Source organism: Pseudomonas sp. MWU12-3103b (assembly GCF_023100615.1).
Taxonomy (GTDB): Bacteria; Pseudomonadota; Gammaproteobacteria; order Pseudomonadales; family Pseudomonadaceae; genus Aquipseudomonas; species Aquipseudomonas putida_A.
The window spans coordinates 173,015-253,906 of sequence record NZ_JALMEY010000010.1 but is presented as its reverse complement, the minus strand read 5'-3'; the positions used below and the strand labels follow the sequence as shown (position 1 = coordinate 253,906).

At 61.1% G+C, this 80,892-nt stretch carries 85 protein-coding genes, 1 pseudogene and 1 riboswitch (1 of these 87 running past the window's edge); of the genes and pseudogenes, 39 read left to right on the top strand and 47 right to left on the bottom strand.

The annotated features are described in order from the left end of the window. Positions 1–102 precede the first annotated feature (102 nt). Positions 103–1,476, bottom strand: coding sequence for a nucleotide 5'-monophosphate nucleosidase PpnN (gene ppnN, locus M0808_RS17310; protein WP_027612974.1), 1,374 nt, complete (start codon positions 1,474–1,476; stop codon positions 103–105). Positions 1,477–1,699: 223 nt separating this feature from the next. Between ppnN and M0808_RS17305 the strand changes: the two genes are divergently transcribed. After that, entirely contained in the window at positions 1,700–2,227 is a 528-nt protein-coding gene (locus M0808_RS17305; protein ID WP_225135406.1) for a DUF3087 domain-containing protein, read from the top strand. On the opposite strand, the gene M0808_RS17300 is transcribed toward M0808_RS17305, so the two are convergent. Further along, positions 2,224–2,610 carry a DUF2784 domain-containing protein gene (locus tag M0808_RS17300; RefSeq protein ID WP_139054738.1) on the bottom strand — a complete coding sequence of 129 codons (387 nt, stop codon included), beginning with the start codon at positions 2,608–2,610 and terminating at the stop codon, positions 2,224–2,226. The two genes, M0808_RS17305 and M0808_RS17300, sit on opposite strands and share 4 nt — an antisense overlap. Positions 2,611–2,763: 153 nt before the next feature. Between M0808_RS17300 and M0808_RS17295 the strand changes: the two genes are divergently transcribed. The 3 genes from M0808_RS17295 (at position 2,764) to M0808_RS17285 (ending at position 3,991) form a co-directional block, all read left to right on the top strand. Further along, complete coding sequence (locus M0808_RS17295; protein WP_027612977.1) at positions 2,764–3,462, top strand: AzlC family ABC transporter permease; 699 nt, start codon at positions 2,764–2,766, stop codon at positions 3,460–3,462. Then, on the top strand, positions 3,462–3,773 hold the full coding sequence (locus M0808_RS17290) for an AzlD domain-containing protein (protein WP_166497451.1): 312 nt from the start codon (positions 3,462–3,464) through the stop codon (positions 3,771–3,773). Before M0808_RS17295 ends, M0808_RS17290 begins: the two co-directional genes overlap by 1 nt. 62 nt (positions 3,774–3,835) lie before the next feature. After that, complete coding sequence (locus tag M0808_RS17285) at positions 3,836–3,991, top strand: hypothetical protein (RefSeq protein ID WP_202368532.1); 156 nt, start codon at positions 3,836–3,838, stop codon at positions 3,989–3,991. 44 nt (positions 3,992–4,035) lie between these two features. Here the strand turns inward: M0808_RS17285 and M0808_RS17280 are convergent, their stop codons facing one another. The 4 genes from M0808_RS17280 to M0808_RS17265 all read right to left on the bottom strand — a co-directional run bounded on the left by M0808_RS17280 (position 4,036) and on the right by M0808_RS17265 (position 7,208). Beyond that, on the bottom strand, positions 4,036–4,308 hold the full coding sequence (locus M0808_RS17280) for a hypothetical protein (protein WP_226500209.1): 273 nt from the start codon (positions 4,306–4,308) through the stop codon (positions 4,036–4,038). A 278-nt stretch (positions 4,309–4,586) separates the two neighbouring features. Then, positions 4,587–5,267 carry an SOS response-associated peptidase family protein gene (locus M0808_RS17275; protein WP_247841990.1) on the bottom strand — a complete coding sequence of 227 codons (681 nt, stop codon included), beginning with the start codon at positions 5,265–5,267 and terminating at the stop codon, positions 4,587–4,589. 48 nt (positions 5,268–5,315) lie between these two features. Further along, on the bottom strand, positions 5,316–6,161 hold the full coding sequence (locus M0808_RS17270; protein ID WP_247841989.1) for an ABC transporter permease: 846 nt from the start codon (positions 6,159–6,161) through the stop codon (positions 5,316–5,318). 60 nt (positions 6,162–6,221) lie between these two features. After that, positions 6,222–7,208 carry an aliphatic sulfonate ABC transporter substrate-binding protein gene (locus M0808_RS17265; RefSeq protein WP_247841988.1) on the bottom strand — a complete coding sequence of 329 codons (987 nt, stop codon included), beginning with the start codon at positions 7,206–7,208 and terminating at the stop codon, positions 6,222–6,224. A gap of 292 nt (positions 7,209–7,500) precedes the next feature. Here M0808_RS17265 and M0808_RS17260 point away from each other — a divergent pair, with 292 nt between their 5' ends. The 3 genes from M0808_RS17260 to M0808_RS17250 all read left to right on the top strand — a co-directional run bounded on the left by M0808_RS17260 (position 7,501) and on the right by M0808_RS17250 (position 9,831). Next, the gene (locus M0808_RS17260; RefSeq protein WP_247841987.1) at positions 7,501–8,448 is read left to right on the top strand and encodes an ABC transporter substrate-binding protein; all 948 of its coding nucleotides are present in this window, start codon (positions 7,501–7,503) and stop codon (positions 8,446–8,448) included. Positions 8,449–8,579: 131 nt separating this feature from the next. Beyond that, positions 8,580–9,479, top strand: coding sequence for a polysaccharide deacetylase family protein (locus M0808_RS17255; RefSeq protein WP_247841986.1), 900 nt, complete (start codon positions 8,580–8,582; stop codon positions 9,477–9,479). A gap of 109 nt (positions 9,480–9,588) precedes the next feature. Beyond that, entirely contained in the window at positions 9,589–9,831 is a 243-nt protein-coding gene (locus M0808_RS17250) for a DUF1652 domain-containing protein (protein WP_003225919.1), read from the top strand. A 4-nt stretch (positions 9,832–9,835) separates the two neighbouring features. Here M0808_RS17250 and M0808_RS17245 read toward each other — a convergent pair whose 3' ends face one another. Next, positions 9,836–10,198 carry an NUDIX hydrolase gene (locus tag M0808_RS17245; RefSeq protein ID WP_098964369.1) on the bottom strand — a complete coding sequence of 121 codons (363 nt, stop codon included), beginning with the start codon at positions 10,196–10,198 and terminating at the stop codon, positions 9,836–9,838. 222 nt (positions 10,199–10,420) lie between these two features. Here M0808_RS17245 and M0808_RS17240 point away from each other — a divergent pair, with 222 nt between their 5' ends. Then, positions 10,421–10,618, top strand: coding sequence for a DUF2188 domain-containing protein (locus M0808_RS17240; RefSeq protein WP_096796397.1), 198 nt, complete (start codon positions 10,421–10,423; stop codon positions 10,616–10,618). Between the two features lie 61 nt (positions 10,619–10,679). Here the strand turns inward: M0808_RS17240 and M0808_RS17235 are convergent, their stop codons facing one another. Next, positions 10,680–10,919 (bottom strand): hypothetical protein, encoded by a 240-nt coding sequence (locus tag M0808_RS17235; RefSeq protein ID WP_098964368.1) that lies wholly within the window; start codon positions 10,917–10,919, stop codon positions 10,680–10,682. Between the two features lie 186 nt (positions 10,920–11,105). On the opposite strand from M0808_RS17235, the gene M0808_RS17230 reads away from it, so the two are divergent. Both M0808_RS17230 and M0808_RS17225 read left to right on the top strand, forming a co-directional pair. Next, a complete protein-coding gene (locus M0808_RS17230; protein ID WP_003225912.1) occupies positions 11,106–11,441 on the top strand; it encodes a hypothetical protein in 336 nt (111 codons plus the stop codon). Between the two features lie 184 nt (positions 11,442–11,625). Then, entirely contained in the window at positions 11,626–12,225 is a 600-nt protein-coding gene (locus M0808_RS17225; protein ID WP_007966801.1) for a DUF6338 family protein, read from the top strand. A 137-nt stretch (positions 12,226–12,362) separates the two neighbouring features. Here the strand turns inward: M0808_RS17225 and M0808_RS17220 are convergent, their stop codons facing one another. Further along, positions 12,363–13,247, bottom strand: coding sequence for a LysR substrate-binding domain-containing protein (locus tag M0808_RS17220; RefSeq protein ID WP_247841985.1), 885 nt, complete (start codon positions 13,245–13,247; stop codon positions 12,363–12,365). A gap of 159 nt (positions 13,248–13,406) precedes the next feature. Here M0808_RS17220 and M0808_RS17215 point away from each other — a divergent pair, with 159 nt between their 5' ends. Then, positions 13,407–16,433: an FAD-binding and (Fe-S)-binding domain-containing protein gene (locus M0808_RS17215; protein ID WP_247841996.1), complete on the top strand. Its 3,027-nt coding sequence runs from the start codon at positions 13,407–13,409 to the stop codon at positions 16,431–16,433. On the opposite strand, the gene M0808_RS17210 is transcribed toward M0808_RS17215, so the two are convergent. Both M0808_RS17210 and M0808_RS17205 read right to left on the bottom strand, forming a co-directional pair. Continuing rightward, on the bottom strand, positions 16,366–17,055 hold the full coding sequence (locus tag M0808_RS17210) for a paraquat-inducible protein A (protein WP_027612991.1): 690 nt from the start codon (positions 17,053–17,055) through the stop codon (positions 16,366–16,368). The two genes, M0808_RS17215 and M0808_RS17210, sit on opposite strands and share 68 nt — an antisense overlap. Then, positions 17,052–17,648 (bottom strand): paraquat-inducible protein A, encoded by a 597-nt coding sequence (locus M0808_RS17205; protein WP_247841984.1) that lies wholly within the window; start codon positions 17,646–17,648, stop codon positions 17,052–17,054. The genes M0808_RS17210 and M0808_RS17205 overlap by 4 nt, the downstream gene beginning before the upstream one ends. Positions 17,649–17,830: 182 nt before the next feature. Between M0808_RS17205 and M0808_RS17200 the strand changes: the two genes are divergently transcribed. Next, positions 17,831–19,000: a DUF1624 domain-containing protein gene (locus M0808_RS17200; RefSeq protein ID WP_247841983.1), complete on the top strand. Its 1,170-nt coding sequence runs from the start codon at positions 17,831–17,833 to the stop codon at positions 18,998–19,000. Between the two features lie 3 nt (positions 19,001–19,003). Here M0808_RS17200 and M0808_RS17195 read toward each other — a convergent pair whose 3' ends face one another. Next, positions 19,004–19,900: a LysR family transcriptional regulator gene (locus M0808_RS17195; protein WP_247841982.1), complete on the bottom strand. Its 897-nt coding sequence runs from the start codon at positions 19,898–19,900 to the stop codon at positions 19,004–19,006. 102 nt (positions 19,901–20,002) lie between these two features. Here M0808_RS17195 and M0808_RS17190 point away from each other — a divergent pair, with 102 nt between their 5' ends. Then, on the top strand, positions 20,003–21,547 hold the full coding sequence (locus tag M0808_RS17190) for an MFS transporter (protein ID WP_247841981.1): 1,545 nt from the start codon (positions 20,003–20,005) through the stop codon (positions 21,545–21,547). A 132-nt stretch (positions 21,548–21,679) separates the two neighbouring features. On the opposite strand, the gene M0808_RS17185 is transcribed toward M0808_RS17190, so the two are convergent. After that, positions 21,680–23,071 (bottom strand): aldehyde dehydrogenase family protein, encoded by a 1,392-nt coding sequence (locus tag M0808_RS17185; RefSeq protein WP_247841980.1) that lies wholly within the window; start codon positions 23,069–23,071, stop codon positions 21,680–21,682. 103 nt (positions 23,072–23,174) lie between these two features. Here M0808_RS17185 and M0808_RS17180 point away from each other — a divergent pair, with 103 nt between their 5' ends. Both M0808_RS17180 and M0808_RS17175 read left to right on the top strand, forming a co-directional pair. After that, a complete protein-coding gene (locus M0808_RS17180; RefSeq protein WP_115990545.1) occupies positions 23,175–24,053 on the top strand; it encodes a LysR family transcriptional regulator in 879 nt (292 codons plus the stop codon). 83 nt (positions 24,054–24,136) lie between these two features. Then, entirely contained in the window at positions 24,137–24,799 is a 663-nt protein-coding gene (locus tag M0808_RS17175; RefSeq protein ID WP_247841979.1) for a M24 family metallopeptidase, read from the top strand. Between the two features lie 3 nt (positions 24,800–24,802). On the opposite strand, the gene M0808_RS17170 is transcribed toward M0808_RS17175, so the two are convergent. Both M0808_RS17170 and M0808_RS17165 read right to left on the bottom strand, forming a co-directional pair. Beyond that, positions 24,803–25,426, bottom strand: coding sequence for a glutathione S-transferase (locus M0808_RS17170; protein ID WP_247841978.1), 624 nt, complete (start codon positions 25,424–25,426; stop codon positions 24,803–24,805). Positions 25,427–25,530: 104 nt separating this feature from the next. Continuing rightward, the gene (locus M0808_RS17165) at positions 25,531–26,946 is read right to left on the bottom strand and encodes a cytosine permease (RefSeq protein WP_096796404.1); all 1,416 of its coding nucleotides are present in this window, start codon (positions 26,944–26,946) and stop codon (positions 25,531–25,533) included. A gap of 397 nt (positions 26,947–27,343) precedes the next feature. Between M0808_RS17165 and M0808_RS17160 the strand changes: the two genes are divergently transcribed. Then, positions 27,344–28,255 carry a LysR family transcriptional regulator gene (locus M0808_RS17160; RefSeq protein WP_095136462.1) on the top strand — a complete coding sequence of 304 codons (912 nt, stop codon included), beginning with the start codon at positions 27,344–27,346 and terminating at the stop codon, positions 28,253–28,255. A 24-nt stretch (positions 28,256–28,279) separates the two neighbouring features. Here M0808_RS17160 and argE read toward each other — a convergent pair whose 3' ends face one another. The 5 genes from argE to M0808_RS17135 form a co-directional block, all read right to left on the bottom strand. Continuing rightward, positions 28,280–29,431, bottom strand: coding sequence for an acetylornithine deacetylase (argE, locus tag M0808_RS17155; RefSeq protein ID WP_247841977.1), 1,152 nt, complete (start codon positions 29,429–29,431; stop codon positions 28,280–28,282). Continuing rightward, a complete protein-coding gene (locus M0808_RS17150) occupies positions 29,428–30,105 on the bottom strand; it encodes a DUF1028 domain-containing protein (protein ID WP_247841976.1) in 678 nt (225 codons plus the stop codon). The genes argE and M0808_RS17150 overlap by 4 nt, the downstream gene beginning before the upstream one ends. A 129-nt stretch (positions 30,106–30,234) precedes the next feature. Then, a complete protein-coding gene (locus tag M0808_RS17145; protein WP_095136459.1) occupies positions 30,235–30,651 on the bottom strand; it encodes a RidA family protein in 417 nt (138 codons plus the stop codon). A 58-nt stretch (positions 30,652–30,709) separates the two neighbouring features. After that, the gene (locus tag M0808_RS17140; RefSeq protein ID WP_247841975.1) at positions 30,710–32,029 is read right to left on the bottom strand and encodes an NAD(P)/FAD-dependent oxidoreductase; all 1,320 of its coding nucleotides are present in this window, start codon (positions 32,027–32,029) and stop codon (positions 30,710–30,712) included. Between the two features lie 251 nt (positions 32,030–32,280). Further along, on the bottom strand, positions 32,281–32,511 hold the full coding sequence (locus M0808_RS17135) for a hypothetical protein (RefSeq protein ID WP_247841974.1): 231 nt from the start codon (positions 32,509–32,511) through the stop codon (positions 32,281–32,283). Positions 32,512–32,552: 41 nt separating this feature from the next. Between M0808_RS17135 and M0808_RS17130 the strand changes: the two genes are divergently transcribed. From M0808_RS17130 to M0808_RS17120, 3 genes are all read left to right on the top strand, one after another. After that, on the top strand, positions 32,553–32,921 hold the full coding sequence (locus M0808_RS17130) for a hypothetical protein (RefSeq protein WP_247841973.1): 369 nt from the start codon (positions 32,553–32,555) through the stop codon (positions 32,919–32,921). A gap of 74 nt (positions 32,922–32,995) precedes the next feature. After that, a complete protein-coding gene (locus M0808_RS17125; protein ID WP_247841972.1) occupies positions 32,996–33,292 on the top strand; it encodes a hypothetical protein in 297 nt (98 codons plus the stop codon). 38 nt (positions 33,293–33,330) lie between these two features. Then, a complete protein-coding gene (locus M0808_RS17120; RefSeq protein WP_247841971.1) occupies positions 33,331–33,723 on the top strand; it encodes a hypothetical protein in 393 nt (130 codons plus the stop codon). A gap of 31 nt (positions 33,724–33,754) precedes the next feature. Here M0808_RS17120 and M0808_RS17115 read toward each other — a convergent pair whose 3' ends face one another. The 6 genes from M0808_RS17115 to M0808_RS17090 all read right to left on the bottom strand — a co-directional run bounded on the left by M0808_RS17115 (position 33,755) and on the right by M0808_RS17090 (position 40,713). Next, positions 33,755–35,884, bottom strand: coding sequence for a TonB-dependent receptor (locus tag M0808_RS17115; RefSeq protein ID WP_247841970.1), 2,130 nt, complete (start codon positions 35,882–35,884; stop codon positions 33,755–33,757). Between the two features lie 202 nt (positions 35,885–36,086). After that, the gene (locus M0808_RS17110; RefSeq protein WP_247841969.1) at positions 36,087–37,631 is read right to left on the bottom strand and encodes a class I SAM-dependent methyltransferase; all 1,545 of its coding nucleotides are present in this window, start codon (positions 37,629–37,631) and stop codon (positions 36,087–36,089) included. A gap of 88 nt (positions 37,632–37,719) precedes the next feature. Continuing rightward, complete coding sequence (locus M0808_RS17105; RefSeq protein ID WP_247841968.1) at positions 37,720–38,592, bottom strand: AraC family transcriptional regulator; 873 nt, start codon at positions 38,590–38,592, stop codon at positions 37,720–37,722. A gap of 108 nt (positions 38,593–38,700) precedes the next feature. After that, the gene (locus tag M0808_RS17100; RefSeq protein ID WP_247841967.1) at positions 38,701–39,195 is read right to left on the bottom strand and encodes a PaaI family thioesterase; all 495 of its coding nucleotides are present in this window, start codon (positions 39,193–39,195) and stop codon (positions 38,701–38,703) included. Between the two features lie 8 nt (positions 39,196–39,203). Then, positions 39,204–40,361: a GGDEF domain-containing protein gene (locus tag M0808_RS17095; protein WP_098964345.1), complete on the bottom strand. Its 1,158-nt coding sequence runs from the start codon at positions 40,359–40,361 to the stop codon at positions 39,204–39,206. Between the two features lie 103 nt (positions 40,362–40,464). Continuing rightward, a complete protein-coding gene (locus M0808_RS17090; RefSeq protein WP_134786655.1) occupies positions 40,465–40,713 on the bottom strand; it encodes a hypothetical protein in 249 nt (82 codons plus the stop codon). 170 nt (positions 40,714–40,883) lie between these two features. Here M0808_RS17090 and M0808_RS17085 point away from each other — a divergent pair, with 170 nt between their 5' ends. The 3 genes from M0808_RS17085 (at position 40,884) to M0808_RS17075 (ending at position 43,127) form a co-directional block, all read left to right on the top strand. Then, the gene (locus tag M0808_RS17085) at positions 40,884–41,528 is read left to right on the top strand and encodes an ATPase (RefSeq protein WP_135296037.1); all 645 of its coding nucleotides are present in this window, start codon (positions 40,884–40,886) and stop codon (positions 41,526–41,528) included. 86 nt (positions 41,529–41,614) lie between these two features. Continuing rightward, positions 41,615–41,956, top strand: coding sequence for a hypothetical protein (locus M0808_RS17080; RefSeq protein WP_095136448.1), 342 nt, complete (start codon positions 41,615–41,617; stop codon positions 41,954–41,956). Positions 41,957–42,173: 217 nt separating this feature from the next. Then, entirely contained in the window at positions 42,174–43,127 is a 954-nt protein-coding gene (locus M0808_RS17075) for a helix-turn-helix domain-containing GNAT family N-acetyltransferase (protein WP_247841966.1), read from the top strand. 116 nt (positions 43,128–43,243) lie between these two features. Here M0808_RS17075 and M0808_RS17070 read toward each other — a convergent pair whose 3' ends face one another. Further along, positions 43,244–43,723, bottom strand: coding sequence for a GNAT family N-acetyltransferase (locus M0808_RS17070; protein WP_225135359.1), 480 nt, complete (start codon positions 43,721–43,723; stop codon positions 43,244–43,246). A 52-nt stretch (positions 43,724–43,775) separates the two neighbouring features. Further along, entirely contained in the window at positions 43,776–44,672 is an 897-nt protein-coding gene (locus M0808_RS17065; protein WP_177408971.1) for a LysR family transcriptional regulator, read from the bottom strand. 168 nt (positions 44,673–44,840) lie between these two features. Between M0808_RS17065 and M0808_RS17060 the strand changes: the two are divergent. Further along, positions 44,841–45,851: pseudogene (locus M0808_RS17060) on the top strand (NAD(P)-dependent alcohol dehydrogenase). Positions 45,852–45,878: 27 nt separating this feature from the next. Here M0808_RS17060 and M0808_RS17055 read toward each other — a convergent pair. The 5 genes from M0808_RS17055 to M0808_RS17035 form a co-directional block, all read right to left on the bottom strand. Next, positions 45,879–46,898: an XdhC family protein gene (locus M0808_RS17055; protein WP_247841965.1), complete on the bottom strand. Its 1,020-nt coding sequence runs from the start codon at positions 46,896–46,898 to the stop codon at positions 45,879–45,881. A gap of 11 nt (positions 46,899–46,909) precedes the next feature. Then, positions 46,910–48,262 (bottom strand): cytochrome c, encoded by a 1,353-nt coding sequence (locus M0808_RS17050; RefSeq protein WP_247841964.1) that lies wholly within the window; start codon positions 48,260–48,262, stop codon positions 46,910–46,912. 17 nt (positions 48,263–48,279) lie between these two features. Then, entirely contained in the window at positions 48,280–50,532 is a 2,253-nt protein-coding gene (locus M0808_RS17045; protein ID WP_247841963.1) for a molybdopterin cofactor-binding domain-containing protein, read from the bottom strand. Next, a complete protein-coding gene (locus M0808_RS17040) occupies positions 50,532–50,987 on the bottom strand; it encodes a (2Fe-2S)-binding protein (RefSeq protein ID WP_247841962.1) in 456 nt (151 codons plus the stop codon). Before M0808_RS17040 ends, M0808_RS17045 begins: the two co-directional genes overlap by 1 nt. An 89-nt stretch (positions 50,988–51,076) precedes the next feature. Continuing rightward, positions 51,077–52,009, bottom strand: coding sequence for an AraC family transcriptional regulator (locus M0808_RS17035; RefSeq protein ID WP_247841961.1), 933 nt, complete (start codon positions 52,007–52,009; stop codon positions 51,077–51,079). Between the two features lie 243 nt (positions 52,010–52,252). Between M0808_RS17035 and M0808_RS17030 the strand changes: the two genes are divergently transcribed. After that, positions 52,253–53,449: an MFS transporter gene (locus M0808_RS17030; RefSeq protein ID WP_247841960.1), complete on the top strand. Its 1,197-nt coding sequence runs from the start codon at positions 52,253–52,255 to the stop codon at positions 53,447–53,449. Between the two features lie 14 nt (positions 53,450–53,463). Here the strand turns inward: M0808_RS17030 and M0808_RS17025 are convergent, their stop codons facing one another. From M0808_RS17025 to M0808_RS17010, 4 genes are all read right to left on the bottom strand, one after another. After that, the gene (locus M0808_RS17025; RefSeq protein ID WP_247841959.1) at positions 53,464–54,462 is read right to left on the bottom strand and encodes an NADP-dependent oxidoreductase; all 999 of its coding nucleotides are present in this window, start codon (positions 54,460–54,462) and stop codon (positions 53,464–53,466) included. Between the two features lie 67 nt (positions 54,463–54,529). Beyond that, on the bottom strand, positions 54,530–55,399 hold the full coding sequence (locus M0808_RS17020) for an alpha/beta hydrolase (protein ID WP_139054774.1): 870 nt from the start codon (positions 55,397–55,399) through the stop codon (positions 54,530–54,532). 82 nt (positions 55,400–55,481) lie between these two features. Continuing rightward, positions 55,482–56,270 (bottom strand): SDR family oxidoreductase, encoded by a 789-nt coding sequence (locus tag M0808_RS17015; RefSeq protein WP_139054775.1) that lies wholly within the window; start codon positions 56,268–56,270, stop codon positions 55,482–55,484. Between the two features lie 39 nt (positions 56,271–56,309). Then, positions 56,310–57,410, bottom strand: coding sequence for an alkene reductase (locus tag M0808_RS17010; RefSeq protein WP_247841958.1), 1,101 nt, complete (start codon positions 57,408–57,410; stop codon positions 56,310–56,312). Positions 57,411–57,557: 147 nt separating this feature from the next. Between M0808_RS17010 and M0808_RS17005 the strand changes: the two genes are divergently transcribed. Then, a complete protein-coding gene (locus M0808_RS17005; RefSeq protein ID WP_247841995.1) occupies positions 57,558–58,142 on the top strand; it encodes a TetR family transcriptional regulator in 585 nt (194 codons plus the stop codon). Between the two features lie 113 nt (positions 58,143–58,255). On the opposite strand, the gene M0808_RS17000 is transcribed toward M0808_RS17005, so the two are convergent. From M0808_RS17000 to M0808_RS16980, 5 genes are all read right to left on the bottom strand, one after another. Next, on the bottom strand, positions 58,256–58,642 hold the full coding sequence (locus M0808_RS17000) for a cupin domain-containing protein (RefSeq protein ID WP_047294860.1): 387 nt from the start codon (positions 58,640–58,642) through the stop codon (positions 58,256–58,258). A 44-nt stretch (positions 58,643–58,686) separates the two neighbouring features. Further along, a complete protein-coding gene (locus tag M0808_RS16995; protein ID WP_247841957.1) occupies positions 58,687–59,538 on the bottom strand; it encodes an AraC family transcriptional regulator in 852 nt (283 codons plus the stop codon). Positions 59,539–59,604: 66 nt separating this feature from the next. Then, on the bottom strand, positions 59,605–59,973 hold the full coding sequence (locus tag M0808_RS16990; RefSeq protein ID WP_247841956.1) for a hypothetical protein: 369 nt from the start codon (positions 59,971–59,973) through the stop codon (positions 59,605–59,607). A 230-nt stretch (positions 59,974–60,203) separates the two neighbouring features. Further along, entirely contained in the window at positions 60,204–61,043 is an 840-nt protein-coding gene (gene yghU / locus M0808_RS16985; protein WP_247841955.1) for a glutathione-dependent disulfide-bond oxidoreductase, read from the bottom strand. A gap of 73 nt (positions 61,044–61,116) precedes the next feature. Next, positions 61,117–61,737, bottom strand: a complete 621-nt coding sequence (locus M0808_RS16980) for a LysE family transporter (RefSeq protein WP_247841954.1) — start codon at positions 61,735–61,737, stop codon at positions 61,117–61,119. Between the two features lie 176 nt (positions 61,738–61,913). Here M0808_RS16980 and M0808_RS16975 point away from each other — a divergent pair, with 176 nt between their 5' ends. Then, positions 61,914–62,807, top strand: coding sequence for a LysR substrate-binding domain-containing protein (locus tag M0808_RS16975; RefSeq protein ID WP_247841953.1), 894 nt, complete (start codon positions 61,914–61,916; stop codon positions 62,805–62,807). Between the two features lie 21 nt (positions 62,808–62,828). Here the strand turns inward: M0808_RS16975 and M0808_RS16970 are convergent, their stop codons facing one another. Continuing rightward, entirely contained in the window at positions 62,829–63,758 is a 930-nt protein-coding gene (locus tag M0808_RS16970; protein WP_247841952.1) for a LysR family transcriptional regulator, read from the bottom strand. A 126-nt stretch (positions 63,759–63,884) separates the two neighbouring features. Here M0808_RS16970 and M0808_RS16965 point away from each other — a divergent pair, with 126 nt between their 5' ends. The 3 genes from M0808_RS16965 to M0808_RS16955 all read left to right on the top strand — a co-directional run bounded on the left by M0808_RS16965 (position 63,885) and on the right by M0808_RS16955 (position 67,600). Next, a complete protein-coding gene (locus tag M0808_RS16965) occupies positions 63,885–64,160 on the top strand; it encodes a DUF2798 domain-containing protein (RefSeq protein ID WP_134786637.1) in 276 nt (91 codons plus the stop codon). 199 nt (positions 64,161–64,359) lie between these two features. Continuing rightward, entirely contained in the window at positions 64,360–66,147 is a 1,788-nt protein-coding gene (locus tag M0808_RS16960; RefSeq protein ID WP_247841951.1) for a thiamine pyrophosphate-requiring protein, read from the top strand. A 739-nt stretch (positions 66,148–66,886) separates the two neighbouring features. Next, on the top strand, positions 66,887–67,600 hold the full coding sequence (locus M0808_RS16955; RefSeq protein WP_247841950.1) for a DUF72 domain-containing protein: 714 nt from the start codon (positions 66,887–66,889) through the stop codon (positions 67,598–67,600). Position 67,601: 1 nt separating this feature from the next. Here M0808_RS16955 and mntP read toward each other — a convergent pair whose 3' ends face one another. The 3 genes from mntP to M0808_RS16940 form a co-directional block, all read right to left on the bottom strand. Next, positions 67,602–68,165, bottom strand: coding sequence for a manganese efflux pump MntP (gene mntP / locus M0808_RS16950; protein ID WP_247841949.1), 564 nt, complete (start codon positions 68,163–68,165; stop codon positions 67,602–67,604). Positions 68,166–68,171: 6 nt separating this feature from the next. Further along, a riboswitch (yybP-ykoY riboswitch) is annotated at positions 68,172–68,344 on the bottom strand. A 100-nt stretch (positions 68,345–68,444) separates the two neighbouring features. Then, complete coding sequence (locus M0808_RS16945) at positions 68,445–69,821, bottom strand: ATP-binding protein (RefSeq protein WP_247841948.1); 1,377 nt, start codon at positions 69,819–69,821, stop codon at positions 68,445–68,447. Next, the gene (locus M0808_RS16940) at positions 69,818–70,480 is read right to left on the bottom strand and encodes a response regulator (protein WP_139054787.1); all 663 of its coding nucleotides are present in this window, start codon (positions 70,478–70,480) and stop codon (positions 69,818–69,820) included. The genes M0808_RS16945 and M0808_RS16940 overlap by 4 nt, the downstream gene beginning before the upstream one ends. Before the next feature lie 170 nt (positions 70,481–70,650). Between M0808_RS16940 and M0808_RS16935 the strand changes: the two genes are divergently transcribed. From M0808_RS16935 to M0808_RS16915, 5 genes are read left to right on the top strand one after another with little or no spacing between them, the layout of a single operon-like run. Continuing rightward, positions 70,651–70,917 (top strand): PepSY domain-containing protein, encoded by a 267-nt coding sequence (locus M0808_RS16935; RefSeq protein WP_007960465.1) that lies wholly within the window; start codon positions 70,651–70,653, stop codon positions 70,915–70,917. After that, positions 70,917–71,462, top strand: coding sequence for a cytochrome b/b6 domain-containing protein (locus M0808_RS16930; protein ID WP_098964317.1), 546 nt, complete (start codon positions 70,917–70,919; stop codon positions 71,460–71,462). Before M0808_RS16935 ends, M0808_RS16930 begins: the two co-directional genes overlap by 1 nt. A 51-nt stretch (positions 71,463–71,513) precedes the next feature. Further along, positions 71,514–72,809 (top strand): sialidase family protein, encoded by a 1,296-nt coding sequence (locus M0808_RS16925; protein ID WP_247841947.1) that lies wholly within the window; start codon positions 71,514–71,516, stop codon positions 72,807–72,809. Further along, positions 72,809–73,420 (top strand): hypothetical protein, encoded by a 612-nt coding sequence (locus tag M0808_RS16920; RefSeq protein ID WP_247841946.1) that lies wholly within the window; start codon positions 72,809–72,811, stop codon positions 73,418–73,420. Before M0808_RS16925 ends, M0808_RS16920 begins: the two co-directional genes overlap by 1 nt. Before the next feature lie 22 nt (positions 73,421–73,442). Further along, positions 73,443–75,470 (top strand): LTA synthase family protein, encoded by a 2,028-nt coding sequence (locus M0808_RS16915; RefSeq protein WP_247841945.1) that lies wholly within the window; start codon positions 73,443–73,445, stop codon positions 75,468–75,470. Between the two features lie 28 nt (positions 75,471–75,498). Here M0808_RS16915 and M0808_RS16910 read toward each other — a convergent pair whose 3' ends face one another. Further along, positions 75,499–76,317, bottom strand: coding sequence for an alpha/beta hydrolase (locus tag M0808_RS16910; RefSeq protein WP_247841944.1), 819 nt, complete (start codon positions 76,315–76,317; stop codon positions 75,499–75,501). A 188-nt stretch (positions 76,318–76,505) separates the two neighbouring features. Here M0808_RS16910 and M0808_RS16905 point away from each other — a divergent pair, with 188 nt between their 5' ends. The 5 genes from M0808_RS16905 to M0808_RS16885 form a co-directional block, all read left to right on the top strand. Continuing rightward, positions 76,506–76,955 (top strand): helix-turn-helix domain-containing protein, encoded by a 450-nt coding sequence (locus M0808_RS16905; RefSeq protein WP_247841943.1) that lies wholly within the window; start codon positions 76,506–76,508, stop codon positions 76,953–76,955. A 104-nt stretch (positions 76,956–77,059) separates the two neighbouring features. After that, entirely contained in the window at positions 77,060–77,608 is a 549-nt protein-coding gene (locus tag M0808_RS16900) for a hypothetical protein (protein WP_247841942.1), read from the top strand. 48 nt (positions 77,609–77,656) lie between these two features. Further along, on the top strand, positions 77,657–78,067 hold the full coding sequence (locus M0808_RS16895; protein WP_134786626.1) for a hypothetical protein: 411 nt from the start codon (positions 77,657–77,659) through the stop codon (positions 78,065–78,067). A gap of 199 nt (positions 78,068–78,266) precedes the next feature. Then, entirely contained in the window at positions 78,267–79,973 is a 1,707-nt protein-coding gene (locus M0808_RS16890) for a ShlB/FhaC/HecB family hemolysin secretion/activation protein (RefSeq protein WP_247841941.1), read from the top strand. A gap of 25 nt (positions 79,974–79,998) precedes the next feature. Continuing rightward, a protein-coding gene (locus tag M0808_RS16885; RefSeq protein ID WP_247841940.1) for a DUF637 domain-containing protein crosses the window boundary here: on the top strand, positions 79,999–80,892 show its 5' end (the start). It continues 8,046 nt past the right edge of the window; 894 of the gene's 8,940 nt are visible here — the first part of the coding sequence; its start codon is at positions 79,999–80,001; the stop codon falls past the right edge of the window.

Genomic DNA, 80,892 nt, shown 5'->3' with positions numbered 1-80,892 from the left:
TGATGCCACTGAACGAATGCCTTCGCGAGCAAGCTCGCTCCCACTCTGGTTTTGTTGTGCCTGCATGGGGGGCAGGCACAGGGGGATGCGGTGGCGGGAGAGTTACGCCACCACCCTATAGCACGGCACATATGCCGCGCCGCCCGGCAGTTTCATCCGGTGCTGGGCGACGAAGGCCTTGAGCAGCGCATCGAGCGGTTGCATGATCGCCGCGTCACCACGGATCTGGTACGGCCCGTGTTCTTCGATCAAACGGATGCCCTTGTCCTTGACGTTGCCGGCGACGATCCCGGAGAACGCGCGGCGCAGGTTGGCCGCCAATTCGTGGGGCGGCTGGTCGCGGTGCAGCTTGAGGTTGGCCATGTTCTCGTGGGTCGGATCGAACGGACGCTGGAAGCTTTCGTCGATCTTCAGCAGCCAGTTGAAGTGGAACGCGTCGTTGCGCTCGCGGCGGAACTGCTTCACCGCTTTGAGGCCGGCGGTCATCTGCCGCGCGACTTCGGCCGGGTCGTCGATGATGATCTCGTAGTGCTGCTTCGCCGCATCGCCGAGGGTGGCGGTGACGAACGCATCGAGTTGCTCCAGATACGGCGCGGCATGTTTCGGCCCTGTCAGGATCACCGGGAACGGCAGGCCGGCGTTGTCCGGGTGCATCAGGATGCCCAGCAGGTACAGGAACTCTTCGGCGGTGCCGGCGCCGCCCGGGAAGATGATGATGCCGTGACCGACACGCACGAATGCTTCCAGACGTTTTTCGATGTCCGGCAGGATCACCAGCTCATTGACGATCGGGTTCGGCGCTTCGGCGGCGATGATCCCCGGCTCGGTCAGGCCGAGGTAGCGCCCGCCATGGATGCGCTGCTTGGCGTGGGCGATGGTCGCGCCCTTCATCGGGCCTTTCATCACGCCGGGGCCGCAGCCGGTGCAGATGTCGAGGCTGCGCAGGCCCAGTTCGTGGCCGACTTTCTTGGTGTATTTGTATTCTTCGGTGTTGATCGAGTGGCCGCCCCAGCACACGACGATTTTCGGCTCCACACCCGGACGCAGGGTGCGCGCGTTGCGCAGCAGGTGGAAGACGTAGTCGCTGATACCTTGCGAGGTGCTGAGGTCGATGCGTTGGCTGTCGAGTTCGTTTTCGGTGTAGACGATGTCACGCAGGGCGCTGAACAGCATTTCCCGGGTGCTGGCGATCATTTCGCCGTCGACGAACGCGTCGGCCGGGGCGTTCAGCAGTTCGAGGCGCACGCCGCGATCCTGCTGGTGAATGCGGATTTCGAAGTCCTTGTAGGCTTCGAGGATAGTCTTGGCGTTGTCGACATGCGCGCCGGTATTGAGGATGGCCAGGGCGCACTGGCGGAAGAGGGTGTAGGTGCTGCCGGAGCCGGCTTCGCTCAGTTGCTGAACTTCACGTTGAGAAAGGGTTTCCAGGCTGCCTTTCGGGCTGACCGAGGCGTTGATTACGTGTCGTTGGGTCATGCAATGATCCTTAAAACGATGTCATTCCAATGGCAGGCAAATGGCATCCGAATAGTGTGTATCCATGAATGAAGATGGCACGATCTGCGCTGTACCGCCATGTCCCCGTTGGACGCTGAAAAGTTGAAAAGGGCCCCCAGCATAGCTAAATCCCCGAGAGAGGCGATAATGCGCAGCGAGTTTTTTCCGTTGCCCTTTTTATCGCTCAAGGAAGTCATGCCTGATGTTCGAGATCCAGCCGATGGACCCAGCAACGTTTCGCCAGCAGACGCGCCGCAGCACGTTGATCATTGCCGTGCTGTTCCTGGTGCTGGCGATGGTGCTTTCGACGGCGGCAGTGGCGCTGTTCGGCGAGCCCGGCGGCGATAATCTGCGGTTCAATGTCGGCGGGGTGTTCGTGGCTTTCCTGCTGACAGCGGCGCTGATGCGCGGGCAGTTCTGGCAGCAGGCGTGGATGGCCCCGGCGGTTTATAGCTGGCGGCTCAAGCGCAGCCTGATGAGCGTCACCAACGTGATGCATCAGGTGACCGCTGCGGTGGAACAGAACGATCCGACCGCGATGAAGGTGCTGCGCTTCTATCATCTGGGGCTGACCCAGATGCACGAACTGGACGGTAACTCCAGCGATCATGCGCAGTTGCACCGGGAAGTCGAAGCGCACAAGGAGCGGATGCAGGCGCTGGGTCTGGAGATCGACCAGAAGCGCCTGGATCCGGCCTGGCTGCAAGCCTTGAAACCCGCCGCTCGTTAAAACGGAATACGGCTGGCGCGGCGCAGTTTCCACGCACGGATCAGGCGTGCATAGACCAGCAGGTTGATCGCCAGCACCACGCTGCCCAGCGCCAACTGAATCTGCGGCGTCAGCCCGGCGGGGTAGATGATCGGCCAGATGTAGTGCTCGATGAAGCCGCCGGCGTATTCGGTCTGCCCGGCGGCGTGGCGCATCAGGTTTTCCCAGTAGGTCAGCGGACAGGTCAGGTGCAACACCTCGACCGCCACGCCCCATGCAGCCGCCGGCAGATGCAGCCACATCAGGCGTGGCCACTTGAGCACCAGCAGCCCGCCGAACAGCACAAACAGAATGAATGACAGATGGAACAGCACCAGCCCGTCGGCTGCGATTCGGTACAGCATGTCGTCTCCCTGACGCGGTTGTGAAGGCCTCCATGGTACGCCGACAGCGACGCCGGGGCGCTGCGATTTGACGCAAAGTGCGCAAGATTGTTCAAGCCGCGAAGGGGCATTTACTGGCAGAGTCTGCGACCGTTTCCTCGATTGAAGAGCGTTATGTCTGACTCACTTATGCCGCGCCGTGCGTTTCTTCGCGGCGCTGCGGCGATTATGCCGTTATCACTGGCGACGGCGCCGTGGGGGCTGCTGGCCGGCTCCATGGCGATCGAAGCCAATCTCACGCCGTTGCAGGGGCAGGGCCTGTCGAGCATCGTGTTCGCAGGGGCCGCGCAACTGGTGGCGATCGGCATGCTCAAGGGCGGTGCCGGTATTTTCTCGATTCTGTTGACCACGCTGCTGCTGACCTCGCAGCATTTGTTGTACGGGATGAGCATGCGCTCGGTGATTTCGCCACTGCCCGGACGCTGGCGCATCGGCCTGGGCTTTTTGCTCACCGATGAACTGTTCGCCCTGACCAGTCAGCATGATCGTCAGCAGTTCAACCGCTGGTACGCCTTGGGCGTCGGCCTGACGTTCTATATCGCCTGGAACCTGTTCACCCTGGCCGGCATCGTGTTGGGCAGCAGCATTCCGGGGCTTGAGCACTTGGGGCTGGATTTCTCGATTGCCGCCACCTTCATCGCGTTGATCACCCCGGTGGTGCGTAACGTGCCGACCGTGGTGTGCGTGGCGGTGTCGCTGTTCTGCTCGGTGCTGTTCAGTTATTGGCAGTGGGGCTCGGCACTGGTGTTGTCGGGCCTGGCGGGGATGACCGCAGGATTTGTCTGCAACAAGCTGTATCGGGGGCGCACATGATGGTCTGGGCAGTGATTTTCGGCATGGGGATTCTGGTGTTCCTCAACCGATACGTGTTTCTCGAACCGCGCCTGCCGCTGCGTTTGAGCAGCAACGCACGGCAGTTTCTCGGCTTTGCCGTGCCGGGCATGTTGACCGCGATCTGCGGGCCGATCGTGTTCATGCCGGACAAACAGTTGAATCTGCAGTGGGATAATCCGTATTTGCTGAGTTCGCTCGTAGCGATCGGGCTGGTGCTGTACACCCGCAATACCTTGCTCAGCATGCTTTTGAGCATGGCGTTTTTCTTTTTGCTGCGCTGGTGGTTGTAAGTTGCCGGTAAAAAACTGTTCTAAGCTGGTTGGATGACTATTTTTGACAAGGCGAGGTGCACATGACGACCGAGCAAAAGCGTCCCGATGAAGACGAACAAGTAGACGATGAAGTAGACGAGCCCAGCGAAGAAGAAATCGAGCGTGAGAAACGCAAGGAACAGACGTGGAAGCACGACGATGGCAAGGAACTCACCGGGCCTGATATGAAGCTCTGAGAGCAATCTGCAAAAAGCCCCGCAACAGCGGGGCTTTTTGTTGTTCAGAGGTCTTCCAGAGACGGGAAGTCCGGATGTGACGCCCGATAGCCCAGAGTCTTGTCGATCCATGCATTGAGCTCGTTGACCATCACCGGCGGGTGACCGGGATAGCTTTCGAGCGTGGTGCGCAGGATGCGTTCGATGTCCGGCACTGAACGCAGGTTTCGGGTCTTGATGTAGTGGCCGATAAAACAGTCGAGTTGAAAGCGTTCTGTCATGGACAGATAAATACACTCCAGGCCGTTGGCCTGTTTGATTGCAAAATCGTCGCGCAACTTAGTTCTCTGCAAGGCTTGTTAAAGTTGTAGGGGATTCCTGGTTTTGCTGACTCTTTGGTCAACTGGTATGCCAAATGGAAATGCGGCGCGCATGCTATCCGTAGTGCATGTAAATGTATGTATGACGGTTGAAATGTCAGACAGGCGGTTGGTTCGCTCAAACGACTGTTTTTTTCGGGCTGTCTCAACAATGAAACACTCACTGTAAAGATCGAGTGTCACCTGTAATCGCCTGCGGCAGCTCCTACAGGGTAAACGCGTGAGATCACAGATCTTTAAGCCACTTCGTCAATCAACCCGGCACCCTGATTGCGTGAATTGCCGACGGCTTTGCCAACCTTGTGCCAGGCGAAGGCATCACTGGCTTCACCTTCAAACAGCAGCATCTGTTCGGCGCGCTCCACAGGTGTTGCCGGATCAAGCCACTCGGCAGCCAGCTCCGCGCGAAAGACCACGGGTCTTCGGTCATGGATATCGAGCATGCCTCCGACGCTATCGGCGGTAATGATCACGAATCCATCGTCTTCCCGGCCATCGCTGCCGGGTGTCGGAAATTGTCCGATGGCGGCACAGAAAACCGGCCCGTGATCGGCACGACGGATCAGCCACGGCTGTCGGGTTTTATCCGGGCCGTCGACCCATTCGAACCAGTTGTCGACCGGCACGATCAACCGATGACGCCAGATCGCCCGGAAGAACGGCCCATGGGCGACTTTCTCCACGCGCGCGTTGATTGGCGCCGCGCGGTCCTTGGCCCAGTGCGGGCGCCAGCCCCAGCAAAGGTTGTCGGCATACAGACGTTGATCATGTTGATGGAGCACCGCGAGTGACGTGGTCGGCGCCGCGTTGTAGCGTTCCAGCGCGGCGTCGCCGACGTGATTGATCAGCGCATCGGGAATGCTCAGCACCGCGACAAAGTCGTGAATGCCGCGGTACTGCGAGAGTCTTCCGCACATGCGCCGAATCTCTGGGTGGACGCTTTCAGCATAGTTGGCTCTGGCCAATCAATCCTGCGCCTCCTGACCGGTGAACGTGTCGCGCCAGATCAGCCAGCGGCGTTCCAGCACTGCGAGCAAACCGTCGCTGAGTTTGCCGAGCAAGGCGAGCACGATAATCGCCGCCAGCACGATGTCTGGTCGCGAGGTTTCGCGGCCGTCGCTGAGCAGATAACCGAGGCCCTTGGTCGCGGCGATCAGCTCGGCGGCCACCAGAAACATCCATGCCAGACTCATGCCGCTGCGCAGTCCGGTGAACAGGCCGGGCAGGGCGGCGGGCAGCAGAATCCGCCGCACCAGTTGCCAGCGGCTGAAGCCATAGATGCGCCCGACCTCGACCAGTTTGCGATCGATGTTGCGAATCGCCGCGACCACGTTGACGTACACCGGAAAAAACGCGCCGATGGCGATCAGCACGATCTTCGAGGTTTCATCGATGCCCAGCCACAGCAGCAACAGCGGCACCCAGGCCAGACTCGGAATCGAACGCAGCGCGGCGAATGTCGGTTCCAGATAAGCCTCGGCCTCACGGCTCAGTCCGACCCAGGCGGCGAACATCAGCGCGAGGCTGGCGCCAATTGCAAAACCGAGCAACACCCGCAACAGGCTGGCGCTGATGTGTTTCCACAGGGCGCCTTCGGCGAGGTCGGTGAGGGTCAGGGCGATCTCGCTGGGCGCCGGCATTTGATAGGACGGCAGCCAGCCGAGACGCACGATGAACTCCAAGGCGACCACGATCAGCAGCGGCAGGACCAGACCTTTCAGGCGCCGGCGCCATGTCGGATTGAGGGTTGAGGGACGAGGCCGCGACAAGCTCCGGGGAGGCGCGGGCAGTTCGTTACTGCGAGTGCTCATACGTGGGCTCCGCTCACAGCGAATCCGCGTCGGGCGCGGATGGGCTGTGAGTCTGGTCGATTACTGGCGGGCGACGGCTTGCTGCACACCATTGTCGAGCAACTGATCGATGACTTGATCGACATTCACCCCACGCCGCACCAGTTCCTCGGAGACCAGAATCGGTGCTGCGGCTTTCGACGCTTGCACGTCGTTGGCGGTCAGTTGCGGACTGCTCAGGTCGGTGCGCGACAACTGTAGTTTGGCCACGTCCAGCGGCAGACCGGATTCCTTGGCAAGCAGGGCAGCGAACTCGTCGGGATTTTTCAGCGCCCAGTCCCGCGCCTGCTCGTAGGCTTTGATCACGGTATCGATGGTTTGCGGATGCTCCTTGGCGTACTGCTCGGTGACGCTGACCACGCCGTAGCTGTTGAATGCCGGGTTGCGATACAGCAGACGTGAACCGGCCTGCACCTGGCTGGCGGCCATGTGCGGATCGAGTCCGGCCCAGGCGTCGACATCGCCTTTTTCCAGCGCGGTGCGGCCGTCCGGATGTTGCAGGTGCACCAGTTCCACGTCGTCTTTCTTCAACCCGGCCTGTTGCAGGCTGCGCAGGGTGAACAGGTACGGGTCGGTGCCTTTGGTGGCGGCGATTTTCTTGCCCTTGAGATCGGCGACGCTCTGGTACGGCGAATCCTTGCGCACCACCAGTGCAGTCCATTCGGCGCGGCTGTAGACGTAGACCGATTTGATCGGGCTGCCGTTGGCCCGGCTCAGCACGGCAGCGAGGCTGGCGCTGGAGGCGAAATCGACGCCACCGCTGTTCAGGTATTCCAGCGAACGGTTACTGCCTTGGCTCAGCACCCAACTGACTTTGGTCTGTGGCAGGGCCTTTTCGAGAAAACCGAAATGTTTGAGCACCAGACTCACAGGTGAGTAGTAGGCGTAATCCAGATGGACTTCCGCGGGCGGCGCTTCGGCGGCTTCGGCCAGCGGTTGCAGGCTCAATGCCATGGCGCTGGCGACCAGCAGCGTTTTGAGGCGGATAAACGGTAAGAACGATGTCATGGGGCGCTCCGGCAAAGGCACTGGTTGTTATGTCCAAAAATATATTTTTATCGGCTGCGTCCTGCATGAATGGAATATTGCAGGCTCTGTGCCATGTGCGTTTCGACCCATGTTTACGGGGGTTCCCCCGGTTGTAGCGCCTTTCAACTGTTGCGTGGGAAACATTGTGGCAAGGCACTGTTGCGCAGCGGACAGTGAGCATTCCGGGCGCTGAGCTTATGCCTTAATCGAATTTAAAATCGGTTTATCAACAGCGTTATGGTCTATGCAAAATCCCGTCGCAGGACTTCCCATGAAGCTCTCTCGTTTGCTCCGCAACACACTGATGATCGCGTTATTCACCGCACCGCTTGCCCACGCCGCCGAGCCGTTGGTCCTGCACGTCGGTGACCAGAACTACTACAACATCCGCGCTTCGGTCGAAGCCTCCGGCGTGTTGAAAGACGCGCCTTACAGCGTCGACTGGAAGCATTTCCAGGCCGCCGCGCCACTGGCCGAGGCGTTGCAGACCGGCTCGCTGGATATGGGCTTTCTTGGCGATTCGGGTTTTCTGTTTCTCGCCGCCAAACAGGCGCCGGTGAAACTGATCGGTGTGTCGCGGCAGAACCCGGACACTATCGCCTTGCTGGTGCCGAAAGATTCACCGGTGAAAACCATCGCGGATCTGAAGGGCAAGAAAGTCGCCTACTGGCCCGGCGCCTGGAGCCAGCAGCTGACCTTGCGCGCCCTGGAGCAGGGCGGTCTGCCGGAAAATTACGTCGACTTCGTCAAACTGATGCCGATTGATGCGGCGGCGGCATTGCCACAGGGCAGCATCGACGCGTTCCCGGTGTGGGAACCGTATATCTCCCAGCAAATCGTGTTCTCCGGTGCGCGGCCGATTCTCACCGCGAGAAACCTGATGCCGGGCCTCAGCGCGATTGCCGCGTCGGCGCCGTCGATCGACAGCAAGCGTGCCGCGATTGCCGATTTTCTCGGGCGTTTGAAACAGGCGCGGGCCTGGGTCGACAGCCACACCGACGAATACGCGGATCTGTGGGCGAAGAAAGCCAATCTCGATCAGCAGGTCTCTCGACACTGGTTGCGCCAGGCGCACATGACTGTCGGGCCGGTGGATCAGCAGGCGGCGGTCGACCTGCAAGGCACCGCGGACTTCCTGTTCAAGGTCAAGGCACTGCCGGCGCCGCTGGCCACCGCCGGGGTCATCGATACCTCGTTTCAACAGGCTCTGGCTGACTGAGCGAGCGCCGGAACCAAAGCCTGTGTACCCTATCCAAACCTGGCTCGCGAAGCCGGGCGCAGGGATGGATCAGGGCGAGGGAGTTTTGCCAGTCGACAACAGGGCCGCAACGGTCAGGCGCAAGGCAAAACATGAAATACGCGTTCAATCTTCTCTGTGCAGCGGCCATCGCGCTTGGGCTGGCCGGCTGCATTGCCGCGCCGATCGAAATGACCGCGCAAACCGAAACCCGGCTCAAGGCCCAGGCCCCGGTGCGCTTTCTGCTGACCTTCGATGATGGCCCCAGCGCCTCGAGTTTCTGGAACCCTTCGGCGACCGTGCTCGATAGCCTCAAGGTCAACCCGGTGCAACCGGACATCAAAGCGGTGTTCTTCGTCCAGACCCGCGCGCCTCGCGCCGGTAACAGTGACATTGGTCGCGGCATCATGCGGCGCGAGCACGCCGAAGGGCACATCCTCGGGTTCCACACCGCCACCCATTGGCACACCAACCATCGCTCGCTCGATCCGCAAGAACTGGAGCAGTCGTTGCGCAACGGCACGGCGGATATCGCCGCGATCACCGGAGCAGCACCGATCCTGCTGCGCCCGCCATTCTGGAATTACGACAAGCGCACCTTCGCCGCGTATCAGCAGCATGGCTTGCACGTGTTGTTGACCGATTTGAGCGCCAATGACGGCAAGATCTGGGGCTTCAACGCCAGTCCCCGACGTCGGGCGAATATGCTGCGCCAGCTATCGGAAGTCCGCGAGCGCATTGCCCTCGGCGAATTTCCGACCGTAGACGGGGTGATTCCGGTAGTGGTGACCTTTCATGACCTCAACCGCTACACCGCGCGGCATACCCGCGAATACCTGCAAATCCTGCTCGACAGCGCCGCCGCCACTGGCGTGAAACTGGCGGACAAACCGTTCTACGATGATCACGCGGCGCTGTTGAAGGCGGCGCTGGCGCGTACGGTTCAGCAGAGTTCGCAGCCGGTGCAGTTGCCGGGGATGTGGAACTGGATCTGGGATCATGACGCCCACTAAGGCTGCGCGAAAAATGTGATCGGGTTGGCACTTCTCGGGGCGGCGGGTTGCTGAGGGCTCATCTATGCTCAACGGGTCGATCGACTCATCGCCTGCGAGGCGTGCGCCCATGCTAGCCATTGCCGACATCTGCCGGATTGTCGAATCCGGCTTTCCGTCGCTTGAATGCGAATGCACACAAGTGGAGCAGGGACTGTTGCGGATCAAGGTTTATGAGCCTGACTCCGGGCGAGTCGAGTTGTTGCTCAATGGCGTCTCACCGGAACATCTGGTGACGATCCGCGACATTTCCAACTTCATTGGCGAATTGCGCACGGAAATGAGCGCCGGACGCCGGGCATTCGCCGGGTGATACCTTACAAGCGCCGTTGAAACGCCTGCACGATACGTAACGTCGCGTCGCTGGTGGGCAGATTCTGCACCGCGTCCAGCGGATGCCAGATGCATTCGGTGATCTCGTTTTGCGGGCGCAACTGCTCAAGATCGAGCACCGACGCCTCGTAGACATGATGCTGGGTGCTGCCGCTGTGCAGTTCCATCAGATACAACATCTGCTCGGCATCCAGTGCTGTTTCTTCCTGCAGCTCGCGCGTCGCCGCCCCGGCTTTGGTTTCCCCAGGCTCGACCTTGCCCCCGGGCAGTGTCCAGCGGCAGCGGGGTTTGCGCACCAGGAGAACGTGTCGATCCTGCTCGCAAATAACGGTGGCGCGTACTTTCATCTGTTACCTGTTTACTGCGTGTCACATAAATGAAATAAAACTGCAATATTCGAGCCGAGCCCGGATTCAAAGGTTCCCTCGGGGTTTTGAGTGTTTGGCCTGGCGGAAAGTGCCAGAGCCTTGGCGCATCGCGATGGCGACACCCGGTCGGCACAAATGCGGCATCCGGGTGTAAGTTAAAAAGGCAGAGCTGAATCCACCGTCGGCAAAAAGGAGGTACCCATGAGCATTCCGGTCTTGAACAAAATGCACATGAACGGCTACGACGTACTCAGCGTGAACAACGGCCCGTGGCGGGTTTGTACTCAAGGCGATCGGCTTGCGTCGTTCGGTAGCAGAGAGGAAGCGCTGGCCTATGCCGCTGCGTTGCCGGGTTACAGAAAACGCTCGGTGCGAGCGCGAAGTCACACTGCAAGTTGAAGCAAATGTAACGAAAGAGCCCCGGTGATTGCCGGGGCTTTTGTTGAGGTAAAGGGGGGGATCAGTGGACTTTGATCCGGCTGATGGAGCGCGTTTTCACTTCCTTGGCATACAGCTGCAAGCGTTCTTCATCACTTTGCAGCACCTCGCAGGACCTGAGTACCGCCTGGGCATCCGCTTCATTGCCGCTCTTGCGCAGCTGTTCGGCGATGCGTTTGAGGTCGACCGCCGACCATCTCAGATCCGATGCAACGGCTTGCAGGTCGCGCTGAAGTTCGTGTTCGTATTCATTGAGCCGCATGATCACCTCCGGAACATTCTCGGTAGAACAGAGTAGTCGCATTTTTCTTCGATGATGCGCAGCTCGTCTGCCACCGGGCCGCATGCATGTAAATATTTGTCCAATCTCCCTTGTGGGCGGCGTGCCGCGCTGGATGTACACCCGGTTACACGTTACATTCGCGTTTTTTAAGATCAGGGAAACACCATGCGGATATGGATCGGGAGTTTGGCGTTGGCATTGCTGGCGGGTTGCTCATTGCCAGCATCGCTGGTGCCGGGCGAGCCAAATCTCAGCAAAACCACCACCAAAGCGCCTAAAGACTATGCCGCGTGCTTGTTGCCGTTGTGGCAGCAGGACATTCCGAAGACCACGCAGACGTCCATTTCCAACGGCTACCGGATCAAGGCGCCGAGCCTCGTCACCGCCGACGAGATTCTTGACATCATCAAATACAAGGACGGCAGTCGCGTTTCCCTGTATCAGGGACCGCCATGGGCCAAGTCCGGGTCGTTGCGCAAATCGGTGCGTGACTGCCTGTAAAGCCCAGCCTCCGCTGCAAAAGCCAGCCCCACAAAAAGCAGAAACCGGATCAATGGTTTCTGCTTTTTTTTTGCTTTGCGAAATGCGCTGTGACAGATCGGCACGAGGCGTATTCCAGTGTGCGCTAGGCTTCTGAGTGCCACCCGGTAACCGGAGGGGCATGCCTTTCAAGGAGCCACGGATCATGGATGATCTGGTCAAAGAAGTTATTCCGTTGTTGCAGTATCTGATTCCCGGATTTGTCTCGACCTGGATTTTTTACACGCTCACTTCATTCAAACGGCCTGATACGTTTGGGCAGATTGTGCAGGCGTTGATTTTTACGTTTGTGATTCATGGGGTGGTAACAGGTATTGGCGTGATCTTTTTGTGGGTCGGGACGAAGGGTTTTTCTCTAGGAATATGGGATGGCAAGGCGCAGACGTCATGGGCATTCTTTTGTTCGCTGGTACTTGGATTGCTGTCCTGTAGTCTGGCGACCAATGACAAGCTACATGGTTGGCTGCGTCGCAGAAACGTAACGAAACAATCTTCTTACCCAAGCGAATGGTTCTGCGCATTCGCGCAATTTGATCGGCTCATCACCCTGCATTTGCATGACGAAAGGCGCGTTCTTGGCTGGCCGGCCGAGTGGCCGCCGGAATCAGCCAACGGCCAGTTCGTGATCCATAAGCCACATTGGCTGCATGAAGATGGCAAAGTGGCGCCTTTTGGCGCCGAATATTTGTTGATAGATTCCGCGAAGGTTAAATGGGTTGAGTTCAGCCCGGCATCAGAGGATTGATTATGAGCGCCCGAGCACCACAACCAATGCCCAAGAAATATGAACACCTGTTCTTTGGGCCAGACGGAAAACCGTTGGATAGTCCACTGTTGAGAGGGCCGAGTGCGCCTCCACCTTTGAAAAAGCAGTGCTGCTGTTCAGAGCGTATGCACCAACCAGTCCCTGAACGCTTTCAGTGACGGCAACGCCTCATTACGCGGCGGATACACCAGGTAGTAGCTGCGGCGGCTGGTGATCGGCTTCCCCAGTTGCAGCAGCTCGCGGTTAAGCAATTCATCCTCCACCAGAATCCGCGGGACCAGCCCCACGCCAATATTCGCCCGGACCGCCTGAATCAGGTGCGAAGTCATTTCAAAGCTCGGCCCGATGCGCATGCTGCGGTGGGGCAAACCATGATGCGTGAACCATTCCGCCCAGGCCTGGGCATTGCTGCTGACATTGAGCAGTAACTGCCCGGCGATGTACTGTTCGGCGGCGTCGCGTTCGGCCAACGACAACTGCGCACTGGCAATCACCACCAGTTCTTCAGTGTGCAAGGGCAGGGCGCTCAGCCCGGGCCAATCCCCCGCACCGACACAGATTGCCGCGTCGATTTCGCTGGTGTCGAAGTCGATCGCTTCGATGCGCGAATGCAAGTGCACGGTCATGCCGGGGTGTGCGGTGTAGAAGTCCTTGAGTCGCGGCAGCAGCCATTTCGAGCCGAAGGTCGGCAGCGTCGCCAGACGCAAACTGTGAATGCCGGAACCGAACGCCATGGCCTGCAGGGTTGCGCTGCGAATCTGCCCGAGGGCTTCAGCGAGTTCGCGCTGATACATGCGCCCGACATCGGTGAGCACCACTTGCCGGCCTTCGCGGCTGAACAGGCGCATGCCGAGCATCTTTTCCAGAATCTGCACCTGACGGCTGACCGCGCTTTGCGTCAGCGACAGTTCGTGGGCAGCGCGGGTGTAGCTTTCATGGCGTGCGGCAGCCTCGAAGGCCAGCAACAGCGACATGGAAGGGGTGAGGGTTCGCGGATTCATTCGTTTTAGTCATGGATTGCGGGTCGATTTTACGTTTGTCCCGATAGCGCCAAGCAATGAACATAAGCACCATGAGATGGCGGGAGCGTGACGCAATCATTCATTGCGCACAACTGTTCACCGCCACACGGCCCGATTTTGACCGAGATTTCCCGACCGATGATTGCCCAGCTGTCGCCCGCCACTGCATTGACCGCCGATTACCAGAAGTTCCTCAAAGCCCTGAAAGCCAGTGGTTTTCGTGGCGAGATCAGTGCCGATTACGCCAGTCGCGTGGTGCTCGCCACCGATAACTCGATCTACCAGCGTCTGCCGCAAGCGGCGGTGTTTCCGATGGATGCGGAGGATGTGGCGCGGGTCGCTCGGCTGATCGCCGAGCCGGCTTATCAGCAAGTGGTGATCACTCCACGTGGCGGCGGCACCGGCACCAACGGTCAGTCGCTGACCGATGGCATCGTCGTCGACCTGTCGCGGCACATGAACCGCATTCTGGAGATCAACGTCGAACAGCGCTGGGTGCGGGTACAGGCCGGGGTGGTCAAGGATCAGCTCAACGCCGCGCTGAAATCAGCCGGGCTGTTTTTCGCCCCGGAGCTGTCGACCTCCAACCGCGCCACCGTCGGCGGCATGATCAACACCGACGCCAGCGGCCAGGGCAGTTGCACCTACGGCAAGACCCGCGACCATGTGCTGGAGCTCGACATGGTTCTGCGTGGCGGCGAGCGTCTGCACGGCGCAGCGCTGGCGGAAGACGACCTGACAGCGCTGTGCGCCCGTGAAGATCGGGTGGGTGAAGTTTATCGCTGTGCGCGGCAGATCATTGATGAGCAGGGCGAGCTGATCAAACAGCGCTTCCCCGATCTCAACCGTTGCCTCACCGGCTACGACCTGGCGCATCTGCGCGAGGCCGACAAGCGCTTCAACCTCAACAGCGTGCTGTGCGGCGCCGAGGGCTCACTCGGCTTTGTGGTCGAGGCAAAGCTCAACGTGCTGCCGATCCCCAAGCACACGATGCTGGTGAACATTCGCTACGCCGGGTTCATGGATGCGTTGCGCGATGCCCGGGCGCTGATGGCGCTCAAGCCGCTGTCGATTGAAACCGTGGATTCCAAGGTGTTGTTGCTGGCGATGCAGGACATCGTCTGGCACGGCGTCGCCGAATACTTCCCGGCAAGTGCCGAGCGCCCGACACTGGGGATCAACCTGGTGGAGTTCTGCGGTGATGATCCCGAGGACCTGCAACACCGGGTCGAAGCCTTCCTCGAACACTTGAGCAGCGACACCGCCGTCGAACGCCTCGGCCATACCCTGGCGGTCGGCCAGGCGGCAGTGAACAAGGTTTATGGCATGCGCAAACGCGCAGTCGGCCTTCTCGGTAACGTTGCCGGCGAAGCGCGGCCGCAGCCGTTTGTCGAAGACACCGCAGTGCCGCCGCAGCACCTGGCCGAGTACATCGCTGAACTGCGCGATCTGCTCGACAGCCACGGTTTGCAGTACGGCATGTTCGGCCACGTTGATGCCGGGGTGCTGCACGTACGTCCGATTCTCGACATGAAGGATCCGCAGCAAGCGGCGTTGGTGCGTCCGGTGTCCGACGGTGTCGCGGCACTGACCCAGCGCTACGGCGGCCTGTTGTGGGGTGAACACGGCAAAGGCCTGCGCTCGGAATACGCGCCGGCGTTTTTCGGTGAGCTGTATCCGGCGTTGCAGGCACTGAAAGCTGCGTTTGACCCGTTCAATCAGTTCAACCCGGGCAAGATCGCCACCCCGGCCAATACCGGTGCGGCGTTGCTGAAAATCGACGAAGTGACCCTGCGCGGCGAACTCGACCGGCAAATCGACGAAAAGGTCTGGCAGAGCTACGGCGCAGCCATGCATTGCAACGGCAACGGCGCCTGCTACAACTTCGATCCCGACGACGCCATGTGCCCGTCATGGAAGGCCACCCGCGAGCGTGCGCAATCGCCTAAGGGGCGCGCATCGCTGATCCGCGAATGGCTGCGTTTGCAGGGCGAGGCAGGGGTGGATGTGTTGTCGGATGCGATCCGCCGTCCGGCATTTTTCAGCAACTTGTGGACGCGCTGGCGCAACAGCCGCGGGCAGGCCGCAGACTTTTCCCATGAGGTGTATGACGCCATGGCCGGTTGCCTGGCGTGCAAATCCTGCGCGGGACAGTGCCCGGTCAAGGTCAACGTGCCGGAATTCCGTTCGCGTTTCCTTGAGCTGTATCACAGCCGTTATCTGCGCCCGGCGCGGGATTATCTGATTGCTTCGCTGGAGTACAGCATTCCGTACATGGCGCGGATTCCGGCGCTGTACAACGGTTTGATGGGCGCAACCTTTGTGCGCAAACAGTTGGAGCGTCTTGGCGGCATGGTCGATGTGCCGTTGCTCAGTCGCTTTGATTTCCACGCTGCGCTGCGCCGCTGGAAGGTGCAGCCGGCGACGGTTTCCACGCTGTCGGCGCTGACCCCGGCCCAGCGCGAGCGCAGTGTGGTGCTGGTGCAGGATGCCTTCACTCGTTACTTCGAGGCGCCGCTGCTGGCGGATCTGCTGGAGTTGATTTCACGACTTGGCTATCAGGTGTATATGGCACCGTTCAGTGCCAATGGCAAGCCGCTGCATGTGCAGGGTTTCCTGTCAGCGTTCAACCGCGCGGCGTTGCGCAATGCGCAGCAACTGCGCGAGCTGGCGGACGTTGGCGTGCCGCTGCTGGGGCTGGATCCGGCGATGACGCTGGTCTACCGCCAGGAATACCTGAAAGTGCCCGGCATGAACCAATGCCCGGAAGTCGCGCTGGTACAGGAATGGCTGCTCGAGGTGATGCCGGAGCAGGCCGCTGCCGATGCGGCCCGGTCATTCCGTCTGCTGGCACACTGCACCGAGAAAACCAACGCGCCGGCCGCCACTCGCCAGTGGGAGCAAGTGTTCGAGCGAGCCGGATTGAAACTGGCGACGCAGGCCACCGGCTGCTGCGGTATGTCCGGCACCTACGGCCATGAAGCGCGCAACCGCGAAACCTCGGCGGTGATCTACGAGCAATCGTGGGCGCGGCAGGTTGAGGCGCCGGCGGAGCGGGGCGAAGCGCTGGCCACCGGTTACTCATGCCGCAGTCAGGTCAAGCGCCAGTCGGATCGGGCGCTGCGCCATCCGTTGCAGGTGCTGCTTGAGGTGGTGCGTCGCTGAGCGGTTCGTCGTCCGGGGCATTGTCCCAGATCAGCCGTGGGTCGAAACTCATCGCCGAGAGCATGGTGAACACCACCACCATGCCGAAAAACAGGATGCCCGGGCGTGGTTCGATATCGCCCAGCGCCTGGAACTTCACCAGCGCCGCGACCAGGGCGACCACCAGCACGTCGAGCATCGACCAGTAGCCGATCAGCTCGACGAAACGGTACAGCTTCGAACGCTCACGGCGCGCCCAGTCGCTGCCCCGCTGCACGGTGATCAGCAGCAGCGACAGGGCGACGAATTTGATCCCCGGCACCGCGATGCTGGCGATGAAAATGATCAGCGCGATGTCCCACGCGCCGCCCTCCCAGAACTCCAGCACGCCGCTCATGATCGTGCTGTCGGCGCCGTTGCCGAGCATCACCGTGTTCATCACCGGCAGTAGATTGGCCGGCACGTAAAACGCCAACGCGGCGAACAGATAGGCCCAGGTGCGCGTCAGGGAGTTGGTCTTGCGCCGATGCAGCGGCGCATCGCAGCGCGGGCACTCGTGCGGCTCGTCGGTCATGTCACAGGCCAGCCCACAGCTGTGGCACAGGCACAGATTCAGTTCGCTGGCGGTCGCGGGTCGCTTCATAGAATGTCCCACAGATCACGAATGTCGCGGCCGGCAATGCGGATCATCATCAGGCTCAGCACCGCCAAAGCGAACAGGCCGATACCCGGCAGCACATCGAGCAGCCCGGCCAGTTTGAATACCGCCACCATCGCCCCCAGCAGACACACTTCGAGCATGCTCCACGGACGCAGGGTTTCCAGCCAGCGCATGCACAGCTTGAACCCCGGCGCCCGGCGCGATGACAAGGCGAAACTCAGCACCCAGATCAACAGCACCAGTTGAAACGCCGGGGCGATGATGATCGAAATCGCCGCGACCATCGCCATGAACGTGATCGGCCCCTGACTCAGCGCCAGCACCGAATCCCACAGCGTCGCGCTGTTCTTCAGGCCCTTCATGCTGATGCTCATCACCGGATAGAAATTGGCGAACAGCCACAGCATCGCCGCAGTGAAACTCAGGGCCAGCCGCTGCTCGACGGTCAAGCCGTTGTAGCGCTGCAGCACGCCGCCGCACCGCACGCAGAGGGTTTTCTGGTGTTTGCCGAGCACGACCTTTTCGTACACGCAGTCGCAATGCTCGCAGATGATCAGGTCTTCGGTTGAGGTCATGGGCAACGCTCGACAGCAGGCGCAAAGGGCACAGGGCGCCTGATCACTATAGAAGCCTGACGTGATTGGGCAAATGTCGTTTGGGTTGGGAATCGACATTTTAATGTTATAGAGTAACGCTAATTTTTGGCGGGGCGTGCGGTTGCGATCCCCTGATTCATTTACTCGTTGGCGAAATCTCCATGACGATTGCGTGTGCCCGTTCCAACCCGCCGCCGACCGGCCGTTTGCTGTCCATTGATGCGTTACGCGGTCTGGTGATCCTGTTCATGCTGCTGGATCACGTGCGCGAGACGTTCCTGTTGCATCGTCAGGTGTCCGACCCGATGGACATCGCCAACACCGAGCCGGCGTTGTTTTTCAGTCGCACGTTGGCGCATCTGTGCGCACCGGTGTTCGTGTTGCTGACCGGATTGTCTGCGTGGCTGTTCGGCGAGAAGTACGCGGGCAAGGCCGATGTCAGTGCCTTCCTGTTCAAGCGTGGGCTGTTTCTGGTAGTGCTGGAATTCACCTTGGTGAATTTTGCATGGACGTTTCAGTTGCCGCCGAGCGTGATCTATCTGCAGGTGATCTGGGCGATTGGCTTGAGCATGATCGCGTTGTCGCTGCTGGTCTGGCTGCCGCGCTGGCTGCTGCTGACGCTGAGTCTGGCGATTATTGCCGGGCATAACCTGCTGGACGGGCTGCATTTCGCGCTGGAGTCGGCACTGCATGTGCCATGGGCGATCCTGCATGATCGGGGCTGGATCGAGGTCGGTGACAGTCTGCGCTTGCGCACTTCGTATCCGTTGTTGCCGTGGATCGGCGTGATCGGTCTGGGTTATGCGCTGGGCCCGTGGTTTGCCCGTGCGGCCGACGCCGGAGTTCGTCAGCAGTGCCTGTTGCTGGCTGGTATCGCCGGACTGCTGGGTTTCGTCGGGCTGCGGTTGCTCAACGGATACGGCGAAAAGCCTTGGGCGGTTGAAGACACGACCGTGCAAACGCTGATGGCGTTTTTCAACATCACCAAGTACCCGCCATCGCTGCTGTTCATCACCCTGACGGTGAGCGTCGGATTGCTGTTGTTGCTGCTGTTCGAACGGCTGCAGACGCGCCGCTGGATTCGCTGGCTGACGGTCTTCGGTTCGGCGCCGATGTTCTTTTATCTGCTGCATCTGTACGTGCTGAGGGTGCTGTATCTGATTGCCGTGGCGCTGTTCGGCCTTAACCACGGTAGCTATTTCGGCTTCGATTCAGTCGCGGCGATCTGGCTGGTGTCACTGCTGTTGGCGCTGGCACTGTACCCGGCGGTACGCTGGTTTTCCGCGCTGAAATCGCGGCGCCGCGATATTGCCTGGCTGAAATATCTGTAAGCCCTAGTGACCACTGCGCTCGCGCGCAAAGTCGATAAAAGCCTTGAGCGGCGCCGGTACGTGGCGCCTGCTCGGGTAGTACAGATGCAGGCCCGGATAATAAGGGCACCAGTCGGCCAACAGCTGAATCAGACGCCCCGATGCCAAGTGTTCGCTGACCATGTCATCGAACACATACGCCAATCCCAGGCCTTGCAGTGCAGGGCCGACCATCAAGCTGACGTCGCCCAGGGTCAGCGGGCCGTTGACCTCGATTTCCTGGGCAATGCCATCGCGTTCGAATTCCCAGCGATACAGCGTACCACTGGGGTAGCGGTGGCGCAGGCAGGGTAAATCGCGCAGATCTTCGGGTTTTTGCGGCGCAGGATAGCGTTCAAGGAATGCCGGCGAAGCCACCACCACCGAACGCATCGCCGGGCCAATCGGCAGCGAGACCATGTCGGCCTGCAGTCGATCGCCAAAGCGCACGCCTGCATCAAATCCGCCGGCGACGATATCGAGCAATGCTTCGCTTTCGACCACCTCCATGCGAATGTCCGGATAGGTCTGCAAGAACTCGCTGGCAATCGGCAGCAATACCAGTTCGCACGCCTGGCGTCCGCAGGTGATACGCAGGTTGCCGGTGGGTTTGTCGCGAAAATGGTTTAGGTCTTCCAGTGCATCGTCAATGTCGCGGAACGCCGGTTTCAGGCGCGCGTAAAAGCGCTCACCGGCCTCGGTCAACGCCACGCTGCGGGTGGTGCGATTGAACAGACGCACACCGAGGCGATTCTCCAAAGCCTTTACCGAATGGCTCAGGGCTGACGGGGTGAGCCCGAGTTCGACGGCGGCCTTGCTGAAATTCAAGTGCTGCGCCGTACAGAGAAATACGCAAAGGTCTGCCGCTGAGGGTGATTTCATCTGTGAATGCCTTTCACAAAGTTATGCAAAATTGCTGGGATTATCGCATCAATCTAACGGCCTTAAAGTCGCAGCCTGGCAATTTCTTTAAAGGATGAATGCATGACAACGGTCGCTCATCAACCAAGCGCGCGTAACAAGCTGCTGATCCTCGCGGCCGTGTGCCTGTCGGCATTGGTACTGCCCTTGAGTTTTACCGGTGGCGCGGTGGCGACGCCCGCCATTGGCCGTGATCTGGGCGGCAGCCCCGTTGCCCTTACCTGGATCACCAATGCGTTCATGTTGTCGTTCGGCAGTTTGCTGATGGCGGCGGGCGCGTTGGCCGACGTCTATGGGCGTAAACGCCTGTTCAGCTTCGGCATGTTGCTGTTCACCGCAGCATCGATTGCGCAGAGCCTGGCACCGTCGGTGTACTGGCTGGATGGGCTGCGTGCGGTGCAGGGCGTGGCGGGTGCTGCAGCGTTGGCCAGCGGCTCAGCGTCGCTGGCGCAGGAATTCGAAGGCCATGCGCGGACCCGCGCGTACAGCGTACTCGGTACCACATTCGGCATTGGTCTGGCTTTCGGGCCGCTGCTGGCCGGTGCGTTGATCGAAGCGTTCAACTGGCGGGTGATTTTCCTCTTCACCGCGTTGATCGGCGTGATCGCCATGATCTTCGGCCTGCCCCGCATGCGCGAAAGCCGCAACCCGGATGCCTCGGGACTGGATTGGCCGGGCACTGTCACCTTCAGCGCGATGCTGGCGCTGTTCACCTTCGGCGTGATTCAGGCTCCGGAAAGCGGTTGGGGCAGCCCGCTGGTGGTCGGTCTGCTGAGTGCTTCGGCATTGTTGCTGGGGTTGTTCGTGATCATCGAAAGGCGCGTCAAACATCCGATGCTCGATCTGACCCTGTTGCGTTTTCCGCGCTTCATCGGCGTGCAGATGCTGCCGATCGGCACCTGTTTTTGCTACATCGTGCTGGTGGTGATGTTGCCATTGCGCTTTATCGGCGTGGAAGGCTTGAGCGAAATCGATGCCGGCCTGCTGTTGCTGGCGCTGTCGGCGCCCATGCTGGTGGTACCGATGCTGGCGGCGTCGCTGACCCGGTTTGTCTCGGCGGGAATCCTGTCGGGGATCGGTTTTCTGATCGCTGCGGTGGGCTTGCACGGGTTGAGCCTGTACAACGTCGGCGAGCCAAAATCCGCCTTGGTCATTGCGATGTTGTTGATCGGGATTGGCACCGGTTTGCCGTGGGGCTTGATGGATGGTCTGTCGGTCAGCGTTGTACCGAAGGAGCGCGCGGGGATGGCGGCGGGGATCTTCAATACCGTGCGCGTGGCGGGTGAGGGTATCGCGCTGGCGGTGGTGGGCGCTGTGCTGACTTCGCTGCTGCATACCGATCTGACGGGGGCAGTGGCAGGCAGCGTCGACACGGCGTTGATTGCCGAGACCGCGCACCGGGTCACCACGGGGGACATGGCGCATGCGCTCGACACCGTTCCGGGGCTGGCCAGCGAGCGTCTGGTGCAAGGTTATGCCTCGGCGTTTCAGTACCTGCTGCACGTCCTGACCGGGATCACTCTAGCTTCGGCGGCAGTGGTGCTTGGGCTGTTGAGCAAGGATCGGGCGGTTACGCAGCCGCAAAAAACAGCGCCCGACTTGCTATAGCGGTGTGTGCGGAATTTTCGAGTGTGGGAGCGGGCTTGCTCGCGAAGGCGTCAGGTCAGTCACGATCAATGCTGAACATGCCGGCCCCTTCGTGAGCAAGCCCACTCCCACCTGTGCGTGTTGGAGTCCTGATTATTTGCGATCCAGCCACACGGTCTGCGCGTTGCAGAACTCGCGCACGCCGAAGTGCGACAACTCGCGACCGAAGCCGCTTTTCTTCACGCCACCGAAGGTCACGCGCGGGTCACTGGCCGAATAGCCGTTGATGAACACGCCGCCAGTGTCCAGTTCGCTGGTCAGTTGCTGGGCCAGTGCGACGTTGGCGGTGTAGATCGTCGCGGTCAGGCCAAAGTCGCTGTCGTTGGCCAAGGCGATGGCGTGGGCGCAATCGCGGGCCGTGATGATCGATGCCACCGGGCCGAACAGTTCCTGTTTGAACGAGGTCATACGGTCGGTGACATCGGCCAGCACGGTTGGCTCGTAGTAGTTGCCCGGGCCTTGCGCCTTGCCGCCGCCGAGCAACAGGGTGGCGCCTTCTTCGAGGGTGTCGCGCACTTGCTGGTCGAGTTCATCACGCAGATCGAAACGCGCCATCGGGCCGATGTAGGTGTCGGCGGACATCGGATCGCCGACTTTCAATTGACGCGTGGCCTCGACGAATTTGCGGGTGAATTCCTCGACCACGCCTTCTTCAATGATCAGACGCTTGGCCGCGGCGCAGACCTGGCCGGAGTTCTGGTAGCGACCGATGACGGCAGCCTGCACGGCTTCGTCCAGATCAGCGTCATTGAGCACGATGAACGGGTCGGAACCACCCAGTTCCAGCACGCATTTCTTCAGCGCGGCACCGGCCTGGGCACCGATGGCCATACCGGCGCGAACGCTGCCGGTCAGGGTGACAGCGGCGATGCGCGGGTCGGCAATAGCGCTGGAAACGCCTTCCGGGGTGACGTTGATCACTTCAAACACGCCATCAGCGAAACCGGCGTTCTTGAAGACGTCGCGCAGCAGGTAGGCGCTGCCCATCACGTTCGGCGCATGCTTGAGCACGTAGGTGTTGCCGGCGATAAGCGCCGGAACGGCACCGCGCAGCACTTGCCAGATCGGGAAGTTCCACGGCATCACCGCGAGGATCGGGCCGAGTGGTCGGTACTCGATGCGCGCCTTGCCGCCTTCAACCTGAGTCGGTTCGGCGTCGAGCATGGCCGGACCGTTTTCGGCGTACCACTCACAGAGCTTGGCGCATTTTTCGATTTCGCCACGGGCCTGGGCGATCGGCTTGCCCATTTCCAAAGTGATCATGGTCGCCATGGCTTCGGCAGTTTCGCGTAGAGCGCCGGCAAGAGCGGTCAGGGCGCGGGAGCGATCCTGCAGCGGCTTGCGTTTCCATTTCGAGAAACCGAACGCGGCGCGGGTCAGCGCAGCGTCGAGGGTCTCGGCGGATTCAAAGGCGTAGTGACCGATCTGTTCGCCGGTGGCAGGGTTGATCGAAATGGCGTGGGTCTGGCTGGAAATCTGGCTCATGGCTGGCTCCTGCGAGTTCAGTGGATGGGCCTAGAGTAGGGTGGCGTTTGTTTTCTGGAAACTGAATAATAAAGATCGTTTCTTTCACGATTGGAGAATGACTGTGGATCTGGTGCAGCTGGAAATCTTCAAGGCCGTTGCCGAGCACGGCAGCATCAGCGCTGCTGCGGCGCAGATTCATCGCGTGCCATCGAACCTGACCACGCGGATCAAACAGCTGGAGCAGGACTTGGGCGTCGACCTGTTCATTCGCGAGAAAAGTCGTCTGCGTCTGTCGCCCGCCGGCTGGAGTTTTCTCGAATACGCGCGGCGCATTCTCGATCTGGTGCAGGAAGCGCGGGCCACGGTCGCTGGTGAAGAGCCGCAGGGTGCGTTTCCCCTCGGTTCGCTGGAAAGTACCGCCGCCGTGCGCATCCCCGAACTGCTCGCGGCGTACAACCAGTTGCATCCCAAGGTCGATCTGGATCTGTCGACCGGCCCGTCCGGGACAATGATCGACGGCGTACTCTCCGGACGATTGGCGGCGGCCTTCGTCGATGGCCCGGTGCTGCACCCGGCGCTGGAAGGCGTGCCGGCGTTCGAGGAGGAGATGGTCATCATCGCGCCACTCAATCACCCCCCGGTGCAACGCGCGGCGGATGTGAACGGCGAGAACATCTACGCGTTCCGCTCCAACTGCTCCTATCGTCATCACTTCGAAAAATGGTTTAGCACCGACGCTGCCGTGCCGGGCAAGATTTTCGAGATGGAGTCTTACCACGGCATGCTCGCCTGCGTCAGCGCCGGGGCCGGGCTGGCGCTGATGCCGCGCAAAATGCTGCAAAGCATGCCTGGCAGCGCAACCGTGAGCGTGTGGCCGCTGGCGGCGGATTTTCGCTATCTGACCACCTGGCTGGTGTGGCGCCGGGGCACGGTGTCGCGCAGCTTGAGCATGTTCGTGCGTTTGCTGGAGGAGCGCGGTGTGGTGCGTGCGGAAGAGTAATTGACACGTTGTGTCATGGCTGTATCTTGATCGGCGTTTCGCAATATAAAAAACTACACAGCGTAGCCATGAGGAACAAGCAAATGAGTGCAGCCCTGAGCGGTAAAGAAGCGGTCGGTGAGCGGTTTTTGCTGGAAACGATGCGTCATGCGCAGGGCCTGACCTGGAACGCCGCTGATGCCATCGCCAGGGTGATCAAGCCCGGCATGCGTGAGTCCGAAGCCCAGGAGCGGGGCAAGCAGATCCTCGCCGAACTGGGCATGGACCGCATCTGGCATCCGCTGCTGATTCGCTTCGGCGCCAATACGCTGAAGGCGTTCAAGGAGCGTTCCGAAGGCGATCCGGTGCTCGGTGACAACGATATTTTCTTCATTGACATGGGCGTGGTCTGGCAGGGGCACGAAGGCGATGCCGGCGCAACCTTCACCACCGGCTCCGATCCGGAAATGATCGCCTGCGCGGCGGCGTCCAAGGAGCTGTTCAAGCGTGTCGAGGCACTGTGGCGCCAAGGCGTGAGCGGTGTCGAACTTTATCGCTATGCCAGCGATCAGGCTGAAGCCATGGGCTGGAAACTCAATCTCGATATCAAGGGCCACCGCGTCAGCGATTTCCCTCACGCGATCCATCGCGGCGGCAATCTCGGCGATTTCGACCAGGCACCGAATCCCGGGGTGTGGATTCTGGAAATCCAGATCGCCCACCCGCAGCGGCCGTTTGGCGCGTTTTATGAAGATCTGTTGATCTGATTGTCACGGCGTACCGTTTCGGCCGTGCAGGCGGAAGCCTTCGCGTTGACTCAGACGCTCGTAATAGGCCCTGACGGCGGGATAGTCCGGATGCGCGAGCGGCGTTTCGAACCAGCGGTTGACTGACAGCCCGATGGGGATATCGGCGAGGGAAAACCGGTCGCTACTGACGTAGGCGCCAGTCTTCTGCAACTGTTGATCGAGGATGCCCATGGTCTGCGACCACTGCTCGATGCCGTTGAGCAACGCGGCGCTGTCCTGATGATCTGGTGACTGACGCGCCAGCGACATGAACGCATACGACCACGAGCGGTTCAACTCCGAGGCCTGCCAGTCGATCCACTGATCGACCCGCGCACGAACTCGCGGCTCGGCGGGGTAGAGGTCTGCGCCGCCATAGTTGCCCGCCAGATAACGAATGATCGTGTTCGATTCCCACAGGGTGAAATCGCCGTCCTGAATCACCGGCACCATGGCGCAGGGGTTGAGGGCGAGAAACTCCGGGGTGTCGGTGGGTTTGAAGCCCGAGCCCCAATCCTCACGCTCGAACGGGATCTGCAGTTCAGCGCAGGTCCACAGCACTTTGCGCACGTTGATCGATGACGCCTTGCCCAGAATTCGCAGCATGAGTTTTCCCTGTCTCGTGGGTGCCTGTCGGGGCAACAAGAAATACCACACCACAACGCAGAAGGCCCGCGCATGGCGGGCCTTCTTTTTACATCGAATCAATCTCAGTGACTGCCCACCAGTTTCCCGCCCATCATCCGCCGCCGATAGGCGCTGTCACGACTGGCCAGCCAGAAGTACAGCGGCGAGGTCACCAGCAGCCCCACCAGCCACGACAGGTCGGCGCCGTTGATGTGCGCCGACACCGGGCCGACGTACAGCGGGGTGTTCATGAACGGGATCTGCACCGCAATGCCGATCGCATAGGCCAGCAACGCCTGCGGGTTGTAACGTCCGTAGATACCGCCGTCGACCTGGAAGATAGACTGGATGTCGTACTGGCCCTTGTGAATGGCGTAGAAGTCGATCAGGTTGATCGCGGTCCACGGCACCAGCACCACCAGCAGCACCAGCACCATGTCGACGAAGTGGCCGATGAAGTCCTTCGACGCGCCGACGGCGGCGAAGCAGCAGGCCAGAAGCACGATGATCGAGATCACCGCACGGCTCTTGGCGGTGGGGATCCAGCGATAGGCAAAGGTCTGCACCAGAGTGATCAGCGACAGCACCGCGCCGTACAGGTTGAGGGCGTTGTGGCTGATCACGCTGAGCAGGAACAGCACCAGCATCAGCGGTCCGATCGAGCCGGTGGCGAGCTTGACCGCATCCATGGTGTCCATGCCCACGGGTGTCGCCAGCACGGCGACGGCACCGAAGATGAACGCCAGACTCGAGCCCAGTGCCGACCCCAGATACGTGGTCCAGAACGTCGACGAGACTTTTACATCGGCCGGCAAATAACGCGAATAGTCGGACACGTAAGGCGCAAACGCGATCTGCCACAGCGCGGCGAGCGACACGGTGGCGAGCCAGCCGGAGAGGTTGAAGCTGCCGCGAGTGAGGAAGTCATCGGTTTGAATGTGGGTGAAGATGTAGCCGAAACCGACGACGATGCCGATCCCCAGCACCCAGGTGCCGATGCGGTTGAGCACGTGGATGAAGCGGTAGCCGATGATGCCGATGATCCCCGACCCGAGAGCGCCGATGACGATGCCGACCGGCACCGGCACGCTGTCGACCACGCCGTGCAACGACTTGCCGGCCAGCACGATATTGGAGGCGAAGAAGCCGATGTACATGACCCCGGCAATCAGCACCACCAGCAGAGCACCGAGCGAGCCGAACTGCGCGCGGCTCTGGATCATCTGCGGAATGCCCATCTGCGGGCCTTGCGCCGAATGCAGCGCCATCAGCACGCCGCCGACCAGATGACCGACCAGAATCGCGACGATGCCCCAGACCAGATTCAAGTGGAACAACTGCACGCCCAGCGCGCCGGTCACGATCGGCAACGGCGCGATGTTGCCGCCGAACCACAGCGTGAACAGATCCCTGACCTTTCCGTGGCGATCTTCGGGGGGCACGTATCCTATCGTGTGTTTTTCAATGAGCGGCGCGGATGTTGTTGCAGAGGTGGACATGACGAACTCCAAGGCAAGGATGAGTACGTGGACGTACTTCGGTAAGCGCCGACACGGACGGCGCATTTCTTGTTGAAGCGATCATGTGCAAAGGCCCGGGATAGATAAATTAGTAAGTTTGTTGCTTCAGACCTTAAAAAATATATGCCGCGTGTAATGCGTAGCTCCGGTATGTTCAGGCTTCACTCTGTCCTGGATTTACACAGTTTTGTGGTGAGGGGATTTATCCCCGATGGGCTGCGAAGCGGCCCCTCTTTTGACTTTAGAAACAGGGGCCGCTTCGCGCCCCATCGGGGATAAATCCCCTCACCACAGAGCCTCCTAACTACAGATAAATGTCCTGACAACAGATAAATCTCCTCACCACAAAAGCGTCGTCTCACTTGCAGAGGTTCATATGGCCGCCTACAACCTGCGCCAGCTCAAATACTTCGTCACCACCGCCGATTGCGGCAGCGTCGCCGAAGCCTCGCGCAAGCTCTATATCGCCCAGCCGTCCGTCTCTACCGCGATCAAGCATCTGGAAGAAAGCTTCGGTGTGCAGCTGTTCATCCGCCATCACGCCCAGGGCGTTTCGCTGACGCCCAGTGGTTCGCGTTTCTATCGCAAGGCGCTGGAATTGCTGCGAGTGGCGCATGAGTTCGAGCAGAACGCGCTGGCGGACAACGACGTGGTTTCCGGACAGATCGATATCGGCTGTTTCGAAACCGTCGCGCCGCTGTACCTGCCGCGCCTGATCGCCGGGTTCAAGCAGCGCTGGCCGGGCGTGGAAATCCGCATTCGCGATGGCGAACAACAGGAACTGGTACAGGCGTTGACCGCCGGTAGCATCGATGTGGCGATGCTCTTTGAACATGACCTCGACACCACCATCGACACCACGCCGCTGATGCCGCCGCAGCAGCCTTACGCCTTGCTGCCGGCCGACCATCGCTTTGCGCAACAGGCGAAAGTCTCGCTGCACGATCTGGTGCTGGAGCCGATGATCCTGCTCGACGTGGTGCCCAGCCGCACCTACTTCGTGAGCATTTTCGAGGAGCGCGGACTGACCCCGCACATCGTCTTCAGCTCACCGTCGATCGAGATGGTGCGCGGCATGGTCGGGCGTGGGTTCGGCTTTTCGATTCTGGTGACCCGGCCGTTCGGCGAATACACCTACGACGGGCAGAAAGTGGTGTGCGTGCCACTGGCGGAAACCGTGACTGGCTCGGGCTTATCGGCAGCCTGGCTGCGCCGGGTGCAACTGACCAAACCGGTGCAGTTGTTCGTTGATCATTGCCGCGAGGAATTGGCCCGACTGCACGCTTGAAGGCAGGCAGTCAGGCCGAAAGGATCAGGCGCGAATCGAGGCCAGCATCCGTTGCAGCATCGCATCGCAGGCATCGAGTTGCGCACGACTGACAAACTCGTCAGGTTTGTGCCCCTGATCCATGCTGCCGGGGCCACAGACCACGGTGGGAATACCCGCCGCATCGAACAGCCCGCCCTCGGTGCCGAACGCCACGGTGCCGTATTCCCGTGAACCGCAAAACGCCGCAATCAGCTCCGCCGCCTGACTCTGCGCATCGGTAGCCAGGCCGGGATAAGCCGACAGCTCACTGAAACGAATCGCACTGTGCTCACTCACTGCCCGCATGCGCGGCAGCACTTGCTGCTCGGCGTAAGCCTGCAACTGTTGTGCGACCTGGGTTGGATCCTGCGAGGGCAGGGCGCGGATTTCGAAGTCGAAGCGGCAATCGGCAGGCACGATGTTCAAGGCCTTGCCGCCGCTGATCACCCCGGTCTGCACCGTGCTGTAGGGCGGATCGAAACGCGCGTCGTGATGCTCGGGTGCTTTCAGTTGCTGGCCAATACGCCCCAGCTCGCCGATCAGCTCGGCGGCGTATTCGATGGCGTTTACTCCCAGCGGTGCGTAGGCCGAATGGCACGGATGACCATGCACGTCGCAGCGCATCGCCAGTTTGCCTTTATGGCCGAGCACCGGTTTCAACTCGGTCGGTTCACCGATGATGCACAGCAGCGGTTTGACCGGCCGCTGCTCCAGCTCGGCGAGCAACGAGCGCACCCCGAGGCAGCCGACTTCTTCGTCATAGGACAGGGCGATGTGCACCGGCATGCGCAGGTCTGCAGCGACCAGCGCCGGCACCAACGCCAACACGCAGGCGATGTAGCCCTTCATGTCGGCGGTGCCGCGCCCGAACAGCTTGCCGTCGTGCTCGCTGAGTTCAAACGGCGCTACTGTCCATGGTTGACCATCGACCGGCACCACATCGGTGTGCCCCGAGAGCACGATGCCCGGTTGCTCGGCCGGGCCAATGGTCGCGAACAGATTGGCCTTGCTGCGCTCGGCGTTGTAGATCAGCTCGCACGGCACATCGAAGCCTGCGAGGTAATCACGCACGAACTCGATCAGCTGCAGGTTGGATTCGCGGCTGGTGGTGTCGAAGCCCACCAGCGTTTTGAGCAACGCGACGCTGCTGCTCATCGATCATCACCGGCAACGCCATAACCCGGCGCCTTGGCCGGGTCGAGGGCGCGGTCGATGTAGTCCTGCAATTGCGGCTGATAGGCGTCCCAGAGTTTTTGCAACTGGCCAATCGGGTCTTCGTCGGCCCAATCAACGCGCAAATTGACGATCGGCCAGGTCTGTTCGCCGACCACCACCACGGCTGCCGAATGCACGGGGCCTGCTTCGCCACCAAGGGCCTGGCCGGCGTGCAAGGCTTTGAGCAGGCGATCGGCCAATTGGCCTTCGCCGTCTTCAAAGGCGCGGACCATCGCCTCGATTACCGCACGCCCGGCGAGCATGTTGCCAGCCGCCACGCATTGTTCGCCGGACACGGCGTTGTGCACGCCGAGGGTCTGCGCGCCGCTGAAATGCGCGGTCTGGCCGAAGTGGTTGATCGCGGTGATCTGCCGGTACTGGCTGTAGCCGTTGCGGGTCAGCACCTGGTCCAGCGCCGCGTCGGGCGCGTGGCCTTGCTCCATCAATGCAAGGACTTCCGGGCCGAGGGACGGCAGAGTGATGTTCTGGCTCGACACCGCGCCGACACCCGGCAGCAGCCACGGGCAACGCGCGCCGACGGCGATGCTGGAGGAACTGATGGCGACACCGAACTGGCCGGTTTCGGGGCAACGGGCTGTGATTGAAAAGGTCATGGTCTAACTCCTTTCGAGGAATTTGTTGTCCTTGCGGGCCTCTTCGCGAGCAAGCTCGCTCCCACAGTTGGCATGTATTTCCCTGTGGGAGCGAGCTTGCTCGCGAATGTCGCGACTCGGTTTTCAGGGTTAATCGGGAATCACCGCCACCACATCAATCTCCATCAGCCACTGCGGCTGCCCCAGTGCCGACACCACCAGCCCGGTGGAGATCGGGAACACGCCTTTGAGCCACTTGCCGACTTCCTGATACACCGGCTCGCGGTAGCGCGGGTCGATCAGGTAGGTGGTGGTCTTGACGATATGGCTCATGTCACTGCCGGCTTCTTCCAGCAGTTGCTTGACGTTGCGCATCGCCTGTTCTGCCTGCGCACGCGGATCCCCGAGGCCCACCAGATTGCCGTCGAAATCGGTGCCGACCTGACCCCGCACATACACGGTGTTTCCGGCGCGCACGGCCTGGCACAGGTCGTTGTCCAGGGTCTGGTTAGGGTAGGTGTCCTTGGTGTTGAACATACGGATGCGGGTGTGGGTTGGCTTGCTCATGTACAGCTCCAGACTGAGTGTTCAGCGGCGCACCGGGCACCGCCGCGAAAGAGGGCAATCAAGCGTCGACGGTATCGGCGGCTTTCGTGCTGGCGGTCGAATGCAGGGCGGCTTCACGCTGCTCGGCATCCTTGTAATCGAGGTATTTGCGCTGGGTGGCGATGTGATCGGCCACGTGTTTGGCGTCGTGCCACACGCCCCAGATGAACGACGAGCCGCGCCGCGACTGCCATGGCAGCCCGAGGAAATACACCCCCGGCTCGCTGGACACGCCACGCTGATGTTGCGGTTTGCCCTTGTCGTCAAACGCGGCGACCTGCAGCCAGGAATAATCCACGGCGAACCCGGTGGCCCAGATGATCGAAGTGATCCCGGCCTTGGCCAGATCCAGATCGAGCAGCGGATTTTTCACGCAATCGGGATCCGCATAGGTTTCGCGTGCTTCAGGTTCTTCCGGTAGGTCGAGACCGTTGCGCTCGATGTAGGCATCGGCGGCATCCAGCAGCGCCAGATAGTTTTCGTCGCCACGCTTGAGGTTGTCGCGCAGATCCTGCTTGAAGGTCACCACGCCGTTGTTGAACGACTCGGTCACACCGACGAGAGTCATGCCGCGATGGGCCAGGCCACGGAAGTCGATGGTGCGCCCGCCATGCGCGCCGCTGACCGCGATGGTCACGTGCTCGCGGCCGGGTTTCATTGCCGCCTGATCCCACTCGCCGAGCACCCCCAGCCACCAGCAGAAATCGCGGTTGCGGTAGGCACGTGGCGGACGGTCATGCGCACCTACCGACAGGTACACCTGCTTGCCGGAGCGCTGCAGTTCATCAGCGATCTGCACGCCTGACGAACCAGCGCCAACCACCAGCACTGCGCCTGCGGGCAGTTGCTGCGGATTGCGATAGTCGGCGGAGTGGATCTGCAACAGGCGCGGGTCGTGCGGCGCAATTGGCGGGATCACCGGGCGCTGGAACGGGCCGGTCGCCGCGACCACGCGGCTGGCCTCGATCACTCCTTCGGAAGTCTCGATGGTGAAGCCCGGACGCCCGACATTGCGTACCACGCTTTTGACCTCGACGCCGGTGCGGATCGGCGCGTTGAATTTCTTCGCATAGGCTTCGAAATAGTCCGCCACGCGCTCCTTATGGGCGAAACCGTCGGGATCGACATCATCGAATTCCAGCCCCGGAAAGCGGTCGTGCCACGCCGGACCGTTGGCTACCAACGAGTCCCAGCGCCCGGTGCGCCAGCGTTCGGCAATGCGGCTGCGCTCCAGCACCAGGTGCGGCACACCGAGTTTGCTCAGGTGCTCGCTCATCGCCACACCGGCCTGTCCGGCCCCCACGACAAGCGTGTCTGTTTTTATTATTTCAGTGGTCATTTCTACATCCTTCCTGGCAAGGCAAGTGGATTCGGATCGCTTCAGGCTTGTCCGTTTTGCTTGCGGTCAGACTAGGCAGGAGGGGGGTATCGGTAAAATATTATTAAGCTGGGCTGTGAATACAAATTGCTGAAGCAGACAGGAAAAACCCAGTAAAACCGAGGGTTTCAGGGCAGGGGGAGAGTTGTCCCGGGCAGGAATACCCGGGACAAAGAGGAGAAAACTCTACATTCAGGACGGGGAGCGTCGCGTCAGTTGCCGTCGGCGACCTTGCGTTCGATTTCATCGGTCTTGCGCTTGAGTTCTTCGGCGTCCTGTTCCTTTTCGCGAATGGACGTCGGTGTAATCACCTCATCCACGGCGCGGGTGTCGTCGTCGCTGTCCTGCAGATCGCGGTTCACCACATCCACCGGTTTGCCCGAGGAGTCGAGCGGTGGCGCGTTATGAGGTGTTGCAGGCTTGATATCGTCGGTGCTTTTCATTTCTCATACCTCCATTGACCTACAACGTTGGATACGAAGCCATGACGGGAGTTCGAGAAATTTCACGGGTGACCGCAGCCGCCCTCGGCTGTGCGCTGCTGATCGCTGCAAATTCGACTCGAGCCGCCAGTTTCGACTGCGACAAAACCAAATCCATGGACGAAAAAGCCGTCTGCGCCAACCGCGCCTTGAACGACCTGGACGTCACCATGGGCGAGCTGTTCAGCCTCGATAAACGCCTGCTGCCGATGGGCGGGCGCGATGCTCTGATCGGCGAACAACAGGCCTTCCTCAAAAGCCGCAAGGCCTGTGGCGCGAAGCTCGATTGTTTGACCGATCTGTATCAGAAGCGGGTCGTTGCGCTGCGCAGCATCATCGAGACGCGGGTGATGACGCAGGGGCCGTTTTGACGGACGGGTTGACCCTCTGGTCGATGCATAGCAGCATCCCGGGCAAACCCATTCACCAACAGGAATTTGCCACGATGTCTGCGCCTGATGATCTTGATGAGTTGCTGGAACGCGTGAACGACGAGCAATCGTTCATTACGTTTATTCAGGCACTGGGTGCCGATTTCGCTCGTGAGCGGACAATGAACGAACCGCTGTCGCCCTATGGTCGGGGCGCCTTGGGTTGGGAAAATGGATCTGTGGATGCGTTTCTTGAGGCCGCAGGTGCCTGGGCGATCGACATTTCCAGGCAGGTGGCAGCAGAAGTCTCTTCGGCCAACGTTTGGCAGCGCTGTGCGAGCATTTTGCTGGCCGGCAAGTTTTATGAGTGAACCGGGCGAGCATCAAGAACAGAGCAGGAAAATGAGTGATGAGTAGGCCGTTGAGTGAAGCCGATCTTTATCTGGTCATGCTGGAAGCGATTGAAGAAGGCTTGAACATCGATCTGCAACCCTTTTGTGAGCGGCTGCAGGTCGAGCGTCGCGATCTGCTTAATCAAGTCGCGATCGCCGTAGCCAGAGATTTCCTGTCAAACACGCGTGATTTTGAGTTTGGCGATGAAGTGATGAATGCACTTATCAACCCCATCGTTGATGTGTCGATGCACGCAGAAATGCCCCAGCCAGCCTTTGACATCTATCAGGCATTTGATGCCGGCGAGTATCTGCACACAGGCGATGCGCAGGATGTTTGCCCTCGGGAGAAACATACGCGGCCGGGGCTGGAGAATATTTTGCGTAATCATTTGCCTACGTTGGAGTAGTAACCCGGCGGGTTGCCGAGTATGCAAACCGTCAGAGCAAACTCCACGACACCCCGACATAAACCCCCAGCCCTTCACCCGGCGTAGACCGCGCCGCATCCTGACCCTTGTCGTCAAACCCCGGTGTGACCGTCGCGGCGTAGTGTTTGTTGGTCAGGTTGCGCAGGTCGAGCCAGGTTTGCCAGTCGTTTTTCGGCGCGTTGTAGCCGACGGTGGCGCCGAACAGTGCGTAGGGATCGGCGTAGTAGCTGTTGGCGTAATCCACTGCGACCTTGGACACCAGTTGCGTGTTGACCGCCGCGAAGAAACCCTGCGGCCAGTCGTGGCGCAGTTCGCCCTGGTAATAGTGCATCGGCAGGCCGGGCAGGCGGTTGTCGCCGAAACGCTGGTCGTCGCGGTAGTGGAAATCGCTGAAGGTGTAGGCCTGGCGCAGGCTCAATTTACGTCCGTCGGGGGCCGACCACAGTGTGCTTTGCAGACTGGCTTCCACGCCTTGATGCACGGTGGGGCTGGCGTTGAGTTCGTACGGGGTGACGGCGTTGGCGTCCGGCAGTACCGACAGCAATTCGTGGCGCATCTGGGCGTAGTACCACGCCAGGCTCCACTGGCCGAGCGCGCTGTCGCCGCGACCGCCGAGTTCGAGGGTGGTCGCGGTCTGGTTCTGCAGTTTGATCGGGTCGCTCTGGGTGCCGGTCGCCGCGCCGTTGCCGGCCGGGAAGCGGATGTTCGAGCTGTAGATCAGCGACCACGGGTGCGGCGCTTCCACTGAACGGCTGAGGTTGCCGAACAGTTGCAGGTCCGGCGTGACCTGATAGCGCAGACCCAGTCGTGGCGCGTAATCCCAGTCGTTCAGGCTGGTCTTGCCGCCGCTTTGCGGGTAGGTGACGGCGCTTTCGCGGCGAGTGTAGATGGCGGCGAGGCCGGTGGTCAGCCATAGGTCGTCGGCGATTTCCAGATCGTTGCCCACGTGCAGAACGGTGTCCGAACCCTGATAGGTGAAGTTGCGCATGCGGGTGCCCGGCGCATACGCGGCGGTGTTGCCGGACGGGATGCGCACGAATTCGCTGGCGCCGTCGTTGGGCAGATGTTTGGTGGTGCGCAGGCCCACAGTGCTGCGGCTTTCCATGCCGAACAAGGTGTCGCGGCGCTTGTAGTCGAAGGTGCCGCTGACGTCGGTGTAGGCCACTTTCAGACGGTTCGGGCCTTCGCGCAGGTCCATCGGGTAGTCGTGATAGACCAGCCCGGTCTGAATGCTCGAATCGTCGTCGATGTAGTAGGTGGTCTTGTTGCCGATGAAGGTGCTGCCCGGTTGTTTGCGGCTGTCGTCGCGCGATACATAAGCCGGGTTGGCCGCCCGTGGAGTGTGCTCGATCGAGTGCTTGGTCACGCGGCCGGCAAGATCGTTGTCGGTCTCGCGATAGCGGAAGTAGAAGCGGGTTTCCAGGTTCGGATTGAAGCGATAACCGAAGTTGGCGATCACGCCTTTGCTCTCGCTGGCGGTGTGATCCTGATAGCCGTCGGCGTTCGAGTCGGTCAGCGACACGTAGTAATCGAAGTCGCCCAGCACTTGTCCGGAACTCACCTGACGCTGCTGATAGCCGTGACTGCCGGTGGCATAGCGCACTTGCAGTTTCGGCGCGTCATAGCCGGTGTGGCTGACGTAATCGACAGCGCCGCCCAGTGCCAGTGCACCGCGATCAAAGCCGTTGGCGCCGCGCAGCACCTCCACATGGTCGAGCCACAGCGGTTCGAGCAATTCGTAGGGCGTGCCACCGGGGCCGGTCAGCGGCAGGCCGTCGAGCATTGTGTACAACCCCGAAGCGTGCGCGCCCGGTGCGCGGTTGATCCCCGAACCACGGATCGAGATTTTCACCCCTTCATTACCCGCCGATTGCGCGTAGACCCCAGGCTGATACGCCAGCACATCCTGATTGCTCGCCACCCGGCCCTGCAACGGCGAACGCATGTCGACCACATTGCTGCCGCCGGGCACTTGCGCCAGACGCGCTTGGGCCTCGGCGACGGAGGCATCTGCACCGCTTTGTTCTTCAGCCGAAATCAGTACCTGTCCCAACTCCATGCTTTTGGGTTCCTCGGCCATGACCGGGCAGGCGAGGGCCAGGCCCAGCAGGGCAGAGGGCAGGGATTTGGGCGACGGCATCGAAGAAACTCCAGGCAGACAGGAACGGGCAATGAACAGTGCGACGCAAGAAGGAACGACGGAAACACATCGCAATTTTGCTTTTTTAACGGGCGCTGCGTGGCAGGTGGGGGCAGGATGGCTCAGGAGGCGGCAGTCAGTGCCATACACGCAGACGACTGGCCGGGCTCTATCGCGGCCAGTCGTCCGGCGTATATCTGGTTCAAGCAATTTTCAGCGCCATGAGAATGTCCAGCGGTGTCTGGGCAAATGCCCGGGCCTGTTCGGTCATCTCGGCAAGGTTTTCTTCGGCCGTCAGCAGCGGCTGGTCACCCTTGTGCAGCACTTCGCCCTGCTCACCGATGACGGCCCACGCCAACTGCGCCCAGTCTTGCGGGTCGGTCATGCCTTGCTTGATCGAAATCAGGAACAGCTGCTGCACGCGGCTGATCGGCACGCCACCGCCAGTGACCGGGCTGGCCAGCACCTGAATGTTGCTGTTGAACAGGGCGCGCTTGCACAGTTGCAGGTTGAGGGTGTCGCAACGTTCCTGCACCTGCCTTTCGGCGAATTCACTCTGGCACGGCGCGGCGACGCCCATGCCGATCAGCACGGTGACAGCCTGCACCAGGTCGTCATAAGACACGGCGCCGACGGCCATCGACAACTGCTGCAAGGTTTTCGCTTCGTAGGCATTGGCGGCGAGCGCTGCGAGCACCGGGCGGTAAATGTCCGCTTGTAAAGACGCCTCGCCCGCAGGGCCTGTGACCGTGCCGGGAATGCTTTCGATGGCTTGCAGCAGGACAAAACGGCTTCTCAGCAAGCCATCGCGTTGCTCGGCGGCAGACAGCCGATTGGCGCCACGTACGTACAGATCCCGGCGGAAGTTCTGATTGATAAAGTAGTCGCGCGCCTGTTCGCGCATGATCGGGTGCTCGATACCTTCCAGAAAGTCCATGCCTTCTGCACTCAGATTCAGCGCAGCCACAGTGTCCAGCGGTACGGCCGTGGTGGCGTAGTCGAGTTTGGCTGCGGTCATGGCATCGACCACGTCGATGAAATACATGCAGTCCCAGTTGCGATTGAAATACTCATGGGCCACGTACTGACGGTTCTGGCCCTTGATGCTCTGCAACTGGGCACCGAGAGCCGGCGCCGCTCTGGCGTACTTCGGATTGGCCGCCAACAGCGTTTCGGAAAAATCCATCGCGGCATCGATGCGTTTGGCCGGGCTGGTCGAGGCCTGGCTGGCAAAGCGGTTGTGCAGGCTGAACAGATTGCGCAGTGGCGCCGAAGGTGACCAGCCCGGGAAGCAGTTGTAGCTGACGTACAACATGCCGCCGGGCTTGAGGTGGCGACGGGCGAACTCGACGATCAGTTGCTGATTGTCGCGGCTGACCCAGGACCAGATGCCATGCAGGCTGATGCTGTCGAACGCCGGCAGATCATCGCGGGCCAGCAGTTGCTCGAAGCTGTCGTCATACAGACGGGCCTGGCTGTTCCAGTCGTTCGCCAATGCGATGGCATGCGCGGCCTGAGATGGCGTGAAGTCGGTGCCGACATAGTTGCCCGGGTTGGCGGCGGCGTGGATGTTGATGGAAACACCCTGGCCAAAGCCCAGTTCGCAGTGGTAGCCGCCGGCGTTCTCCAGCGTGGCAAAGCCACGCAGCAACAGGCAAAAGCGCTGGAACACCGGGTTGATTTCCCGGCTGTACGAGTAGGTGTAGCCCTCGTCGGTGAAATACCCTTCGTTCCAGGCATTGCTCATGTGCGCATCCTTTATTTCGAGAGAGAAAGAGCGCTCTTATAAGGGCTTGGCATTGCACACGACAAGCGAAAAAACACCTCGGTGACCTTTACCCTTGCAAAGGCACGTACACGTCCGTCTGCCATTGCTCCTGCGGCGCATGGGGAAAGACGCTCAGGTAATGGAAAAACAGCGGATGATCACGTAATTCCTCACCGCTGGCCGGCAGCCAGTCGCGGTAGACGGGATAGATGGTTTCGCCAATGTGATCCGGTGAACCCACATGCCGAACCACCACACAACGCCCGCCGGGGATGACCGCTTCGCGCACGCCGAAGGTGTTGGGCGCCACGGCTTCGTCGATCTCGCCACAGATGGCGAAGCGAAAGTCCTCTGCCAGCGTGGTATCGGGGTTGCTGTAGGGAATGCCGAAGGTGCGACTCGAGGCCACGGGCGACTGCCCGCTGTGCACGCGCCAGGCGATGAATGTCTGCACGCTTTGTTGAACCTCCCCCGGCGCGCCGCGATGTTCAAACGCAGCGACCCGTAGGGTTGGAAAATTGATGATTCTGGTTTGCATGATGACGCTCCTGGAAAAGTGGGGGATGGCGAATACCGCATTCCAGGTCTGCCAGTTCGGTTGCTTCCTGAAGGCACTTGGCGTCATGCCGAAGTCGCGCCGAAAGGCGCGGCTGAATGCTTCCGGACTCTCGAAACCGGCGTCAGACGCGGCGTCCAGTATCGAGTGTTGCGGCTGCGCGGCCAGCCGATGTGCAGCCCGGCGCAAACGCATCAGTTGCACGTAGCGCGAGACCGGCACGCCAACGAACGCGCTGAATTGCCGATGGAAGTGAAACACCGAAAAGTTCGCCAACTGACTCAACGTATTCACCGACAGGTCACCTTCGAGATGGGCATCGATGTAGGCGAGCACGCTGTTGAAGCGCCGGGTATAGGCGCGGTGGGTCGGCAGGTCGGACACGGGTTGGAAGCTCCTGGAAGTGCGGTCTGCTATAGCCTCGTCGATTTCCGGGTCGGCACGCCTAGCCGAGTTTGCTCAAGTGTCATTCCGACAGGGGCGCGTGTGGAGTCAGCGGCCGTGCGCCGCGTCCGCCAGTTGCCCGGTATCGACCCGCACGAACACCGAATCGCCCACCGCCGTCAGCACTTCTCCGGCGTACACCTCGCAGATCACCCGAGTTTTGCGCCCGACGTCGCCTTCGACCCTGGCGCGCAAGGTCAGGGTGACGCCCATCGGCGTGGGTTTGATGAATTTGATGCCGAGGTTGCCGGTCACGCAGTCGATGCGCGGCAGGCTGCCTGGTTCGCGTTGTTCGTGGCGGTAGTGCCAGGCCATCGCGGTCCAGTTGGAGTGGCAGTCGACCAGCATTGCCAGCAGGCCGCCGTATACCAGGTCTGGCCAGCCGCAGTATTTGTCGTCCGGCAGGTGTTCGGCCATGACGTGCACGCCGTCCTCGTGCCAGTAGCTTTTGACGTGCAGGCCATGGGGGTTGCGGCTGCCGCAGCCGTAGCAGACGCCTTCGGGGGCGGCGAGGTCTTGCAGAGGCGTTTCGGAACGGGTCATGGGTCTGATCATCCTGAAGTGGTGAGCCCGGTCAGGCGCAGGCGGTTGCGCCCACCGCGCTTGGATTCGTAGAGCGCGGCGTCGCCTTGTTCGATCAATGCCGCGAGGCTGGCCGGTGGCTGGTTGAATAGGGTGGCGCCGATGCTCAGCGTCACCGGTTCGGCGGTGGGGAAGGTCTGGGCGGCGCTGCGCTGAAATTGATCGCGCAGGGCGTCGCCCAGTCTGACGATGTGATCACTGGGCGCGTTGCTCAGCAAAATCACGAACTCGTCACCGCCCAAACGGGCGGCCAGCGCCTCATCGGTGGTCTCGGCGCGGATCATTTCGCTCAGGGCCACCAGCAAACGGTCGCCGGCGCTGTGGCCGTACTGATCGTTGACCGATTTGAAGTTGTCGATATCGATCAATAGCAGGGCGCCGGGATGCGCCGCAGACACGCCCCGCAGCAGGCCCGGCGCGCGCATGTCGAGGGCGCGGCGGTTGTAGAGCGCGGTCAGTGGATCGCGGGCGGCCAGTCGGGCGATCTGCTCCTCGCGCCGGTAGCGTTCGGTGCCGGTCATCGACAGTGCAATGAGCATGATCGCCATCGCGCCCTCGACCAGCGAGATCTGGATGATGACGCCACGGAATGCAGCCAGGTCGATCAGCGTGCCGGGGATCACCACGGTCAGGGCCTTGGCCACATAGAAGATGCCGTGACCGAGCAGCACATAGCGCAATTGCACCGCACCGACGCTCAGCGATTTGCCATGCGGGCGCAGCAGCAAACTGGCCTTGAGCGTCGAGGCGGCAACCAGCAGCGAGTTGGCAGCCAGCATGACTTTCGACCACAACGGCCCGTCCGGCAGCAACAGCAAAACCAGCCAGGTGACGAAAATCAGGTACCAGGCGCGTGACAGGCGGATCTGCGTGAATCGCGCCACTCCCAGCAGAAACAGGAAGTGCGCGGTCACCAGCAAGCCGTTGGCGAACCAGATGCCGATCAGCAAAAAGCCGTTGCTACGCAGCAGAGCCAGGGTGGAACCGACGGTGATGGTGGCGAAACCGGCGCTCCAGAACAGCAGCGAAGGCTCACGAATGCTGCGCCACTCGACCGCCAGGTACAGCGCGGCAGCGGCTGCGAGAGCGATCGAGATGGTCAGCATCGTTGGTGGGTCGAGCGGCATTTCCGGGGGAGCCTGTCAGAAGGTCGGTAAGGCCGCCGATTGTAAGCGTTCGGGGCCGTTTTGGCAGGCGCCGCATACGATCATCACCGACCGGCGTCCACGCTCATTCGTGAGGCGTGAGCCAGGTGTCGACGACCCGTCGATCCAGTTCTTCCCAGTACGCCATGCCCAGCACCCGGGTGGTGTTCAACCCGCGCAAATAGCCACGCAACTGATTGGCGGTATCGCGCTTGAGCTGCGCATCGGTGATGTCCTTGTCCAGCAACACCTTTTCGTACTGCACCAGGTATTCCGCCACCCGCTCGCGAAAGTCGGGCAGAACCGCGTCGCGGATCAGGTCAAAGGTTCTCAAATCGGCTTCCTCACTGTTGTTTTAGTCATTGGGGATGAGTGTGTACCCGTCTTTATCGTGCGCAACTATCGCTAGAAGTAATAGTGACCATCACGAAACGCAAGTTCAGCTTTGCTGGCAATAGGCGGAAAATTGCCCTCATTGAAAACGCAGCTCAAGGAAATTGCGCGATGAAGACACTGACCCGACTGGCGCTGACCGCTCTGCTGATGAGCGGCATGGTAGCCACGGCACCGTCTTACGCCGACGACGCCTGTGCGTGTCATCTTCAGCCAATCGCCGGCAGCAGCGCGACTTTGCAGCATTCACAGACCGTGGGTGTGTTGTACAGCGAAAACACCCGGGAAAACCTGCAATACCTGACGCGCTACCACGATATGGCGCTGCACGGGGCCAAGGATGCACTGGATCCGCGAATTCGCGCAGCCTTTGTCAGCAGCTCCGACCCGGAACTGGCGATCGACTGGTTGCTCAGCTCGTTGCAACGCCAGTTTCTGTCGGTGACCGTTTACGACGACCTTGATGCGCTGATTCAGGCACACCCGGACATAGTGGTGAAACTCGACACCTTCAACCGCTTGCTGACTCAGCAGAACAGCCTGTACGAGGCGCATTTCATCGCGCGTTTCTACGATGCCGACCTGCAGTACATCGGCAAAGCCGAGGGCTCGGTGGAAAAACAGATTTCGTCGGTCTGGGTACACGACAAAGCGGCGCACGAGATTGCCGCGCAGATCGAGCAGCAACGTGACCTGCAACTCAATGCCTTGAAGCAGTTCGATGCCTCGCTCAAGGCGCTGGTGGCTTCCAGCTGAACACTCAAAACCAAAAGGGCAGCGGCGGCGCCGTGACGCTGAATCGCTGCCAGATGAACCGAACCTTTATTTTCAGGATGACCCCGATGCGTGCTTTGTTTGCCCCGACCCTGGCCGTTGCTTCCTTGCTGCTCGCCGGTTGCGCCTCCGCACCGAACGACCCGACGCTGACCTTGCAGACCAACAAGACTCCGGCGCAATACGCCGATTGCGTGGTGCCGAAGCTGCAGGGCAGTGCGCTGAACCCGACCGTCTCGCAGACCCAGCGCAGCTACCGGATTGTGGTGCCGAGCAAGGTGTCGGCAGACAACGTGCTGGAAGCCTATAAGGCCGGCAACGGCGGCAAGGTGTTCATCTACGAGCGCCACTTGCTGGCTTCGAACTTCCTGCCTTCCAGTTTTGAACGCGCCGCCCAGGACTGCATCTGACCCGGCTGCGCAACCCGTTTTAACCGAGCTCCTTTGGTTGGCCGCAACCAACCAATACTTTGCCCCGCACCTCATTCGGTTGCGGGGTTTTTTTTGTCTGACGTTTGCTGCTGTGGCGACGCCGACAATCGACCGCTCGCCCGGAGTCGTCGGCTTCTTGCACCGTCATATTTAAACATGGTTGTATGGTACAACTAAATTTCAGCGGTGATGTGTCATGAGTATCCCTACAGCCTTGATCGAAGAAATCCGTACAGCGTCGCGCACGATGGTGCGTGAGTTCGGTTTCCTGCGCGCCACCTTGGCGGCGACCGATTATTCAGCCTCCGGCGTGCACGCATTGCTGGAAATCGAAGCCGGGGACGGCGTCAGCGCTGCGCAACTGGCGCAAAGCCTTGGCCTTGAAAAGTCCAGTGTCAGCCGCATGGTCGGCAAACTGATCAAGGCCGGGGAGATCGAGGAGCGTGCTGCCGAGGACGCCCGGGTCAAGCATCTGCACCTGACATCGCAGGGCCGGCAGACCGTCGCCGACATTCATGCCTATGGCCAGGCCCAGGTCAGCAAGGCACTGAACACGCTCAATCCGTCGCAACAACAGAGCGTGGCGCAGGGCCTGTCAACCTACGCGCATGCGCTCAAGACCATCCGTCTGGGCGCCGACCGGCCACTCACGCCGAACCTGCACATCAGCGCCGGCTATCGCCCCGGTCTGATCGGCCGCGTGGCGCAAATGCATGCGGATTATTATTCGCGGCATTCCGGTTTCGGCGCGATCTTTGAAAGCCGCGTCGCCCGCGAAACGGCGGACTTTGTCGGGCGCCTCGATCAGCCCTGCAACCAGATCTGGGTAGCCACGCTTGATGAGCGCATCGTCGGCTCGATCGCAATCGACGGCCAGGATCTGGGCAACAATCAGGCGCATTTGCGCTGGTTCATCCTCGACGACGGCTGCCGCGGCAGTGGCGTCGGCCGGCAACTGCTGAGCGCGGCGGTGGAGTTTTGCGATCAGCAGGGTTTTGATGCGATTCAGCTCTGGACCTTCAAGGGCCTAGACGCCGCGCGCCGATTGTACGAAGCGGCCGGGTTTGAGTTGACCATGGAAGAGCAGGGCAGTCAGTGGGGCAGCGTGGTGACGGAACAGCAGTTCACCCGTGCAGCCGCCTCACGTTGAAGGTTGATTCAGCGTCATCACGCAGGCGCTGAACACGTCCGCCAGCCGGTTGGCGAAAGCCGTGATTTCCAGATCGCTGCGCACAGTCCCGGAAAAGTCTGGACGAGGGCAAACCGCTACAAACGCATGCCCATTTCGACAGCCCGAGTCTCAAAGCCGAACTCCGCATACATCCGCGCTGCACGGTTATTGAACGGCCAGACGGTCAAACGCAGATCCTGGGCATCCTGTTCGATCGCCCAGTTTTTCACCAGATTCATCAGCCCACGGCCGATGCCCTGTCCCGAAAACTGTTCGGCGACACACACCGAGCCGATGCGAACGACATTCTGCGGTTGCATCAACGGCCCTGAACTGGCCGACAGGCTGGCCGTGATAAACGCCGCAGGTTGATCGTCGACATGGGCGATGAACACAACGTGACCGGGTTTTTCGAAAAGGCCTGACCAGTGGGGCAGGTCGCGGGAAAAGTCCGCGGTGGGCGGGGCATAGATGTCGGGGCGGGCATTGTGATGCACGTCGTTAAGCAATTGCCCCAGCTCACACATGCTCAACGCGTCTGCGCCCGTCGCGGTGCGGTAAGTGATTTGTTCCATGTCGTGCGGTGCTCCTTGACTACGCGCAAGCCGCGAACGGCGCTGTTGATCGTTATTGTTCCAGCCAGTCAGGATAGATCTGCACAAAGTGCTGCTGCAGCCATTCGACAAATACCTGAACTTGCGCAGCCAGGTGCGTGCGGCTGGGGTACAGCAGTGATACCGGGCGCGGGGTGGGCCGATAGGCGCTGAGGATTTCCACCAGGGTGCCGCTGGCCAGATATTCGGCCACGGTGATGCCTGGCGCCTGAATGATTCCAAAGCCCGCTACGCCGCACTGCACGTAAGCATTCGACTCGGTGACGGTGATGCCGGCGTTGCTGATGAACGCGCGGTCTTTGCCTTTGACCGAGAAGTGCCAGGGCAATGTCCTGTTGTTTTGGCCGGAAAGAAAATTCACCCCGCGATGGGCATTCAGATCGTCGAGTGTCCGCGGTTCGCCGTGTTCCTGCAGATACTCGGGGGCTGCGCACGTGACCATGGTTGCCATGGCGATCGGGCGCGCGATCAAGGTCGAGTCCGGTAACTCGCCAATTCGTAACGCGCAGTCGATGCCTTCACCAATCAGGTCGACCGCCCGATCAGTCACGCCCAGCACCATGTCGATCCCGGGGAAGGCGCTGGTGAAGGTTTTCAGGTTTTTGATGAAGTCCAGTTGCGCGAACGCGGTCGGGATATCGACCCGAAGCCGGCCTTCGAGCGTTGCTCCGCTGCGGTCGAACATCGAAGTGGCGGCCGAGATATCCGCGAGAATTTCCTGCACTCGCTCATAGAACAGTTGGCCTTCGGTGGTGAGCGCGACTTTTCTGGTGGTGCGCTGAAACAGACGCACACCCAGGGATGTTTCCAGCTCCTGGATGTAACGGGTGACCTGGGGGCGCCCGATGTCCAGCGATTCGGCGGCTTTGGTGAAGCTGCCGAGCTCGGCAAGCCGAGCGAACAGTCGCATCGATTGCAGCAATTCCATGATCGGGACCTGAGGGAATTCAATTGTTGCTTGAGGATAGAATAATCATGTGCCTTTTTGCGTATTTATTGCGCGAGCCCAACAGCGAAAGATGTGCCCAGGCAAACCCTTGGTGGTTTGCAGCCATTGATCCGTTTTTGGAGATTCGCAATGAAAGCCTGGTTACTGAAAGATTTCGGCCTCGACAATCTGCACCTGGAAGAGACAGCGACCCCGCAGCCACAGTCCGGCGAATTGCTGGTAAAGGTCGGCGCCGTGTCCCTCAATTTTCGCGACAAGGCGATCGTTGACGGCATCTACGAGCCGCACATGGTGCCCAAACCGTTGATTCCGGTGAGCGACGCAGCGGGCACCGTGGTCGCGGTGGGTGACGGCGTCAGCCGCTTCAAGGTCGGCGATCGGGTCAACTCGCATCTGTATTCCCGCTGGCTGGATGGCGAGCCGGGGCCGAATGAACCGGACTACTGATTTGGTTCGCCGCTGCCCGGCGGACTGGCCGAATACATGATCATCCACGAAGACAGCGCCGTTGCCGCGCCGGACAACATGAGCGACGAAGAGGCGGCGACGTTGCCGATTGCTGCGCTCACGGCGTGGTACTCACTGGTCGACTTTGGACAGATCCAGCCCGGTCAGACCGTGCTGGTACAAGGCACGGGCGGGGTGTCGATTTTTGCCGTGCAGATCGCCACGGCGCTGGGCGCCAAAGTGATCGCCACATCGAGTAGCGAGCACAATCTGCAAGCCGTGAAGGAACTGGGAGCGGTCGCGGGCGTGAACTACAGAACGACACCGAACTGGGCCGATGAAGTGTTGCGGCTGACTGACGGCAAAGGCGTGGATCTGCTGCTCGACGTGGCCGGTGGCAACGGCATCAATCAGTCGGTTGCAGCGACCAAGGCTTCCGGGCGCATTGCACAGATCGGTTTCTTGACCGGGCAGACCGTTGCACTCAATCTGATGCCGCTGATTTTCCGCCAGACCACCATTCGCGGTATCGCCGTGGCACCGCGCTCATCCTTCGACCGGATGAACGTCTTCCTCAACCAGCACAAGATTCGCCCGGTGATCGATCAGGTGTATCCGTTCGAGAAAGCGCGCGAGGCGTACGAACATCTGGCGAAGGGCGCGTTTGGCAAAGTGGTGATCAAAGTCGCCTGATATAGGCACAGGGCCAAGCAACGGGGCTCAATGCGATTGCGCCAGACCCTGTTGCGCCTTGGCTCTGGCAATCGAAAACGCCTTCGGCAAATTGGCGCCATTCTTCGCGGCCAGGATCTCGGCCATCACGCTGACGGCGATCTCCGCCGGTGTCTTGCTGCCAATGTAGATGCCGATTGGCCCGTGCAGCCGTTCGAGTGATGCCTGGGTCTCACCAAAATGCTCGATCAGACGTTCGCGGCGCAGTTGGCTATTGCGCCGCGAACCGATGGCGCCGATGTAAAACGCCGGGCTGTGAAGGGCTTCGAGCAGCGCCAGATCGTCGAGTCGCGGATCATGGCTCAAGGCGACGATGCAGGTGCGCAGATCGACCGCGAAGTCGCGCACCACGTCATCCGGCATGCCGATGATCCGCTCCACACCGTTCACCGCCCAGGTTTCGATGTATTCCGCACGTGGGTCGCACACCGCGACCTTGAAGCCGTTGAACAGCGCCATGGTCGCCAGATACTCGGCCAGCGCGCCGGCGCCGATCATCAGCAGCCGATACCCCGGCCCGAGGGTATTGAGCATCCGGTGGCCGTCGAAACTGAATTGCTCAGGAGTTGCCGTGGCTTGCAGTGTGACGCGACCGTTATCCAGTGCCAGGCAGCGGCGTACCAGTTGCCCGGCATCCAGTTGCACCAGCAGTTCGTCGAGCACCTGCCAGGACGGGTTGAACTCAAGAATCAGCTCAAGCGTGCCGCCACAGGGCAAACCGAAACGATGCGCCTCGTCGGCGCTGACGCCGTAGCGCACCACCTCGGGCGCACTGTCCTTGAGGCCGCTGCCGCCATGCGCGGTGGTGTAGCGATGGATCAGGTCGTCCTCGATGCAGCCGCCGGACACGCTGCCGATCACGCGACCGTCGTTACGCAAGGCCATCATCGACCCTGTCGGGCGCGGCGAAGAGCCCCATGTGCGCGCCACCGTGGCGAGCAACACTTGCTCGCCGGCGGCGAGCCAGTCCCGCGCGGTGCGCAGGACCAGCAAGTCGATGCTTTCCATCAAACGTTCCTCTAACGCATTTGCAGGATGATCGGGCTGCTGCTGGCCGGATCCGTACGTTCACGCAGCTTGTTGACGGCCTGCGGTTCAATGGCACCGCCCTGATTGCCCCAGGTGCTGCGCATGAAGGTCAGCACTTCGGCGATCTCTTGATCCGACAACTGTTCGCGGAAGGCTGGCATGCGATAGGCGTCCGGTACTCCGGCGGCCACCACCCGTTGCGAACCGTTGAGGGTGATGTTGATCGCCGAGGCGCTTTCCTTGGCCAGTGCCGACGTGGCGCCGGCCAGCGGCGGCATCCATTCGGATTGGCCCTTGCCGTCCAAACCGTGGCACGAAGCACAGCGCGTGACGTAGGTATGAGCACCGGGCGCGTCCAGACGTTCCGTCGCCGAAACCGCCTGGTACTGCCATGGCTGGCCGTCGCGCTGAGGATCCCCCGGCAATGACTTGAGATAACGGGCGATCGCGGTCAGATCGTCATCGCTCATGAACTGCGTGGAGTTGTTGAACGCCTCGGTCATCGAGCCGTAAACCACCGCGTGTTTATTGCGCCCGGTCTTGAGGAACTGCACGATCTCCGGTTCGCTCCAGCGGCCCAGGCCGGTGTTGTGATCATCACGCAGGCTCGGCGCGTACCAGCCATCGAGCAAGGCGCCGGCGAGGTACGGCGTGGCGGATTCATCCAGAGCCTTCTCGTTGAACGCCAGACCGCGCGGCGTATGGCAACTGCCGCAGTGCCCGGCGCCTTGCACGAGATAAGCGCCGCGATTCCACACGGCATCCTGCGACGGTTTGGCCACGTAAGGTTCGGTATCGGCGAAGACACCGTTCCACAACGCAATCGGCCAGCGCAGGTTCAACGGGAAAGGAATCGCACTCGGGATATTCGCCTGCTTGACCGGTGCCACGCCTTTCATGAAAAACGCGTACAGCGCTCGCACATCGTCGTCACTGAGCTTGGCGTAGGACGGGTAGGGCATCGCCGGGTACAGACGACGGCTGTCGGGGGCCACGCCATGGCGCACCGCACGGTCAAAGTCCGCCAGGCTGTAGCGACCGATGCCGGTTTCCGGCTCCGGGGTGATGTTGGTCGCGTGGATCGCGCCCAGTGGTGTGGCCATTTCCAGGCCGCCAGCGAACGGCGCACCGCCCGGCACGCTGTGGCACGCCACGCAATCGCTGAGTCGGGCGACGTATTCGCCACGCGCGACCAGCGCCGGGTCGATATCGGCCACGGCGGTGTGGTTGTTTTCAAGGCGCGAGACAGGCTCGCGGGTGACATACCAGGCCAGCAGGCCTGCCGCGACCAGGCACGGCACTGCCAGCCAGCCAGCGGTTCTTGCGAATCGGCTGTTATTCATGGACGCTCCGGCGCTGATCAAGTGAAGGTGTGTCGGCTCATGGGCAGGCTGCGCACCCGTTGCCCGGTCAGCGTTGCCACCGCATTGGCGACGGCGGGCGCGACAGCGGGCAACGGTGGTTCGCCGATGCCGCCCATTTTTTCCCCGCTCTCGACAACACGCACGTGGACCCGGGCCATCCGCGCAGGCGGCAGGATCGGATACAAGTCGTAGTTGCGCGCGCGCGGTTTGCCATCAATCCACACGGCTTCCTCCACCAGGGTCTGCGACAGGCCCAGCGCCACCGCGCCATTGACCTGTGCTTCGACAATCGCCGGGTTGACGATGCTGCCGGGGTCGATTGCCTGCCAGATGTCGTGCACCTTGACCTGCCCGTTCTCGATAGAGACCTCGGCGATCACAGCGGTCTGAGTGCCGAACGGCGAAGCCATCGCCACGCCTCGCGCACGTTTGCTGCCGTCCGCCGCGGTGAACGGCCCACGCTTCCAGCCACCCGACAGCTCGCCCACTGCGTGCAGCAGCGTAGTCAGTCGTGGGTTGTCGCGCAGCAGATGCAGGCGCAATTCGAACGGGTCCTTGCCACCCTTGTCGGCCAGTTCGTCAAGGAACGATTCGTAGAAGAAGTCGTTGAGCGAATTGCCCACCGAACGCCAGTAACCCAGCATCGCCGGGCCTTTGGCATAGATCTGCGCGATGCGCTTGTTGGGGATCGCATAGGACTTGCCTGACAAGCCTTCAAGCGCCGTCGGGTCGAGTTTTTCACCCTGTTTGCCGGCCAGCGCCTCGGTCGGGCCTTCGGTGGCGCTGATCGCTTCAATTGCCAGCGGCCAGCCGTCATTGTCCAGCGCGGCGCGGAAATTCACCGCTGCCACCGGACGCAGCACGTCGCGAAGGAACTCTTCCTCGCGGCTCCAGATCAGTTTGACCGGGCGGCCAACCGCTTTCGATAACTCGATTGCCTGCGGGTAGGGACTGGCGGCGTCGTAAAGGAAATGCCGACCGAAGAAGCCCCCGAGCAATGGCGAATGCAAGGTGATGCGCGACGGATCCAGCCCGGTGCGTTTGGCGATGTCGGCACGGAACATGTCCGGCGCCTGATTCGGCAGCCAGACTTCCAGCGAACCGTCGGGATTGAATCGGGCCAGCGCCGACGGCGGCTCCAACTGACCGTGGTTCAGGTACTGGTTGTTGTAAGTGGCGTCAATCCGCGTTTTGGCGTTCGCCAGAGCTGCAGCCACGTCGCCCTCATTTTCATCATCCCTGGCCGGGCCTTTGTCGTCAGCCAGGCGCTTGAGCCAGGCGTCACTGGAAAAGTCCGCAGGCATCGAGCGTACCTGGCTGTCGGCTGTGGGTTCCTGCCAGTCGACCTGTATTGCTTCCACTGCACGTTTGGCGTGCCACCAGCGCTCGGCGACCACGGCCACGGCACCCGGCAGACGATGCACGGAATGCACGCCTTTCATCGCCTTGACCTGCTCTTCGTTGCGCAGGTTGCCCACGGTCATGCCCAGACGCGGGGCATGTTGAACGGCGGCGTGGAGCATGTCGTCGACCTTCAGATCGATGCTGTAGAGCGCCTTGCCCGTGGACTTGTCGTAGGCATCGACGCGCTTCACCGGTTTGCCGATCCAGCGGAACTGGCTCGGATCACGCAGTTGCACCGAGGCCGGATCGGGAACCGGCAGATCCATGGCGTGCTCGGCCAGTTCGCCGTAGGCCACCGAACGCCCGGACTTGGCGTGCACGACTTTGCCGGGTTCGGTGCTCAGTTCACCCACCGGCACCCCAAGTTTCTGCGCACCGGCCTGCAGCAGCATGGCGCGGGCGAGGGCGCCGAGGCGGCGCATCACCGGGTAACTCATGCGCACCGACATGCTGCCGCCGGTGATGCGCATGCCGTTTTCCATCACTACATAGGCTTCGCCGGGCGGCGCGGCTTCGACCAGGAACGTCGACGGGTCGGCATCCAGTTCTTCACCGACGATCTGCGCCATCGCGGTGAACGTACCTTGTCCGCCTTCCATGAACGGGCAGAGCAGGCGCACGCGGTTGTCCGGGCGAATTTCCAGAAACGCCGGCACCTGCGTGCCGCGCTCGGCAGTCGCGGCCGCCACAGCCGCTTGCACCCGAGTCGTGCCCAGCGGCAGGCCGAAACCGAGCACCAGTGCGCCAACGGCGGTGCCGGCCAGGAAGCGTCTGCGCGACACGTTGATCGGTTCGTGCAGAGCCAGTGCTGATGCTTCCTGGGACGGATCGATACGCACGTTCATTAGGCGTCTCCCTTGCCGGCCAGCTCATGCACGGCGGCATGAATGGCGTTGTACGTGCCGCAGCGGCACAGGTTGACCATCGCCGCCTCGATCTGCGCGTCACTTGGTTTGGGGGTTTGCTTGAGCAGCGCCGTGGCCGCCATCACCTGCCCGGACTGGCAGTAGCCGCACTGGGCGACCTGCAGATCAACCCAGGTCGAGACCACGCGTTTGCCCACGTCATCGGCCTCGATCGCCTCAATGGTGGTGACCTCGCGGCCGACCACACCGGCCACCGGCGTGACGCACGAGCGCACCACGTTGCCGTCCACCAGCACGGAACAGGCGCCGCACTGCGCCAGTCCACAGCCGTACTTGGTGCCGGTCATGCCCAGATCATCGCGGATCACCCACAGCAGGGGCGTATCGGCGTCGGCATCGACCTGATAGGTTTTCTGGTTGATTCGTAGTTCCATGGTTCACCCGCTCGATCATCGGTTGACGTGCATTTTTATAAGCGGTGAAACGCTGCGTGGCGCCTCACCGGTAAAGCGTGTTTTTTTGCTCAACTGGCCGTATTGCCCAGTGCTTCTGCGGCGAAGGGGTCGCCACGCAGCAGCGCGATGTCCCGACTGGGTGCGGTGCCGTACAGGCGTGCGTATTCGCGGCTGAACTGCGAGGGACTTTCATAACCGACCGCAAATGCCGCTCGCGAAACGTCCAGACGCTCCATCAACATCAGCCGGCGCGCCTCGTTCAGTCGCAGCCACTTCTGGTACTGCAGCGGGCTCATACCGGTGAGCTGGCGGAAGTGGTGGTGAAAGGTCGGTGCGCTCATCTGCACCCGCGCCGCCAGTTCATCGATGCGCAGCGCCTCGGTGTAGTTGACCTTGAGCCAGTCGATGGCTTTGGCGATGCGATAACCCTGGCCATCGACGGCCGTGATCTGCCGCAGCCGCGCGCCTTGATCGGTATGGAGCAGCCGATAGTGGATTTCCCGCAGCACCAGCGGCGCCAACACCGGGATCGCCTCAGGCTCGTCGAGCAATGCCAGCAGGCGCTCGAGCGCGCCTTCCAGCGCGCACGACAGGTTGCCAATGCCAGCGCCGGTGTTCATCGACGGCTGCCGTTTCGCAGGCAGGCCACCTTTGCTGAGGATCTCGGCGAGCATGCCGACATCCAGTTTCAGCACCAGCCCGACACAGGGCTGTTCGGGGCTGGCTGCAAGCACTTCGGAGTTGGCGGGCAGATCCAGCGAGGTGACCAGAAACCGCGAAGGGTCGTAGCGGTAACCCTCACCGCCGACCCACAAGCGCTTTTCCCCACGGCCCACCAGAATCAGGCTCGGCTCGATCATGCACACGGTCGGTGGCGCCGGCTGATCGCGACGAAACAGCGACAGGCCGGCTATCGACGTGGCGAAGTCACCCGGCACGCTCACGCGCGAGTCAATGTTCAACGCCAGAGGTGATTGGTGGCGCAGCGGGGTAGGGATCATGTCGGGCAACTCCTGTTGAACGAACTCTAATCCGCTGCACAGGCGATTCCTATACACCACCCTGCATCCTCAGAGGATCAGGCAAGCATTCAAGAGGAATGCACTAGGGCAGAGGTGAATCGACCGGGAGAATGTGTCAAACCATTACGGGATTGACGCGATTCGACGATGCGATCCTGGCGCCGTAAAAAACAGCGCGTCCGGGCAATCGCCCGGACGCCTCTCGCAATACAGGTAATTCCCATGACTTCCCTTTCTACAGAACAACGCGGCTGGAGCGCCGTGCTGGCCATGTCGCTGGCCGCCTTCGCGCTGGTCGCTTCAGAGTTCATGCCGGTCAGCCTGCTGACGCCGATTGCCGCCGAACTGCACATCAGCGAAGGTCAGGCCGGGCAGGGGATTTCCGTGTCCGGGGCATTCGCCCTGGTGACCAGCCTGGTGATTGCAGCGGTCGCTGCTCGCGTCGAGCGCAAGAAGCTGTTGCTGGGTCTGACCTTGCTGATGATCGTCTCGGGTACGGTGGTCGCATTCGCGCCGGGCTACCCTTCGTTCATGTTCGGGCGGGCCTTGATCGGCATCGCCATTGGCGGTTTCTGGTCGTTGTCGGCGGCAACCGCGATGCGTCTGGTGCCGCCTGATCAAGTATCCCGGGCACTGGCAATCGTCAACGGTGGAAACGCGCTGGCGACGGTCATCGCCGCTCCGGCGGGGAGTTTCCTCGGCGCGTTGATAGGCTGGCGCGGCGCGTTCTTCTGTGTGGTTCCGGTCGCCGCGCTGGCGGCCATATGGCTGCTGATCAGTCTGCCGTCCTTCAAGCTTGAGCGTCAGGCCGGTAGCGGCAACGCCCTGCGGCTGATGAAGCAATGGCCGGTCGCCTTGGGGATGGTCGCCGTCAGCGTATTTTTCATGGGGCAGTTCATGCTGTTCACTTACCTGCGGCCCTTTCTGGAGGGGGTCACCGGGGTCAGCGTTGCAACCCTGTCCTTGATGCTGCTGGGGCTGGGGCTTGCCGGTTTCATCGGGACCTTTGTGATCGAAAGATTCCTCGGCACTGGCCTGTACCGCACGCTGACAGTTATCCCGCTGATAATGGCGGTCATTGCATTGGCGCTGGTCAACTTCGGTGCTTCGCCGTTGCTGACTGCGTTGCTGCTCGGGCTCTGGGGGCTGGTCGCCACGGCGGCCCCCGTGGGCTGGTGGACCTGGCTGGCGCAGACGCTGCCGGAGGATGCCGAAGCCGGCGGAGGCTTGCTCGTGGCCATCGTGCAACTGGCCATCGCCGCAGGGGCCATCGTCGGTGGACTGGCGTTTGATCTGAGCGGTTATAAAGCCACCTTCGAACTCAGCGCGGCGGTGTTGGTGATTGCGTCGGTGCTCGCCTGGTGCGCCGGTCGCAGTGCGACTGAAGTTCATCTGGTCGAGTCGAACGCGGCCGGCTGACGAGGGGCACGTTGTCATTTGAGCGTAACGACGACCTTGCCCTTGGCGCGCCCCTGCTCGACGTACTTCAACGCCTCTGCCGTCGAGGCAAACGAGAAGCTGCGGTCAATCACCGGTCGGATGATTGCCTCCTCGACCAGCGTGGCAATTTTTTGCAGTTGTGCACCATTGGCCCGCATGAAGACGAACGTGTAGTTGACCGCCCGCTTGCGCGCCTTGCGCCGGATACCGAAGCTCAACAGGCGCATGACCTGTTGCAATGGCCAGGACAAGCCTTGTTCTTGGGCGAACTGTGCAGTGGGCGGGCCCGAGATGGAAATGAGCTGGCCGCCGGGCTTCAGGACCTTGAGTGATTTTTGCAAAACGTCCGGGCCAAGGCTGTTCAACACCACGTCGTAGTCGTGCAGGACGCTTTCGAAGTCTTGCTGTTTGTAGTCGATGACCAGATCGGCCCCCAGTGCCTTGACCCATTCGATATTCGCGGTGCTGGTGGTCGTGGCGACGAAGGCGCCGAGGTGTCTGGCCAACTGGATGGCAATGCTGCCAACCCCACCGGATCCCGCGTGAATCAGTACTTTCTGACCCTTTTTCAGTTGTGCGGTTTCGATCAGTACTTGCCACGCCGTCAACGCGACCAAAGGCAGGGACGCGGCTTGTGCCATGCTGGTATTGGCAGGTTTTCGTGCGACCGCGTTTTCGTCCACGGCGATCCATTCGGCGAACGTTCCGATCCGCGTTTCCGGCGGGCGAGCGTAAACCTCGTCTCCCGGTTTGAACCGCGTCACCTGTGAGCCAACCTCAACCACGACACCCGCCAGATCATTGCCCAGTATGAGCGGTAATGCATAGGGCAGAATCAGCTTGAACTCGCCACTGCTGATCTTCGAATCCAGCACATTGACGCTGCTGGCGTGTACCTCGATCAAGACATCACGGACACCCACCACAGGGGCAGACGCTTCGCCAATGCGCCCGGTGTTCTTTCCATAGCGATCAATCAGAAATGCTTTCATCGTAGTGCGGCTCTTGGCGGTTGTAAGGAGGGTAGCTGGCGCGTTGCGGTGTTGCTGCGCCGTGTCGTCAGGCGTCGAGGAATGCCTGCGCCTTGGCGACAAAATCAACGCAGTGCTGGAAAATCCCGCCGTGGCCGGCATCCTCATAAATCACCAGTTGTGCGTTGGGAATACGCTTGGCCAGCGCCATCGAGTTGACGCTGGGCACCATGATGTCGCTGTCGCCGTTAACGATAAGCGTGGGTATGCGCAAGCGTCCGAGGTCTTGCGGCGGCTGTTGGCCCCACGCGGTGATCGCTTTCAACTGGCGCAGAAAAGCGCTCGGTGTCGGGCCTTTGTCGCGATTGTTTTTGCGTGTTTTCAGGCGTCGCAGATACTGCGCCGCAGATCGACGGCCATTGGCTGACGAGGTGAAGAACAGGTAGACCTTGGGATCGCGCAAGGTCAGCAAGCCTTTGAGGATCAATGGCCACGTCACCGAACCGACCTTGTCGATACCGCTGCCGCCGGCCGGACCGGTACCGGTCAGAATCAAGCGACGCACCCGATCAGGCGCCTTCAGGGCAATGTCCTGAGCAACGAAGCCGCCGAGCGAGAATCCCAGTACATCAACGGTTTCCAAGCCCAGCGCCCGGATCAACTGAATGGCATCGTCTGCCATTTCACCGACAGTCAGTGGCGCGGTTCCACCAGAGCCGCCAATACCGCGATAGTCAGTGGTAATGACCCGTCGGGTTCGTGCCAGGCCATCAATGATCGCGGGATCGAAGTTGTCCAGCACGGCGCCCCAATGGTTGAACAGCACCAGAGGCACGCCGATCGCGGGGCCGATGTCGCGGTAAGCGAAGCGCACGCCGTTGACCGTGATCGACTGATTCGCCGCGTTGCTGAACGACGTCGACGTGCAAGTGTGGTTATTTGCCAGGGTTTGATTCATTTCTGCTCCGGATCGCGAGCCGGATTCGATGCAGTGACTTGCGCCTGCATCGAATCCGCCGCGCGTGTTCGCTACCAGACAATCACTGTGGGTCGAGGTAGCGCTGGGCAACCGCAGACTGACGGATTTGCCCGATCAGGCCCTGACGTGCGCCTTGCAGATCATCCCAGCGTTGCGCTTCGTGCAGCGGCGGGATGGTTACCGGTTCGCGACGATCGAAGCCGACCAGAGCGGCATCCACCAGATCGCCCACTTCCATGATGTCACTCAAGGTGTTGATGTCGATGCCGGAGCGATCCCAGATCTCCGTACGGGTGGCGGCGGGGAGTACGGCTTGCACGTAGACGCCCTGAGGTGACAGTTCCAGGCTCAGTCCCTGGGACAGGAACAGGACGAAGGCCTTGGTCGCACCGTAGACGGTCATGCCGAACTCCGGTGCCAGACCCACCACCGAACCGATGTTGATGATCGCGCCGTCACCGGCCTTGACCAGACGTGGAGCGATGGCGCTGGCCAGGCGCACCAGTGCGGTGGTGTTGAGGGCGACCAGTTGCGCAACGCTGTCGGTGCTTTGGTCGATGAAGTTACCGGAGAGGGCGGCGCCGGCGTTATTGACGAGGATGCCGATGCCGGCGTCGTCGCGCAGGCGGCTTTCAACGGTGCTCAGATCAGCGAGTTGGGTCAGGTCCGCCGGGATCACATCGACGGTGACGTCGTGTTCGCTGCGCAAGCGGGCTGCAAGTGCGTCCAGGCGTGCCTGGTCGCGGGCGACCAGTACCAGATCGTGGCCGCGTTGCGCGAAGCGCTCGGCGTAGACCGCGCCAATGCCGGTGGAGGCGCCAGTGATCAGAACAGTAGGGCGAGTGCTCATGGGGGATCTCTCTTTCAGGATGTGAGAAACAGAACGCGCTCAGTTGGCGCTGATGCTTGATTCAGCCAGCGTCGGGTAGTCGATGTAGCCTGCCGCACCGCCGCCATAGAGGGTGGCGGGATCGAACGCGGACAATGGCGCGCCCTGCTTGAGGCGCTCCACCAGATCCGGGTTGCCAATGAACGGACGACCGAAGGCGATCAGGTCGGCGTGGTCTTCGGCGAGCTGCGAAGTCGCCAGGTCCAAGTCATAGCCGTTGTTGGCGATGTAGGTGTTTTTGAAGCGCTGGCGCAGTGCGCCGAAGTCGAAGGGCGCCACGTCGCGCGGGCCACCGGTCGCGCCTTCGACCACGTGCAGATAAACCACGCCGAGGGCATCGAGTTGCTCGGCGACGTAATCGAATTGCGCCTGCGGATCGCTGCTGGAGACGCCGTTGGCCGGCGACACCGGAGACAGGCGCACACCGGTGCGATTGGCGCCGATTTCATCAACGACGGCCGCCGTCACTTCAAGCAACAGACGCGCCCGGTTTTCAATCGAGCCGCCATACGCATCGGTACGCAGGTTGGCGCTGTCCCTGAGGAATTGATCGAGCAAATAGCCGTTCGCGCCGTGAATTTCCACACCATCAAACCCGGCGGCAATCGCGTTTGCCGCAGCCTGGCGAAAATCCGAGACGATCCCTGGCAGTTCGCTGGTCTCCAGCGCGCGCGGCGCCGAGACATCTTCAAAGCGATTGTTGACGAAGACTTTGGTGGCGGCGCGCAGCGCAGAAGGGGCCACGGGGGCGGCGCCGTTTTCTTGCAGATCAACGTGCGACACGCGGCCGACATGCCACAGTTGCAGAAAGATTTTTCCGCCCTTGGCATGGACTGCATCGGTCACCTGGCGCCAGCCGTCAATCTGCCCCGGCGTGTAGATTCCCGGGGTGTCCTGATAGCCCTGACCTTGTCGGGAAATCTGCGTGGCTTCACTGATCAGCAAGCCGGCGCTGGCGCGTTGGCTGTAATAGGTGGCCGCGAACTCGCTGGGTAAAAAGCCTGCGCCTGCACGGTTGCGAGTCAGCGGTGCGAGGACCACGCGGTTCGACAGCGTCAGGTCGCCAAGTGTGTAAGGGGTGAACAGAGTCTGGTTACTCATCTGGTATTTCTTCCGTGCCCGTTGGTGGAGATCGGTGTGCGTGCAATTAGGATGATGATCGAAATCTAAACTGTCAACGGTTTTGATTATGACCAGCATCTATGTATGATTGGCGCAAGCATTCCCAATGAACACGAGGTACTGCACGTGCGAGTGACCAAGGCCCAGGCGCAGGCCAATCGAGAACACATCGTCGAGACCGCTTCCGAGCTGTTCCGTGAGCGTGGCTTTGACGGCGTCGGTGTGGCGGATCTCATGGCGGCTGCCGGTTTCACCCACGGTGGTTTTTACAAGCATTTCGGCTCCAAGGCCGACCTGATGGCTGAAGCCGCGTCCTGCAGTCTTGCCAAGTCGCTGGCAGGCGCCGAAGCGCTCGACGTGCCTGGCTTCATCGATGTCTATGTGACGAGAGAACATCGCGACGGACGTGGCAGCGGTTGCACCATGGCCGCATTGTGTGGCGACGCGGCGCGTCAATCGGATGAGGTGAAAACGACGTTTGCCGAAGGGATCGAGCGCACCCTGCAGACCCTCGGAGACAAATATCCAATCGGGCCGGACGCCGTGGCGGGCGAGGGGAGAAAGAAAATGATCGACCTGCTGTCGCGGGCTGTCGGCGCGATTGTGCTGTCGCGCGCCTGTCCGGATGATTCCGCGCTGGCCGACGAGATCCTTGAGGTGTGCCGCGCTGAAATGCTGGCTTCGTTGCCGGTTGACGAAGAGGTGGTCTGAGGCGGTGCTCGCTCAGTAAACCCAGTACAAAATCGCCCGTCGATCAGCGGCCAACCAACGGCCCGCCACTCAAAAAAGGCGCCGTCAAATCGCAGATTGACGGCGCCTCCTGCTCAGATCCAGACGTCGTTGTCAGCCGTGCGCTCGCCACCTTCGTGCCCGGTGTTACGCACCCCCCGAGGCTCGATCATCATCAGGCGCGCTTCTCCTTCCGCTGCCGTCCGATGTTCGATCCCGCGCGGCACGACGTACAGCTCACCCGGTTCGACGTATACGCTGCCATGGGGCAGGTCGATCCGCAGCGTGCCCTCGATCACAATAAAGGCCTCATCGGTTTCCGGGTGGGAGTGCCAGATGAATTCACCTTCGATGCGAACCACTTTGAACTGGTAGTCATTCATTTCGGCGACCACACGGGGGCTCCACTGCTGATCGATCAGCGCGGATTTCTGCGCCAGATTGATGGCGTGCAGTGCTGGTACTTTGCTGGTATGTGGCATGACAAATCCTCTATCAGACAGAAGTCGTCAGCCTAGCGGAGGGGTTATTGGCGATGCTTGTACGATCCTGCAAGTTGTCTTTGCCCCAGGACGCGTTCCAGCCAACGCGACGGAGATACCCCATAAGTGCGGGTGAAGTGCCGGGTCATATGACTTTGGTCGTGAAAACCCGCAGCCAGTGCGGCATCCACCAGCGAGAATCGGTCAAGCAGCAGCGTGCGCAATATATCCAGGCGACGCAGGGTCACGAAGCGATAGGGGCTGGTGCCAAACAGCACTCTGAAGTCCCGAGAGAGGCTCCATCTTTCACGGCCGCTGGCGTGCTCCAGCATTTCCAGCGTAATGCTCTGGTGCAGGTGAGCCATGATGAATTCCCTTGCGCGCTCGGCTGCCGGGTAATCGAGCAGTTTGCGCCCGCGAGGTTTGCCGGCCACGGCGCGCAGGGCCATTGCCAGATCAAACAGGGCGTCCTGTTCTTCCAGCGGATCAAGTGAGTAATCCATCGCCTGCACGAACGCTTCACTGGCGCGAAACAGGCGCGGGTCGCTGGACAGACCGCCGGCAATGAAGGGTAGCGGTTCACCCTTCAACACCTGCTGAATCAAAGCCGGATCGATATAGGCCATTCGATAGCGAAACCCCGCTTCGGTCCCGGCCATGCCATCGTGCAGTTCATCAGGATGCAGGAGCAAGGTATTTCCCGGTAAGCCGTGGCGCAGGCTGCCCTTGTAGTGAAAGCTTTGCACGCCAGAGAGTGTGCGACCGATCGAGTAAGTATCGTGCCGATGTGGGTGGTAGCCATGGCCGCCAAACCGGGCTTCGATACGTTCTATCCGCCCCGGCTGTGTGCTGCGCACTACCCAATCGGAATCTGGATCTGGTCTGGGCTGTTCCATGGTTTCACTGTCTCTGAGAGAAGCCTGCTGCGAGCGATGATAGCCAACCTGATCGAAAGCAGGGTGTCACCGTTGCCCTCGCGTATTTTGCGCCAGACGCTCACGCCAGTTGCCACCGTGCGTGCGTTGGCATTCCTCCTCGGAGTCGAAACGCACGTTGCGCTCTGAAGGGGACAGGTCGATATCGGCTTCCCTCAGCGCAGTGGCCGTCAGTTCGAAGAGGCGTGCCTTGGCGTCAGTCAGGGCGAGGTTTTTGTCGGCTTCGGTGTCGAACACCCAAGTGACATTCAGGGTCGCCGCCAACGCGTTCAGGTCAGCGGTGTGGGTCAGCCAGGTGAAGCCCTGGATTTCAGCTTTTGCGGCTTCACATGCGTCGGTGAGCGTGGCAATCAAGCGCCGCTCGATCCGCGCCAGTTCACGTTTTCCAGGGGGCATTGCAGATCCTTTGACGACAGTGGTGGTGTGGTCTCAATGTAATTGCTGAGGTTCACAAATCCTCATGTCCAACCCGAATTCCCTGAGGGAGCGAGCTTACTCGCGAAAGCGGTAGGTCTGTTATGTCAGTGTTGACTGACTTGGCGCCTTCGCGAGCAAGCTCGCTCCCACAAAGGTTGCTGTGAACCGGAATGCCCCTGTCCAGCACAAATCTTTGTGGGAATGTGGCGTCAGTCCAGATCGCTGGCCTGATGTCGCTCCGCAACCTGGCTCGCCTCGTCACCCCAGGTGCGATTGACCCGCTGGCCACGCTTGACTGCCGGGCGTTGGGCGATTTCTTCTGCCCAGCGCTGCACGTGGGTGTATTCGTGGGCCGCTAGAAATTCGGCGGCCGCATACACGTTGTTGCGCACCAGTTGGCCGTACCACGGCCAGACCGCGATGTCGGCGATGGTGTAGCTGTCGCCCGCCAGATAGCGGCTCTCGCCAAGGCGCCGGTCAAGCACGTCGAGCTGACGCTTGGCCTCCATGGTGAAGCGGTTGATCGGGTATTCGAGCTTCTCCGGCGCATACGCGTAGAAGTGCCCGAAACCGCCGCCCAGATAAGGTGCGGCGCCCATCTGCCAGAACAGCCAGTTCAGGGTTTCCGTGCGGCCGGCGGGATCTTTCGGCAGGAAGGCGCCGAATTTCTCTGCCAGATACAGCAGGATCGAACCGGATTCGAATACCCGAATCGGCGGCTGTACGCTGTGGTCGAGCAGCGCCGGAATCTTCGAGTTCGGATTGATCTCGACAAAACCGCTGGAGAACTGATCGCCCTCGTTGATGCGGATCAGCCACGCGTCGTACTCGGCCTCGGTGTGCCCCAGTGCGAGCAATTCTTCCAGCAGGATAGTCACCTTGACGCCGTTGGGCGTCGCCAGTGAATACAACTGCAGCGGGTGTTTGCCCACGGGCAGGGTCTTTTCATGCGTCGGCCCGGCAATCGGGCGGTTGATGCTGGCGAAATGGCCGCCGGACGGGGCTTCGTGTTTCCAGACTTTGGGCGGTACGTAGGGCGCTTTACTCATGAAATGGGCCTCATGGTGAACTTGCCGAGAATGAGCTGACGAGTATCAGACCAGACAGCATAAACGCTCTAGCTCAAGACTGCGCAACCCCCGGAATCATCAAACACGCTGCCAGACCCATCAACGCGATCCCGATGGCCTTGTCGAGGAGTCGCTGTTTTTCCAGCAGGCGCCGACGTAGCCGTTCCGTGGAGAAAAACAGCGCGACCAGGCTGAACCACAGCCAATGAATGACCGACATGAACAGGCCATAGGCGAAGTTCAACGTCAGCGAACTGCCTGGCTCCACCACCTGACTGTACGCCGCCACCACGAACAACATGGTTTTCGGATTCAGTGCATTGGTCAGAAAACCTGAGCAGAACACCTTCCAGGCACGGGGTGCCGAAGCGCTCGCATCGGCAAATGTCAGAACAGATTTATTGGTAAAGGACTTGATGCCCAGATAGACCAGGTAGCCGGCACCCAGCAGTTTCATCATCCAGAACAGCAGCGGCGATTGGGTGATGATCAGCGCCACCCCGAACACCGTGTAGAACACATGAACCTGCACGCCACAGGCGATGCCCAGCGCAGCCAGCAAACCACTGCGCCGCCCGTAGGCGTAACTGTTGCGGGTGACCATGGCAAAGTCCGGGCCGGGGCTGATCACCGCCAGAACAGTGATGGCGATTACCAGAAACAATTCATTCATCTATACGCTCCATCGCGTTATTTGCGCTACTTGAATTCACAGATACAGAGCCTGCAGCATCGCCGCCAACAGCGTGGATGGAATTAACAGGCCCTGAGCGGCGACATGATGGAGAAGTGTCTTTGGCAAAAAAAACGATTTATAGTCGCGAAAATCTGTGAGAAATCATCGCCTATATGAACCTGCCTCCGCTGGCTGCCTTTCGCTTCTTCAACACCGCCGCCCAGACCCAGAGTTTCGTCAAGGCTGCCGAGCTGCTGCACGTCACCCACGGCGCGGTCAGCCGCCAGGTGCGCTTGCTGGAGGAGGCGATCGGCGTCGAGCTGTTCGAACGGCGCAACCGCGCGATCTTTCTCAACCATGCCGGGCGCTTGCTGTTCAATGTCACCGCGCCGATGTTCGAACAGTTGCAGAGCACGGTTTATCGCCTGCAACGTGAAGTCCACGACGATGTACTGGTGGTGTCCTGCGAGCCAACCATCGCCATGAAGTGGTTGATCCCGCGTTTGCCCGACTTCCACAGTGCGCATCCACAGTTGCAGGTGCAATTGCTGACGGCCGGCGGGCCGATCGACTTCGCTCGTTCAGGCGTGGATCTGGCGATCCGCCGCGATGATTTCCATTGGGACGAGACCGTGCACGCCGTGACTGTTTGTGAAGAGTGGATCGGCCCGGTCTGCGTGCCGTCCAGTCGTCCTGACGGCGATCATTTGCGCGGCGCCTGCCTGCTGCACAGCAAGACCCGCCCGCAGGCGTGGGACAACTGGGTGCGACTGGTTGGCATGAATGCGTCGGGTGTCAGTCGGGTCGATTACGAGCATTTCTACCTGTGCATTCAGGCCGCGCTGGCCGGGCTGGGCGTCGGTATGGCGTCGTTTCTGATGGTGCAAGACGAACTCAAGTCCGGCCAGTTGATCGCGCCGTTCGGCTTCGTTCGCGACGGTTCGAGTTATTGCCTGCTGTCACCGCGACCCTTCGAACAGAGTGCCAATGCCATGCTTTTTCGCGAGTGGATTACCCAGCAGATGAGTGCGTGCAGCCAATGGCTCGGGGGTGATCTGCAGCCTTGAAAGTGCAAGAGCTGCTGTGGATCAACCAGCTTGCACTGGCCAGCGCCTATTCAAGTGCTCCGTCAAATAATCCATGAAGGCTCTGACCTTCGGCGTCATCGCTGCTCGTTCCTGCACGCATGCATAGATGTCCATCGGTTCGACATGCCCGTGGGTTTCACCCGGGAGATCTTCGAACAGTTGCACCAGTTGACCGCTCTCGAGATAGGGCGCAGCGACGAATTCGGCCAGGCGCGTGACACCTGCGCCGTTGACTGCCATTTGCGCCAGCGCGTCGATGTCGTCGCTGATGGCGGTGGCGTTGATCGGGGCGTCGTAGCGTTGGCCGTCGCGGATGAGGCCCCAGCGCAGAAAGCGTCCATCCAGTGGATAGCGAAACGCGAGGCAGGCGTGGTGTTGCAGCTCTTGCGGTGATTGCGGTACGCCGGCGCGCGCAAGGTAGGCGGGAGCGGCGCAGAAGACGAAGGGCAGGGACACGATCCGGCGCGCGACGATGCCGTCTTCCAGTTGCGGCTTGATCCGCAGACTCAGGTCGATGCCGTCCTGGATGTGATTGATCTTCCCATTGGTGGTCGACAGCTCGACCAGCAGGCGCGGATGCAGCGCGGCGAAACTGGCGAGTAACGGCGCCAGGACGTGGCGGCCGAACGCGCTGGTGGAGGCGATGCTCAAACGCCCTTGCAGTTCGCTTTCATCGCCGACGATCGCACTTTGCGCCGACTCCAGATCAGCCGCAATACGCCGCACCTTTTCGTAATACAACGCGCCGTTTTCAGTCAGCGCCATGCTGCGTGTGGTGCGCTGCAGCAGGCGAACGCCGAGGTGCGTTTCCAGGCGATTGAGGGTCTGGCTCACCGCGGCCGCACTGACGCCCAGGGTCTTGGCGGCGCCGACGATGGAGCCTGCTTCGACCACTTTGATAAAACTGGCAATCGCCGCCAACAGATTCATCCGTGTCCCGCCGCGTGGGTTTGATTCGTAAGTTGTGCTTTATAAAGTACCTGTGGCGGGCCGTCTAGTTGAGGGCAGGGGGCTTTGCTAAGGTGCCGGCTCCCTGTCAATGGATGGAAAAGCCATATGAATCAAAGAACCACTACCGATGCCTTGTATCTCGGTCGACGCAAGCTTTCTGCACGGGCGACGCCGTATGTGTTTGCGTTGTACATGGCGACGATCATGGCGTTCCTGATGTCGCTGGTGATCACTGCGGCCAACTCCGGGATTGATAACGACTACCTGAGTAATGCGCTGCACGCCTACAAGCTGGCGATGCCGGTGGCTTTCCTTTGCATCCTCGTGGTGCGGCCGATCGTGATCAAACTGGTGGCGATGACGGTGCACCCGCATCGTTGATGAGCCCCGATCTTTTGATCTTCAAAAACAACAGCAAAAGATCGCAGCCTGCGGCAGCTCCTGCAGGGAGCGGCTCGGCAATGCCGTCGGGTAAAAACAATCGAAACTTCGCGCGCTCCCAAGCTGTCCAGACCCATGTACCGCCCGGCGGATATCTCGCCGGGCAGGCTTCATGCACAGGTGACAGGCGAGGAACGAGATGACGACGACAGTGGGAGATTTTCTGGTTGAGCGGCTCAGCCAATGGGGCGTCACGCGGATTTTTGGTTATCCGGGAGATGGCATCAATGGTGTGTTCGGCGCGCTCGCCCGAGCCAATGGCAAGATCGAATTCGTTCAGGCCCGGCACGAAGAAATGGCCGCGTTCATGGCCTCGGCCCACGCCAAGTTCACGGGCGAGTTGGGCGTGTGCATCGCCACTTCGGGACCGGGTGCTTCGCACCTGATCACCGGGTTATACGACGCACGCATGGATCATCAACCGGTGCTGGCGATTGTCGGCCAGCAGGCGCGGACGGCGCTCGGCAGTCATTACCAGCAGGAGCTGGACCTGGTCTCGATGTTCAAGGATGTGGCCGGGGCGTTTGTGCAGCAGGCGTCGGCGCCGTCGCAGGTGCGGCATTTGCTCGATCGCGCCGTGCGCACGGCGGTTGGCGAACGGCGGGTGACGGCGATCATCCTGCCCAATGATCTGCAGGATCTTGAGTATGAGCCACCGGCGCGGGCGCATGGCACCGCGCATTCCGGCGTCGGTTACACCAAGCCGAAAGTGCTGCCCTACGAGGCCGATCTGCAGCGCGCCGCTGATGTGCTGGACAGCGGTGAAAAAGTCGCGATTCTGGTGGGCGCCGGCGCACTGCAGGCAACGGATGAAGTGATCGCCATTGCGGAAAAACTCGGTGCCGGGGTCGCCAAGGCGTTACTCGGCAAGGCTGCGCTGCCGGACGATTTGCCGTGGGTCACCGGTAGCATCGGCCTGCTGGGCACCGAACCGAGCTACAAGATGATGCACGAGTGCGACACCTTGCTGATGATCGGCTCGGGTTTCCCCTATGCCGAGTTCCTGCCCAAGGAAGGTCAGGCGCGTGGCGTGCAGATCGATCTGCAGCCCGACATGCTGAGCCTGCGGTATCCGATGGAGGTCAATCTGGTCGGCGACTCCGCCGAAACCCTCGCTGCACTGCTGCCGTTGCTCGAACCGAAAACTTCGCACAAGTGGCGCAAGAAAATCGAAGGCTGGCGCAACAGCTGGGAGAAAACCCTGGAAAAACGCGCGATGTCCAAAGCCGATCCGATCAATCCACAGCGGGTGGTTTATGAGCTGTCACCGCGCCTGCCGGAGCAGGCGATCATCACCAGCGACTCGGGGTCCTGCGCCAACTGGTACGCCCGTGACCTGAAAATTCGCCGGGGCATGCAGTGTTCCCTGTCCGGTGGCCTGGCCTCGATGGGCGCTGCCGTGCCATATGCGATCGCCGCCAAGTTCGCCCATCCCGAGCGCGCGGTGATTGCCTTGGTAGGTGACGGCGCGATGCAGATGAACAACATGGCCGAGCTGATCACCGTCGCCAAATACTGGCGCCAGTGGAGCAGCCCGAAGTGGATCTGTGCGGTGTTCAACAACGAGGATCTGAATCAGGTCACCTGGGAGCAGCGGGTGATGGAGGGCGATCCGAAGTTCGAAGCCTCGCAAAGCATTCCCGACGTGCCGTATCACCTGTTCGCCATTTCCATCGGCCTGAAAGGAATTTTCGTCGACCGCGAAGAAGACGTCGCCGCCGCTTGGGAGCAGGCACTGGCCTCGGACGTACCGGTGCTGATCGAGTTCAAGACCGACCCCAACGTGCCGCCATTGCCGCCGCACATCGAGCTCGAACAGGCAAAGAAATTTGCCACGACCTTGCTCAAAGGCGACCCGGACGAGGCGGGCGTGATCGTGCAAGCCGCCAAGCAGGTGCTGGCCAGCGTCCTGCCCGGCAAAAAATAATCGTGTAGGCGCTTCGTCGCGCTCCAAATCTGTGAGCGCCGCTGAACCCTGTGGGAGCGAGCTTGCTCGCGAAAGCGTTGTGTCAGGCACAGCGTTTGTGGATGTATCGACGCCTTCGCTGGCAAGCCAGCTCCCACAGGTATTTCGCCGTGCACCTACGCTGTGAGCGCCGCTGAACCCTGTGGGAGCGAGCTTGCTCGCGAAAGCGTTGTGTCAGGCACAGCGTTTGTGGATGTATCGACGCCTTCGCTGGCAAGCCAGCTCCCACAGGTATTTCGTCGTGCTCCAAATCTGTGAGCGCCGCAGAACCCTGTGGGAGCGAGCTTGCTCGCGAAAGCGTTGTGTCAGGCACAGCGATTGTGGAGGTGTCGACGCCTTCGCTGGCAAGCCAGCTCCCACAGGTATTTCGTCGTGCTCCAAATCTGTGAGCGCCGCTGAACCCTGTGGGAGCGAGCTTGCTCGCGAAAGCGGTGTGTCAGGCACAGCGATTGTGGAGGTGTCGACGCCTTCGCTGGCAAGCCAGCTCCCACCGGCACTTCGTCGTGCCCCAAATCTGTGAGCGCCGCAGAACCCTGTGGGAGCGAGCTTGCTCGCGAAAGCGTTGTGTCAGGCACAGCGATTGTGGATGTATCGACGCCTTCGCTGGCAAGCCAGCTCCCACAGGTATTCCGTTGTGCCTGAAATCTGTGAACGAGACCGTGGAGATTTTCATGCGTGAAGCGGCGAAGGGGCTTTTTTGATGTTTATCGGTTGCGCGGGCTGGAGCCTGGGGCGTGAGTATTGGCCGCAGTTTCCGGCCGAGGGCACGCATCTGCAGCGTTATGCCGCGCTGTTCGACTGCGTGGAAATCAACAGCTCGTTTTATCGGCCGCATCGGCGTCAGACCTATGCGCGCTGGGCGGATTCGGTGCCGCCGGGCTTTCGCTTTTCAGTGAAGGTGCCAAAGCAGATCACGCATGAATTGCGTCTGCAAAACTGTGAGCAAGCGCTGGATGAGTTTCTCGGGCAGTGCGAAGGCCTGGCCGATCGGCTGGGGTGTTTGCTGGTGCAACTGCCACCGTCGCTGGCCTTTGAGCCGGAAAGCGCCGAGGCGTTTTTCGTGGCATTGCGTCAACGCTTCGCCGGTGACGTGGTGCTTGAGCCACGGCATGAGTCGTGGGTGGTGGCGGCGCCGATGTTGCAGGCGTATCGGATTTCCCAGGTCGTGGTCGATCCGTCGCGGATCAGTACCGACGGTTCGGCGCAGGGCTGGGCGGGTGTGCGCTATTGGCGACTGCATGGCGCACCACGGATTTATCACAGTGCCTATGAGTTGCCATATTTGCAGCAGCTGGCGCAGGACATGAAGACCTGCGTTGCCGAGGGAGCCAGCGTCTGGTGCATCTTCGACAACACCGCCAGTGGCGCCGCGTTGGGCAACGCGATGACACTGGCGGCGCTGATCCGGGCCTGAATCAGGCTGACAAGTGCTCGTACAAAATGGTCGCGCCGACGATCATCAACACCACACCACCGACGATTTCCGCACGCTTGCCGACCACTGCTCCGAGTACCCGGCCAAGCATCACGCCGATGGTCACCATGGTCATGGTTGCCACGCCGATGGCCGCTGCCGCCACCCAGATATTCACGTCGACAAACGCCAGGCCGACGCCGACCGCGAGCGCGTCAATGCTGGTGGCGAACGCGGTGACTGCCAGAATCAGGAACGAATGCTGGCCGGGTTTTTCCTCTTCCTCGTCTTCGTGTTTCAGGCCGTTGTAGATCATGTGCAGGCCGAGAATCAGCAGCAGGGTAAAGGCAATCCAGTGGTCCCATTCGGCGACCCAATGGGTGGCGGCCTGACCGATTAGCCAGCCGATGATCGGGGTGATGGCTTCGATCACGCCGAAGATCAGGCCGGTGCGCAGTGCTTCGGTCAGACGTGGTTTGTGCAGGCTGGAGCCTTTGCCGATGGCCGCGGCGAACGCGTCCGTGGACATGGCCAGAGCGAGGAATATGAGGGAAACAGGATTCACGGGGGCACACTTCCAGTCGGGCTATGAGTCAACGACACAACCACACGCCCGACTTCAGGCATGGATGTGTCGTCGGTCTCACCAACCAAAAGGTGTTCGTACCACGGCAGGTTGCCGAGAATGTTGATACGAACGCTTCCGAGGGACTCGGAAACAGGCTACTCCCCAACGAGGCTGCGGATCTTATGGGGGCAAACATGAAAATTTTGTCAAAAGCATCGAGGCGATCGATTGACGCAAGCTCCCTCGCCACAATGCTCGTGCAGGGTCCGGGCGATATTATTGACTCGAGAGCTCATTGATCCGCAACTCCGCACACAACCCGCCCTGCGGTCGGTTGTACAGCTGCAACGTGCTGCCGATCTTGCTGACGATCATCTGCACGATCGCCAGCCCCAGTCCGGCGCCATTGCCGTGGCCGTGGCTGTAGAAACGCTCGAACAGCCGCGCGTATTCCTGCTCGTTGATACCGGGGCCGGCGTCCTCGACGCTGATGTACACCGCGCCGCCCGCCTGCGGTTGCACCTGAACCCGTACCTCACTGCCCGGCGGGGCGAAATTCAGCGCGTTGGTCACCAGGTTCTGCAAGGCGATGGCGAGGGCCACCGGGTCGGTGTCGACCGGGCAGTGGTGGTCGCTGTCGAGGATCAGTTCGACGTCTTTTTCCATGGCCAGCGGTGCCAGTTCGGCGAGTTCTTCGCGCACCAGTTCGGTCAGCTCCACACTGCGGGTTTCGGGATTGGCCAGGTGCGGTTCGATGCGCGCCATGGTCAGCAACTGACTGGCGATGCGCGTCGCCCGATCCACTGCGCTGACCAGATACTCCAGCGCTTCTTCGCGTTGTTGCGGGGTCGCCGCCAGTTGCGCGTTTTGCGCGTGGATCCGCAGAATCGCCAGCGGTGTGCGCAGCTCATGGGCAGCGTCGGCAATGAAGCGCCGCTCCCGCGCCAGCAGATTGTCGATCTGCTGCAACAGGCGATTGAGCGCGGTCTGCATTGGTTCCAGATCGTGGGGCAGGGGGCTGAGGTGCAGCGGTTTCAGGGTTTCGGTGTCACGGCCGCGAATGCTTTGCGCCATGGCGCGCAGCGGTTGCAGGCCCCAGCCGATGGTCAGCCAGATCAACGCGGCCAGCAGCGGTACGCCGATCAGGCTCGGCCAGACGGTGTGGCCGACGATGCGCTCGATCAGATCCTGGCGGATGTCGTCGCGCTCGCCGACCCAGATCAGCAACCCTTGTTGCGAATCCTTGAGCAGAAACGCGCACCAGTCGCGGCCGTTCTCCATCAGGTCATGCGAGCCGAGGGTGGTGGGCGGCGCCGCAAGCTCCGGCGCTTCGGCCGAGCGCACCAGCAATTGGCCGTCGCTGCGCCACACCTGAAAGGTCAGACGGGTTTCGTACGGGTGCGCGGCCTCGCCGTCGCCGACCCGGCTCATGGCTTCATCGAAGGCCTGATAGAGCCGGCTCCAGTCGTTGTCGCCCGGCGCGCGCTGGGCCAGCACGCCTTGCAACAGGCGCGCGCTTTGTGCCAGTTGGGCATCGTAGACTTCTTCGATTTCATGGTGACTGTCGCGCAGCACCAGCCAACTGATCAGCAGGTCGCCGATCAATACCAGAATCAGCACCGGCACCAGAATCCGCGCGCGTATGGAAATCATGGTTTGAGCTCCACCACATAGCCGACACCGCGCACGGTGCGGATCAATTCGCTCGAGAGTTTTTTGCGCAGGTTATGGATCAGCACTTCGAGGGTGTTGCTCTCGACCCGATCCTGCCAGCCATACAGCGCTCGCGACAGGCGCTCGCGGGTGACGACCTTGCCCGGGCGGGCCATCAGTTGATGCAGCAGTTGATATTCCATCGGCGTCACCACCACGTCGGTGCCGTGCCAAGTGACCTGCTGCGTGACCGGATCGAGACACACCCCGGCATGTTCAAGCACCGGCTGCGCACGGCCCTGACTGCGGCGCAGCAATGCGCGAATCCGCGCTTTCAGTTCATCGACGTCGAACGGTTTGATCAGGTAGTCGTCGGCGCCGGCATCCAGTCCGGCAATGCGTTCGGCAGTGCCGTCGCGGGCGGTGAGGATCAGCACCGGCAAGTCCTGTTGTTCACCACGCAAGCGTTGCAACAGCGCGAGGCCGTCGAGCCGTGGCAGGCCGAGGTCGAGCAGCAGCAAGTCGAAGCTCTCACTGCGCAGGGCGTGCAGGGCGCTGACCCCATCCTGCAACCAGTCGAGGGTGTAGCCTTCGCTGCCGAGGGCAACGCGAATGCCTTGACCGAGGGCGCGATCATCTTCGACCAGCAGTAGGCGCATAACGGATTCTCTTGAGGAAACACGGCGGTTGACCGGCGGCATCATGCCGCTGTGCAGCCAGCTGTGGCAGCTGACCCGACGGGAAAGATGTAACGACTCGTTGCCAACTAAGCTTCGACTAAGGTTGCTTTTGCACAGTGAGGCCTTCCTCATCGAGCGAGAGTGTTTCCATGCGCAAACTTCTGCTGTTGTCCCTCATCGTTGCCAGTCCGTTGGCCGTCGCCGGCCCGCAATGCACCACCGCCGAACGCTCGCAATGGCAAGACCAGAAAGCCTTTCAGGAGCAGCTCAAGGCTCAGGGCTACGAGATCAGCAAGTTCAAGGTCACCGACGGCAACTGCTACGAGATCTACGGTTTCGACAAGGACAAGCGCAAGGTCGAGATCTACCACGACCCGGTCAGCGGCAAAGCGGTGAAAACCGAGATCAAGGGCTGATGCCGAGCACGTCCGTGCGCCTGTGGGACCCCGTGGTGCGGCTGTTTCATCTGTCCATCGCGGGCGTCTTTGTCGCCAATTACTTCTTCAACGAAGCCGGAGACGACTGGCATGTCTGGCTCGGCTATTACGCCATGGGCTGGCTGCTGGTGCGGCTGGTATGGGGCTTTGTCGGGCCGCGCAGTGCGCGCTGGGCGGATTTCTGGCCGACGCCGACGCGGCTGATCGCCCATGCGCGCTCGTTGATTGCCGGTCGGCCCGAGCATCGTCTTGGGCATTCGCCGATGGGGGCGCTGGTGATGCTGTTGATGTTGCTGGCGATGTTCATCGCCGGTTTGAGCGGCTGGGCCATGGAAGAGGTCGATGCCTTGTGGGGCGCCGACTGGCCGTTGCAGGTGCACGAAACCGCTACCGACATCTTGCTGGTGCTGGTGTGTCTGCACATCGCCGCCGCGCTGTTCGAAAGTTTTCTGCTGCGCGACAACTTGCCGTTATCGATGCTCACCGGACGCCGACGGCGCTTGCCGGACGATCCGCCGCGCTGACAGGGATGTTTTGTCGATTGCCCTCCATCCTGTTTTTGCCGTGAGTCCACTATGCGTGCGCTTCCCGATCGCTTGAAACTTATCCTCGGCGGACTGGCCGTGAGCCTGATTTTCTGGGGGGCCTGGCGCAGTCATCCGGCTCATGTGCTGGCGCCATTTGCCGAGGCCACGCCGCCGGTCGATGCTTCGCTGCAGGCACCGGAGCCGCTGTACAGCAGTCGCTTCGTCTCCTCGCAACTGAATGATTTCGTGCACTCGTCGTCGGTGACCGCGCTGCCGGGCGGCGACCTGATGGCGGTGTGGTTCGCCGGTTCCCGCGAAGGCGCCGCCGACGTGCAGATCCGTACCGCCCGCTATGACGCCAACACCGCGGAGTGGGGCGCCGAGCAGGTGTTGGCCACCCGCGAATCGACCCGCGACGGCACCCGCCGCTACATCCGCAAACTGGGCAATCCGGTGATCGCCCTCGCGCCGGATCAACGGTTGTGGATGTTTTATGTCTCGGTATCCGTGGGCGGCTGGGCCACCAGTGCGATCAACGTGATGGTCTCGGATGATGTCGGGCGCAACTGGTCGGCGCCGCGCCAGTTGATCACTTCACCGTTTTTCAACATCAGCACGCTGGTGCGCGCTGCGCCGGTGTTCCATGCCGACGGCTCGATCGGCCTGCCGGTGTATCACGAGTTCATGGGCAAATTCGCCGAGTACCTGTACCTGAGCGCGGACGGCGCGGTGATCGATAAATTCCGTATCAGCCGTGGCAAGCATTCGTTGCAGCCGACCATTGTGCCGCTGGACGGAAAACGTGCCGTGGCCATGCTGCGTTATGCCGGCGACACGCATCATCGAGTGCTGGCCAGCCGCACCGAGGACGCCGGGCAGACGTGGAGCGAGCCGTATCCGCTGGAGCCGGCCAACCCCAATTCATCGCTCGCGGCAGTCGGCACTGGCGACAACGGTCTGCTGGTGGCGCTGAATGATCTGCAGGACGGGCGCTTCAAGCTCAGCCTCTATGGCACCGATGCCAATCTGAACAACTGGCGCAACGTGATCGAGCTCGATCAGTCGCCCGATCCGCTCGGCCAGCCGTTCGCCCCCGAAGCCTACAAGGCGATCATCGGCGAAGGCTTTCGTGCTTCCAGTGGTGCCCGGCGCTTGCCGCTGGAGCAACGCTTTCTGAGCAATCTGGATTACCGGGTGTGCAAGCCGCAGGGCTGTGATTTCGAGTACGAGTATCCGTACTTCAGTCGCGGCAGCGATGGCCTCTATCACCTGGTGTATTCGTGGAATAACACCTTCATCAAACATGTCAGCTTCAATGAAGCGTGGCTCGAGGAGCGCCTGTGATGCTGATTCTCTGGCAAGCCCATTTGACGTTCATCCTGCTGGGTTTTGTCCTGCTGGGTTCGTTGCAATGCACACAACGCTGGCGTCCGTGGCTGCTGCCGTTGCTGGCAGTGGTCAGCTTCGTGCCGGTCAACGAGCTGCCCCTGGCGGCGTATGTGCGCAGTGTCACCGACGATCTGGCGATCACCACGCTGGTGTTGCTCGGCTGGGCCAGTCTGGTCCGACTGGGCGTGGTCGAGCGGCAGACATTGCCGGCACGGGTGCAGGTGCTGGTGCTGTTTACCGTGCTGGCCGCGCTGCTGTACCCGGCGACGATGGGGCTGACGTACTTCGATCCGTACCGCTGGGGCTTCAACCCGCGGCCGATGATCGTCTGGATCGGCCTGCTGGCACTGGCGCTGTTGTGGCTGCGCAATACGCTGGCAGTGTCGATGCTTGCGCTGGGCACGCTGGCGTTCGCCTTGCGTCTCAAGGCTTCGGAAAACTATTGGGATTACCTGATCGATCCGCTGCTGCTGGGTTACTGCCTGATCGCCGCTGCGGCGCTGTGTATCCGCCAGGTCTGGCGTCTGCTGCGAGCCGCACCGGCGGGCACGACATCTTTTGTTTGAACCAACGACACTGAGGTCAATGATGGGCTGGTTGCAATCGCGACGCCTGCGCTACGGCGTGGGTGCGGCAGGTTTGGCGTTCTTGTTGTTTGCCGTGCTCAGGCTGGTATTTGTGCTGGGGTTTTCCGGGATCGCGCCGAGCGAGTTCATCGGTAATCCGGCGCTGCGCGAAACCCTCGGGATCGGTTTGCGCTTCGACCTGCGCCTCGCCGTGTTGCTGATCCTGCCATTGGCGCTGCTGGCCTGGGTGCCGCGCTGGAACCTCACGCGTCTGCCGTGGTTGCGCTGGGTCGCGCGGATTTACTGGCTGCTGGCGCTCGGCGTTATCGGCCTGCTGTACATCATCGATTTCGGTCATTACGCCTATCTTGGCGTGCGGATCAACGCCACGGTGCTGCGTTATCTGGAAGATGCGCAAATCTCACAACAGATGGTTTGGGAAACCTATCCGGTGCTGTGGATCGCGCTCGGCTGGTTGGCGGTGCTGGGCGTCTGGTTCTACGGACTTTTGCAGCTGGAACGGCTGACACTAGCCCGTGAAGCCAGGGTTATCCGGCGTCCGTCGCTGGCATTCGGCACCGGGCTAAGCGTGGTCGTGGTGCTGCTGGCGCTGCTCGGTCGGGTCGACAATCTCAACCTGGAAAACCCGGTGCCGCTGCGCTGGAGTGATGCGTTCTTTTCCGGTAACGCGCAGATCGCCGCAGTCGGTCTGAACCCGGTGCTGTTCCTCTACGACACGCTGAAAACCGGGCAGGCGCAATTCGATGAGGCGCAGGTGCGCGAGCACTATCCGCTGATTGCCCGCTATCTGGGCGTGGATCGACCGGATCCGCAATCGCTCAACTTCGAGCGTCAGCAAGGCGTGCAGCCGTATCGGCTGCAGGGCACGCCGAACGTGATGTTCGTCATGCTCGAATCACTGGGCACCAGCGCCGTCGGCGCCTACGGCAATCCGTTGAACCCGACGCCAAACCTCGATCAATTGGCGGCCCAAAGCTGGTTCTTCAAACACTTCTATGTGCCAGTCACCGGCACTGCGAAAACCGTGTGGGCGAGCATCACCGGCGTTCCCGACGTGACGCGCCGCGAGACAGCCACCCGTCATCCGCTGATCACCCGTCAGCACACGCTGATCAACGCGTTCACCGATTACCAGAAGCTCTACATGATCGGCGGCAACGCCGGCTGGGCCAATATCAATGCGCTGATCCAACAGAGCATCGACGGCGTGCGCCTGTATCAGGAAAGTGACTGGCGTTCGCCGCTGGTGGACGTGTGGGGCATTTCCGATCTGGATCTGTTCAAGGAGAGCGACCGCATCCTGCGCGACTTGCCGAAGAACCGACCGTTCTTCGCCTACGTGCAAACCTCGGGCAACCATCGGCCATTCACCATCCCCAAGGACAACGACGGTTTCGAGGTCAGCAACCTGTCGCTGGAGCAGGTGCAGGCCGCCGGTTCGCGCAGCGTCGAGCAGTACAACGCGGTGCGCCTGCTGGATTTCAATATCGGCAAACTAATGGAATTGGCCAAGGCCGGCGGCTATTACGACAACACGATTTTTGTGTTCTTCGGCGACCACAACACGCGTATCAGCCAAATCCCGCACATGCCGCCGGCGTTCGAGCAACTGGGCCTGGAAAGCAATCATGTGCCGATGTTGATTCACGCCCCGGGCATGCTTGCGCCGAAGGTCATCGAGGAGGCGGTGGGGCTGACGGATCTGCTGCCGACGGTGGCCGGGATGGCCGGCGTGCCGTTCCGCAATGGCGCAATGGGCCGCGATGTCCAGCAACCGGCGCCGGAAGGTGAGCGCGTGGTGCCGCTGGTGCTGCGCGAGGGCACGTTCCCGTTGATTGGCGGGGTGACCAAGAATTTCCTCCTGCAAATGCAGCATGACGGCAGCTCGCCGACCCTGCATGACCTGGCGTCGAACACGCCGCTGGACAACGTCGCCGGGCAAAATCCCGAGGAATTCCAGCGCCTGGTGGAACTGACGCGGGGCCTGCACGAGAGCGCGCGGCTGATGCTGTATCGCAATGTGCGCTGACCGGGTGGGGGCCCGGTCAGCGAGGCGTTTAGCGGTTCAGAAAGCCCAGCAGGTCTTCGTTCAGCGCCTGGGCGTGGGTCACGGCAAAACCATGGGGCGCGCCGGCGTAGACTTTCAGCTCGGCGCCCTTGATCATCGCCGCCGCCTGTTTGCCGGTGGTTTCGAACGGCACGATCTGATCGCCGTCGCCGTGGATCACCAAGGTTGGTACGTCGATCTTCGCCATGTCCGGACGGAAGTCGGTTTCGGAGAACGCGGTAACGCAATCCACGGTGCCTTTCAGCGAGGCGAGCAGGGCGACGTTCAGGGTTTGCGTGAGCACGCCGTCGGAGACTTTCTGGCCCTGATTGGTGCCGTAGAACGGCGCGGCGAAATCCGCGATGAACTGCGCGCGATCCTTGAGCAGGCCGGCCTTGATTCCGTCGAACACCGAGGTGTCGACGCCCTGCGGGTAGTCGGCTTTCTTGCCGAACAGCGGCGTCACCGCACCGAGCAGTACCAGCCCGGCAACGCGCTCGCTGCCGTGGCGGGCGATGTAGCGGCTGACGTCGCCGCCACCCATGGAGAAGCCCACCAGCGTCACGTCGCGCAGGTCGAGGTGGTTGATCAGTTGCGCGATGTCATCGGCGAAGGTGTCGTAGTCGTAGCCGGTCCACGGTTGATCGGAGCGCCCGAAACCACGGCGGTCGAAGGCAATCGTGCGATAGCCGCGACTGCTCAGGTATTCCATCTGGTATTCCCACATGTCGGCATCCAGCGGCCAGCCATGGCTGAACAACACGGGTTTGCCGCTGCCCCAGTCCTTGAAATAGATCTGTGTGCCGTCATCGGTAGTGAATGTGCTCATGGGAACTCCTTGCTGTGGGCGATCGTTCGGAAGGCCGGATGCCGCAATGGCCGCCCATCACTATCGGCGCAAATCGCGGCTGTCACTTGTACGCAAGTGCTCAATTGCCATGGCGGGTGGCGTGGTTCTTTTCCAGCGTCACAGTTGTAAGATGCAACCACACGCTGGATCTGATGGAGAAACACCCTGTGAAGCGCAAAAGCCTGCACGGCAACGCCTGCCCGGTCGCCCGTACGCTGGACCTGATCGGCGATTGGTGGTCGCTGCTGATCATCCGCGATGCGCTGGAGGGCATCCGCCGCTTCAGCGATTTTCAGAAGAATCTGGACATCGCCAAGAACATGCTCAGCGCCCGGCTCAAGGCCTTGGTGGAGCAGGGGATCTTGCAAACGGTGCCGGCCGCCGATGGCGGTGCCTATAAGGAATACGTGCTGACCGAACGCGGCAAGGCCTTGCAGACGGTGATCGTTGCGCTGTCGCAGTGGGGCGGGGAGCACCTGTATGCGCCGGGTGAGCCGGGTTCGGTGATGGTTGATGCAAAGGATCGTCAGCCAATTCGCAAACTGCAATTGATGTCGGCTGATGGCCGCTTGCTTGCACCGCATGAGGTGGCGACGAAGACAGGCGTTGAACACTGACAGGCGAGCGCAACATAGGTTTGACGTCAAAATGATGGCCATCTAATATCGCGGCGTTGTTTTGATGTCATTCCCCGTCCTGCTTGCTCAATAGAGATTTCCACGTGAATAAACGTGTGCTCGTGATGTTGACCCTGCTGCTCGCGCTGCCAGGCTGCCATTCCAATGTGCGTAACTCTTCCCCCAGCCTGCTGAAAGACGGCATCCAGTTGCATCAAGACCCGGTGGTGGTGGATGCCCAGCACGCCAAAGTCATCATGAAATCATCTGGCGGCACCTATCCGGTGGAGGTTTCCATTCGCCGCGCCGATGATCCCGACCGCCGCATGGAAGTGCTCGGCACCGTTGTGGATTCCGGTCGTGGCAAGGTGTTCGGCTGGATCGCCAAACTCAACGAAGTGGCCAACAGCGCCACGGTCAAACGCTTTCCGCAACTGGAAGCACAGGCCGATGCCGGCAAGCCGTTTGAGGTCTCGGGGTATTCGAGCAGCCGGGTGACCGCCGGCATTTATACCTGCGGGCCGCTGAAAAACACCTTCACTCCGCAGCAGGGCAAGGTGTACCAGGTGGAATTCCAGTTCTCCGGTGATCTCTGCGAGCAGCACGTCTACGACGTTACCCAACCCCGGCAGCGCATTCCTGTAGCAGGTTGATCTTGCATACGCGATGCATCGAATTCAGTTGAAGTAAGGAAATACCAAGTGAAACGCAATCTCTGCCTGGCGCTCATCGTCCTGGCTGCAACACTGGGTGGCTGTGCCGCCAACAAACCGGGCAACGATCCATCCCTGATCGGTTCATGGAAAGGTGTGCGGTCGGAAAACGGCAAGTGCCAGTTCCTGTCCTGGAAAAACAACTTCAAGCCTGACGGCACCTTCAACATTACTTTCTTCCGGGATGCCCAGCAGACCCAGCCGATCCAGACCGAACACGGCATCTGGAAGGCGGCCAACGGCAAGAACGAGTTGCGCACCGCCGGCGTGCCCCTGCCCGATATCTATACCTACAAACTGATCGATGCCGACACGGTGCATTACGTCAATGTGGCGAAGGACCCTTCGGGCGATTGCCAGGAAGACTACGAGTTCACCGAGCACCGTATTCGCGGTTGAGTCGGTCTGCGCAAGAAAGGGGTGCATCCATTCTGGCCAATGGATGCGCCCCTTTTTTCATGGCTTAACGGCTCCTGCTTCCTTTGTTAATTCCTTGATACAAACCCGACAAAGGTTGAAACGATTGTTTGACGTCAAAATGATGGCCATCTAATATCGCGCCACTATTTTGATGTCATTCCGTATCGAGGGATCGAACATGTACCCACCCGCCCTCGCGGCGAGGTTGTGCGCAGCTTTGCTGTGCCTGTCTCCACTTCAGATTGCCTTCGCTGCACCCACTCCCGGTGAAACCGACCTGATCCGCGATCGCCAGAATCGCCTGCTTGAAGAGCAGCAGCGGCGTCTGGAAGAACTCAAGGACTTGCCCGGCAAAGATGCCAAGCCTGCGCAACCGGCAGCGCCCACCGATACCCGCTGTTTCCCGATCAAGGACATCGAGCTCAAGGGCGCCGACAGTCTGTCCGACAGCGACAAAACTCGTCTGCTCAAGCCCTACATCGACCAGTGCCTCGGTGTACCGCAGCTCAACGAGCTGCTGAAAGTCATCACCGACCATTACATCGAGAAAGGCTTGGTCACCAGCCGCGCCTACCTGCCGCAGCAGGATCTGTCTGGCGGGCACCTGAAAGTGCTGGTGGTCGAAGGCAAGCTCGAAGGCATGAAAGGCGCCGAGAACAGCAAGCTTTCGCAGCGTGAACTGGCGATGGCCTTTCCCGGCAAGTCCGGCGATCTGGTCAACCTGCGCGAGATCGAGCAGATGGTCGATCAGCTCAATCGCCTGCCGTCCAATCAGGCCAAGATGGAGCTGGCGCCGGGCAAGAACGTCGGCGGCAGTGAGGTGCTGGTCACCAATAACCCGCAGAAGCCATGGCGGGCCGGACTGTCGCGCAGCAACGACGGCCAACGCAGCACCGGTGAACAGCAGTGGGGCACCACTTTCGATTGGGACAGCCCGCTGGGCCTGGCCGATCAGTTGAGCCTGCGCGGCGGTCACGACGCAATGACCGATCACCAGCACACCTCCAGCAACGCCATGCTCAATTACAACCTGCCGTGGGGCTGGTGGAACTTCAGCTACACCTACAGCCAGAGCGACTACCGCTCGCAGATCGCCGCCAACGGCTACAACTTCAAGCAGACCGGCGACAGCGAAAACCATCAGCTGCGCGCCGAGCGGGTGATCCATCGCGACTCGGTGAGCAAGACTTCGCTCAGCGCCGGGCTGTCCTACCTGCGCACCAACAACTACATCGAAGACAGCAAGCTCAAGCTGAGCAGCAACCGCATCAGCGAAGCGCAGTTCGGTTTCAACCACGGTCGCCGCATCGGCAGCGCCTTCGTCAACTTCGACGCCGGCATGCAGGAAGGCATCGGCGCGTTCGACGCGCAGGGCAGCCACGATCCAGGCCCCGGCGAACCGGACGCACGCTACCGCAAATACACCGCGACCTTGAGCTACCTGCAACCGTTCAAAGTGTGGGGCGAATCCTTCACCTTCAGCAGCCTGATGACCGGCCAGCGCAGCGAGGACGTGCTGTTCAGTTCACAACGCACCAGCCTCGGCGGGCTGTCGTCGATCCGTGGCTACAAGGATCAGTCGCTGTCCGGCGACAGCGGCGGCTACTGGCGCAACGACCTGCGCTGGAGCCGACCGGTCACGGCCGAATGGCTGCGCCCGGTGTTCGCTGAATACGGCACCAGCCTCGGTTACGACCAGGGCGTGATTCGTGGCGATCGTTACAACGGTGAGCAGCATGGGCGCATGTCGAGCAACTCGCTGGAACTGTTCGCCCGCGGTGAGCACGTCGCCGCCAGTGTGACCTTTGCCCATTCCCTGGAACGCCCGGATGTATTGACCGAGCGTGAAGCGCCGATCTATTTCCGCCTGGATTTCTTCCTCTAATACCTGCCCGATCCGAGATTCTTTTATGTTTATTCGCCAACTGGCCTTCCTGGCCAGTCAGCCTTCTGCTGCCGTAAAAAACCACGAACACTTCCTTGGTATGCCGAAACGCGGTCTCGCGTTTCTGTTGGCCAACGTCATGTTCTGGCAATCGATGTGGGCGCAGGCAGACGGGATCGTGGTCAACGCGCCGGGCACCACGCTTGACCGCGCCGGCAATGGCGTGCCGATCGTCAATATCGCCGCGCCCAATGGCGCGGGCCTGTCGCACAACCAGTTTCACGATTACAACGTGGACGCCCAAGGCGTCATCCTCAACAACGCGACAAGTCGCACCCAACTCACACAGATGGGCGGGATCATTCTCGGCAACCAGAATCTGCGTGGGGTCGCCGCACAAACCATTCTCAACGAAGTCAACGGCGGAAGTCCGAGCCAATTGCGCGGCTATACCGAAGTTGCCGGGCAATCGGCCCGCGTGATCGTTGCCAACCCGTACGGCATCAGTTGCAACGGTTGCGGCTTTATCAACACGCCGCGCGTGACCTTGACCACCGGTAAACCGGTACTTGACGGCGCGGGTCGGCTGGATCGTTTTCAGGTCGATCAGGGCAACGTTTCCATCGATGGCAAAGGTCTGGATGCGAGCGCTGTCGACAGCTTTGAAATCATCACCCGCAGCGCGCAGATCAATGCGCAGATTCACGCAAGACGCCTGAACATCACCACTGGGCGCAACGACGTCAACGCCGATACGCTCACCGCCACCGCGCGCGCCGATGACGGCAGCGCCAAACCGCAACTGGCCATCGATTCTTCGGCGCTTGGCGGCATGTACGCCGGGACGATCAAACTGGTCGGTACCGAGGCGGGTGTCGGTGTGAAACTGGCAGGTGAACTGGCGGCCAGCGCTGGCGAT

Excerpts from the sequence above, each read along its gene's own strand:
- ppnN (WP_027612974.1), bottom strand. The coding sequence starts at position 1,476 with ATGACCCAACGACACGTAATCAACGCCTCGGTCAGCCCGAAAGGCAGC.
- M0808_RS17305 (WP_225135406.1), top strand. The coding sequence starts at position 1,700 with ATGTTCGAGATCCAGCCGATGGACCCAGCAACGTTTCGCCAGCAGACG.
- M0808_RS17300 (WP_139054738.1), bottom strand. The coding sequence starts at position 2,610 with ATGCTGTACCGAATCGCAGCCGACGGGCTGGTGCTGTTCCATCTGTCA.
- M0808_RS17295 (WP_027612977.1), top strand. The coding sequence starts at position 2,764 with ATGTCTGACTCACTTATGCCGCGCCGTGCGTTTCTTCGCGGCGCTGCG.
- M0808_RS17290 (WP_166497451.1), top strand. The coding sequence starts at position 3,462 with ATGGTCTGGGCAGTGATTTTCGGCATGGGGATTCTGGTGTTCCTCAAC.
- M0808_RS17285 (WP_202368532.1), top strand. The coding sequence starts at position 3,836 with ATGACGACCGAGCAAAAGCGTCCCGATGAAGACGAACAAGTAGACGAT.
- M0808_RS17275 (WP_247841990.1), bottom strand. The coding sequence starts at position 5,267 with ATGTGCGGAAGACTCTCGCAGTACCGCGGCATTCACGACTTTGTCGCG.
- M0808_RS17270 (WP_247841989.1), bottom strand. The coding sequence starts at position 6,161 with ATGAGCACTCGCAGTAACGAACTGCCCGCGCCTCCCCGGAGCTTGTCG.
- M0808_RS17265 (WP_247841988.1), bottom strand. The coding sequence starts at position 7,208 with ATGACATCGTTCTTACCGTTTATCCGCCTCAAAACGCTGCTGGTCGCC.
- M0808_RS17260 (WP_247841987.1), top strand. The coding sequence starts at position 7,501 with ATGAAGCTCTCTCGTTTGCTCCGCAACACACTGATGATCGCGTTATTC.
- M0808_RS17255 (WP_247841986.1), top strand. The coding sequence starts at position 8,580 with ATGAAATACGCGTTCAATCTTCTCTGTGCAGCGGCCATCGCGCTTGGG.
- M0808_RS17250 (WP_003225919.1), top strand. The coding sequence starts at position 9,589 with ATGCTAGCCATTGCCGACATCTGCCGGATTGTCGAATCCGGCTTTCCG.
- M0808_RS17245 (WP_098964369.1), bottom strand. The coding sequence starts at position 10,198 with ATGAAAGTACGCGCCACCGTTATTTGCGAGCAGGATCGACACGTTCTC.
- M0808_RS17240 (WP_096796397.1), top strand. The coding sequence starts at position 10,421 with ATGAGCATTCCGGTCTTGAACAAAATGCACATGAACGGCTACGACGTA.
- M0808_RS17235 (WP_098964368.1), bottom strand. The coding sequence starts at position 10,919 with ATGCGGCTCAATGAATACGAACACGAACTTCAGCGCGACCTGCAAGCC.
- M0808_RS17230 (WP_003225912.1), top strand. The coding sequence starts at position 11,106 with ATGCGGATATGGATCGGGAGTTTGGCGTTGGCATTGCTGGCGGGTTGC.
- M0808_RS17225 (WP_007966801.1), top strand. The coding sequence starts at position 11,626 with ATGGATGATCTGGTCAAAGAAGTTATTCCGTTGTTGCAGTATCTGATT.
- M0808_RS17220 (WP_247841985.1), bottom strand. The coding sequence starts at position 13,247 with ATGAATCCGCGAACCCTCACCCCTTCCATGTCGCTGTTGCTGGCCTTC.
- M0808_RS17215 (WP_247841996.1), top strand. The coding sequence starts at position 13,407 with ATGATTGCCCAGCTGTCGCCCGCCACTGCATTGACCGCCGATTACCAG.
- M0808_RS17210 (WP_027612991.1), bottom strand. The coding sequence starts at position 17,055 with ATGAAGCGACCCGCGACCGCCAGCGAACTGAATCTGTGCCTGTGCCAC.
- M0808_RS17205 (WP_247841984.1), bottom strand. The coding sequence starts at position 17,648 with ATGACCTCAACCGAAGACCTGATCATCTGCGAGCATTGCGACTGCGTG.
- M0808_RS17200 (WP_247841983.1), top strand. The coding sequence starts at position 17,831 with ATGACGATTGCGTGTGCCCGTTCCAACCCGCCGCCGACCGGCCGTTTG.
- M0808_RS17195 (WP_247841982.1), bottom strand. The coding sequence starts at position 19,900 with ATGAAATCACCCTCAGCGGCAGACCTTTGCGTATTTCTCTGTACGGCG.
- M0808_RS17190 (WP_247841981.1), top strand. The coding sequence starts at position 20,003 with ATGACAACGGTCGCTCATCAACCAAGCGCGCGTAACAAGCTGCTGATC.
- M0808_RS17185 (WP_247841980.1), bottom strand. The coding sequence starts at position 23,071 with ATGAGCCAGATTTCCAGCCAGACCCACGCCATTTCGATCAACCCTGCC.
- M0808_RS17175 (WP_247841979.1), top strand. The coding sequence starts at position 24,137 with ATGAGTGCAGCCCTGAGCGGTAAAGAAGCGGTCGGTGAGCGGTTTTTG.
- M0808_RS17170 (WP_247841978.1), bottom strand. The coding sequence starts at position 25,426 with ATGCTGCGAATTCTGGGCAAGGCGTCATCGATCAACGTGCGCAAAGTG.
- M0808_RS17165 (WP_096796404.1), bottom strand. The coding sequence starts at position 26,946 with ATGTCCACCTCTGCAACAACATCCGCGCCGCTCATTGAAAAACACACG.
- M0808_RS17160 (WP_095136462.1), top strand. The coding sequence starts at position 27,344 with ATGGCCGCCTACAACCTGCGCCAGCTCAAATACTTCGTCACCACCGCC.
- argE (WP_247841977.1), bottom strand. The coding sequence starts at position 29,431 with ATGAGCAGCAGCGTCGCGTTGCTCAAAACGCTGGTGGGCTTCGACACC.
- M0808_RS17150 (WP_247841976.1), bottom strand. The coding sequence starts at position 30,105 with ATGACCTTTTCAATCACAGCCCGTTGCCCCGAAACCGGCCAGTTCGGT.
- M0808_RS17145 (WP_095136459.1), bottom strand. The coding sequence starts at position 30,651 with ATGAGCAAGCCAACCCACACCCGCATCCGTATGTTCAACACCAAGGAC.
- M0808_RS17140 (WP_247841975.1), bottom strand. The coding sequence starts at position 32,029 with ATGACCACTGAAATAATAAAAACAGACACGCTTGTCGTGGGGGCCGGA.
- M0808_RS17135 (WP_247841974.1), bottom strand. The coding sequence starts at position 32,511 with ATGAAAAGCACCGACGATATCAAGCCTGCAACACCTCATAACGCGCCA.
- M0808_RS17130 (WP_247841973.1), top strand. The coding sequence starts at position 32,553 with ATGACGGGAGTTCGAGAAATTTCACGGGTGACCGCAGCCGCCCTCGGC.
- M0808_RS17125 (WP_247841972.1), top strand. The coding sequence starts at position 32,996 with ATGTCTGCGCCTGATGATCTTGATGAGTTGCTGGAACGCGTGAACGAC.
- M0808_RS17120 (WP_247841971.1), top strand. The coding sequence starts at position 33,331 with ATGAGTAGGCCGTTGAGTGAAGCCGATCTTTATCTGGTCATGCTGGAA.
- M0808_RS17115 (WP_247841970.1), bottom strand. The coding sequence starts at position 35,884 with ATGCCGTCGCCCAAATCCCTGCCCTCTGCCCTGCTGGGCCTGGCCCTC.
- M0808_RS17110 (WP_247841969.1), bottom strand. The coding sequence starts at position 37,631 with ATGAGCAATGCCTGGAACGAAGGGTATTTCACCGACGAGGGCTACACC.
- M0808_RS17100 (WP_247841967.1), bottom strand. The coding sequence starts at position 39,195 with ATGACCCGTTCCGAAACGCCTCTGCAAGACCTCGCCGCCCCCGAAGGC.
- M0808_RS17095 (WP_098964345.1), bottom strand. The coding sequence starts at position 40,361 with ATGCCGCTCGACCCACCAACGATGCTGACCATCTCGATCGCTCTCGCA.
- M0808_RS17085 (WP_135296037.1), top strand. The coding sequence starts at position 40,884 with ATGAAGACACTGACCCGACTGGCGCTGACCGCTCTGCTGATGAGCGGC.
- M0808_RS17080 (WP_095136448.1), top strand. The coding sequence starts at position 41,615 with ATGCGTGCTTTGTTTGCCCCGACCCTGGCCGTTGCTTCCTTGCTGCTC.
- M0808_RS17075 (WP_247841966.1), top strand. The coding sequence starts at position 42,174 with ATGAGTATCCCTACAGCCTTGATCGAAGAAATCCGTACAGCGTCGCGC.
- M0808_RS17070 (WP_225135359.1), bottom strand. The coding sequence starts at position 43,723 with ATGGAACAAATCACTTACCGCACCGCGACGGGCGCAGACGCGTTGAGC.
- M0808_RS17065 (WP_177408971.1), bottom strand. The coding sequence starts at position 44,672 with ATGCGACTGTTCGCTCGGCTTGCCGAGCTCGGCAGCTTCACCAAAGCC.
- M0808_RS17055 (WP_247841965.1), bottom strand. The coding sequence starts at position 46,898 with ATGGAAAGCATCGACTTGCTGGTCCTGCGCACCGCGCGGGACTGGCTC.
- M0808_RS17050 (WP_247841964.1), bottom strand. The coding sequence starts at position 48,262 with ATGAATAACAGCCGATTCGCAAGAACCGCTGGCTGGCTGGCAGTGCCG.
- M0808_RS17045 (WP_247841963.1), bottom strand. The coding sequence starts at position 50,532 with ATGAACGTGCGTATCGATCCGTCCCAGGAAGCATCAGCACTGGCTCTG.
- M0808_RS17040 (WP_247841962.1), bottom strand. The coding sequence starts at position 50,987 with ATGGAACTACGAATCAACCAGAAAACCTATCAGGTCGATGCCGACGCC.
- M0808_RS17035 (WP_247841961.1), bottom strand. The coding sequence starts at position 52,009 with ATGATCCCTACCCCGCTGCGCCACCAATCACCTCTGGCGTTGAACATT.
- M0808_RS17030 (WP_247841960.1), top strand. The coding sequence starts at position 52,253 with ATGACTTCCCTTTCTACAGAACAACGCGGCTGGAGCGCCGTGCTGGCC.
- M0808_RS17025 (WP_247841959.1), bottom strand. The coding sequence starts at position 54,462 with ATGAAAGCATTTCTGATTGATCGCTATGGAAAGAACACCGGGCGCATT.
- M0808_RS17020 (WP_139054774.1), bottom strand. The coding sequence starts at position 55,399 with ATGAATCAAACCCTGGCAAATAACCACACTTGCACGTCGACGTCGTTC.
- M0808_RS17015 (WP_139054775.1), bottom strand. The coding sequence starts at position 56,270 with ATGAGCACTCGCCCTACTGTTCTGATCACTGGCGCCTCCACCGGCATT.
- M0808_RS17010 (WP_247841958.1), bottom strand. The coding sequence starts at position 57,410 with ATGAGTAACCAGACTCTGTTCACCCCTTACACACTTGGCGACCTGACG.
- M0808_RS17000 (WP_047294860.1), bottom strand. The coding sequence starts at position 58,642 with ATGCCACATACCAGCAAAGTACCAGCACTGCACGCCATCAATCTGGCG.
- M0808_RS16995 (WP_247841957.1), bottom strand. The coding sequence starts at position 59,538 with ATGGAACAGCCCAGACCAGATCCAGATTCCGATTGGGTAGTGCGCAGC.
- M0808_RS16990 (WP_247841956.1), bottom strand. The coding sequence starts at position 59,973 with ATGCCCCCTGGAAAACGTGAACTGGCGCGGATCGAGCGGCGCTTGATT.
- yghU (WP_247841955.1), bottom strand. The coding sequence starts at position 61,043 with ATGAGTAAAGCGCCCTACGTACCGCCCAAAGTCTGGAAACACGAAGCC.
- M0808_RS16980 (WP_247841954.1), bottom strand. The coding sequence starts at position 61,737 with ATGAATGAATTGTTTCTGGTAATCGCCATCACTGTTCTGGCGGTGATC.
- M0808_RS16975 (WP_247841953.1), top strand. The coding sequence starts at position 61,914 with ATGAACCTGCCTCCGCTGGCTGCCTTTCGCTTCTTCAACACCGCCGCC.
- M0808_RS16970 (WP_247841952.1), bottom strand. The coding sequence starts at position 63,758 with ATGAATCTGTTGGCGGCGATTGCCAGTTTTATCAAAGTGGTCGAAGCA.
- M0808_RS16965 (WP_134786637.1), top strand. The coding sequence starts at position 63,885 with ATGAATCAAAGAACCACTACCGATGCCTTGTATCTCGGTCGACGCAAG.
- M0808_RS16960 (WP_247841951.1), top strand. The coding sequence starts at position 64,360 with ATGACGACGACAGTGGGAGATTTTCTGGTTGAGCGGCTCAGCCAATGG.
- M0808_RS16955 (WP_247841950.1), top strand. The coding sequence starts at position 66,887 with ATGTTTATCGGTTGCGCGGGCTGGAGCCTGGGGCGTGAGTATTGGCCG.
- M0808_RS16945 (WP_247841948.1), bottom strand. The coding sequence starts at position 69,821 with ATGATTTCCATACGCGCGCGGATTCTGGTGCCGGTGCTGATTCTGGTA.
- M0808_RS16940 (WP_139054787.1), bottom strand. The coding sequence starts at position 70,480 with ATGCGCCTACTGCTGGTCGAAGATGATCGCGCCCTCGGTCAAGGCATT.
- M0808_RS16935 (WP_007960465.1), top strand. The coding sequence starts at position 70,651 with ATGCGCAAACTTCTGCTGTTGTCCCTCATCGTTGCCAGTCCGTTGGCC.
- M0808_RS16930 (WP_098964317.1), top strand. The coding sequence starts at position 70,917 with ATGCCGAGCACGTCCGTGCGCCTGTGGGACCCCGTGGTGCGGCTGTTT.
- M0808_RS16925 (WP_247841947.1), top strand. The coding sequence starts at position 71,514 with ATGCGTGCGCTTCCCGATCGCTTGAAACTTATCCTCGGCGGACTGGCC.
- M0808_RS16920 (WP_247841946.1), top strand. The coding sequence starts at position 72,809 with ATGCTGATTCTCTGGCAAGCCCATTTGACGTTCATCCTGCTGGGTTTT.
- M0808_RS16915 (WP_247841945.1), top strand. The coding sequence starts at position 73,443 with ATGGGCTGGTTGCAATCGCGACGCCTGCGCTACGGCGTGGGTGCGGCA.
- M0808_RS16910 (WP_247841944.1), bottom strand. The coding sequence starts at position 76,317 with ATGAGCACATTCACTACCGATGACGGCACACAGATCTATTTCAAGGAC.
- M0808_RS16890 (WP_247841941.1), top strand. The coding sequence starts at position 78,267 with ATGTACCCACCCGCCCTCGCGGCGAGGTTGTGCGCAGCTTTGCTGTGC.